The 94378-nt window shown below is 71.5% G+C and carries 83 protein-coding genes, 2 tRNA genes and 9 pseudogenes; 51 read left to right on the top strand and 43 right to left on the bottom strand.

Annotated features, from left to right (window positions below; all coding sequences use genetic code 11):
* Positions 1 to 110 precede the first annotated feature (110 nt).
* A pseudogene (locus tag ACZ7LT_RS10555) lies at positions 111 to 467 on the top strand (nuclease); the annotation flags it as partial.
* Between the two features lie 4 nt (positions 468 to 471).
* On the opposite strand, the gene ACZ7LT_RS10550 reads toward ACZ7LT_RS10555, so the two are convergent.
* The 3 genes from ACZ7LT_RS10550 to ACZ7LT_RS10540 all read right to left on the bottom strand — a co-directional run bounded on the left by ACZ7LT_RS10550 (position 472) and on the right by ACZ7LT_RS10540 (position 4250).
* Complete coding sequence (locus ACZ7LT_RS10550) at positions 472 to 1224, bottom strand: hypothetical protein (protein WP_471235590.1); 753 nt, start codon at positions 1222 to 1224, stop codon at positions 472 to 474.
* A 237-nt stretch (positions 1225 to 1461) separates the two neighbouring features.
* On the bottom strand, positions 1462 to 2871 hold the full coding sequence (locus ACZ7LT_RS10545; RefSeq protein WP_471235589.1) for a hypothetical protein: 1410 nt from the start codon (positions 2869 to 2871) through the stop codon (positions 1462 to 1464).
* Between the two features lie 17 nt (positions 2872 to 2888).
* Complete coding sequence (locus ACZ7LT_RS10540; RefSeq protein ID WP_471235588.1) at positions 2889 to 4250, bottom strand: hypothetical protein; 1362 nt, start codon at positions 4248 to 4250, stop codon at positions 2889 to 2891.
* A 432-nt stretch (positions 4251 to 4682) separates the two neighbouring features.
* Between ACZ7LT_RS10540 and ACZ7LT_RS10535 the strand changes: the two are divergent.
* The 7 genes and pseudogenes from ACZ7LT_RS10535 to ACZ7LT_RS10505 all read left to right on the top strand — a co-directional run.
* Positions 4683 to 5023, top strand: a pseudogene (locus ACZ7LT_RS10535) (transposase); the annotation flags it as partial.
* Between the two features lie 111 nt (positions 5024 to 5134).
* Entirely contained in the window at positions 5135 to 5683 is a 549-nt protein-coding gene (locus ACZ7LT_RS10530) for a GNAT family N-acetyltransferase (RefSeq protein WP_471235626.1), read from the top strand.
* A gap of 543 nt (positions 5684 to 6226) precedes the next feature.
* Positions 6227 to 7963 carry a sensor histidine kinase gene (locus ACZ7LT_RS10525; protein ID WP_471235587.1) on the top strand — a complete coding sequence of 579 codons (1737 nt, stop codon included), beginning with the start codon at positions 6227 to 6229 and terminating at the stop codon, positions 7961 to 7963.
* 7 nt (positions 7964 to 7970) lie between these two features.
* Positions 7971 to 8405, top strand: coding sequence for a roadblock/LC7 domain-containing protein (locus ACZ7LT_RS10520; RefSeq protein ID WP_471235586.1), 435 nt, complete (start codon positions 7971 to 7973; stop codon positions 8403 to 8405).
* Positions 8406 to 8407: 2 nt separating this feature from the next.
* Positions 8408 to 8779 (top strand): DUF742 domain-containing protein, encoded by a 372-nt coding sequence (locus ACZ7LT_RS10515; RefSeq protein WP_471235585.1) that lies wholly within the window; start codon positions 8408 to 8410, stop codon positions 8777 to 8779.
* The gene (locus ACZ7LT_RS10510; protein ID WP_471235584.1) at positions 8757 to 9416 is read left to right on the top strand and encodes a GTP-binding protein; all 660 of its coding nucleotides are present in this window, start codon (positions 8757 to 8759) and stop codon (positions 9414 to 9416) included. The genes ACZ7LT_RS10515 and ACZ7LT_RS10510 overlap by 23 nt, the downstream gene beginning before the upstream one ends.
* On the top strand, positions 9413 to 9985 hold the full coding sequence (locus ACZ7LT_RS10505) for a GAF domain-containing protein (RefSeq protein ID WP_471235583.1): 573 nt from the start codon (positions 9413 to 9415) through the stop codon (positions 9983 to 9985). Before ACZ7LT_RS10510 ends, ACZ7LT_RS10505 begins: the two co-directional genes overlap by 4 nt.
* Before the next feature lie 81 nt (positions 9986 to 10066).
* On the opposite strand, the gene ACZ7LT_RS10500 is transcribed toward ACZ7LT_RS10505, so the two are convergent.
* Complete coding sequence (locus tag ACZ7LT_RS10500; protein WP_471235582.1) at positions 10067 to 11263, bottom strand: acyl-CoA dehydrogenase family protein; 1197 nt, start codon at positions 11261 to 11263, stop codon at positions 10067 to 10069.
* 569 nt (positions 11264 to 11832) lie between these two features.
* On the opposite strand from ACZ7LT_RS10500, the gene ACZ7LT_RS10495 reads away from it, so the two are divergent.
* A tRNA-Pro gene (locus ACZ7LT_RS10495) sits at positions 11833 to 11906 on the top strand.
* Between the two features lie 348 nt (positions 11907 to 12254).
* Here the strand turns inward: ACZ7LT_RS10495 and ACZ7LT_RS10490 are convergent.
* Together ACZ7LT_RS10490 and ACZ7LT_RS10485 are read right to left on the bottom strand one after the other, a co-directional pair.
* A pseudogene (locus tag ACZ7LT_RS10490) lies at positions 12255 to 12551 on the bottom strand (tyrosine-type recombinase/integrase); the annotation flags it as partial.
* A gap of 149 nt (positions 12552 to 12700) precedes the next feature.
* A pseudogene (locus ACZ7LT_RS10485) lies at positions 12701 to 13009 on the bottom strand (site-specific integrase); the annotation flags it as partial.
* A gap of 575 nt (positions 13010 to 13584) precedes the next feature.
* Here ACZ7LT_RS10485 and ACZ7LT_RS10480 point away from each other — a divergent pair.
* Both ACZ7LT_RS10480 and ACZ7LT_RS10475 read left to right on the top strand, forming a co-directional pair.
* Entirely contained in the window at positions 13585 to 13920 is a 336-nt protein-coding gene (locus tag ACZ7LT_RS10480) for an ArsR/SmtB family transcription factor (RefSeq protein WP_471235581.1), read from the top strand.
* Positions 13920 to 14606, top strand: a complete 687-nt coding sequence (locus tag ACZ7LT_RS10475; protein ID WP_471235580.1) for a cation efflux transmembrane domain-containing protein — start codon at positions 13920 to 13922, stop codon at positions 14604 to 14606. Before ACZ7LT_RS10480 ends, ACZ7LT_RS10475 begins: the two co-directional genes overlap by 1 nt.
* A gap of 99 nt (positions 14607 to 14705) precedes the next feature.
* Here the strand turns inward: ACZ7LT_RS10475 and ACZ7LT_RS10470 are convergent, their stop codons facing one another.
* Positions 14706 to 15668 (bottom strand): methyltransferase domain-containing protein, encoded by a 963-nt coding sequence (locus ACZ7LT_RS10470; RefSeq protein ID WP_471235579.1) that lies wholly within the window; start codon positions 15666 to 15668, stop codon positions 14706 to 14708.
* A 514-nt stretch (positions 15669 to 16182) separates the two neighbouring features.
* Here ACZ7LT_RS10470 and ACZ7LT_RS10465 point away from each other — a divergent pair.
* Positions 16183 to 16302: pseudogene (locus ACZ7LT_RS10465) on the top strand (IS481 family transposase); the annotation flags it as partial.
* Here the strand turns inward: ACZ7LT_RS10465 and ACZ7LT_RS10460 are convergent.
* Positions 16299 to 16406: pseudogene (locus tag ACZ7LT_RS10460) on the bottom strand (IS5/IS1182 family transposase); the annotation flags it as partial. The pseudogenes ACZ7LT_RS10465 and ACZ7LT_RS10460 overlap by 4 nt on opposite strands.
* Positions 16407 to 16419: 13 nt before the next feature.
* On the opposite strand from ACZ7LT_RS10460, the gene ACZ7LT_RS10455 reads away from it, so the two are divergent.
* The 3 genes from ACZ7LT_RS10455 (at position 16420) to ACZ7LT_RS10445 (ending at position 17987) form a co-directional block, all read left to right on the top strand.
* Positions 16420 to 16755, top strand: coding sequence for an alkylmercury lyase family protein (locus tag ACZ7LT_RS10455; RefSeq protein WP_471235578.1), 336 nt, complete (start codon positions 16420 to 16422; stop codon positions 16753 to 16755).
* A gap of 139 nt (positions 16756 to 16894) precedes the next feature.
* On the top strand, positions 16895 to 17092 hold the full coding sequence (locus ACZ7LT_RS10450) for a hypothetical protein (RefSeq protein ID WP_471235630.1): 198 nt from the start codon (positions 16895 to 16897) through the stop codon (positions 17090 to 17092).
* A gap of 61 nt (positions 17093 to 17153) precedes the next feature.
* Positions 17154 to 17987 carry a DUF2182 domain-containing protein gene (locus ACZ7LT_RS10445; RefSeq protein WP_471235577.1) on the top strand — a complete coding sequence of 278 codons (834 nt, stop codon included), beginning with the start codon at positions 17154 to 17156 and terminating at the stop codon, positions 17985 to 17987.
* Between the two features lie 305 nt (positions 17988 to 18292).
* On the opposite strand, the gene ACZ7LT_RS10440 is transcribed toward ACZ7LT_RS10445, so the two are convergent.
* Positions 18293 to 18916: a DUF1326 domain-containing protein gene (locus ACZ7LT_RS10440; RefSeq protein WP_471235576.1), complete on the bottom strand. Its 624-nt coding sequence runs from the start codon at positions 18914 to 18916 to the stop codon at positions 18293 to 18295.
* 444 nt (positions 18917 to 19360) lie between these two features.
* On the opposite strand from ACZ7LT_RS10440, the gene ACZ7LT_RS10435 reads away from it, so the two are divergent.
* On the top strand, positions 19361 to 20014 hold the full coding sequence (locus ACZ7LT_RS10435) for a DUF1326 domain-containing protein (RefSeq protein ID WP_471235575.1): 654 nt from the start codon (positions 19361 to 19363) through the stop codon (positions 20012 to 20014).
* 241 nt (positions 20015 to 20255) lie between these two features.
* On the opposite strand, the gene ACZ7LT_RS10430 is transcribed toward ACZ7LT_RS10435, so the two are convergent.
* From ACZ7LT_RS10430 to ACZ7LT_RS10420, 3 genes are all read right to left on the bottom strand, one after another.
* A complete protein-coding gene (locus ACZ7LT_RS10430; protein ID WP_471235625.1) occupies positions 20256 to 20483 on the bottom strand; it encodes a helix-turn-helix domain-containing protein in 228 nt (75 codons plus the stop codon).
* 51 nt (positions 20484 to 20534) lie between these two features.
* The gene (locus ACZ7LT_RS10425) at positions 20535 to 20954 is read right to left on the bottom strand and encodes a Crp/Fnr family transcriptional regulator (protein ID WP_471235574.1); all 420 of its coding nucleotides are present in this window, start codon (positions 20952 to 20954) and stop codon (positions 20535 to 20537) included.
* Between the two features lie 176 nt (positions 20955 to 21130).
* On the bottom strand, positions 21131 to 21616 hold the full coding sequence (locus ACZ7LT_RS10420) for a hypothetical protein (RefSeq protein WP_471235573.1): 486 nt from the start codon (positions 21614 to 21616) through the stop codon (positions 21131 to 21133).
* Positions 21617 to 21803: 187 nt separating this feature from the next.
* Here ACZ7LT_RS10420 and ACZ7LT_RS10415 point away from each other — a divergent pair, with 187 nt between their 5' ends.
* The gene (locus ACZ7LT_RS10415) at positions 21804 to 22256 is read left to right on the top strand and encodes an SRPBCC family protein (RefSeq protein ID WP_471235572.1); all 453 of its coding nucleotides are present in this window, start codon (positions 21804 to 21806) and stop codon (positions 22254 to 22256) included.
* An 18-nt stretch (positions 22257 to 22274) separates the two neighbouring features.
* On the opposite strand, the gene ACZ7LT_RS10410 is transcribed toward ACZ7LT_RS10415, so the two are convergent.
* Positions 22275 to 22475, bottom strand: coding sequence for a hypothetical protein (locus ACZ7LT_RS10410; protein ID WP_471235571.1), 201 nt, complete (start codon positions 22473 to 22475; stop codon positions 22275 to 22277).
* 259 nt (positions 22476 to 22734) lie between these two features.
* Here ACZ7LT_RS10410 and ACZ7LT_RS10405 point away from each other — a divergent pair, with 259 nt between their 5' ends.
* Positions 22735 to 22857, top strand: a complete 123-nt coding sequence (locus ACZ7LT_RS10405) for a hypothetical protein (protein ID WP_471235570.1) — start codon at positions 22735 to 22737, stop codon at positions 22855 to 22857.
* Positions 22858 to 22967: 110 nt separating this feature from the next.
* Here the strand turns inward: ACZ7LT_RS10405 and ACZ7LT_RS10400 are convergent.
* The 3 genes and pseudogenes from ACZ7LT_RS10400 to ACZ7LT_RS10390 form a co-directional block, all read right to left on the bottom strand.
* Positions 22968 to 23105, bottom strand: a pseudogene (locus tag ACZ7LT_RS10400) (IS5 family transposase); the annotation flags it as partial.
* A gap of 311 nt (positions 23106 to 23416) precedes the next feature.
* Positions 23417 to 25132, bottom strand: a complete 1716-nt coding sequence (locus ACZ7LT_RS10395) for an ABC transporter ATP-binding protein (RefSeq protein ID WP_471235569.1) — start codon at positions 25130 to 25132, stop codon at positions 23417 to 23419.
* 76 nt (positions 25133 to 25208) lie between these two features.
* Complete coding sequence (locus tag ACZ7LT_RS10390) at positions 25209 to 27038, bottom strand: ABC transporter ATP-binding protein (RefSeq protein WP_471235568.1); 1830 nt, start codon at positions 27036 to 27038, stop codon at positions 25209 to 25211.
* 131 nt (positions 27039 to 27169) lie between these two features.
* Here ACZ7LT_RS10390 and ACZ7LT_RS10385 point away from each other — a divergent pair, with 131 nt between their 5' ends.
* Entirely contained in the window at positions 27170 to 27811 is a 642-nt protein-coding gene (locus ACZ7LT_RS10385) for a TetR/AcrR family transcriptional regulator C-terminal domain-containing protein (RefSeq protein WP_471235567.1), read from the top strand.
* Positions 27812 to 27909: 98 nt separating this feature from the next.
* Complete coding sequence (locus tag ACZ7LT_RS10380) at positions 27910 to 28245, top strand: hypothetical protein (protein ID WP_471235566.1); 336 nt, start codon at positions 27910 to 27912, stop codon at positions 28243 to 28245.
* Positions 28246 to 28264: 19 nt separating this feature from the next.
* On the opposite strand, the gene ACZ7LT_RS10375 is transcribed toward ACZ7LT_RS10380, so the two are convergent.
* From ACZ7LT_RS10375 to ACZ7LT_RS10365, 3 genes are read right to left on the bottom strand one after another with little or no spacing between them, the layout of a single operon-like run.
* Entirely contained in the window at positions 28265 to 29320 is a 1056-nt protein-coding gene (locus ACZ7LT_RS10375; RefSeq protein WP_471235565.1) for a trypsin-like serine peptidase, read from the bottom strand.
* Between the two features lies 1 nt (position 29321).
* The gene (locus ACZ7LT_RS10370) at positions 29322 to 30503 is read right to left on the bottom strand and encodes a trypsin-like peptidase domain-containing protein (protein WP_471235564.1); all 1182 of its coding nucleotides are present in this window, start codon (positions 30501 to 30503) and stop codon (positions 29322 to 29324) included.
* Positions 30504 to 30509: 6 nt separating this feature from the next.
* Positions 30510 to 34643 carry an AAA family ATPase gene (locus ACZ7LT_RS10365; RefSeq protein WP_471235563.1) on the bottom strand — a complete coding sequence of 1378 codons (4134 nt, stop codon included), beginning with the start codon at positions 34641 to 34643 and terminating at the stop codon, positions 30510 to 30512.
* A gap of 215 nt (positions 34644 to 34858) precedes the next feature.
* Between ACZ7LT_RS10365 and ACZ7LT_RS10360 the strand changes: the two genes are divergently transcribed.
* On the top strand, positions 34859 to 35713 hold the full coding sequence (locus tag ACZ7LT_RS10360; RefSeq protein ID WP_471235562.1) for a caspase family protein: 855 nt from the start codon (positions 34859 to 34861) through the stop codon (positions 35711 to 35713).
* 73 nt (positions 35714 to 35786) lie between these two features.
* On the opposite strand, the gene ACZ7LT_RS10355 is transcribed toward ACZ7LT_RS10360, so the two are convergent.
* Both ACZ7LT_RS10355 and ACZ7LT_RS10350 read right to left on the bottom strand, forming a co-directional pair.
* Positions 35787 to 38627 carry an AAA family ATPase gene (locus ACZ7LT_RS10355; RefSeq protein ID WP_471235561.1) on the bottom strand — a complete coding sequence of 947 codons (2841 nt, stop codon included), beginning with the start codon at positions 38625 to 38627 and terminating at the stop codon, positions 35787 to 35789.
* Between the two features lie 188 nt (positions 38628 to 38815).
* Positions 38816 to 40513 carry a S8 family peptidase gene (locus ACZ7LT_RS10350; RefSeq protein WP_471235624.1) on the bottom strand — a complete coding sequence of 566 codons (1698 nt, stop codon included), beginning with the start codon at positions 40511 to 40513 and terminating at the stop codon, positions 38816 to 38818.
* Positions 40514 to 41348: 835 nt separating this feature from the next.
* On the opposite strand from ACZ7LT_RS10350, the gene ACZ7LT_RS10345 reads away from it, so the two are divergent.
* Entirely contained in the window at positions 41349 to 44126 is a 2778-nt protein-coding gene (locus ACZ7LT_RS10345) for a tetratricopeptide repeat protein (RefSeq protein ID WP_471235560.1), read from the top strand.
* 29 nt (positions 44127 to 44155) lie between these two features.
* Here ACZ7LT_RS10345 and ACZ7LT_RS10340 read toward each other — a convergent pair whose 3' ends face one another.
* Positions 44156 to 44713, bottom strand: a complete 558-nt coding sequence (locus ACZ7LT_RS10340; RefSeq protein ID WP_471235559.1) for a DUF3291 domain-containing protein — start codon at positions 44711 to 44713, stop codon at positions 44156 to 44158.
* Positions 44714 to 45174: 461 nt separating this feature from the next.
* Positions 45175 to 45744, bottom strand: a complete 570-nt coding sequence (locus tag ACZ7LT_RS10335) for a TetR/AcrR family transcriptional regulator (RefSeq protein WP_471235558.1) — start codon at positions 45742 to 45744, stop codon at positions 45175 to 45177.
* 83 nt (positions 45745 to 45827) lie between these two features.
* Between ACZ7LT_RS10335 and ACZ7LT_RS10330 the strand changes: the two genes are divergently transcribed.
* Positions 45828 to 45974 carry a hypothetical protein gene (locus ACZ7LT_RS10330; protein WP_471235557.1) on the top strand — a complete coding sequence of 49 codons (147 nt, stop codon included), beginning with the start codon at positions 45828 to 45830 and terminating at the stop codon, positions 45972 to 45974.
* Positions 45971 to 46498 carry a hypothetical protein gene (locus tag ACZ7LT_RS10325; RefSeq protein ID WP_471235555.1) on the top strand — a complete coding sequence of 176 codons (528 nt, stop codon included), beginning with the start codon at positions 45971 to 45973 and terminating at the stop codon, positions 46496 to 46498. Before ACZ7LT_RS10330 ends, ACZ7LT_RS10325 begins: the two co-directional genes overlap by 4 nt.
* A gap of 146 nt (positions 46499 to 46644) precedes the next feature.
* On the opposite strand, the gene ACZ7LT_RS10320 is transcribed toward ACZ7LT_RS10325, so the two are convergent.
* The 6 genes and pseudogenes from ACZ7LT_RS10320 to ACZ7LT_RS10295 form a co-directional block, all read right to left on the bottom strand.
* Positions 46645 to 47367, bottom strand: coding sequence for a hypothetical protein (locus tag ACZ7LT_RS10320; RefSeq protein ID WP_471235554.1), 723 nt, complete (start codon positions 47365 to 47367; stop codon positions 46645 to 46647).
* Between the two features lie 831 nt (positions 47368 to 48198).
* Entirely contained in the window at positions 48199 to 48609 is a 411-nt protein-coding gene (locus ACZ7LT_RS10315; RefSeq protein ID WP_471235553.1) for a four-helix bundle copper-binding protein, read from the bottom strand.
* Between the two features lie 142 nt (positions 48610 to 48751).
* Entirely contained in the window at positions 48752 to 49273 is a 522-nt protein-coding gene (locus ACZ7LT_RS10310; protein ID WP_471235552.1) for a DUF4396 domain-containing protein, read from the bottom strand.
* A 205-nt stretch (positions 49274 to 49478) separates the two neighbouring features.
* Positions 49479 to 49640: a DUF6153 family protein gene (locus tag ACZ7LT_RS10305; protein ID WP_471235551.1), complete on the bottom strand. Its 162-nt coding sequence runs from the start codon at positions 49638 to 49640 to the stop codon at positions 49479 to 49481.
* A gap of 23 nt (positions 49641 to 49663) precedes the next feature.
* Positions 49664 to 49810 (bottom strand): annotated as a pseudogene (locus tag ACZ7LT_RS10300) (hypothetical protein); the annotation flags it as partial.
* A 156-nt stretch (positions 49811 to 49966) separates the two neighbouring features.
* Complete coding sequence (locus ACZ7LT_RS10295; protein WP_471235550.1) at positions 49967 to 50830, bottom strand: GNAT family N-acetyltransferase; 864 nt, start codon at positions 50828 to 50830, stop codon at positions 49967 to 49969.
* Between the two features lie 247 nt (positions 50831 to 51077).
* Here ACZ7LT_RS10295 and ACZ7LT_RS10290 point away from each other — a divergent pair, with 247 nt between their 5' ends.
* The 11 genes from ACZ7LT_RS10290 to ACZ7LT_RS10240 all read left to right on the top strand — a co-directional run bounded on the left by ACZ7LT_RS10290 (position 51078) and on the right by ACZ7LT_RS10240 (position 62924).
* Positions 51078 to 52433 (top strand): lysine N(6)-hydroxylase/L-ornithine N(5)-oxygenase family protein, encoded by a 1356-nt coding sequence (locus tag ACZ7LT_RS10290; RefSeq protein ID WP_471235549.1) that lies wholly within the window; start codon positions 51078 to 51080, stop codon positions 52431 to 52433.
* Entirely contained in the window at positions 52415 to 52783 is a 369-nt protein-coding gene (locus ACZ7LT_RS10285; RefSeq protein ID WP_471235548.1) for a cupin domain-containing protein, read from the top strand. The genes ACZ7LT_RS10290 and ACZ7LT_RS10285 overlap by 19 nt, the downstream gene beginning before the upstream one ends.
* Positions 52780 to 54408 (top strand): class I tRNA ligase family protein, encoded by a 1629-nt coding sequence (locus ACZ7LT_RS10280; protein WP_471235547.1) that lies wholly within the window; start codon positions 52780 to 52782, stop codon positions 54406 to 54408. Before ACZ7LT_RS10285 ends, ACZ7LT_RS10280 begins: the two co-directional genes overlap by 4 nt.
* 134 nt (positions 54409 to 54542) lie before the next feature.
* On the top strand, positions 54543 to 55820 hold the full coding sequence (locus ACZ7LT_RS10275) for an MFS transporter (protein WP_471235546.1): 1278 nt from the start codon (positions 54543 to 54545) through the stop codon (positions 55818 to 55820).
* Between the two features lie 15 nt (positions 55821 to 55835).
* Positions 55836 to 57089, top strand: a complete 1254-nt coding sequence (locus ACZ7LT_RS10270; RefSeq protein WP_471235545.1) for an ATP-grasp domain-containing protein — start codon at positions 55836 to 55838, stop codon at positions 57087 to 57089.
* A complete protein-coding gene (gene ddaH / locus ACZ7LT_RS10265; RefSeq protein ID WP_471235544.1) occupies positions 57082 to 57903 on the top strand; it encodes a dimethylargininase in 822 nt (273 codons plus the stop codon). The genes ACZ7LT_RS10270 and ddaH overlap by 8 nt, the downstream gene beginning before the upstream one ends.
* Positions 57900 to 58232: an avidin-fold protein gene (locus ACZ7LT_RS10260; protein WP_471235543.1), complete on the top strand. Its 333-nt coding sequence runs from the start codon at positions 57900 to 57902 to the stop codon at positions 58230 to 58232. The genes ddaH and ACZ7LT_RS10260 overlap by 4 nt, the downstream gene beginning before the upstream one ends.
* Positions 58229 to 60013, top strand: coding sequence for an ABC transporter substrate-binding protein (locus ACZ7LT_RS10255; protein WP_471235542.1), 1785 nt, complete (start codon positions 58229 to 58231; stop codon positions 60011 to 60013). The genes ACZ7LT_RS10260 and ACZ7LT_RS10255 overlap by 4 nt, the downstream gene beginning before the upstream one ends.
* A 10-nt stretch (positions 60014 to 60023) precedes the next feature.
* Positions 60024 to 60527 (top strand): YbaK/EbsC family protein, encoded by a 504-nt coding sequence (locus ACZ7LT_RS10250; RefSeq protein ID WP_471235541.1) that lies wholly within the window; start codon positions 60024 to 60026, stop codon positions 60525 to 60527.
* Positions 60528 to 60544: 17 nt separating this feature from the next.
* Positions 60545 to 61855, top strand: coding sequence for an ATP-grasp domain-containing protein (locus tag ACZ7LT_RS10245; protein ID WP_471235540.1), 1311 nt, complete (start codon positions 60545 to 60547; stop codon positions 61853 to 61855).
* Complete coding sequence (locus ACZ7LT_RS10240) at positions 61848 to 62924, top strand: NAD(P)/FAD-dependent oxidoreductase (protein ID WP_471235539.1); 1077 nt, start codon at positions 61848 to 61850, stop codon at positions 62922 to 62924. The genes ACZ7LT_RS10245 and ACZ7LT_RS10240 overlap by 8 nt, the downstream gene beginning before the upstream one ends.
* On the opposite strand, the gene ACZ7LT_RS10235 is transcribed toward ACZ7LT_RS10240, so the two are convergent.
* Entirely contained in the window at positions 62919 to 63947 is a 1029-nt protein-coding gene (locus ACZ7LT_RS10235) for a GlxA family transcriptional regulator (RefSeq protein WP_471235538.1), read from the bottom strand. The genes ACZ7LT_RS10240 and ACZ7LT_RS10235 overlap by 6 nt on opposite strands.
* Positions 63948 to 64286: 339 nt before the next feature.
* Here ACZ7LT_RS10235 and ACZ7LT_RS10230 point away from each other — a divergent pair, with 339 nt between their 5' ends.
* Positions 64287 to 65054 carry an AfsR/SARP family transcriptional regulator gene (locus tag ACZ7LT_RS10230; RefSeq protein WP_471235537.1) on the top strand — a complete coding sequence of 256 codons (768 nt, stop codon included), beginning with the start codon at positions 64287 to 64289 and terminating at the stop codon, positions 65052 to 65054.
* Between the two features lie 147 nt (positions 65055 to 65201).
* On the opposite strand, the gene ACZ7LT_RS10225 is transcribed toward ACZ7LT_RS10230, so the two are convergent.
* Together ACZ7LT_RS10225 and ACZ7LT_RS10220 are read right to left on the bottom strand one after the other, a co-directional pair.
* Positions 65202 to 66083, bottom strand: coding sequence for a DMT family transporter (locus tag ACZ7LT_RS10225; RefSeq protein WP_471235536.1), 882 nt, complete (start codon positions 66081 to 66083; stop codon positions 65202 to 65204).
* Positions 66080 to 66847, bottom strand: a complete 768-nt coding sequence (locus tag ACZ7LT_RS10220; protein ID WP_471235535.1) for a phosphatase PAP2 family protein — start codon at positions 66845 to 66847, stop codon at positions 66080 to 66082. Before ACZ7LT_RS10220 ends, ACZ7LT_RS10225 begins: the two co-directional genes overlap by 4 nt.
* A gap of 181 nt (positions 66848 to 67028) precedes the next feature.
* Here ACZ7LT_RS10220 and ACZ7LT_RS10215 point away from each other — a divergent pair, with 181 nt between their 5' ends.
* The 7 genes from ACZ7LT_RS10215 (at position 67029) to ACZ7LT_RS10185 (ending at position 72656) form a co-directional block, all read left to right on the top strand.
* Positions 67029 to 67649, top strand: coding sequence for a TetR/AcrR family transcriptional regulator (locus ACZ7LT_RS10215; RefSeq protein WP_471235534.1), 621 nt, complete (start codon positions 67029 to 67031; stop codon positions 67647 to 67649).
* Positions 67650 to 67742: 93 nt separating this feature from the next.
* Positions 67743 to 67976 (top strand): hypothetical protein, encoded by a 234-nt coding sequence (locus ACZ7LT_RS10210; protein ID WP_471235533.1) that lies wholly within the window; start codon positions 67743 to 67745, stop codon positions 67974 to 67976.
* An 83-nt stretch (positions 67977 to 68059) separates the two neighbouring features.
* Positions 68060 to 68422: a DUF488 domain-containing protein gene (locus ACZ7LT_RS10205; protein WP_471235532.1), complete on the top strand. Its 363-nt coding sequence runs from the start codon at positions 68060 to 68062 to the stop codon at positions 68420 to 68422.
* A 179-nt stretch (positions 68423 to 68601) separates the two neighbouring features.
* Positions 68602 to 69819, top strand: coding sequence for a cytochrome P450 (locus ACZ7LT_RS10200; RefSeq protein ID WP_471235531.1), 1218 nt, complete (start codon positions 68602 to 68604; stop codon positions 69817 to 69819).
* A gap of 80 nt (positions 69820 to 69899) precedes the next feature.
* The gene (locus ACZ7LT_RS10195) at positions 69900 to 70619 is read left to right on the top strand and encodes a (Fe-S)-binding protein (RefSeq protein WP_471235530.1); all 720 of its coding nucleotides are present in this window, start codon (positions 69900 to 69902) and stop codon (positions 70617 to 70619) included.
* Entirely contained in the window at positions 70612 to 72024 is a 1413-nt protein-coding gene (locus ACZ7LT_RS10190; RefSeq protein ID WP_471235529.1) for a lactate utilization protein B, read from the top strand. The genes ACZ7LT_RS10195 and ACZ7LT_RS10190 overlap by 8 nt, the downstream gene beginning before the upstream one ends.
* Positions 72021 to 72656, top strand: a complete 636-nt coding sequence (locus ACZ7LT_RS10185) for a LutC/YkgG family protein (RefSeq protein ID WP_471235528.1) — start codon at positions 72021 to 72023, stop codon at positions 72654 to 72656. Before ACZ7LT_RS10190 ends, ACZ7LT_RS10185 begins: the two co-directional genes overlap by 4 nt.
* Before the next feature lie 3 nt (positions 72657 to 72659).
* On the opposite strand, the gene ACZ7LT_RS10180 is transcribed toward ACZ7LT_RS10185, so the two are convergent.
* Positions 72660 to 73151: a DUF309 domain-containing protein gene (locus ACZ7LT_RS10180; RefSeq protein ID WP_471235527.1), complete on the bottom strand. Its 492-nt coding sequence runs from the start codon at positions 73149 to 73151 to the stop codon at positions 72660 to 72662.
* Positions 73152 to 73259: 108 nt separating this feature from the next.
* On the opposite strand from ACZ7LT_RS10180, the gene ACZ7LT_RS10175 reads away from it, so the two are divergent.
* Positions 73260 to 73333, top strand: a tRNA-Pro gene (locus tag ACZ7LT_RS10175).
* Positions 73334 to 73945: 612 nt separating this feature from the next.
* On the opposite strand, the pseudogene ACZ7LT_RS10170 reads toward ACZ7LT_RS10175, so the two are convergent.
* Positions 73946 to 74119, bottom strand: a pseudogene (locus ACZ7LT_RS10170) (glycosyltransferase); the annotation flags it as partial.
* 220 nt (positions 74120 to 74339) lie between these two features.
* Here ACZ7LT_RS10170 and ACZ7LT_RS10165 point away from each other — a divergent pair.
* The gene (locus ACZ7LT_RS10165) at positions 74340 to 74858 is read left to right on the top strand and encodes a GNAT family N-acetyltransferase (protein WP_471235526.1); all 519 of its coding nucleotides are present in this window, start codon (positions 74340 to 74342) and stop codon (positions 74856 to 74858) included.
* Between the two features lie 303 nt (positions 74859 to 75161).
* Here the strand turns inward: ACZ7LT_RS10165 and ACZ7LT_RS10160 are convergent, their stop codons facing one another.
* Positions 75162 to 75569: a hypothetical protein gene (locus ACZ7LT_RS10160; protein WP_471235525.1), complete on the bottom strand. Its 408-nt coding sequence runs from the start codon at positions 75567 to 75569 to the stop codon at positions 75162 to 75164.
* A gap of 322 nt (positions 75570 to 75891) precedes the next feature.
* Here ACZ7LT_RS10160 and cpt point away from each other — a divergent pair, with 322 nt between their 5' ends.
* A complete protein-coding gene (gene cpt / locus ACZ7LT_RS10155; protein ID WP_471235524.1) occupies positions 75892 to 76425 on the top strand; it encodes a chloramphenicol phosphotransferase CPT in 534 nt (177 codons plus the stop codon).
* Between the two features lie 28 nt (positions 76426 to 76453).
* Here cpt and ACZ7LT_RS10150 read toward each other — a convergent pair whose 3' ends face one another.
* From ACZ7LT_RS10150 to ACZ7LT_RS10125, 6 genes are all read right to left on the bottom strand, one after another.
* On the bottom strand, positions 76454 to 77575 hold the full coding sequence (locus tag ACZ7LT_RS10150) for an IS630 family transposase (protein WP_471235523.1): 1122 nt from the start codon (positions 77573 to 77575) through the stop codon (positions 76454 to 76456).
* Between the two features lie 79 nt (positions 77576 to 77654).
* A complete protein-coding gene (locus ACZ7LT_RS10145; protein WP_471235522.1) occupies positions 77655 to 80000 on the bottom strand; it encodes a SpoIIE family protein phosphatase in 2346 nt (781 codons plus the stop codon).
* Positions 79997 to 82537, bottom strand: coding sequence for a SpoIIE family protein phosphatase (locus ACZ7LT_RS10140; RefSeq protein ID WP_471235521.1), 2541 nt, complete (start codon positions 82535 to 82537; stop codon positions 79997 to 79999). The genes ACZ7LT_RS10145 and ACZ7LT_RS10140 overlap by 4 nt, the downstream gene beginning before the upstream one ends.
* Before the next feature lie 30 nt (positions 82538 to 82567).
* Positions 82568 to 83608, bottom strand: coding sequence for a ComEC/Rec2 family competence protein (locus tag ACZ7LT_RS10135; RefSeq protein WP_471235520.1), 1041 nt, complete (start codon positions 83606 to 83608; stop codon positions 82568 to 82570).
* Positions 83608 to 84912, bottom strand: a complete 1305-nt coding sequence (locus tag ACZ7LT_RS10130; RefSeq protein ID WP_471235519.1) for a hypothetical protein — start codon at positions 84910 to 84912, stop codon at positions 83608 to 83610. Before ACZ7LT_RS10130 ends, ACZ7LT_RS10135 begins: the two co-directional genes overlap by 1 nt.
* Positions 84909 to 86084 (bottom strand): caspase family protein, encoded by a 1176-nt coding sequence (locus tag ACZ7LT_RS10125; protein WP_471235518.1) that lies wholly within the window; start codon positions 86082 to 86084, stop codon positions 84909 to 84911. Before ACZ7LT_RS10125 ends, ACZ7LT_RS10130 begins: the two co-directional genes overlap by 4 nt.
* Positions 86085 to 86161: 77 nt before the next feature.
* Between ACZ7LT_RS10125 and ACZ7LT_RS10120 the strand changes: the two genes are divergently transcribed.
* Positions 86162 to 87226 carry a DUF2235 domain-containing protein gene (locus tag ACZ7LT_RS10120; protein WP_471235517.1) on the top strand — a complete coding sequence of 355 codons (1065 nt, stop codon included), beginning with the start codon at positions 86162 to 86164 and terminating at the stop codon, positions 87224 to 87226.
* Positions 87227 to 87312: 86 nt separating this feature from the next.
* Positions 87313 to 88035, top strand: a complete 723-nt coding sequence (locus tag ACZ7LT_RS10115) for a CDP-alcohol phosphatidyltransferase family protein (RefSeq protein ID WP_471235516.1) — start codon at positions 87313 to 87315, stop codon at positions 88033 to 88035.
* On the opposite strand, the gene ACZ7LT_RS10110 is transcribed toward ACZ7LT_RS10115, so the two are convergent.
* Entirely contained in the window at positions 88016 to 88483 is a 468-nt protein-coding gene (locus ACZ7LT_RS10110; RefSeq protein WP_471235515.1) for an FAD synthase family protein, read from the bottom strand. The genes ACZ7LT_RS10115 and ACZ7LT_RS10110 overlap by 20 nt on opposite strands.
* Before the next feature lie 185 nt (positions 88484 to 88668).
* On the opposite strand from ACZ7LT_RS10110, the gene ACZ7LT_RS10105 reads away from it, so the two are divergent.
* From ACZ7LT_RS10105 to ACZ7LT_RS10095, 3 genes are read left to right on the top strand one after another with little or no spacing between them, the layout of a single operon-like run.
* Entirely contained in the window at positions 88669 to 89874 is a 1206-nt protein-coding gene (locus ACZ7LT_RS10105; RefSeq protein ID WP_471235623.1) for a glycosyltransferase family 4 protein, read from the top strand.
* Entirely contained in the window at positions 89871 to 91568 is a 1698-nt protein-coding gene (locus ACZ7LT_RS10100; protein ID WP_471235514.1) for a tyrosine-protein kinase domain-containing protein, read from the top strand. Before ACZ7LT_RS10105 ends, ACZ7LT_RS10100 begins: the two co-directional genes overlap by 4 nt.
* Positions 91565 to 92800 carry an MATE family efflux transporter gene (locus tag ACZ7LT_RS10095; RefSeq protein ID WP_471235513.1) on the top strand — a complete coding sequence of 412 codons (1236 nt, stop codon included), beginning with the start codon at positions 91565 to 91567 and terminating at the stop codon, positions 92798 to 92800. The genes ACZ7LT_RS10100 and ACZ7LT_RS10095 overlap by 4 nt, the downstream gene beginning before the upstream one ends.
* Here ACZ7LT_RS10095 and ACZ7LT_RS10090 read toward each other — a convergent pair.
* Positions 92773 to 94296, bottom strand: coding sequence for a hypothetical protein (locus tag ACZ7LT_RS10090; RefSeq protein WP_471235512.1), 1524 nt, complete (start codon positions 94294 to 94296; stop codon positions 92773 to 92775). The genes ACZ7LT_RS10095 and ACZ7LT_RS10090 overlap by 28 nt on opposite strands.
* Positions 94297 to 94378: the final 82 nt, after the last annotated feature.

The raw sequence follows: 94378 nt of genomic DNA, 5'->3' as shown, positions 1-94378 counted from the left end.
CGAAGGAGCCTCAGGCACCACCCGCTGGAACAACTCCCACAACTCGTCCGGCACCAGCCGCTCAACAATCCCCACCACGACCGACAGATTACCGACCCGCCAAATGAGACAACGTCTTAACCAGTCTTCGTGTGGAAATGGCCGCCGTGGCCGTGCAGGCACGCGAGGCCCGCCGAGGCCTGTGGGTCAGCGATGTGACCACCACCGGAGCGAAGATCACGGGGCTGGCCTCACTGACCGACGACGTGGTGATCCTCCCCAAGCTGTTCCGCCGCACCGTCGACTACCTGCGCTTGGCCATGCCGCTGTCGTGCTACCCCGCCTTCCTGGCCGGTGTCCAGGACCGGTACTCCGTCCTGTCCACGGGCGAACGCCGCGCCGGCCTGCACCACATCGTCGAGGTGACGAACGGCCACACGGTGAGGATGACGCACCAGCCCGATGACCTGGTCTTCGAGGACGCCTGACGCTTCAACCCTGCGCGGCGGCCACGAGAGCGGTGAGCACACGGTGAGTCTTGCTGTCGGGGAGCCCGGACAGCATCACCCCTCGTTCGAGCACCGCCTCTTCGAGCTTGCGCAGCTGGCGCTCGGCCCGTTCCTTGAACTTCTCCGCGTCGTCGCCGGCCTTGGGCTTCACACGGATCGAAGCCTCCAGGAAGTTCAGGCCGGCGGCCGACCACGCCTCCAGGTCGACCTTCAGGTCCTCGAGCGGAACATCGTCCGCCTTCGTCGCGGAGATCGGCCCCAGAGCGACAAGCCCGTCGAACTGGACGTCGTGAGCGCAGGCATCCAGGAACTGGTCCTGCACCTCGTCGAACAGCGTGGCGGGATCGGACCCCTGTGTCACCGCGGCCGGCAATGCCCCCGGTGGGTGACTGCGCACCAGGGAAGCCGCCAGAACGCGGCCGTTCCTCGACCAGTCCTCCTCGATCCTGTACGTGAGCGGATCCACCTCGAACGGGGCGGAGAACCGGCCGACCAGCTGCTCCCGGGTACAGGGACGCAACTTGACGACCAAGTCATCCTGACCGCCACCGATCCTGAGGCGTACGATCACTCCACCGTCCAGGAGCAGTAGCTTCCCCTGCGCGACACCGACCCGGTCCTCGGCGAACCAGATCCGACGCGTCATCAGCGCGCCCTGCGAAGCGCCGAGAGCCGACATCGCTCCCGCCACGTCGCCCTCGACATTGACCTTGATTTCCACCGGCAGTAGGTCCATTACATCGCTCCTGCACGCGTATGGAGAGCTCATGAAACCTAAGCGGTCGCCTGCCTACACGGCCTTTCCGAAATCATCAGTCTCGAGATACACCTCGGCCACCACTTGAAGATAGGTCTCATACTGCGTAGGAAATCCATCCTTTCCTACGATGGCGCCTCGGCCAGTCTTCTCAAGGTTGCCGCACTCTACTGCGCTTACGAACTTCGGCGGTCCGGACCGCCGGTACGGACGGCCTCACGGCGCCGTGTCGCCGATTCGCAGCGCTAGCTTAACTGTGGACCCCTTCGACACCACCGACCCGCCTGGCGGGTCCTGCGCCTTAACGAAGACTGCTCCACCGAACTCGTATGGTGGATGGATGTCGTCGGCGGCGAGGTCAGCGACATACGCGAGGTTTCCGAACTCGCCCGCGAGGACGATCGGCTCGCCGGTAAACGGGACGGGCTCGGCGGTAAACGGCGCGAGCGGGAACGGGGATACGAGAAGATCGTGGTGATCGCGGAACGAGAAGCCCAGGGTGAAGATCGGGAAATGCTCCACCATATTCGGGACCGTGACCCGGGTGGAATCCCCGATCTTCGGGAGCAGGCGCGCGAAGTCCTCCGGAGCGGACTGGACGCGCATGCACGTGGTGGCATCGTTGGAGCACTTCGACATCTGCAACCGGATCGCATCCACCTGCTGCAAGCAGTCCTTACGCGCCTTGGCCAGCACCGCGTCATCGACGTTGCTGCCATCCGCGTTCTTGAACTGGTCGATGTTCTTGCGGACGAAGTCGATGTCGTTGATGACGGTGCTGAACCCGTCTATCAGGCTCGCATTGAAGGTCAGCACGTCCTGCTGGTTCTGCACGTCGATGAACGTGAGCTCGTCGCCGGGGAGCGCCAGTCCCCTATAGTCGTGCACCAGCATCGAGTACGGCACGCCCTGGTCGACTCCGACCAGGGTCGGGAACACGCGAGCCTTCTCCATGATCGCGTCGAGGGTGGTCTCGGTCCCTGTATTGGAGCCACCAGCCTGGAAGACGTAGACGCTCACGTCGAGCTTGCTCTTGGAGGCGGCGATCTTCGAGGAGATGTCGGCGTCGAGCGAGCCGCCCGCGACACCGGGTGCGCCTGCGCGGGCATGAATCTCCCCCGCGATCGACGAGCATTCCGTCGTGTCCAGGCTCTCCACCTTGTAGATCGCGAAGTACTCGCCCCCGGTTTTGATCCCGAGGACGAATCGGTCCCCGAACCGGTCGCGGAAACGGGCGGTCTTATGTTTCCGCAAGAGATCTGCAGCCTCCTCCGACAGCACCGGGTTGTCCAGCGTCCGGGTCGCGTTGAAGACCTGGACGCCCACCACCACGTAGAGCGAGAAGCTGTTCACCGCGATGTCGCTGGCGAACTTGAACTTCGCGCTGGTATCACCAAACATGCTCCCCGCACTCACGTCGACGGAGATGCCCAGTGCCTGATGCAGGACGCTCGACTCCTGCACGATCTGCAGGGTCTTCGTCACGATCTGCCCGCCGGCCTGCGCTGGCGCCGTCAGCGACGTGCCCATCACCGCCGGGCTCTTGGTCGCTACGCCGGTCAGCACGTCGTAGCCCAGGCCCACCTTCATTCCGTCCAGGAACGGGATCTCTGTCTGCGCCGCCATCGTCGCCTCGCTCAGCTTTACGGTCCGAAATTCTCCTGCAGCGGGGACACTCTGACGTGCAGTACGCTGCCGCCCGGAACAAACGTGCCGTCCGCGGGAGTCTGTCCGACGATGGTGCCCGCGTCGGGCAACGGGGGTGTGCCCATGGCCCCCCAGTCCAGTACCTCAGGGTTGTCGATGATGAAGTAGAACCCCTGCTCGCCCAGGAGGTCCACGACCACCCGGTTCTTCGTCCAGTCAAAGAGCCCGGAGTACGTTACGGCCTTCGTCCCGATCAGGTGCGGAGCCCGCTGCAGACCCGGCCGGGGTGCGCGCAGGATCGGCAGCCGGCTTGTGAAGTCCTCGGGTGACTGGGTGAAGTGCACACAGGTGGAGGCATCCCGGGTGCAGTCGGAGATGGCCCTGGTCAACTGGTCGACGATGGCCAGGCACTGCTGACGGGCCTGCTGCAGGGCCACGTCGTCCGGCGGTGACCCGTCCGGATTGCGGAATCGATCGAGATGCTTGCGGATAAATCCGATATCGTTGACCAGCGTCGTGAAGTCGTACAGCAGCCGGGAATTGAAGAGGAGACACTCGGTCTGCTGCTCCTGATCGAAGAAATTCAGATTGTCACCCGGGAGTTTCAACCCATTGTACTCGTCGAGGAGGACCTGATAGGGAATAGCTTGGCCGCCCGAGACCAGGGTCGGGAACTTGTGCGCCTTCTCGATCATCTCTGACAGCGCCGTCTCCGTCTCACTAATCCCGCCGGCCGAGTACACGAAGACGTTCACGTTCAGCTCGTTGCGCGAGGTGGACTTCCTGCTCTCGACGGCAGCGTTTAGATTGGACCGCAAGGCTGGGTTGTGGAAGCTCGCCGAGACTTGCGCCGCAACGTCGGTGCGCTCCCGCTCGTCGAAACTCTGCACGCGGTATACCGCGTAGTACTCACCACCGGATTTCAGGCCGGAGATGTACCGGTTGCCGAAGCGCTCACGAAAACGATCCGTCTGCCCGGTGGCCAGCAGGTCGGTCGCGTCAGGAACGAGAGCCGGCGCGTCCACCGTCACACAGGAGTTTATTACCTCCACCGCCAGCACCGCGTACAGGCAGTATTGCGTTACCGCGCACCGGTTCGCGAACTGCATCTTCGCCGTCGCGGAGAAACCCGCGTAGCTGCCGGACACTGCGGCGGACAGTCCCAAGGCCTCCTGGAGCGCGTTGGTCCCCTGCACCAGGCGGAAGGTCGTCGTGACGGTCTGCCCGCCGCCAGTCTGTGGCGGACTGGTCTGCGGGTTCTGGATGACCCGGGCGCTCGATGGGCTGCCGGTCAGCAGATCGAAGCCTAGGCCCACCTTCATCCCGCTCACGAATGGAATCTTCAGCTGCTGTCCCATGTCTGCCCTCCAGCGAAGGCACGAACGCTGATCCGGTGGCTGCACCGAGATCCTCGCAGGTCTGGCGCTCAAAAGACGATAGGCCAACCCTCTTGCTTGGCTTGCTCTGCGGTGTAGGAGACGCCATGGATCATGATGCCGGCGGGATCCAGAAGGGTGATGGTGCCGCCGTTGTAACTACGGCCGCAGCCGGTGCACAGAATCGGCCGTATACGGAGGCGTCGGAAATGTCGAGGGTGTGCTTGATGTGCGACACCGGGAATTCACCTCCTCGCCGGCGTCACCTTGCCGCGGAGGCGTCCTGCACGACCGTCGGATGCGGCTTGGCGGACTGCACGTGAAGCAGGGCCCACCCATCCAGGATGAACCCGTTCCACGGAGGGGACAACTTTAGACCGTGTCCTACATGGCCAGTTGGCCGCTGGGCTGGTCATGGGGAGTGGGCGGTGGGGATGGATCGTGCCAGAGGGCCTGTGGGAGATCGCCAGGTCGTTGCTGCCGCCGGTGCGAGTGAGACCGCAGGGCGACGGGGTGGCGAATATCGATGACGAGGCGGTGTTCGCGGCGATCATCTACGTGCTGGTCAGCGGCTGTGCATGGCGGGCACTACGCCGTGCTTCGAAGCGTCGAAGTCGACGGTGCACCGCTGGTTCCTGATCTGGTCCAGGGCCAGAGTCTGGGGCCGGCTGCACCAGAAGATCCTCCAGCTTCTGGACGAACGAGCCCTGGTCGACCTCTCCCGCGCGGGAGGACGCCGCAGCGACCCACCCCCGAGTCGTGGGCATGCTCAGGAGCTTCGACAGCCGGCTCGCCGAAATCGCGCCTGCCGGGGCGCAGACTGCCCGCTGGCGGGCTCACACCGCCCAGGTCAAGGAGAACCGCAGGTGACAGAACGCACGGCCCGCATGCACAAGCATGACCGGTACACCCCCCAAGTCCGAACCTCGCTCGGGAACCTGTACGAACAGGTGCGTGCTGACCTGCTCCACCACCCGAACTACAAGCTGGGTGTCTTCCTGGAGCGCCTGGACCGGCACGCGGGCGAGCCGGGCTGGGCGGCCGTCATCGCACACGACGCGGCGACCGGCGAGCCGGTCGGATACGCCTACGGCAACATCGTTGCCCCTGGCGACCGCTGGTGGAAGCGGACGAGCACCCCTCCGCCCAGCAGGTACGCCGGCCGGGGCGCCGTCGCGGTCAAGGAGATCGGCGTCATTCCGGAGTGGCGAGGAATAGGAGTCTCGCGGCAGATGCATGACGAGCTCCTGACCGAGCGGCCGGAACCGTACGCGACGCTCATGGTCAAGACCAGTGCAGGCGACGGCAATGTGATGCGACTCTACGAGGGCTGGGGCTATGAGGAGATCGGGGTCGTACAACCGTCTCCCAAGTCGCCCTGGCTGGTGTGCATGGTCCGCAACACCCGGGCGTAGGGTCCCGCGGTCCTATGCTCCGTGATTCGGACATCACGGCGCCTGCTGGCCGAGATCCGGCCCCTCGCCGCGGCCGCCGGCGCGGACGCCCGGATCGCGCTGCCTCGGCCTGGCGAGCCCTTCGAGCCGGCCGCCGCGAAGGTCCCGGACGCGCCATGGTGGCGCGATGTCGCGCATGCGCCGGGGCCCCTCGGCACCGGCCCCGCGATCCCCGGCGGCCAGGCCCCCGCGACCAGGGCGACCGCCCGAAGGAGCCCCTGGCCAGCGGCCGGGACGAGGGCAGGGACGCCCAGGAGGCCGCCCCCACCGCCTGACCCGGGCGGTCAACACAGCGTTTTCGGGCGGCCGTACGAGGCCTCATACCAGAGCGGGACGCTTGGCGGGCAAAGTTGTCAACTGCCCACCGCACATGAACGCAACACGACTACCGTGTGTGTCCGGTGATCAACGGTGGGCTCATGGCACTCAGCCGTGTCCATCCGTGCGCCGAAGCGAATACCTCGCAGTACGCCGATTCCTGGGGCCCACGTACCAAGGACGCTGATGTCTCAACTTCGCGCACCCGCCGCGCGGCCGGACCGCCGTGAGGGCGGGCGGCACGGCCGGCCAGGCGCCCGTTCCCACTCCGCCACGGGGAGGTCCGCGCCGCTCGTTCCGGAAGCCCGTATACGCCCCCACCTGCTGCGCACCTCGGTGCTGCCGGCCGTCGTGGTCGCCCTCGGTGGGGCGGCCGCGGTGCTCTTCACCCTCCGCTCCACCGGAGCCGTCCCCACGCCCGGCCTGTGGGCCGCGCTCGCCGGCTCCGCCGCGGTGGCCGCCGCCGGGGTGGCCGCCGCCGTACGGGGGGCGGACCGCGCCGCCAAGTCCGTGGAGGACCGCTGCCAGGCCATGCGCCGGACCGCGGCCCGCGGCCAGAACGACCTGCGCACCGTCGTCGAGCTGCTGCGCCGCGGCGAGGGCCCCCCGGCCCGCGCCAAGACGCCGCCCCCCGCCAGCGGCTCCGACGAATTCGAGCTGCTGGCACAGGAGTTGGACCGGTCCCACGACGCCGCCGTGGCGGCCGTCGTCCAGGCCTCCCAGCTCTCCAGCAGCGTCGGCAACGAACAGAAGGTGGAGGTCTTCGTCAATCTGGCCCGCCGGCTCCAGTCCCTCGTGCACCGCGAGATCCAGCTCCTCGACGAGCTGGAGAACGAGGTCGAGGACCCGGAGCTGCTCAAGGGCCTGTTCCACGTCGACCACCTGGCGACCCGTATCCGCCGGCACGCCGAGAACCTCGCCGTCCTCGGCGGCGCCATCTCCCGGCGCCAGTGGTCCAACCCCGTCACCATGACCGAGGTGCTGCGCTCCTCCATCGCCGAGGTCGAGCAGTACCCCCGGGTCAAGCTGGTGCCGCCGATCGACGGCACCCTGCGCGGCCACGCCGTCGCCGACGTCATCCACCTCCTCGCCGAACTCGTCGAGAACGCGACGCTGTTCTCCGCGCCGCACACGACCGTGCTGCTGCGCGCCCAGCACGTGGCCGCCGGGCTCGCCGTCGAGGTGGAGGACCGGGGCCTTGGCATGCCGATCACCGAGCAGAACAAGATGAACGCCCTGCTCACTGACCCCGACCAGGTCAATGTGGCGCATCTGCTGCAGGACGGCCGGATCGGTCTGTTCGTCGTCTCCGCCCTCGCCCGGCGCCACGGCATCGCCGTCCGGCTCCAGTCGAACATCTACGGCGGGGTGCAGGCCGTCCTGGTCCTGCCGCACGGACTCCTCGGCCCCGAGGCGGAAGGCCTCGCGCCGGCCGACGCCCCCCGGACCGTCGAAGCGTCCATGGTCCCCGGCCCGCCGGCCCCCCGGGCCGTACCGGGCCCGGCACCCGAACCGGCCCCCCGGACGCTGACGTACACCACGTCCGCGCCCGGCATCCCGGTCCAGGCACAGCACCACGCCGCACCGGCCACCGGCGCCACACCCCCCGCCCCCCTGCCCGTCCGCGGCGAGCGGAGCGAGCGGCCCACCCCGGCCGCGGCCCCGCCCGGCGCCCCGGCGCCCGGCGGCCACCACGGCTCCGGCGGCCCGGACCGGCCCCGGCTGCCCAAGCGGCGCGCCCAGGAACACCTCGTACCGCAGCTGCGCGAGGAGCCTGCCGTACGCCGGGCCGAGGAGCCGCCGCTGCACGACCCGGGCCTGATGGCCGCCTTCCAGCGCGGGATCGGACTCGCCGAGTCCCAGCCCCCGCGCAGCGACACCCCTTTCGCACCGCAGCGACACGACGAATCTCCCAAGGAGTAGATGCACCATGGCGAGCGATGTGCCGAACGGCCCTTCCTCGGACCTCGACTGGCTGCTCGGCGGCCTGGTCCAGCGGGTCCCGCACACCCGGAACGCGGTTCTGCTCTCCTCCGACGGCCTGGTGAAATCCGTGCACGGCCTCGACCCCGACAGCGCCGACCACATGGCGGCCCTCGCCTCCGGCCTGTACTCCCTGGGCCGCAGCGCCGGCGCCCGCTTCGGCGACGGCGGAGAGGTCCGCCAGGTCGTGGTCGAACTGGACTCCACCCTGCTGTTCGTCTCCACCGCCGGCTCCGGCACCTGCCTGGCCGTCCTCGCGGGCCGCGAGGCGGACGCCGCCGTCCTCGGCTACGAGATGGCGATGCTGGTCAAGAGCGTCCGCCCATACCTGATCACCCCGGCCAGAGCGGCCGCCGCGGCCCCGGGCGCGAGGGGGCACTGAACGTGCCGTCCCCCCAGGACGGGCCTTGGCTCGACGACGCGGCCGGCCGGCTGATCCGCCCGTACACGGTGAGCGGCGGCCGGACCCGGCCGACGGCCGCGTTGGACCTTCTCTCCCTGGTGATGGCGACCGGTTCGGAGCCCCAGTCACCCCTCGGCCCCGAGCACGCCCTCGCGCTGGGGCTGTGCGAGGGGCCGACCTCGGTCGCGGAGATCGCCGCCCACTTACGCCTGCCGGCGGTCGTCACCAAGGTGCTGCTCTCCGATCTCGTGGACTGCGGGGCGCTCACCGCACGGGCGCCCCGGCTTCACGGCAACCCCACCGACCGTTCCTTGCTGGAGGCAGTGCTCGATGGCCTACGACGACGGCTCTGAGCGCCGAGAGAACACCCACCCCGCCGCGGCCCCCGGGCAGGGCGACGACCCCCTGCACGACGCCTTCCCCACCGCCCTGAAGATCCTGATCGCCGGAGGATTCGGAGTCGGCAAGACCACCTTCGTCGGGGCCGTCAGCGAGATCGAGCCGCTCTCCACCGAAGAGCTGCTCACCCAGGTCAGCGTCGCCCACGACAGCCTGGAGGGCATCGAGTCCAAGACCACCACCACGGTCGCCATGGACTTCGGCCGCATCACCCTCGACGAGCGGCATGTGCTGTACCTCTTCGGCACCCCGGGCCAGGAGCGGTTCTGGTTCATGTGGGACGAGCTCTCCGAGGGCGCGCTCGGCGCGGTCGTCCTCGCCGACACCCGCCGGCTCCAGGACTCCTTCTCCGCCGTCGACTTCTTCGAACGCCGCGACATCGGATTCGTCGTGGCCGTCAACGAGTTCGACGGCTCCTACCGCTACGCACCGGACGAGGTCCGGGCCGCGATCGATCTCAAACCGGATGTGCCGGTCGTCCTGTGCGACGCCCGGATCGCCAGCTCCGGCATCCAGGCCCTGGTCACCCTCGTCCAGCATCTGCTCACCACCACCCCGGCCCCGGCGCCGAGCTTTGGAGCTCCGTCATGACGTACGACCCGACCGGCCATCTGCTGCTGACGCCTGTCGACCACGAAGCGCCCGCCCGGGTACGGCGCCTGCGGCAGCTGGGGCTCGGGGAGCGGCCCGAAGCGGCCTTCGACGCCTTCGCCCGTAAACTCGCCGACGTCACCGGCGCGCCGTACTCGATGGTCAACTTCATCGACGAGAAACGGCAGTTCTTCGCCGGGCTGCACACCCCCTCCGGTGCGCACACCGGCGCCGACCTCGGCGCCGTGGCCGCGTCCAGTAGCGACGTCGGCCGTTTCATGGACCGCGACCACGGCTACTGCCCGCATGTGGTGGTGCGCCGCAAGGCCCTGGTCCTGGAGGACGTCTGCGACTATCCCCGCTTCGCCGGGAACCCGGTCGTCGACGAGATCGGCATCCGCTCCTACCTCGGCGCGCCGCTCATCGACCGTACGGGCATCGCGCTTGGCACGATCTGCGTGGTCGACACCGAACCGCGGGCGTGGGGGCGGGCGGGTCTGGAGACCATCAAGTCGCTCGCGGCGGAGCTGGTCGAGCAGATCCACCGCCGGGAGGACAGCGGGATCTGAGGCACGGAGCACGGCGGCGGGCGCGGGCCCCCGGGCAGGGCGTGAGCGCCTGCCCGGGGGCCCGCCCATGCGGGCGGCGCGCTAGTACGCGGGCTCCATCCGCACCACGTCGGAGAGCCGCTGCGACCACTGGCCCTTCGCCGTGCCCAGGGCGACCTCCGCGAGCCGCAGCAGCTGTACGTCCGAGGTGCCCGCCGGCGCGAAGATGTGGTGGGCGTCGCGCAGATAACGCTCGATGGGACGGTCCGTGAAAAGCCCCGCGGCGGCGTGGATCTCCATCGCGTTACGGGCCGAGTCGAGGGTCGACTCCACGTTGACCAGCTTGGCGTTCATCAGCTCCGCGTCGCACGGCAGGCCCTGGTCGAGCAGATGCACCGCGTGGTACGCGGCCAGCCGGGCGGTCATCAGCCGCGACTGGAGCTGCCCCAACTTCAGCTTCACCGACGGCAGTTCGTACAGCGGCTGGCCGTAGCGGACGCGCTCGGCGCAGAACCGGCTGGTCTCCTCGACGATGGCCTGGTGGATCCCGAGCGAGACGGCGGTGAGATTGGCCCGCCCGTACAGCACGCTGGAGGAGTACGCCACCGCCAGCCCGTCGCCCTCCTCGCCGAGCCGGTTGGACGCCGGGACCCGGCAGTTCTCGAAGATGAGCTCGCCGAAGCCGAAGCCGTGCAGGCCCATCGTGGGCTGCTGCGGCCCGACCCGCAGGCCCGGCCGACCGGACTCGACGAGGAACGCCGTCAGCCCCCGGGAGCCGGGCCCGGTCCGTACCACGACGCCGTGCAGATCGCCGATCTGGCTGTTGCCGACGTAGACCTTGCGGCCGTTGAGGAGATAGTCGTCCCCGTCGCGCACGGCGGTGGCGGTCATGCCGAGGACGTGACCGCCCGACTCGTGCTCGGTGACCGCGATCGTCGGCAGGCACTCGCCCGCCGCGATCGGCGGCAGCCAGGTCTTCTTCTGCTCGTCGCTGCCGAAGTGCACGATCTTGGCGGCGCCGAGCTGCGAGGCCTGGACCACGGCGCCCATGGCGCCGCTGACCCGGGCCAGCTCCTCGATGATGATCGTCTTGCCCAGGTGCCCCACACCCAGCCCGCCGTGGTCCCGGCCGATCGTCGCGCCGATCCAGCCCTGCCGCGCGATCAGCCGCGACAGCTGCCGGTGCACGCCCCGGGCCGCCTCCATGGCGGGTATCTGCGGTCGCACCTCCGTCTCCGCGAAGTGCCTGACGTTCTCGCGGAGTTGGTGATGCATCCGACTGGCGAAGTAGCCGTCCATCCGAGCCCTCCCCTGCGAAACCTCTGCTCGCGTCGTTGTTCGAGCAGGTGGTGCATCGGCAGTGGTCCCGTCGTGAACAGGCCGACTACCTCATGATGTTGATCTTTTCGAAGCCTCTCAAGCGCCCAACCGTCTTTGTCTGAAAGCGGAACTGTTGACTCTGCGTGAATGTTATGTTCCGCATGGTAGCGGCCCGACGGGTCCTGTTCGTAGGGCATTCCCGGTGCGCATCTTTCTGCCACATGCCATGGGCATGTGGTGCCCGGCCCGACGGTACGGACCGGCCGCCGACCACCTCAGGCTTCACAGGGGCCCCGGCGGGGAGCCAGGGCAGGACCGATTCAGCGCTGTTCTCGACCGGATGGGACGTGTCCGGTGCGTCGGCTGCCCGGCGTGCGGGTGTGCGCCGGGGCGCTACGGCCTAGAAAGCGCGCTCTTCACGCCGGGTGGCCGTACGGACACATGCTGTGTGGGTCACCCGGCCGGAAAGCGGTTCGTGACCACCGCGGGAAGTGCGGTATTGTTCTCATGCACGTTCGGCCGGGGGAAACCCCAGGTCAGACGGGCACCGGGACGTGGCGCAGCTTGGTAGCGCACTTGACTGGGGGTCAAGGGGTCGCAGGTTCAAATCCTGTCGTCCCGACTTTGCTTTATGCAGGTCGGAGGCCGTTCTCTCATCCATGAGAGGGCGGCTTTTCCATGCCCGGAGTCCTGGTGGTCGCAGTGTGGTCGCACGCCTGGTTCTGGGCTTGTCCGCCGTGGTGCTCAACACGGGCGGGGCGGGGGAGCGGAGGCGGTTGAGGGCTTCGCGGAGTCGTTGTATGTGGTCGCTTGGTGGTCGCAGCCACGTCGGCCGGTCCGTACGGCGGCTGGTTGTCTCGACTTCTGTGAGGGTGTGGTCGATGGTGTCGACGGCTTCGCGGGCGGCCTGCTGGGTGAGGTGGCTGTAGACGTTCGCGGTGGTCGAGAGGGTCGAGTGCCGCAGCGTTTTGGAGGCCACGGTGAGCGGGACGCCAGCGGTGATGGTGATGGTGGCGGCGAGGTGCCGCAGGTCGTGAACGGTGATGCGGGGAACGTCGGCTTCGTCGGACAGATTCCGGAGCCGGTCGAGTACGCCCTGCGGGCGGAGTGGCCGGCCGTCGGGTCTGCAGAACACGAGTCCGGCGAACCGATCACAGGGATCGCCGCGGGAGTGGGTTGTTGCCCGGGCCCGGTGTTGGAGTGCGGCGGCGACGCGGGGTGAGATGGCCACCCAGCCGCGGCTCGACCTGGTCTTCGGGCTGGTGATGACGAGGTGGTTGTTGTCGATCGCGGAGAGGTGCAGCGGACGTAGAGAACCCGTTCGGGCAGGCGGAGGTCGTGCCAGTGAAGCCCCAGGGCCTCTCCCTTGCGCATGCCGGTGCCGATGAGAAACTCGAACAGGTCGGCCATCTCCGGGTCGGCCCGATGGCAGTGCTGGAGGAAGCGGACGGCCTCGTCAGCGGTCCAGATCCGCCGCTCCGGCGACGGTGGGCGGTGAAGTGCTGGGGGGGCTGGCTGGGTTGTGCGGGAGGCGGTGCTGGCGGAAGGCGTCGCCGAGGGCGCTGGAGAGTGTGGCCAGGCACCGGTAGAGGTGGTCCGGCCGCGGCCGGAGGCGAGCTCGCTGGTGGCGAATGCGGCGATGTGGCGGTGCCCGAGCTCGTCCAGCTTCAGGGTCCCGAAGGCCGGGACGAGATCGTTGTGGACGTGGTCCCTGTATCGCGCCATGGTGGTCGGCTTGAGCACGAGGGCCTTGGTGGCGAGCCAGGCGGTCAGGTAGTCGGCGACGCTCTGGTTCGGGTCGGCGTTGAACCCGCCGGCCTCGCCCTCCAGGAACCGCCGCCCCTTCGGCAGCGTCGTGGCTGACGAAGCCGCCACGGCGGACGGTCGTCCGGCCGCGGCGCGGTGCCGGGGACGTCGACGGCGAAGGTCCAGGTCCCGTGGGCACCGTCAGCGAACAGGTGCGGGCAGTGCGCTCCGAGTTGGTGACGCAGTGTGTCGCGGCAGCCTCACCTCCGGTAGTTGCGGCCGCGGTCGCCGGTGGTACGCATGGGGATCGCCTCCAGGAGGCGGAGGAAAGGTCGACACCTCCAGTCTCGTGCGACCACCTGCGACCACCACGACCCATGCGCCCCCCTGTGACCTGCGCTTTCCCCTTGTCTTCGCGCAAGGGCGCGGCCGTGACAGTCAGGGCCGCTGCTTCCCCGATCGCGGCGCCGACCAGGTTTCAGGAGGCGAGGACCCGGCCGCGGCAACATTAATCCATGATTTCCTGAATTCAGGAAGTCTTGTACTGTCGTTGTGTGCTGACCGTCGCTCCTGACATCGAGGTGCTGGCCCGTTTCGGCCGCGCGCTCGCCGATCCGATCCGCTGCCGCCTGCTGCTCGCGCTGCGCCATGCTCCCGCGTACCCGTCCGATCTGGCCGACCAGCTCGGGATCTCCCGGACCAGGCTGTCGAACCATCTCGCCTGCCTGCGCGACTGTGGCCTGGCCGTCACCGTGCCCGACGGCCGGCGCACACGCTACGAACTCGCAGACGAACGCCTCGGCCACGCCCTGGACGACCTGCGCGCCGCCGTCGTAGCGATCGAGGCCGACAAGACGTGCCTGGATGCCGAGGCGGAGGGCTGCTGCTGATGGCATCGATATCGCCGGGTCCGTCGCCGGCCCGCCGAATACGCCTGCTGGTCGCCGCCACCATCGCCTACAACGTCGTCGAGGCGATCGTCGCGATCACCGCCGGCACGCTCGCCTCCTCCACCGCCCTGATCGGCTTCGGCCTCGACTCCGTCATCGAGGTCTCCTCCGCCACGGCCGTCGCCTGGCAGTTTTCCGCCCGTGACCACGCTGTGCGCGAGGCGCGGGAGAAGGCCACGCTGCGGATCATCTCCGTGTCCTTCTTCGCGCTTGCCGCATATGTCGCCGTCGACTCGGTCCGCGCGCTGGCCGGTTCCGGTGAGGCCGACCGCTCGATCGCCGGTATCGCCATCGCCGCCCTGTCCCTCGCGGTAATGCCGTTCCTGTCCGCCGCCCAGCGCCGGGCCGGTCACGAACTCGGCTCGGCCAGCGCCGTCGCCGACTCCAAGCAGACCCTGCTGTGCACCTATCTCTCCGCAGTCCTCCTGGTCGGTCTGGTCCTCAATGCCACCCTCGGCTGGTCATGGGCCGACCCAGCCGCCGCGCTGGTCATCGCCGCCGTTGCGATCAAGGAAGGCCATGACGCATGGCAGGGCAAGGGCTGTTGCGCCCCCGCCCCGGCTGCTGCGCCGAGGAGCGAGACGGGTGGGAGCGGCTGCCGGCCCGGATGCGACTGCTACACCTGATCGAACTGGGCCGCTGTCGATGGCGGATGACGGGAATCGAACCCGCGCCCCAAGCTTGGGGATGCGGTTGTACGCACGCTGGAACTGCCCGGGGATGGGTCACAGGGGCCGGGTCTGGGTGACGCGCCACAAGCGGCGCGGCAGTTCGCCTTCCTCGAAGCCATGGACTTCGTTCAGGGTCCAGTTGTCGGACAGCGCGTCGACCAGGTCGCGCGAGAAGAAGTGCACGGCGAAGCCGCCGTGTTCGTAGATGTCGTCGCCGTGCGGGGTGCCCGTGCCGTAGTGGCTGTCGCCGGTGTGCCGGACGGTATAGACGAACACCCCGCCCGGCCGCAGCACTCGGCGGACCTCATGGACCAGGGCGTGGATCTCTGGAGTGGACAGGGCCATGCACAGCAGCATGTGCGCGAAGACGGCGTCCACCGAGGCATCCGGCAGCGGCAGCGACTCGCGGACGTCGTGCACGGCGGTGCTGATTCGATCTGCGACGCCTTGGACGCGGGCAGCCTCCTGTAGCTGCTGAAGGCCGGTGGCGCTGAAGTCGGTGGCTTGCACGGTGAAGCCCTCGCGGGCGAGGTACAGGGCGTCGCGGCCGTGCCCGGCCCCCAGCTCCAGCACATCCTTGGCTCCGGCCGAATGGAACACAGCGGCGGCGTGGACCGCAGCGGTGGAGGGCTGATCGCCGTACATGCCCGGGTGGGCCGAGTAGGTGTTCTGCCAGTGGTGCCGTTGCGCGTCGGCGAGGCCCTGGTCGTGGCGGCGGTCGGTCAGCGCCTGGCGTAGCTGGTCGAGGCTGGGGAGACCGGCAAGGCCGTCCGCTGTCCGGTAGACCCGGCACGCCAGCCCTGCCGGGCGCCCGGCCTCGGCGAACGGGTCACGTCCGTCGATCAGGAAGGTCGGCGACCCCGTGAAGCCGCACTGTTCGGCCTCACTCTGGCCAGTGACCACGCGCGTGGTGACCGCGGCGCCGTGCAGGCCGACATCGTCGAGTGCCTGCCGCAACAGCTCGACCGCAGACTCGGAGTGCGGGCAGTCGGGTACGACGAGGATCTCGATGTCCATGCCCCCAGCATCGCGCGCCGTCCACGGCCGGCACCAACGTCTGAGGAAGACTCGGGCCCCTGCGGTGACTACCGCTGCCTGTGGCTTCTGCGTTATGGCTGGCCTTGATCGGGGCCCGAGCAGTCGAAGGTGATCTGCTTGCTGGACTGACCCTCCCGGCTCCAATGGAAGCCGAAGGCGTCGGCACGGTGCGCCGTGGGAGCGGCCCCAGGTCGCGACCTGCCCCGGCCCGGTCATCGCCGACCTCCAGGCCCTGCGCACACCCTCCGGACCGCGCGTGCCATGGCCGGCCAAGCGGCGGACCGGGGGAGAACGCCGTCGCCTGCCAGGTCGTCGAAAGTGTCCCCGCGGGATCCTGAGCGCGCCCTGACGCACGGGTCCGGGGGTGCTGAGCGGCTGCCGATGTGGCTTGGCCTAGGACCTGTCTGACAAATGATCTTGGGCTCGTCGATCACCGGCGGCAGCGCCAGGCTCTGGCGTGGTGCGACAGGCGGCTCGCCGGGCCGCGGCGACCGAGCGGACCGAGGCCCTGGCAGACTTCCTCCACACCTACAACCACCACCGCTGCCACACCGCACTGGACGGACACCCGCCCATCAGCCGCGTCAACAACGCTCCGGGTCAATACACCTAGGTTCTGTCTGACGAACGATCTTGGGTGGGCTCCCGGAGCCAGAGGATGAGTGAGGCGAGGTGGACTCCGGCTTTGTAGCGGGTGGCCAGTTTGTCGAACCGGGTGACCGCGTGGTCGATGTGTGCGATCGACGCCCTCGGTATCTCCGCGATGCTCAGCCAGGACGTGACCGTCTCCTCCACCGACCCCGTCGACGCACAGCCGGTGACGGTCTCCTTCACCAACGGCTCGGCGACATGGGAGCCCGGCGAGGCGGTCGTATTCGTCGGGCGCCGCGAGGACGAAGGCCCAGCCGCCGCAGTGTGCTGCGACGCCCTCAACTTCTTTGCCGGCCAAGCCTCAGTCGAGCAGTGGCAGCTGGCCCACCCCGAGGTGTGCGGTGAGATTGTCAACCAGGCCCGCGCCCCCCAGATCGGGCAGCAGATGTTCGGTCGGCTCCTCCAGGACGGCTGACCGTACAGTCACGGCCACCTCCGATGACAGGGGCTGGCGCGTGCGGGACTTCCCAGCGTGCTCGGGCCCTGTGGGCGAGGCGAGACAGTCCCATGATGGCGCGATACCCGCTGCCCCGCCATAAGGCTGGACACGCCCGATGGATGCAGCGCCCGCCGATGCCGACCTGGCCGGATGTCACCACCGCCCGCCGCGAACCAACAATGCGGCCGCCCTGCCGCTGGCTGCCCTGGGCATGCTCAACCCGGTGATCGCCGGCGTCGCAATGGCCTCCTCGTCCGTACTCGTCGTCACCAGCAGCCTGCGGCTGCACCGCTTCCAGCCGCTGCCTCGCTGACCCGCCGGTTCTGTGCTGAGCTGGAAATGTCCTCGGGCAACGGCGCCCTGGGAGGTACGCCATGCCGCACCTACATCTCGAAGCACCCGCGCCGACCCGGCCGGGAGTGCTGCTGCCCCGGCGCGATCTGGCGGTTGGCTGGACGCTGATGGTGCTGATCGCCGTACTCGCATGGGTTCTCACGATTGGCCAGGCCCGCCACATGGGGATGGAGCCGGGCACCATGGGCCTGGCACTCCCGCTCTTCCTGCTGCTGTGGGTGGTCATGATGGCGGCGATGATGCTGCCGTCGGTGGCCCCGGTGGCCATCACCTGGGTACGGGGGATCAGCCGCCGCTCGGCGGGCTCGGTCCGCGCACTGCACATCGCCGCGTTCGTCAGCGGCTACCTGCTGGCCTGGACCGGATTCGGGCTGCTCGCGTACGGTGCCCTGGCGCTGACCGGGCACCTGGTACGCAGCGATCCGCAGGTGAGCCGCTGGATCGGGGCCGGGGCGTTCCTGCTCGCGGGGCTGCACCAGTTCGGGCCGCTGAAGCGGGTCTGCCTGCGGCACTGCCGCAATCCCATGTTCCAGCTGCTGCGGTACTCGCGGTTCCGGCCGTGGGCGAAGGATCTGCGGGTCGGCGCGCACCACGGGCTGTACTGCGTCGGCTGCTGCTGGGGGCTGATGGTCGTCCTGATCCCGCTCGGCGTGATGAACGTGGCGGCCATGGCGGCCGTGGCCGCGGTGATCTTCCTGGAGAAGCTGTGGTGGCGCGGCCCTTGGCTCACCTGGGCCGTCGGGATCGCCTTCCTCGTCGTGGCCGCTCTCGCTCCCTTCCAGGACTGGCTGCTGCCGGGCCTGCAGAACGCTCCCCCGATGGATGAGATGGCCCAGATGGCGGGCCTGCTCTGAGCGGCGGCCCCGTCGCCGCCAGCCAAGCGGCGCGCCGGCAGCTGAAGAATCCCGCGCTGGAGACGCAGAACGGCACCAGGAAGTTCACGGCCAGGCGTACGGCCGTGACCGCACCGGCGTCGCCCGACGCGATGACGGAACCCGGGTTGACCAGGGACAACACGGTGCCGACGAAAATCGCGATCGGTATGCACCGGGACAGCGACGCGCGAGAGAACACGGTCGGCAGCAGGCGCGGCTCCACCTGCGCGGGAAGAGGCATCTACCGTCCTCCTCCCGTGTTCGACGGACTGGCCGGCTGTGCGCTACCCCCGCCCTATGGGCGCGCCTTCGGGCTGCTCGCTGGAGAACGTGAAGTCGGACTGCTCTCCGTACGCCGGCTCGAAGGACAGGCCGAAGGCACTCGACGTCCCTGTCGTGCGTCCCAGGGTGAACTCGGGGGAGAATCCGAACATCGCGTTCTTCATAGTCGTGGGCCCGCCATCGGGACCGAGCAGGGGCTCGAATGCGAGCTCGGTCTTTCCCCCGACGCTGAGCCGCAGGTTCTCCCCGTCCGTCAGTGTGACACTCGCCCGCTCCACGCCGAGGTACTCGCCGTAGAACTGGGACAGTTCACCGAACGCACCGCCTTCGCGCCCGGACAGAATGCGCTCGAGCGCGTCGACCTGCTCGTCGCTGGCAGCCTCGTCGACGACGATCCCGACCTTCCAGTTCCCGGCCGTCAGGTTGGAGGGGAAGTGGTTGTAGAAGGCGAACGTCACCCCGGACAGGTCAACATCGTCCAGGCGCCCGTCCGCCACATGGAAGGCGGCGCATCCGAGGCATTCCTCGCGTCCTTGCGGGTCGTGCGGCTTCGCGTCGACGGCGCACCCGCAGACCAGCGCGCATGAGCAACCAGCCAGGTAGTTGCCCGAGATACTCCACGTCATGACTGCTCCCGATCACTGGATGACTTCCGCCGCCCGACGGTGCGGACGGCGCCGGGTCGAGAGGAGCGGGTGGGGAACGCGCGGAACGCAAGGCGGGCAACTGGCCGGCCGCGGAGCCGCGCCTGGCCGCGCCAGCGGCGAGATACCTCACCCCGCTGCCCGAGTCAGGGATTCCGTCCGGCGCGTAGGTAGCGTGCATCTTCGACTCGCTCCTGCGGACGCTGTTCGGCTCCGGGGAGCCAGCCCCTTCCTTCAAGGCTAGGCGCGCGTCCCACGGGTGTACAGATCGCCCCACGCCCGGGTCATCTCCCCCTTCTCCCATCGCGGAGGAAGGGAGAGAATCGACATGACGACCCGTGTCGCCGAGCGCTTCTGGTGATGTCCGGCGGGGCATTGCCGACCATGATGTTCCTTGCCGGTGCAGGGCCGTGTGGAGGCGATGAGATGTCCGAGACGACAGCGACTGTCCCGAGATGGCACGCGGCCGGAGACTGGTTCGACACCTGCAGGTGCAATGTCCCGTGCCCCTGTTCCTTTGCCCAGCTGCCCACCTTCGGTGAATGCGACGGCATCCTGGCCTGGCACATCCGCGAGGGCAACTACGGCGAGGTGCCCCTGAACGGCCTCAACGTGCTGATGCTCAGCTCCTTCGTCGGCAACGTGTGGGCGGAGCACAGCGACGCGTACGCGGCGGTGTTCTTCGACGAGCGGGCCGATGAAGCGCAGCGCGAAGCGCTGCAGATGATCTTCGGAGGACAGGCCGGCAGCTGGCCCGCCGAGATGGTGACCATGTTCGGCCCTGAGATGCGGGGCATGGACTTCGCCGCCATCGAGGTCGAGGTCGACGAGGACCTGGGCGGCTGGCGCGCCACGATCCCGGGACGGGTCGAGGCGAGCGCGGTGCCCCTGACGGGCCCGACGGCACCGGAGGGCGCGCGGGTCCAGTCGACCAACCTGCCGGGCTCGGAGACCGGGCCGGGCCAGGTCGCCACCTGGGGCCGCTCGACCGCGGACCGTGCCGACGCCTTCGGTTTCCACTGGAGCCGGGAGGGCCAGTCCAGCAAGCACATCACCTTCGACTGGACAGGACCGGAGTAAGTCCGTGCTCCCACCGCGCCCCGCAATCCTGGCCCCGGTGATAAGGCGCGCCGCCAGGTGGACGACCGCGGACACGGTTGTCCAGTCGGTTTCGGCCACCGGGCTGGCAGCGAATCAGGTAGGGAAGGCCCGTACGAGCCATGACGGGCCGAGGAGGCGTCGGCGTCGGAGCGGTGTCGGGTGAACTGGAGGCCGGGCGGCGGTCGGTGTAGCGCGGGCAGGTGCTTGCGGTCCGGTGACGTCAGCCCGCGTGGTCGGTGAGTCGCTGGGTGTCGAGGACGGTGATGCGGCCCCTGGCGAGGCGGATCAGGTGGTGGTCGGCGAAGTCGCGCAGGACCTTGGTGGTGGTTTCGCGGGAGGTGCCGGCCAGGGCTGCGATCTGCTGGTGGGTGAGCGCGATCTGCGGGCTGCGGCCGCCGAGGACCCGTGGCCGGGTCTCTGCGGCGAGGGTGAGCAGTGTGGTGGCGATGCGCTGAGGGACGGACTTGAAGACGCTGTCGGAGGCGCTGTTCGAGGTCGGTCAGGCGGCGGCCGAGGATTTCGGTGATGCGTCGGAGATGCGGGCGTCGGCGAGTAGGAAGCGGTGGACGTCGGCGCGGCTCATGACGCAGACGGTGACGTCGTCGAGGGCTTCGGCGAAGTTGTCGTACATGCGCTGCCCGAGCAGCACCATCTCGCCGAAGATGGTCCCGGGGCTGATGATCGCGCAGGTCAGGGCACGGCCGTCGGCGGACACCCCGAAGATGCGGACGCGGCCCTTCTTGAGGATGAACAGCGCCTCGGACGGCTGGGAAGGTGAGTACAGCAACTCGCCGGCGCTGCAGGCCTTCATCGGGGCCGCGGCGGCGATGGCATCCATCTCCGCTTCGCTCAGGTCGCGGAAGATGTCGACCTCGGAGATGCACCACGGCTTCTCAGCGTCGTCACCAGTGCGGTTCATGTGGTGTGGTTCCTCGCGTCGTCCCGGTGCCCAGGGCGGGGGTGCGGCGCCCCACGCCGGGATGGCCAGCGCGCCCGCGCTGTCGGCCAGACAGTAGTCGTCCGGGGTGCCGAGGAGAGGCTCGGCACCCCGGAGCGGTGAGCCGGTACCAGGTGTTGACGCCGACGGTATAGGCGTCATTCCGTGGTCCGGCCGTTGGGCGTGCCCGCCATCTGGGCCATGGACGCGAAGGTGATGCCGGCCAGGAGGCCGAAGACGAGCTGGCCGCCGAGGCTGGATGCGGTGACGTCGTTCCAGTCGAAGACGGGCATGCCCATGTTCGCTGGCGTGATCCACAGAGCGCCGACCGTCCACCAGACGGCGCCGTAGAAGAGGCCGAGGACGACGGCGGGCGCGAGGCGCCGCGCGAACTGCCCGAACAGGACACCGAAGGTGATTCCGGCGAACAGCGCGATGGACAGGTGGATCAGCCAGTCCGCGAAGGCGTTGGTGGAGCCGAGGAGACCTGCGACCATCGTGATCATCGCGGTGTCCATCATCGGGCGGGACACCGACATCCAGATGCCGAAGCCGATGCCGCCGACCAGGCCTGCCGCGGCGCCCCAGGCGGCATGGAGCGGAATGATCGCGACCTTGGGGGATACGTGTGCTGCAGTGGTCATCGTGATCGTCCCTTTCCTGGCGTCGTGTTTCCCTCTCTCGCCGCCGACGCTAGGACGCATGGCACGGGCACGTATGTGACCGCCCTTACCTACGCGCCGGTAGCTCCGCGGCATGCCCGGTTGCCGGTGCGCGGCCGGGGTGTCTGTATGGACCTGCGCACAGGCGGTACCTGAGACGGGGCAGCGCATGGGAATCGACGAGACCGTGGAACGGGTACTCCCGTTCGCGTGCGAGCAGGTGGCGGCGTACGCGATGGACTGGCGGCATGATGCCGAGTGGACCCAGGGCATCCGCGAGGCGACGCTGACACGGGAAGCCGACGCGGGCGGCTTCGGGGTGGGCGCCGAGGTGACCCGTACGGCGTATTTCCTGGGCAAGCGGATCGACTACGTGTTGCGTGTGGCCGCGTACGACCCGCCTGGGCTGTTGGACATGGTCTCGGTCGCGGGGCCCATGCCGATGCATGTCACCTACACCTTCGCACCGGACCCGAAGGGCACCCTCGCCTGCATCCGCGTCCGGGGCGATACGGCCGGCTACTTCCGTATGGCCGCGCCCCTGATGGGGCGGAAGGTCCGCTCCTCACTGGTGAAGGATCTGCGCGACTTGGAGCGGCAGCTGAGCCCGCCATCACGATGACGTCGATCCGTCAGAGGTTCAGCCCGCCAGGAACGCGAGCCGCGGATCAGTAAGGTTCGGGGCGATCTCGATGGTCTCGGCCGAGACGACCTCGTGGGCGACGAACGGATCGGCCGCCACACGCTGCCGCAGGTCGTCGAGGGTGGTGTTGTGGGCCAGCACGACACCGCCCTGACCGGGCTGGATGCCTCCGATCAGGAGGAAGACTCCGTCGTCCATGCCTTGCTGGATCCATGCCTGATGGCCTGCCATGTGATCCGGAGCCTGGCTCTTGTTGGCCGCAAAGCGGAGCAGGACGACAAACACGGAATCTCCATGGGTTGTTGCTGCTGCTGGTGGTGGGGTCGTTCGGCTCAGCGAAAGGAGCGCGGTGATGGGTGATCTGCGAGGCGCTCGTCGAGCCAGGCGTCGAGGCGGTCGGCCTCCCGCCGCACGAACTCGCCGTCGTGGAAGGCATTGGACAAGGTGGCCACGCGCCTTGGCTGAGGGCCAGGACATGCATCGCGAAATCGTCGGCCTCGACTGTGGACCCGAGTTCCTCGAACTGTTCCCGAAGCCACGTCCGGAAAAGATCGAAGACGGCGACAGCCTGGGGGTGTGAGGGATGACCGAGTTTGGCGAGTTCGTTCGTGAGGGTTCCGACCGGACAGCCGTAGTTCTGGATGTCCGCGCGGTTGGTGATGATGATCTCGACGGACCGTGCTGGCATGTTCATGCGCCGCGCCATGTGGGGGTGGATGCGGCGGTCAGTCTGCGGGTCATGAGGTTGATCATTGCGAGGCGGATCACGGCTTCGGAGTGCGCCTCGTAGTCGCAGGGGAGGCGGCGGTGGTTCGTGAGCCAGCCCAGGCCCCCAGTGTGAGGGCGTGGAGGGCTGAGTAGTCCTGTTGGGGCGTGCGGCAGGCTTCGCTGCCGGGTACCTGATGACAGGGCAGGGTCTACTGTCTAGGGACCAGTTGGGGACCATACGGTGTGCGCGATGGCGCACGACAGCCCTCCCCACGCCCAACTTGCGCCCGGATTAAGTCGGTTATGTCCAGACAATCCCGGTGGCCCGCGCATCTGGGGGTCAAGGGGTCGCAGGTTCAAATCCTGTCGTCCCGACTCGAAAGAGTCGCAGGTCAGGGGCCGTTTCAGAGCAATTTGAGACGGCCCCTTGATCATTTGTCGACCGCCGGCACCAAGGAGAGGTTCCAGAAGCCGGCGTAGCGGCCGCCGCGGCGCAGCAGCTCGTCGTGGGTGCCTTCCTCCACGATGCGGCCGGCGTCCAGGAAGACGACGCGATCGGCACCCCGGACGGTCCGCATCCGGTGCGCCACCATCACCACCGTGCGGCCTGCCATCAGGCGCTCGATGCCCGCGTGGACGGCGGCCTCGTTGACGGGGTCGAGCGCGGAGGTGACCTCGTCCAGCAGCACGATCGGCGCGTTCTTCAGCAGCGCGCGGGCGATCGAGACGCGCTGGCGCTCGCCGCCGGACAGGCGCGCGCCGCCCTCGCCGACGGCGGTCGCCCATCCGTCGGGCAGGCGTTCGATCACCTCGTCCAGTCGCGCCGCGGCCGCGGCTGCCCGCACCTCGGCTCCGGTGGCGTCGGGGCGGCCCAGGCGCACGTTGTCCTCGATCGTGCCGTCGAAGAGATAGACGTCCTGGAAGACGATGGCGAACTGTGCCATCAGATCTGGCGTGCGGATGGCACGTACGTCCGCGCCGCCGACGCGTACCGCGCCCGCGTCGACGTCGTGGAACCGCGCGAGCAGTTGCAACAGGGTGCTCTTGCCCGCACCCGACGGCCCCACCACGGCCAGCCGCTGCCCCTCGGGGACGGACAGTGACAGGTTCTCGAACACCGTGCGTCCCCCGTGCCGGAAGGTGACCGAGTCGAACTCCACCCCGTGACCCACCGGTTGGACCGGGTCGGCGGCCTGCGGCAGCGGCTCCGTGCGCAGCACCGCGTCGAGCCGGGCCAGTTCGCCGCGCGCGCCGCGGAGCTTGCCGCCGAGGTCGGCCAGTGACAGCAGCGGGTCCGCGCAGCGGGCGGCCAGCACCAGGATCGTCAGCAGCTCCGCGGCACCGATGTCCCCGCCGAGCGCGAGGTACGCGCCCAGGACCAGCATGGCAGTGAACACCGTCTGCACCGTCAGCGTCAGCCCCAGCACGCCCGGCAGCGCGGACAGCGTGGAGCGGCGGGAGGCGTGCTGCACCTGCCGCAGGGAGTCGTCAAGGAGACGGAAGCGTTCGGCGGTCCGGCCGCCGGCGCGCAGCACCGGCTGGGCTCGGAGGTATTCGATGACCCTGCCGGTGGCCTCGCGGTCGCGTGCGGCGCGCTCCGCGTCCTCGGCGGCGGTCGAACGACCGGTCAGGATCTGGATCGCCGCCACGACGGGGACGGCGGCCAGCGCGGCCAGGCCCAGCTGCCAGCTGGAGGCGAGGATCACGGCGACGATCGTCAACGGCGTCACGGCGGCGGAGACGAACGGCGCCAGCAAGTGCGCGATCACGCTCATCGCCTGCAGCACCCCCTGGCCGGCCAGGACGGACACCTCTCCCACCCGGGCCGCGCCGTACCACCCGAGGGGCAGCCGGGCCAGATGATCGCCGAGGCGGTGGTACACACCGCGCAGCAGCGCGGTGCCGACGCGGAACCCCGACAGGTCGCTGAGGTAGCGCAGCACCGCGTAGACGGCGACCGCGGCGCCGAACGCGCCCAGCCAGGGCCAGGCGTCGCCGGGCGTGTCCCCGAGCAGCGCCCGCAGCACGGGCAGCAGCAGGGCATACGACAGGCCCTCGACGGCCGCGGTGGTAGTCATCAGGGCGAGGGTGCGGCGCATCGGGCGGGAGTACTGGTGGCCCAGCACGCGCAGCAGCATGCGGATCATCGAGGGTGGTCTCCTTGTCGGTCGCCGCCGGACGGGCGTACGAAGATGTGGTCGAGCAGTGCGCTCGAGAGCGCCGTCACAGCCGCTCACCCTCGCCCGCGGAGCCCGGCGCGTGCCGGGTTCGCCACAGCGCGGCGAACGCGCCGTCCGTCGCGAGCAGTTCGGCGGGCGGGCCCTGCTCGACGATCGCTCCGTCCTCCAGTACCGCGACGGTGTCGGCGCCGACGACGGTCTCCAGGCGGTGGGCGATGACCAGGACCGTCCGGTCGCTTCGCAGCGCCGCCAGGGCGCGGCCCACCGCCTGTTCGGTGTGCGGGTCGGCGAAGGCGGTCGCCTCGTCGAGCACGAGGACGGGGGTGTCGGCCAGCAGGGCGCGGGCGAGCGCGACGCGTTGGGCCTCGCCGCCCGACAGCCGGGCGTCCTCGCCGATCACCGTCTCGTATCCGCGGGGCAGTTCGAGTACGCGGTCGTGGATGTTCGCCAGACGGGCGGCGCGCACCACCTCCTCCGGACGGGCGTCCGGTACCGCCAGCGCGATGTTGTCCGCGACCGAGGCGCGCAGCAGGCGTACGTCCTGGAAGACGAAGGAGACCTGCCGGTACAGCTCCCGGCTGCTCAGCTCGCGCAGGTCGACGCCGCCCAGGCGGACCGAGCCGCTCGTCGGGTCGACGAACCTCGGCAGCAGCTGGACCAGCGTGGATTTTCCGCTTCCTGACGGCCCGACGAGCGCGGTGACCGTCCCCGGCTCCAGCACCAGGTCGATTCCGCGCAGTACGTCGTGGCCGGGTTCGTAGGCGAAGTGGACGCCGCGCAGCTCCACCCGGTGGCCGTGCGGCGCGCGAGGGTGCGCCGGCTCCGGCAGCGGCGGCACCGCGAGCACGTCGCGGATCCGGCCCACCGCGCGGCGGGCGGCCTGCAGCTCGTCGAAGCCGTGCCCGAGCGCCGCCACGGGGGCGGTCAGCCCGAGCCCCAGCAGCAGGAACGGCAGCAGATCGGCCGGTGTCATCTCTCCGCCGGTGATGAGCGCCGCGCCCCCGATCAGCACGGTCAGCAGCACGAACGGGGGTGACAGCACCAGCTGCATCCCCGCGGCGATCGGGGAGATCCCGTGCACCCAGCGGCGGAAGGTGGCGACGAAGCCGTCGGCGGCGGTGCGGAACTCGCGGTGGGCGCGCTCGCCCCCGCCGAACGCCTTGACCACCGCGATGCCCTGGACGAACTCCACGACGGAGCTCGCGATCCGCGTCATCGCCGCGTCGAATTCGGCCTGCTCGCGCAGCCGGTCCTGAGTCATCATCAGCGGGACCAGCGCCATCGCCGCGACCACCGGGATCAGGGTGATCAGCGTCAGCCGCCAGTCGACGGTGAACAGGTAGACCAGCGACACCAGGGGCACGACGAACGCGGAGGCCAGCTCCCCGGGGGTGTGGGCGATGAAAGGGTGCATGGCGGCGACGTCCTCGCCCACCAGCTTGGCCAGCTCACCGCTGCGGCGGCGCGCGAGCCAGCCGATCGGGACCCGCCCCAGCCGCGCGGCCAGCTGCCGGCGGAACGCCAATTGCACGCGCCCGTCGAGCAGATGGCCGACTCCCGCCGCGGCGGCGGTGAACAGCAGCCGGACGAACAGGCCGACCGCGCCCGCGACCACAATGAACCGGACATGGCCAGGGTCGACCGGGCCGGGCGCGAGCAGGGTGCGGCTCAGCTCGACGACCGCGAGCAGTGGCGCCAACCCCGCCACCGCGCCGATGAGTTGCAGGACGATCACGGCGACGAAGCGCGTCGCGTACGGGCGCAGCAGCCCTGCCATGCCCGGCCCCTCCGCGGAGCGCTCCGGCGCGGTACCGGCATTCTCCGGTGGCCTTGTCGACGGTTCCCCCGCCTTGGCGAGCTCGGTGCTGGTCATCGTCCCCGTCCCCCGTCCCCGTCCCTCACAGCGATTCTTACGATGTAAGGCTGTGTCTCGAACGCTATACTTACGTCGTAAGAATGGTCAACCCGGATCGTGGGGCGTCCGGTGAGGGAAGGAGAGGCGCCATGGCGGCCAACAGGGCTCGCGGGCAGCGCGTGGGGCTCACGCGGCAGGCCGTCCTGGAGGCGGCCGTACGGCTCGTCGACCGAGAGGGGATGAAGGCCCTGTCGATGCGCCGGCTCGGCGCCGAACTGGGCGTGGAGGCGATGACCCTCTATCACCACGTGCCCAACAAGAGCGCCCTGCTGGACGGGATGATCGAGCAGGTCGTCGCCGAGGCCGTACCCCCGGAGTTCGGTGCCGCCACCTGGCGGGAGGACCTGCGCGCCTACGCTCACGCGCTGATGGCCGCGCTCGGCGCGCATCCGCACGCCGTACCGCTGCTGCTGTCCCGGCCCGCCATGACGCCCCGCAACCTGCGGACGATGGAGGCCGTGGTCAGGATGCTGCACGAGGCGGGCTTCCCCCTGCCCAGGACCCTGGACGTGCTGTACTCCCTGACCAGCTTCGTCGTCGGCCACGCCGCCGCGCAGGCGGGCAGTGTCGACGGCGCCGGCGGCCTGGCCTCGATGGACACTAACGCCTACCCGCTGCTGGTCAGCGCCGCCCGGGAGGCGGGCGAGGACGCGGCCGTGGCCCGCTTCGACTACGCGCTCGAAGCGCTGCTGTCCGGCTTCGAAAGGGAACTCGCACCCGCACGCGGCTGAGGGCCGGAGCCCCGGGCTCCGATTGCGGGCGCCGCGTGCCGCGCCGAGACTGAAACGGTGCGTGACACCCGAGCACCCTTCAGTAGCTGGGAGTGGACATGACCGATCCGAACAACGACTTCGCCTGCGAGGCCGGAGCTCACGACTTCATCGCCGTCGCGTACCGGGAGGCCAAGGCCGGCCGCCGGGTCAGCGTGCGGGGCACCTGTTCGTGCAGGACCGAGGGGTTCACCCTCGCCCTGGAGCTCGCTTCCCCGCCCATCGTCCCCGTCCCCGAGGAGCTCCATCTAAACCTGGTGGAGATCGCCCCCACCGGCACCGTGGCGCAGGTCGTCACGCCCACCAGTGTGGAGGGCAGGTTCGACATCGGTGACGAGGTCGAGCGGGTCGTGATCCGCAACCGCGGGTTCAGCGTGCCCGTCAAGGAGGAGTGACACCGGCCCCCACGCCGGGTCAGGCCCAGTTGATGCCCGCGCGGGCCAGCAGCGGGTCGTCGGTGAGCTGCCACAGGGGTACGGCGAAGTTGCCCGAGCGGTAGCGGCCGCCGTAGTGGAGGCCGAGGACGCGGTGGTCGGCGAGGTCGAAGACGGGGGAGCCGCTGTTGCCGCCGAGGGTGGAGCAGTCGTGCTTCATCGTCAGCCGCCCGGGCAGCAGTTCCGTCGCCGTGCCGGGCTGGAGCCGCTTGACGTTGTAGACGTCCATGAAGATACGGCGCATGGACTCCGGTTCGTTGCGGCGGCCGTCCCAGGCCGGGTAGCCGATCACGTAGACCGGCCGGCCCACCACCTCGCCGGGGGGTTCGGCGGCCACCGGCAGCGGGGTGGGCAGCGGGCCCGCGGAGGGGGTGACCCGCAGCAGGGCGAGGTCGACGTCGGCGTGGATGCCGAGGACCTCGGTGACGTCGTAGCTGAGCGCGCCGTCGCCGGTGGCGGGGCCGCCCAGCTCCTCGGCCAGGTCGACGCGGGCGGCCAGACCCTGCCGGAAGGTCCAGCCCGCGCCGTCGCTCCGGGTGAACTCGACGGCGACATGGCGGTTGGTCATCACCACGTCCGGGCCGACCAGGAACGCCGTCCCCAGCCAGTCCAGGTCAGGGTGGCCCGAGACCTCCACCCGGCCGACGCGGGCGATCGAGGCGCGGATGGCGGTCCGCGCGCCGTCCAGGACGGCCCAGTCACCCTGCTGGGAGGGGAAGTCCTGGCCCTGGATCAGGATCGCCGGACGTCCTTCGAGCAGCACGATCGCCTCGACGCCGAAGTACTCGTCCTCGTCGATGTCGCCTTCGCGGCCGGCGGCCAGCTTCTCCAGGCCGCTGACCCCCGCCTCCAGGACCCGGGAGCGTTCCTCCTGCGCGAACCGGGAGATCTGCCCGGCCGGTGCCTGATCGCCCGGGGCCTCCACGGACGACTCGGAGATCTCCCACTCCAGGCCCTTGCGGACCCGTTCGGCGACCGCGAGGAGATCCCCGAAGACCTGTGCGGGACCGGTCGCCACTGGTGAACCGTTGCGCATCTCACGCCACCTCCGGTTGCCGGGCCCACGTCTCGGCGGGCCGTGTGGTCGAGGGGGACTGGGCCGCCGTGATCTCGGCGTGGACGGCGGGGCTGTGCTCCCGCAGATGGGCGAGGACGCTGCTCATCTGGGTGCCGACGTTGACGAAGGCCGTGTTCTTGCCCTGGAAGCTGACGTCCTCCACCCGCCGGGTCCCGCGGTGCAGGGCGACCACGGTCCAGTCGTCGGTGAGGACGGGGGAGCCGGAGGAGCCGCCCCGGGTGTCGGTGAAGTAGCGCACGTCCCGCTCGTCGGCCTGGTAGACGAGGTTGTTGCGCAGGGCGACCCGTTTCGGCTGGCCGCCGGGGTGCTGGATGATGTTGACCGCGACCGGCTCGGCCGACGTCACGGTCAGCGGCTCGCTCGCCACCCGCAGCACGGGCCGGGCGGGCGGGGTGGCCAGGCGCACGATCGCGTAGTCGAGTTCCTCGTCGAAGGCGACCAGCTCGGACCCGCTCGCCTCCTCCGTCTCCGTCTCGTCGGAGAGGTAGTCGAAGCGTGAACGGGAGCCGCGGACCTGGAGGTCCAGGTCGGCCCGGTCGACCTCGACGCGGGGGACGGCGGCGGTGCGGGTGCGGGCGTTGATCACATGGTGGTTGGTGATCAGCAGGCCGGGGGCGATCAGCCAGCCGGTGCCCGTGTGCGGGAAACCGTTCGGCTGGAGCGGGGCGCCCGCCTGGAACGGGGGCACCTTGATCCGGGCGACCGCGGTACCGGCCAGTTCGCCGCCGCGCAGGAAGTCGAAGGGGACCGTGTCGTCCCGGAAGATGATCTCCTCCTTGGTCTCCCCGGCCGGCACGTCCGGCGCCACGTCCGGCTCGCCGGCGGCGTTGCGGGTCACCTCGTCCAGGGCCCGCTGGAAGACCTCCAGCGGGGCGGTGATCCCGGCGCTCTGCACGACGGCGTTGCGCAGCCAGATCTCCAGCGGTACGGAGCCGTCGACCAGCCGCTCGACCCGGTTCATCTCGTTGAGGTCCGAGTGCACCTGCGGCCCCGGCGCGGCGAGCAGCGGCAGCGTGCCGCGGTAGCGGGGCAGGATGCCGTCGAGCAGCAGCTTCCGCATCGACGGGTCCGCGAGATTCGCCTCCAGCGCGGCGTCCTTGAGCCGGACGATCTCGTCCGGCGGGAGATAAGGGTCGCTCATGGTCGCTCAGGCCGCTTTCGGGCCGTTCCTTTCCGGTGCGTCCGCCGCCGGGGACGGCGGCGGTGCCACGTTCGGTACGGCGTCGGCCGTCCCGGCGCCCAGCGCGGCCGCCACCCCGGACAGGAGCTCCCCGCTCCGGTCCCGTACGACAAGCAGCCGGCGGGCCAGCCCGTCGAGGGTGCCGCGCCGCCGGGCCTCGTGCAGGATCCCCGTCGTGCTCGTGTGGGTGGAGCCGGTGGAGGGTTCGCCGGGGGGCCGTTCCCGCTCGCCGACGGCGCCCTGGAGGATCTTCAGCAGGGCGGCGCGCAGCTGGGGCTGCTCGGCGGCCGCCCGTCCGATGGACTCGGCGAGCGCCTCCACGACGCCGTCGTCGGACTGCGGCAGCCCCACGACCTCCAGGGTGTGGTCGAGCGCCGCCGGGTCCTGGTCGCACACCTCCGCGGCGACCGCCCGGACCAGTACGGGCTGTTCGGCGAGCGCGCTGTCGGGCAGCCGGCGCAGCCTGCGGGCGAGCCGGTCGTCGACCTCGGAGCGGCCCGGATTCCCGGGCGTCCGCTCCGCCAGCCGGGCGCGGGCGAGCAGGGCGCCCATCGCCTCGAAGTCCCGGCCGAGGACGGTGGCGATGTCCTCGGCCTCCGTCAGATCGCGGTCGGCGGCGCCCGGGTCGCCCGCCGCCTCGGCGAGCCGGGCGGACAACAGCAGCAGCTCCAGCTGGAGTTCGGGGAAGCCCGCCTCCTCCGCCCGGTCGACGGCCGCCTCGGCCGTCTCACGGGCCGGCGCGGTGTGCCCCTGCCGGGCGAGGGTCTCGACCAGCAGCGGATGGAGCGGGCTGCCCGGGGTCCAGGGCCTGCGTTCGGCCAGCCGGGCCGCGGCCGCCTCCGTGTACCCCTGGGCCAGCAGGTCCTCGACCTCGCGGGCGGCGATCCGCTCCCAGTCCTCCTGGTCGGCCTCGGCCAGCACCTGCTCGGGTACGTGCCCGCCGAGCAGACCGGTGAGGAAGGCGGCGGACCGCGGGGACATGTCCTGGTCGGCGCCGTCGAGGTACCGCTCGATCCCGGTCGTCCAGCGCCGCTCCACCGAGCGGGGGTTCTCGTTGAGGCGCAGCCGGTGGTAGATCTCCTCGGCGCGCGCCTCGGGCCCCTCCCGGTCCGCGTAGTAGGCCACCGCGCGCTGCCCGACCGCGCGCATGACGTCCGTACGGGCGCTGTCCGCGAGGCGGAGCATGATCGCGCGCAGGTCGGGGCGGTGCCGTACGGCCTCGGGCCCGGCCGGTTCGACCAGGTCGAGCCGGGACAGCACCCCGAAGAGCCGGCGGGCCCGCTCGGCCGTGTCGATGCGCAGGCCGCACGGCTCGGCGAGGACCTCCGTGATCAGCTCGGGGGTGATGACCCGCAGCGCAAGGCCGGCCTGGGCCAGTTCACGGACCTCGGGGTCGGCGATGTGCTGGAGGATGCGTTCGTACAAGGCCCCCTGGACGAGCATCTGGTCGACCTTGCGGTAGAAGTAGCGGCGCCGCGCGGGCAGGCTTTCGACCAGCTCGCTGAGCGTGTCGGCCGCGCCGCCCGCCAGGACGGCGGCCCGGGCCGCCAGCTTCAGGCTCAGCGGGTGGCCGCCGACCCGCTCGGCCAGCTCGTCGGCGATGTGGGGATCGTCGACGCCGTCGGACATGAGGAGCGCGACGGCCGCCATGTGGTCGAGGTCGCCGAGCGCGATGGACCGGGGGGTGGTGACCCGGGCCGGATGGTCCACGGGGGCGCGTCCGGAGACGATGAACCGCAGCCGCGGGTAGGCCCGCTGGAGCGCGGCCCAGATGGCCCACGTCCGGCCGAGCATGGGCGAGCCGCGGTACTGCGCCTGCTCGAAGGAGTCGAGGGCGATCACCAGCGGGGGGCCCGGTTCCCCGGCCGGGGTGCCCACGGCCCGTACGACGACGTCGGCGACCTTCAGGGCCAGCTCCGTGTCGCGGGCGATCGCCCGGTCGTGGAAGCCGGAGGAGGAGATCCGGCCCAGGGTGGGGCGGGTGGTGGACAGCTCGTACAACTCGTCGACCTGGTCCTTCTCCTGCCGCTGGTGCCCGGCCGTCGCCTCGCACTCATGGGCCAGCGCGTCGAGCTCCGCGCGGTGGGCGGGGTACTGGACCGCGAGCTGCCGGGCGATCTCGGCGATCAGGGTGGTCGGTTCCTGGATGGAGAGCGTGGGCCGTTCGAAGTCGGCGTACGCGAAGGGGAACCCGGAGGGGAAGTCGCGCATGCTGTCCAGGAGGAACTTGGCGATCAGGGTGCTCTTGCCGATGCCGCCGAGGCCGTGGACGACCAGGGGCGGCTCGGGGGCGCGGGTCATCACCCGCCGCAGCCCGTGCCCGGCCTGCCGGATCCGGGCCTGCGGGGAGTCGGCCGGCAGCCCGACGTAGGCGCGCAGTTGGTCCAGCTCCTCCGTGCGGCCCTGGAAGGGGTCCTTGACCAGGCGCTGCAGCGGCTGGAGGAGGCGGGCGCGCTCCAGCAACTGCTGGACGTGGTCCGCATCGGGCAGACCGGTGACGCCGGGGATCTGCTCCAGCCACAGCACGGCCTGGAGAGTGCCGGTGAGGGCGTCGACGCCCTGGCCTTCCGGCCGCGGCGGCTCGCTGGAGAGATGGGCGAGGGCGGTGCGCTCGGGGCCCGGGCCTTCGGGGAACTGGTCGGTGTTGGCGGCGAGCGCGGCCAGGGCGGCATCCGGCCCCGCGAGGCCGCGCAGCGTCGCCTCCCGTATGCCGGGCTTGAGGGCCCAGCTGGTGGTGTGCTCGGTGCCGAGCGTGGTGGGGTGCGCGCTGCCGAGCGCCCGGCAGTCGTGCACGAGCTCCATGGCGGCCCGGCCGGTGGCCCGCTCCTCGCCCGGCAGCCGCAGCCGCGCCGGGTCGAACTGGGAGAGCAGGCAAGCCGCTTCGCGGTAGCGCCGACGGATGTCCGGCATCGGGGGCGGCCCGCCGCCCTCGGTGGGCCGCAGCTCGGCGTGGAGCCGCTCGGCGAAGTCCTCGCCGGGGGCCAGGGAGCGGTAGACGCGGACGGTGCCTTCCACCGCCGTACAGAGCCTGCGCATGTAGCTGTCGCCGTCGCCGGCCTCGGCGGCGGCGAGCACCGCGGACCGTGCCGTGTCCACCAGGGCGGCGGCCTTGTCGGGCGAAGGACCGGCGCTCTCACCGGGGAGCGGCTGCGCGGCGAAGAACTGGCCGAAGAACTCGCCCAGATCGTCCGCCCCGACCATCCGCGCGGTGTCCCGGCACTCGTTCTTGCTTATCTCGTAAGGAAGCTGACGGATCGTCGGGGAGTAGCCGAGGAGGACGAGCCGGGGCGCGGTCTCCTGGCGCACCGGCGTGTGTTCGTAGATGGCCAGGGCGAGCTTTCCGATGCAGTCCCAGACGTCGGAGGTGACGTCGAGCTTGTCGCAGTCGTCGAGCACCAGCCAGAACTGCTCGTCCGCCGCGGTCGCCAGCCGGACCACGCTGTGCACGGCGTCGTCGAGCGTCGGCAGTGGATCGTTCAACTGTGTCGGGTTCAAGGGCGTGATCGGGGTGCGGGGGTCGGCGACGAACTCGGTCAGCCGCCGGACCACACCGGCGGCCGTGGAGGTCCGGGAGAGCGTGACCCGCACGGGACGGAAGCCGCAGTGCTGCCCCAGGTGGCGGATCAGGTGGTACGTGTAGGAGCGGCCGCTGTCCGGTTCGCCGTCGACCACCAGCACGGTCTTCTCGGTGTCCGTGACGAACTCGCGCAGCCTCTCGCGCAGCTCCGCGCGGTCGATGAAGACCTCGGTGCCGTTCTTCAGCACACTGCTCTGGAAGTGGTCCTGGGGCGAGGCGTGCTCGGCCTGGTCCTCAAGGAGCACGGCCCGGTAGTGCGTCACCGTGGTCCCGGCCTCCAGCGAGCTCAGCGCGTCGTCACGGAGCAGCCCGTCGAGGAGCAGGAGCTGGGAGGCGATGCTCCGGCGCGCCGCCCGTACCAGCGCCACCGCGTTCTCCCCGGCCTTCGTGGTCAGAGGGAGCGCGCCGATGAATTCCTGGGAGAATCCGAGCTGTTTGATCGGGGTGTACGGGTCGGGGGTGTCGAGGATGAAGTCCCGCACCCAGCCGGTGACCATGTCCCATTCGGTATCGGTGAGCGGCATACCGCACCTGCCCGGCCGCCCCTGGGGGGAGCCTGAGAGGGACTACCTGACATCTGTCATGGTTTCACTCGGTATGTGACGTCGCAAGGTCGCGGGCTGTGGGCCGAGCGCGGCCGGGACAGGACCGATCGGGGGGCGCTGTCCGGCACGGGGTTCACCGCGGCGGCGGTCACGGAACGGATTTCCGTGACACCCCCCTGCCGAAGGAGCGTCTCATGCCCACCGGTCTCTCCCTGCACATCGGACTGAACAAGGTCGACCCCGCCCGCTACGACGGCTGGGACGGCCGGCTCGTCGCCTGCGAGAACGACGCCCGCGACATGGCGGAGCTCGCCCGGCGCGCCGGATTCGGCGACACGACCCTGATGACTCCCGACGGCACCGTCGACAACGTCACCGCCGAACTCCGCAAGGCGGCCGCCAAGCTCACCGAAGGTGACATCTTCCTCTTCACCTACTCCGGCCACGGCGGCCAGGTCCCCGACCGGACCGGGCCGGACGACGAGCCGGACGACTTCGACGAGACCCTCGTCCTCTTCGACCGCCAGTTCCTCGACGACGAGCTCCACCAGGAGCTGCGCCGCTTCGACGAGGGTGTACGGATCTTCGCCCTGCTCGACTGCTGCCACAGCGGCAGCGCGGTGGAGAGCGTCCAGGGCGTCATCAGCCCGATGGCGATGGAGGCCCAGTTCCAGACCAGCGACCCGCAGCAGCTGGAGGCCGCCTCCCGGCTGATGCCCGTCGTCCGCCAGCAGCAGATCTACGACCGCGACCAGGGCTTCTTCGACGAGCTCCAGCGCACCCTGAAGAACCGCGACGGCCAGGCGCCCGGGCCGGGCGTGGTCCTCATCTCGGCCTGCCAGGACAACCAGCTCGCCTCTGACGGGCCGGTCAACGGCGCCTTCACCGAGACGCTGCTGCGGGTCTGGGACCGGGGAGCCTTCCGCGGCGGCCACCGCGCCTTCCACCGCACGATCCAGAGCCGGATGCCCGCCACCCAGAGCCCCAACTTCTACACCACCGGCACGCCCACGCCCCGGTTCCTGCGCCAGCGCCCCTTCACCGTGTGAGCCGTCCGCACAGCCCTGGGCCCGGGCCGGGGGAGCCGGCGGGTTCCCCGGCGGACGGCCACGGTCCACCGGCTCAGTCCACCGGGTCCCCGGCCGCCTGGGGGCGGTGGGTGAGGGCCGTGGCCAGCTGGGCGCGGGAGCGGACGTCGAGCTTCTGGTAGATGCGGGTCAGCCGGGCCTCCACGGTCTTCACGCTGAGGTACAGCTTCGCCGCCGCCTCCTGGTTGCTGGCGCCCTGGCCGACCATCAGGGCGAGCCGCAGCTCCGCCTCGGTCAGCGCGGACACGGCGTCCCCGCGCGGCGGCGCCGGTTCGTGCGTACGGACCGGCGTCTCCGTCGTCAGCGCCAGCCAGGGCGCCGCCCCGGCCCGCTCGAACACACCCGCCGCGGTGTGCAGCGCGTGCTGCGCCGCGGAGCGGCGGCGACGGCGCCGCTCGACCCGGGCCAGCGCCACCAGCGCCCGGCCCCGCTCCAGCGGCAGACCCGCCCGCCCGAACCGCTCCGCCGTCGCGGCCAGCAGCTCCGCCGCCTCGTCCGCCTTGCCCGACCCCGCCAGATACAGCCCGTACGCCCGGTCGCAGCCCAGCAGCACCGTCGTACGTCCCAGCCGCTCGGCGACCGGCCGGACCTCGGCGAGCACGGCCGCCGCCTCCTCCGGGCAGTCGCCCGCGAGCAGGGCCTCGGCCAGCTCCTCGTGCCAGCGCAGCATCGACGGGTCCACGGCCGACTGTTCCCGCTCACCGCTCTGCACCCGCCGCAGGGTCTCCAGGGCGGCCGCCACATCGCCGGTGACCAGCTGGACCCGGCCCAGCGCGTACAGGCTGCGGGAGAGGAAGACATGGTCGCCCTCCTCCTCGGAGGCCCGCACACTGCGCCGCGCGTAGCTGAGCGCCCGGGCGAAGCTGCCGCCTGCGGTCTCCGCGAGCGCCAGCGTGTACCAGGCGGGACCCGGCGACAGGCCGGCCTCCAGCGTCAGCGCGAGCGCCCGCCCGGCGTGCGCCAGGGAGGCCGCGCACTGCCCCTGGCGGGCCTCCACCGCCGCCAGCGTGGAGAACAGCTCGATGGTGTCCTCCACCGAACCGCGCCGCTCCACCAGCGGCAGCAGCGCCTGCAGCTGGTCGCGCGCCTCCACCAGCCGGTCGTCGAAGAGGGCATGGCGGATGGTCAGGATCTGCGCGGCGTTGCGGATGCCCAGCGGCCGCTCCACCATCTCCAGCGCCCGCGCCTCGGTGAGCACCGCCTCCGCGTCCGGGGAGCCGAGGAAGCGGTCCATGCGTGCCTGGACGGTCAGCGCCCTGGCCGCGGTCTGCCGGTCGCCGACCGAGGTGGCCAGTGCCGCCGAGGTGACCGCGGCCGCCCGGGACCGTACCGGATCGCCGTCGGCGAGCACGTACTTCACCGCGAGCCGCAGCTGGACGGCGGCCCGCAGGGCCGTGTCGCCCTCCGAGTCCTCCATCGCGTGGACATAGATCTCGTCCAGGCCGGTCAGCCCCTGCCCGGCGGTGTCCAGGACGGCGAGCCGGGCGCGGACCCGCTGGGCCGGGGTGGCGTCCCGGGCCAGCAGATCGGTCGCCGCCCGCATCGCCAGATCGGCGCGGGCCGCCCGGGCCGCCTCCTCGGCGGCGTCCAGGAGGCGGGCGATGCGCCGCTCGCCGTACTGCACGGGCGTGGACTCGGCGGCCAGCAGGGCCAGTTCGGCGGCGAGTGCGCTGTTGCCCCGGCGCCGGGCCGTCTCGGCGGCCCGGGCGACCTCGGCGGCGAGCTCCTCGTCGGGGACGTCGGTGGCCAGCGCCCGGTGCCGTACCGCCTCGACCGGGTCGTCGACGACACCGGCGAGCGCCGCGTGTCCGGCGCTGCGCTGGGTCCAGCAGGCGTCGTGGACCAGCGTGGACGGCAGCACCCCGGCGGTGAAGCCGACCGTGCCGTCCTCCTTGAGCGAGATCAGATTGGCCCGTTCGGCGGCGGCGAGGTCCGCCTCGGCGGTGGGGCGGCCGGTGCGGCGGATGAGCGAGGCCGTCGGCCGCAGCGCCAGTGCGGCGAGCAGCAGGGTGGCCCGTACGGCGGGTGAGGTGGCGCCGAGGAGCTGGCGGGCCACGTCACGGGCCCGGCCGGAGAGCGACAGCGCCTCGGCGTGGTGCACGGGCGTACGGGCGTCGGCGAGCGAGCGGCCGACGGCGAGGGCGAGGCGGGGGTTGCCGCCACTGGCCTTGTGGATCCGGCCGGCCATCCGGGACGGCAGCCGGTGGTGGATGAGCAGTTCGGCGATCTCGTCGGCGTGCAGCGGCGGGACGAAGAGCACATCGGCCTCGGAGGGCACCCACAGCCCCTCCGCCTCGCCGGCCTCGCCGGCCGTGAGCGGCTCGGATCCGTATCCCGACGGTGTCTCCACGGCGATGGCGCGCAGCGCGGCCGGGGCCAGGTGCAGGGCGAAGCGCAGCAGGTCGGCGCTGTCCGGGTCGATCCGCTGGACCCCGTCGACCACCAGCAGGACCGGGCCGTGCGCGGCGAGGGTCCGCAGGATCTGGGCGAGGGCGAGCCGCAGGGCGATCGGGTCCCAGCCGCCGTCGGGGATGGGCGCCTCGCGGCTGAGCATGGCGACCGCGGTGCGCTGCGGGCCGGGCAGCCCGGCCAGGACGTCGTACTCCTCGGCGGAGCAGGCGGCCGCCACCGACGCCACCAGCGCGGCGGCGGCCGCGCCGGGTATGCCCCGGTCGGCGGGGAGCGTGGCGAGCCACAGCACCGTCTCGCCGCGCGCCTCGGCGCGGGCGGCCGCGGCGAGGGCCAGTTCGGTCTTGCCGACGCCGGCGGGGCCGGTGAGCAGGGCGCGGCCACGGGTGTGCAGGACCCGGTCGAGCCGGCCGAGGAGCTCCGCGCGGCCGACGGGCGCGGGCCGGTACGCCGTTGTCGTCGTCATGCCCACCACCACCTTCCGGCGTGCGGGCCCCCTGCCCGTTCGAGCAGAGAATACGAAGGACATGCCCGCCGTCCAGGCCCCGCGTCCGGCATACGGACAGGTACAGACCGCGACGACGGCGGGGCACGCCCGCGGCATATGCCCGCGGACGCGCCCCTGACCAGCGACGATGCTTCTGTGAGCTCGTCTCAGAAGGTGAGACTCCAGGAGTCGATGTAGCCGGTGTCACCCGAGGCGACGTCGCGGACCTGGAGCTTCCAGGTGCCGTTCGCGACCTCGCTGGAGGCGTCGACCGTGTAGGTGGCCAGCACGTTGTCGGCGCTGTCCGAGCCCGAGGAGGTCTTCAGGTTGCGCACGGTGCCGTCCGGGGCGATCAGGTCGATGACCAGGTCGCCGCGCCAGGTGTGCTTGATGTCCACGCCGACCTTGAGGGCGGCGGGGGCGTTGCCGGTGCGGCCGGTGACGGCGAGGGACGAGGAGACGGTCGCGTTGTCGGAGATCGTCACATCGGTCGCGTTGGTGAAGACGTTGCCCGCCGGGGGAGTGGTGCCGGTGACCGCGTTCACCGTCTTCGTGGCGTCGGCGATGCCGGTGCCGCAGCCGCCGGTGCAGGTGCCGGGCAGCGGACGGGCGTTGGTCTTGATCGCGGACTCGATCTCGGCCGGGGTCAGCGTGGTCTTCGCGGACTTCAGCAGCGCGGCGAGGCCGGCGATGTGCGGAGCGGCCATCGAAGTGCCCTGGTAGGGCTTGTAGTTCTCGCCCGCCTGGACGGTGGTGCCGGCGTTCAGGGTGGAGAGGATGCCGTTCTCGGGCGTGGTGACGGTGCCCGGCGTGTCGGTGCCGCGGCGGGTCTCGCCGCCGGGGGCCGAGACGTCGATGATCGAGCCGAAGTTCGAGTAGAACGAACGGTTGCCCTCACGGCTGGTGGACGCCACGTTGATGACGTTGGCGCAGTTCGCGGGCGTGAAGCCGGAGGCGTTGGCGTTGCTGTTGCCGGCGGCGACGACCACGGTGGTGCCGCGCTGGACGGCGCCGTTGATGGCGTTCTGGTAGACGCTCGGGCAGGTGGAGCTGGCGCCGCCGAGGCTGAGGTTGATGACCTTCGCCGGGGTCGCGTTGGCCGCGACGCCCGGGACGGTGCCGCCGGAGGCCCAGGTGATCGCGTCGGCGATGTCGGCGGAGGAGCCGCCGCACTTGCCGAGGACGCGCACCGGCTGGATCTTCGCGTTGTACGCGATACCGGCGATGCCCTTGGCGTTGCTGGTCACCGCGCCGATGGTGCCGGCGACGTGGGTGCCGTGCCAGGAGGAGTTGCTCGCCTTGGAGCCGAGACCGCACTCGTTGTCGGTGGCGTTCCAGTCGCCCTCGTCCTTGGCGTCGGCGTCGCGGCCGTTGCCGTCCCGCGCGTCCGCGGAGGTGGAGATGAAGTCGTAGCCGGGCACGACGTTGGCGGCCAGGTCGCTGTGGGCGGCGTAACCGGTGTCGATGACCGCGACGGTGACCCCGCTGCCGGTGCCCTTGTCCCAGGCGCCGGGGACGTTCATGCCGCCGGTGGGCTCGAACAGGTCCCACTGCTTGGCGTAGTCCGTGTCGTTGGGCGTGACGGCCATCGGGTAGGCGCGGATGTCCGGCTCGGCGGCCGCCACCGACGGGTCGGCGCGGAAGGCGGCGAGGACGTCGGTCACGTCCTGCTTGGTGGCCGTGTCACCCAGGTCGACCAGGGCGGCGCCGCCGGACAGGCGGCGCTCGAAGGTGAGGGCCTCGCCGGTCTGCTTGGCCTTGGCGGCCGTGTCGCTCTTCGCGGCGGCGTTGGAACCGGCCTCGGCGGTGCGCGACTTGTAGGTGACGATGACCTTCTCGACCGGCGCCGAGGGCAGAGCGGCCATGGACTGCGAAGCCGGTGCGGGCTTCGGCGAGGGCTCCGCCGGGGCGGCGGCGAACGCCACGGTGGAGGTGGCAACGACACCCGCGAGCGTGGCGCCGGCGGCCACGGCGGATATGAGTCTGCGCCTGGAACCGTTCAAGGTGTTCCCTTTCACTGACGACGTGGTGCTGCGGAGCGCGGGCGGGCGGCGCGGGAAACGCGGTGCGGTGTGGGGGTGCGATCCGCGGTTCCCTCGGGCCGGATGCCCGCGCGCCGCCGCCGACGCGACGGCCCCGGGTGTGGGCCGTCCCCGGCGGGCGCCTTCGCATGCACCTGACAGAGGGATCTGTCGGGCAACAGGCGAAGGATGGGATGCGCCGGTGCGGCAGACAGTAGGGAACGTCCAGGTGAACTCGATACGGGGAAAACCCTTGTCACCCCCGACCGGCCCTCGGCCCACCCTCGCGGCCCCGCGTGAGCGGCGGCGATTGGCCCATTCCGCTGCTTCATCGGCTGCATCTGCTTCATCGCGGTGCGCCATGTCATTGGGCGGGGCGGCGCCCCGGGGCTCGGGCCGTAGCCACCAGGTCCAGAACAAGACGAGGCCGACGAGCCACCCCGCGGTCAGCACCGTCACCTTGACGCGGTCGGTGCGGGTCAGCCGTGGGACGAAACTCGTCGGCCCGGTCCGTCGGCCCGGTCCGTCGGCCCGGTCCATCTGCCGGGTCCGCCGACCCGGATGAACTCGCCTGTGTGAACGGCGCCTTGCGCGCGTCGCGCTAACGGCCGCCCGCCGGGCCCGGCCCGGTGCTGCCGTTCCCGACCCGGACGCCGCACGGGCGGGCGATGATGGGGCCATGAGCGGCGACAGCACGGGCACCCAGGGCGTCCACGGCGGCCGCCAGGAAACCGTAATCCAGGCGCAGCGCATCGAGCGGCTCGTCATCGGAGGCCCCGGCGGGCCGGACACGCGAGACGTGCGGGACCTCCGGGACGGCGCGGTCGGTGCGGCCGGTGCGGGGGAGATGGCCCGGCCGCCTGTCGGCCGCCCCCTCGCCGCGTACACCGACCCGTTCGCCCTGGAGGTGCACGAACCGATCCACGTGCGAGAGGGCGGCGACGGAGCCGAGCGGGGTCCGCTGCCGCCGTACGTGCCGCGCGCGCACGACCGGCGGCTCGCCGAGGCGGTACGGCGGGCCGCCGCCGGACACAGCACGGTCGTCGTCCTCGTCGGCGGCTCCTCCACCGGCAAGACCAGAGCCTTGTGGGAGGCCGTCCGCATCCTGCCCGACGGGTGGTGGCTCTGGCACCCGCTTGCCCCCGGCCCCGCCGAGGCGCTGCTGTCCGGTATCGACGCCGTACGACCCCACACCGTCCTGTGGCTCAACGAAACCCAGCGCCATCTGGAGGGCCCGGCCGGAGAACGGGTCGCCGCCCATCTGCGCGAACTGCTCCACGACCCCGCCCGCGCCCCCGTCCTCGTCCTCGGCACCCTCTGGCCCGACCGCTGGAGGGCCCTGACCGCCGTGCCCCCGCCCGGCGCCCCCGACCCGCACGCCCAGAGCCGCGCCCTGCTCACCGGCGCGTCCCTGTCCGTACCCGAGGTCTTCGACGACGCCGACATGCGGCTGCTGCGGGACCTCGCCCGCGGCGACGAGCGGCTCGCCGAGGCCGCCCTCAAGGCCGAACAGGGCCAGGTCGCGCAGTACATCGGCGGCGGCCCCGCGCTCGTGGAGCGGTACGAGACCGCCACCCCGGTCGAACGGGCCCTGATCGAGGCCGCCATGGACGCGCGCCGCCTCGGCCACGGCCGCCTGCTCTCCCACGACCTGCTGGCCGCCGCCGCGCCCCACCACCTTCTCGACCGTCACTACGACCAGCTCCACGACGACTCCCTCGACGAAGCCGTCGCCGTCCTGTGCGCACCCCTGCGCGGCGGCCGCGGCCCGCTCACCCGCGTACGCCCCCGGCCGGGCGATCCCGAGCCCGGGCTCGTCCGCTACGAACTCGCCGACTACCTGGAGCAGCACGGCCGCCGCACCCGCGCCACCGTCCCCGCGCCCCCCGGCCTCTGGGAGGCGCTCCTGCGCCACAGCGACCCGGAGACCCTCCCGGAAGTGGCCCGGTCGGCGGAGGACCACGGCTTCCTGAGGCTGGCCGTCCACCTCGGCGCGCGGGCGGCCACCGCCGGGGCGCCCGGCGCGGGCTCCCGGGTCCACCAGCTGCTGTGGGAGAACGAGCGCTACGACGAGGCCCTCGCCTGGACGCGGCCCGCGGCCGAGGCGGGCGACCCGGTCGCGATGACGGAACTCGGCGAAGTCCTGGCCCAGACCGGGCGGGTGGCCGAAGCGCTCGAATGGTGCGAGCGTGCCGTCGCGGCGGGCCACCCCAAGGCGCTGGAGGAGGTCGGCTGGATCCTCGCCCAGCGTCGCCACCACGAAGAGGCCGCCGACCTGTTGCTGCGCGCGGTCGACGCGGGGCTCGTGGGCTCGGCGTGGCTCGCCGGCTCGACGCTCGAACACGTGGGCCGCGACGAGGAGGCCCTCGGCGTGTATCGGCGGGAGATCGCCGCGGGCAAGGGCAGCTCGGTGAGCCAGGCCGCCGCCCTGCTGATCCGCACCGGCCGCGAGGAGGAAGGCCTGGCGCTGCTACGGGAGTACGCGTTTGGAGCCCCCACATCCGAGGAGGACGCCCGCGAGCGCCACTGGGCGCTTGCCCGGCTGCTGATCCACCTCAGCCAGGATCCGGCCCTTCTCCGGCAGCTGGAGAAGGCCGGAGACACCCCGGCTTTCCGTTCGCTGCTCGCTGAACTCCACGCCCAGGGCGGGCGCCCGCAGGAGGCGCACCGCCGTTACCTCGAGGCCGCCGAGGCCGGGCACGTCCCGGCGATGGAGTGGCTGGCCGGTCACCTCGCCGAGGCGGACGAACCGGAGGAGGCGCTGCTCTGGTGGCGCCGCGCCCACGACGGCGGATCGACCGCGGCCCTGCCCGCGACGGCCGCGTTGCTCGTCCGACTGGGCCGTACGGACGAGGCCTTGGCCGCCTACCGCTCCGCCGCCGAGGCGGGCTCGACGGATGCCCTGCCCGCGTTGGCCGCGCTCCTGCGACGGCTTGACCGGCCCGACGAAGCACTGGCCGTTCACCGGTCCGCCGCCGCGGCGGGCTTGAGCGACACCCTGCCCGCCATGGCCGGGCTGCTTGAAGAACTGGGCCGCCCGGAGGAGGCCCTGGCCGCGCACCGGGCCGCCGCCGAGGCCGGGAACACGGCCTCGATCGAAGCCGTCGCCGGCCACCTGCTGCGCACCGGCCGCGGGGACGAGCTCGCCGCCTGGCTCCGTACCCTCGGCGGGCCCGTCCTCCACGACGGCCACCCAGCGACCTGGGCCGCCATCCTGACGGCGATGCGCCGCGCCGGGCGTGCCCAGGAGCCGCTCGACTGGCTGCGGGAGGCCGCGCGGCGGGACGGCAGCTACGCCTGGCTCGAACTGGCCGACACTCTGGACGCAGCCGGGCGGCCCGAGGAGGCGGCCAGGATGCGCGCCCACGGCTGGGAACCCGACGGAACCGTCTCCCGCCCCTGGCGGCTGGACACCCGAGAGACGCGCCGGGCATCGGCCCCGACTCGAGGCGTTTGACAGCGAACCCAGTCGTTCAGGCTTCCTTGTCAGCGAACCTGGTCGCTCTTCGGCCCGATGTCTTTGATCCTGGTCGGAGTTCCGTCCGGGGCGAACGAGTGGTGGAAGGTGAAGGCGTGCGGCGCGGAGCCGTGGTCGTGGAGGTGTTCCAGCCTGGAAACCCCGCCCTGCCAGGTGGGTATCACGCCGTCGGAGACCCACCAGAACACGTAATTTGGGTGCCCTGTCCTCTCGAACCAGTCGTAGCGCCTGTTCAGCGCCCCACGGTGCAGACCGGTGTAGACGGCGTCGAAGGCGGGGCGCAGGTCGGTCCAGAGTGAGAGGGTTGTGGCCAGGGCGGTGGTTTCCACAGTACGGCCCTTGCGGTACCAAGTCGGTACGGCGAACTCTCCCCATGCACCCCAGTCCGCCTCGAAGAGCACGCCCCGGTCGCCGTCTGCCGCTTCAGCACGCGCGAGGTATCCGGGGTGCTGACTGATCTTCCGGTAGACGGTCTCACCAATGTCGTAGAACTCGCGCGTGAGAGGTCCGGGATCGGCGAGAGGTGACTTCAGGACGCCGAATGTGTACAGAGCAAGATGGGTCATGCGTCTCTCCCTGGTTGGGGGTGCCTGATGTGGACCCGGTTCGGTGGCTTACGCATGGGGGCGAGGATTCGTGGGGCGTGACCAACTCATCCCGTTGCGGATGGCTCAGCCTGAAGAAACCCCTGTGCGAACGTGGGCAACCGCCGAAGACCAGGTGAAGGTAGCTGCCTCTGCGAGCCATGTCGAAGTTGCGTTTTCCCTGTCCAAGTGGCCTCTCGTACAGGGCCCTTGCGGGGTGACGCCGGCGGCGTCGACCGGATTGGAAGACGCAGCGACCGGGTTCGCTGTCAAAGGACAAGCGACGGCGTTTGCCGTCACCGGGCTGCCCCCGGATGCTCCGGAGGGCACCGCTCCTCGGCCCGAGTACGACCCGGCCTGGCGGAATCTGGCGGACTGCACCAGTGAGCTCCTCGGCCAGGAGGGTCACCCGTCGGGCGACATGGAGGTGAAGTGCCAGTAGTTCAGGGAATCGGGCGCAGGCCGTCGAAGGTGACGGCGACCAGGCGGGCCACGGCGGCCTGGGAGGTCAAGGCGGCTGCGGCGGTCAGGGCGTGGAGGCAGTACTGGGCGAGCTCGGCGGGCGGTACGTCGGATCGCAGGTCACCGGCCTCGGCGGCCTCGGCAAGGAGGTGCTGGAGCATGCCGTGCAGGTGCCGCTCTGCGTGGGTGACGTGCTCGCCCTGGTGCAGGAGGGCGGCGAGTTCGCCGCCGTGCCGCTGCCGGGCGATGCCCGCGTACGCCTCCAGCACCCCTCGCAGGCGCTCCACGGCCGTGCCGGTCTGGTCGCGGATACCCGAGAGCTGCTTGAGGTGGCCGTCGACCTGGCGTTCGTGCCAAGCCAGCAGGACGGCTTCGACGTCGGAGAAGTACTTGTAGAGCGTGGCCCGCCCGATGCCGGTCTGCTCGGCGATCTGGGACATGGTCACCGACCGCAGGCCGCCCTCGGCCACCAGCTTCGCGGTGGTGTCCAGGATCGCCTCACGTACGGCGGCGCGGTGCGCGTCGATCGTCTCGTTCCACAGCTTCGGCACCCACCCAGGATACGGGCGTCCACAGGAGATACACTCGGTTTCAGGTAGAGACAGAGTGTATCGAAAAAGCGGGTGGAGGCGTCATGGCAGGCTCACCGGACCGTCACGATGACGACGGCGAGGGGGCACCGCGCTGGGTGAAGGTTTCCGCGGCGATCGCCGTCGTCCTGGTCGTGGTGTTCGTGATCGTGCACCTGGCCGGCGGCGGCATGACGGGGCACGCACCGTGACCCTGCTCCCGCCGCGGCTGCGCAAGCTGACCCTCACGCTCCACGTCACCGCCTCGGTCGGCTGGCTGGGGGCGGTCGCGGCGTTCCTCGCCCTCGCCATTGCGGGCCTGACCAGCACCGCGCCCCAGACCGTGCGGGGCGCCTACCTGGCCATGGACGTGATCGGCTGGTACGTGATCGTCCCACTCAGCGTCGCCTCCCTGCTGACCGGCCTGGTGCAGTCCCTGGGCACGGTGTGGGGGCTGCTGCGGCACTACTGGGTCATCGCGAAACTGCTGATCACCGTGGTCGCGACCCTTCTGCTGCTGGTTCACATGCAGCCGGTCGGACACCTGTCCGACGCGGCCGCCCGGGCCGCCCTCGCGGGCGGCGAGCTGGAGGGCATGCGCATCCAGCTGATCGCGGACGCGGCCGCCGCCCTGCTGGTCCTGCTGACGGCGGCCGCCCTGTCGGTGTTCAAGCCGCGCGGGGTGACCCGCTACGGGCGCCGCCGCCAGCGCGAGCAGATCCCGCAGCCGCGCTGACCCCGCCGCCGGGGGCCGGCGCCTGCGCAGGCAATGTGGGCTCCGACAGGGCGGCATCAGGTCTGGCGGCAAATCGATGCAGTCGCCGACTGGTCAGGCACTCGGGCCGCGCTGTCTCAGACCCGGGACGGCGGACGCGGGTCGGCTCAGTGCTGGTGTCCGTCGTCGTGCCCGGGCTCCTGGCTGGGGTGGGTGGCGTTCGGAGAGGCGGTGGGCTGGGAGGTCGGAGCGGTGGTGTCGCTGTTGTGGTCGCCCTCGGGGTCTTCGTCGCTTTCCTTCTCGGGCACGACATCGCTGTGGCTGTGCCCGCCTCCGGACTCCGCCATGGTGGGGGCGATGTGGCGAAGGCCGAGGAAGGTGAGGGCCGTCACGACGAGGATTGCCAGGCCCATGAGGCTGAAGATGCGCCGCCACGGCCTCTTGGCCTCCTTCAGGAAGAAGGCGACGAAGGACAGGACGATGCCGAGCGGTATCAGCACGGCACAGCGTTCAGGGAGGTCTGCAAAGTGCTGCATGCCGCCGCTGAGCATGCCCAGGCCGAAGGAGAGCATGGTCGAGGTGCCGAGCACGCGCAGTACGCGTGACAGGGGCTGCCTCTCGGTCGCGAGGATGAGGTCGTTGAGGACGGTCGCGAGCAGGAAGACCAGTACACCGGACGCGGCGATAAGCGAGTAACGGGCAGGGGCCATGGGGTGGTGGACGACAGCTCCGCTGATGAGGCCGGCCCCCACGTAGTAGCCGACGTAGCCGAGATAGCGCCACGGCAGGGAGGCGCTTTCCCGTCTGCTGTTGGAGCGTCGCTGGCTGCGGGTCGGCTGCGCCGGAGCGGGGGCCGGGGGTGTCGTGGCGAGACTGGGTGAGGAGGACAAAGCGGACCCTTCAAGGGGAAGTTCAGTGGGGCCTGGCGCTCTCAACGAGGCAGGAGGGCAGGACGGGGCCGAAGATCGGACCCGCCGGGCACGGTGCAACATGAGCCGGCCATCGCTGCGCGTTCGCACGCCGTCGCAGGTGGCCAAGGCGCATCGCACGGCATGGCGGAGCCGCCGCTGGTGCATGGCGGAGCTGGCTCGCGAGTGTGCCCGACAGGTCGTTGACCGGTTGGCGGGCGTGAAGGCTTAGATCCGTAGGACCGCTGAGTCCGGCACGGGCGCAGATGCCCGGAGGGCCGGGACAAATCGAGCGGCGGCGGATGCATACGCGTACGGAGGCCGGTGAATGATCAGGGCCTCGCACGGGGCGGGCAGCGCAGCGCCCTGTTGGGGCTGGCCGGACACGCACTGGTGAGCGGCGTGATCGGGCTCCGGAGCATCCCGGTGGTCGGTGTGCCCCTGGCCGGAGTGCGGGCCGGGCGCCTCGTGGCTGTGCTCGGCGGGATCCGGGTCCTGAACGTTCAGGGCGGCCACGCTGGTCGGCGCCCCGAGGTGGGCATGGCCTGCGGCGCTCTCCGCGCTGACACCGTGGGTGTACATCAGTGTGAGGAGAAGCGCGGCCAGCACCCACGTTCGCCACGGGCCCGCTGCACGAGAGCGGGACCGCGGCGCGCTACGGGTCGCCCGGGCCACAACCATGCCGGGGAGCATAGCGGCACCCCGGCCGTGGGCCACCTGTAGGGCGTGTGTTCCCTCGGACGAGTGGGTCCGTGGCTCCCGACCCGCCAGCGGCGACTTCGGCTTCCGGGCGGGACAGCTGACGGGCGAGCGTCAGCCGAGCGCGCCGAGGAGTCCGTTGCACGCCTGCTCACAGGAGCGGCAGGCTTCCGCGCAGATACGGCAGTGCTCGTGCATGTCCGCGTGCCGTCCGCATTCATCTGCGCACGCCTTGCAGACCATGGCGCACGCCTGGAGGATCGCGCGGGTGATGTTGGCGTCGTAGCCGGTGTGGCGGGAGAGGACTGCGGCGGTGGCGGTGCAGATGTCAGCGCAGTCCATGTCGGTACGGATGCACTTGGCGAGATCGCCCACCATGCCCTCGGACAGACAGGCGTCCGCACACGCCGTACACGCCTGCGCGCAGGCGATGCACTCCTCGATGCAGCGGGTGAGCTTGGCCTGGTCGATGTCACCGAGGTCGGCCGGGTAGGTGGCGAGCATGTCCTTGACGGTGCTGGACATCGTGCCTCCCTCTCCGCGGGGCCGGCGGAACCGGGACGGCCGCCTGGAAGGCCCGGGTACATCTCCAGCTAACGTCCCTGACCGCGAACGCGCCCGGCCGCACCGTGAAGGTGCGGCCGGGCGCGGTGTCGAGTGGCCTGGGTCAGTGGTAGGCGTGGACGACAGCGTGGCCCTTGCCGCGGCCGATCATCCACTTGTTCACCGGGGTCGTGATGAAGAAGGCGACGACGAAGCCGCCCAGCAGCGCCGTCCAGAACAGCGCGTCCGACAGGTGAGCGTCCATCGCGCCCGGCGTGAGGGCGATGATGCCGTTGTCGACAAGCTCCATCACCGCGATCGAGACGGTGTCGGCGGCCAGCGCCACCTTGATCGCGGACTTGAAGTTCAGGCCGGCCCTGATAACCGCGAAGAGGGTGAAGGAGTAGCCGAAGAGGAACGCCAGCGCGATCGCCAGGACCATGGTGGGCACGTTGCCCCACAGTAGGGCGGTGCCGATGACCATGCCGAGGATCTCGCCGATGGCGCACCCGGTCAGGCAGTGGAGCGTCGCCTTCGCCGCCGTTCCCCAGGACGCGCCCCCGTGCATGTGCGCATCGTGGCCGCCGGCCGCCTGGTGCGCGGCGTGGTCGTGAGCGGTGTCGGTGTGGTGTGCGCTGTGGTCCATGACCGTCATCCCCAATCCTGTCCAGTGTGACCCCGCTCCCGCGGAACCACATCACAACCATATACCCCCTGGGGGTATCACGGGAAGGGTGGGTGAAGCGAAGAAGTGGAGGGGCGTGCCGGCCTCGCGAGGCCCGGCACGCCCCTCCATCGGAGTAGGGCCAGCTGACGCCAAGCCGGGGCAAGGGGGTGCCGTGCGGGCGGTCCTATATCCGCAGGAGTCGCAGCTTGGCGAGGTCGGGCGGCGCCCGCCCGCTCTCGGGGCCCCCGCCGCGCTGCCGGGCAGCACGGCAGGTACGGGCCCGCCATCGAGAGCTTCGGCCAGGACGGGAGGCGCGTAGGGATCGCCGACACCCGCCGCCGCGCACGTGGCATCCGCGTGCTCCGCGTGGCCAATACCGCCGACGGTGTGCGAGCAGTCGCCCGCCACCTGCTCATCGGCCTCTTCATGGACCGTCGGCCATCGCCACCGACCTGGACAACGCGCCACAGCCGGTGCGGCAGGTCGCCAGCGAGACGTCCCCGAGTGTCCCGACATCACCGCCCGTGACGACAGCTCGCCAACAAGCCTGCGTCAGGCTTGCCGACTACACCGCGTCACACCTCCCTGACCAGGGAAATCGACGTCCGCGTTTGCCAACAAGAAGGCGTCGTCACACCTCCGCCGCCCCACCCATCCCCCCGCCCCGGCCCCTCACCCCAGTTCGAGCGTGGTCACCCCGAACACCCGCTCCGCGGCGACCGGGCGGATCGGACCCGTGTACATCCGGGCCGTCGCGAACGACGGCTCCAGGCCCCGGGAGGCGGCGAGGCGGACCGCCGCCGTGTGGGGGTCCGGCACGTCGACCGCGATCCGTGGCACGCCCCACACGGCCGCCTCCGCCGCCAGCGCGTCCAGGAGCGCCGCCGCGTCGTCCGCCGTGTCGGCGAACAGCGGGCCCACCCGGGCCTCCTCGCGGGCCGGGCGGATCACCCCGTACCCCGTCAGCCGCCCTCCGCAGATCCGGGCCAGCGCCCGGTGCCCGGGGGCGGTGAGCCACGACTCCAGGAAGCGGGGGCGTTCGCCGGGGTGGCACACGCTGTCGTACGCGACGAGGGCGTCCAGACCGGCCTCCTTCGCCGGGACGACACCCGGCGCCGCCCGGGCGGCCGGGACCGCGCCCACGTACCGCGTGGTGCGGTAGGCCAGTTCGAAACCCGAGCGGCGGTAGTTGTCCTGCTGCGCGGGGACCCCGTCCAGGCCGACCGTACGGTCCCCGGCGTGGCGCAGCGCGGCCCGCCAGGTGGCCAGGCCCAGGCCGCGGCCCCGCAGGTCCGGGCGGACCAGGTAGAAGCCCAGGAAGGCATAGGTGTCGGTGTAGTTGACGACCGAGACCGCGGAGACCGGCTCTCCGTCGATCCGGCCGAGGAAGAAGCCGTCGGGGTCCTGCGCGAAGAAGGACTCCGCGTCCGACAGACCGGGGTTCCAGCCCTCGTCCGCGGCCCAGGCGGTGACCTGGGCCCAGTCGCCGGGCGTCGCCCGTTCCACAGTGAGCGGTGCGGGGGGTGTACGCGTCATGGTGATCGCCTCCGCAGGGATCGTCGCAGCACGGGCCATCGGCGGGCCACCGCCCGCCCAGCGCGGGGTCGATCTTCGGCCATTTCCCCTCCGGCCGCGGGCCGCCGGGAGGCCACCGGTGGTCCATCCCCGGGTCACGACCACCGCGTAACCGACCCACAACCGGCTTACAACCAGCGGTTCTTACGCTCACGGCACATTCTTCGGCGGACGCTCTGCCGCCGGCTCTCCACACAGAGGAGATGTCTTGAGCCACAGAGATATCGAGCTGCTTGCCATCGGTGCCGGCCCGGCCAACCTCGCCCTGGCCGTGGCACTGGAGGAAATGGCTCCGGCGAGTCTGGCACGCGACTCGCTCATCATCGAGCAGCAGGACGGCATCGTCTGGCAGCCGGGCATGCTGCTGCCCTGGAGCCAGAGCCAGGTGTCCTTCCTGAAGGACCTGGTGACCCTGCGCAACCCGGTCAGCAAGTACTCGTTCATCAACTACCTGCACGACCAGAGCCGGCTGGACGACTTCATCAACCTCGGTACGTTCACCCCGTACCGCAGCGAGATATCCCAGTACCTGCGCTGGGTCGCCGAGTCCCTCGAGAAGGTCCGCATCGAGTACGGCCGGCGGGCCGTGAGTGTCGAGCCGCTGCTCGACGCCGACGGGACGCCCGGCAGCTGGCTGGTGCACCTCGCCGACGGCTCCACGATCGCCTGCCGCTACCTCGTCATCGGCGCCGGACGTGACGCGAACATCCCCGACGCCTTCAAGGACGTCGACCCCGGTCGCTACATCCACAGCACCGAGTTCCTCACCCGCACCGACGAGCTCGACGCGCTGGCCCCCAAGCGGGTGATCGTCGTCGGCGGCGCCCAGAGCGCGGCCGAGATGCTGTGGACGGCGTACCAGCGCTACCCCGAGGCCGAGTGCACGATGGTGATGCGCTCGATCGGTCTGTCGACCTACGACGGGAGCAAGTTCACCAACGAGCTCTTCTACCCGTCCTTCATCGACCAGTTCCATGCCTCCCGGCCCGAGGCGCGGGCGCAGATGCTGTCCGAGATGCACCGTTCCAACTACGCCGGTCTCGCGCCGTCGCTGCTCGACTCCATGTACCGCCAGATGTACCTGGAGAAGCTGGACGGCACCCGGCGCCTGCACATGGTCACCCTCTGCGACATCACGGCCGCCCGCTCCGACGAGAACGAGGTCGTGCTCACCCTGTCGGACCGGCGCGACGGGTCCGTGAAGGAACTCGCCGGCGACGTGGTCCTGCTCGGCACCGGATTCGTCCGGGACATGCCGGCGATGGTGCGCGGTGTCGGCGCGGCCCTCGGCCTGGACTCCCTCACCGTGGACCGCAACTACCTGCTGGAGACGGGCGCCTCCGGCCCCACCTCGGCGCTGTGCTACCTCCAGGGTGTCAACGAGTCCACGCACGGCATCGCCGACTCGCTGCTCAGCGTGCTGGCCGCCCGCTCGGGCGAGATCACCACCGACATCCTCCGCCGCCGCGCGGGCGTACGCCCCACCTCGGCGACCCCTTCCCACTCCGCGGACGCGGGCGAGAACACCGAAGAGGAGGCTCCGGCATGGAGCTACGCGGGCTAGACCGTCAGAACCTGAAGCACGAGAACGGCCTGGACGCCCAGCGCCTGGTGCCCTGGCCCGTGCTCAACGCCCCCTTCGAGGGCTCCTGGTGTGTGATCCGCCCCGGGACCGCCTCGACGCCGCACGCCCACCACGAGTACGAGATCTTCATCGCGGTCAAGGGCGAGGCGTTCCTGGAGTCCCAGGGCGAGCGCACCCCGTTCGTCACCGGCGACATCGTGCACTTCCCGCCCGGCATCGAGCACCGCGTGATCAACGAGTCCGGTGAGGACTTCGAGATGTACAGCGTCTGGTGGGACCTGGAGATGACCCAGAAGTTCGCCGCGCGTCATGAGGAGAGAGCGTCATGACCGACGGGAGTCAGCGCCGTACCGTCATCATCGCGCCGCCTCCGACCCCCAACGGCGACCTGCACACCGGGCACCTCGCCGGCCCCTTCCTCGCCGGCGACGTCTACGCCCGCTACCTGCGCGCCTCCGGCCGCCCGGTCATCTACACCAGCGGTACCGACGACAGCCAGACCTACGTCGTGGCGAGCGCCCGGCGCGCCGGTACGACCCCCGAGGAGCTGGCCGCGACGTCCTGGGAGCAGATCCGCACCACCCTGGACGCGGCCGGGATCTCCGTCGACGGGTTCGCCCCCTTCGACAAGGGCTACCGCCAGACCGTCCTGGACTTCGTCACGGACCTGCACACCGCCGGCGCCTTCAGGCTCAAGACCGTCCGGCTGCCCTACGTGGAGGCCACCGGCGAATACCTGATGGAGGGCCTCGTCGCCGGCGACTGCCCGGTCTGCCTGCTGGAGAGCCGCGGCGGACTGTGCGAGTCCTGCGGCCACCCGAACAACTTCGACGAGCTGCTGCGGCCGCGCTCCACCACCGACCCTGACGCCCAGGTCACCCACCGCGAGGCGGAGATCCTGGTGCTGCCCATGGAGGAGTACCGCGTCCAGCTCGCCAACTACTACGCCAAGCACCGCCACATGCTGCGCCCGCACACCGCGCAGCTGGTCCGCGAGGCGCTCGCCCGGCCGCTGCCGGACTTCCCGATCACCTACCCGACCCCGTGGGGCATCGAGGCGCCGTTCCCCGAGACCCCCGGCCAGACCCTCAACGCCTGGGCCGAGGGCATGGCCGCCTCGATGTACTGCACCTGGTGGGCCGCCGAGCAGCTGGGCGAGCACACCGACCGGTACGACGAGCACTGGCTCGCCGAACACGGCATCGATCTCGTCTACTTCCTCGGTTTCGACAACGTCTACTTCTGGGGAATGACGCACCTCGCCCTGCTGATGGCGCACGGGGAGCGCTACATCGAGCCGCACGCCATCGTCTCGAACGAGTTCTACGAGCTGGAGAACGAGAAGTTCTCCACCAGTAAAGGCCATGTCGTCTGGGCCCGGGACCTCGTCGCCGAAGTCCCGCGCGACCTCGCCAAGTTCTACCTCGCACTCACCGCGCCGGAGCACTCCCGCACCAACTTCAGCCGCGCCGCCCTCGACGGCCTGGTCACCTCCCGGCTCGTGGAGCCGTGGAACCGGCTCTCGGCCCGGCTGGCCACGCTGCTCGACGGCGTCTCCCGCGACGAGCCGCTGCCGGTCTCCAAGACCGGCGCGAAGGAAGCCGCCGTCGTCGTCGAGCGGTTCCGCGCGCACTACGAACTGCAGAGCTTCAGCCTGCACCGGGCGGCCGACCTGATCGTCGTCCACACCGACCGGCTGCTCCAGCAGGCCGACCGTACCGACGCCGGATCCCCAGCGGCGCTCGGCGACCTGACGCTCGCCGTGCGGACCCTGCTGGCGTGCGCCGCGCCGATCCTCGCCGACGTCGCGGCCCGGGCCGCCGAAGCCGGTGTGGACCTGACGATCCCGGCCCGCTGCACCACCACGACATCGGTACCGGCGCTGCACCTGCCGACCCTGTCCACCACCGTCGGAGCCGACGCCCCGGCCGCCCTGGCCGACGCCACGGCCTGACCGCCGCGCCGGGCCCGGACCGCCTCGACCGGTCCGGGGCCCCGTCCCGGCCGGCCCGCCCGGCGCCCGAGGGCCCCCGCCCCGGTGCGCCCGCACCACCGTCCCCCCACCTGATGACCCATCCGAGGAGAAACGTGTCCAGCACCAAGGCTTTGGGCGAGAATCCCACCGCACCGCGCGCCAACCGCGCCGAGAAGCTGCTCATCCCGGCGACCTTCATCACCAACCTGGGCAACGGCATCCAGCTGACCGCCGCCGCCTACCTGGTCTTCACCGAGGCGAGCACGATGCTCGCGGTCAGCTGGCTGATGATCGCCGTGACCATCCCGCAGGTGGCGCTCTCGCTCTGGTTCGGCAAGATCGCCGACCGCTTCGACCGCCGGACGCTCGCGCTCATCTCCGACCTGATCAGCGCCGCCGCCGCGGTGGCCCTGCCGCTGTGGCTTTACCTGGACGGTGAGCCGACCACCGTCTCCTACGTGGCGAGCTTCGTCCTCGCCCTGTCCGCCGCGCTGTTCTTCCCCGCGAGCAACGCCCTGATCAAGGAGCGGATCCCGGAGTCCCGGCTCGCGCAGTTCAACGGCAACGCCGAGATCGCGATCCAGGCCGGAACGCTCGCCTCGGCCGCCATCGGTGGCTGGGTCATCGCCTGGATCGGCGTCAACTCGCTCTTCTACTTCAACGCCGCCACCTTCCTGGTCTCCGCCGCGATGCTGTTCGCCCTCGGCCGCCGCCCGGCCACCGCCCCGCAGACCGCCGAGGAGAAGGCCGCCGCCGAAGCCTCCGCCGCCGCCGCGAAGAAGGCCGGTGTCCGCCCGCCGCTGGCCCGTCTCGGCCTGCTCTACGCCATCGGCAACATCGTCATCATCGTCGGCAACAGCATCCTGCTCGTCCTGGTCATCGACGGCTTCAACAGCAGCGTCGGCATCCTCGGCGTGGTGGACGCCCTGTTCGGCATCGGCGCCCTCTTCGCGGCCGCCGCCTTCAAGAAGTTCTCGGCCCGCTCCACCGTCACCAAGGCCGCGCTCATCGGCTACCTCGCCTTCGCCGTGATCCTGGTCCTGGAGACCACCCACCTGTGGATCATGATGGCCGTCATCCCGCTGGCCGGTCTCACCTTCGGCATGGCCCGCATCTCGGCCCGTACGGCCCTGATGACCGCCGCGCCCGAGGAGCGCACCGGCTTCGTCTTCGGTGCCACCAACGCCTTCGGCCTGGCCGCCGGTACCACCGCGACCGTGCTGATCTCCCTGCTCGTCGACGCGACCGACGTGCGCTACGGCTTCTACGTCCTGTCCGGCCTGGTCGCCGTCATCGCCCTGGTCACCGTCACCTCGCTCACCCGCACCGAGGCACGTATCCGCAAGGCGGAGGCGGCCGGTTCCCCGGCCGTCGCCGAGACCACGGCCTGAGAAGGAGGCGGCCCCATGAAGCTGCTCGCCCTGGAAGCCCGCCAGAACGCCACCTACTACGTCTCCCGCTACCAGCAGCTCGAGGCACTCGGCGCGACGGTCCACGTCCTCAACGGCGTCGGCACCGACGACTTCTGGCCCGCCGACCGCTACCGCATCGCCGGCTCCCAGCACATCGACGACCTGATCGCGGCGGCCCGTGACTGGCACGCCGAGACCGGCTTCGACGGCGTGCTCACCTTCTCCGAGTCCGGAGTCGTCGCGGTGGCCGCGGTCGCCGAAGCGCTCGCACTGCCCGGCGTCGGCCTCGACGCCGCCCGCACCAGCCGCAACAAGCTCCTGATGCGCGAGGCCCACCGCCGCGGCGGCGCACCCCACCCCGACTTCCGCTACGTGCCGGACGTCGAGGCCGCGCTCGCCGCCGGGGAGGACTTCGGCTACCCGCTGATCCTGAAGCCGACCCTGGGCGCCGCCTCCAACTTCGTCTTCAAGATCGACGACGCCGAGGAGCTGCGCACCCGCTTCGCCGACGCCGCCAAGGGCATCGAATCGATGTCGTGGGCCCTGATGGAGGCCGACGGTCTCGAACTGGGCCCGCACGGACTGCTCGTGGAGTCCTACCTCGACGGGCACGAGCACCTCATCGAGGCGCTCGCCTGGGACGAGGAGGTCTACCTCGGCTCCGTCGTCGACCGGGTCACCGTCGAGGGCGGCACCTTCGACGACGACGTCCACCACGCGCCCAGCGCCCTGACGGCGGAGCAGCTCGCCGAGGTCCAGCAGGTCGTCAGGGCCGCCGCGCACGCCCAGGGCCTGCGCCGGGCCGTCCTGCACGCCGAGGTCCGCTTCCACCAGGGCCGGCCGTACATCCTGGAGATCGCGATCCGCCCCGGCGGCGGAGGCCTCGACCACATGGCGCGCATCAGCGCCGGCCACGACCCGATCCGCTGCGTGGTGGACGTGGCCTCCGGCGTGCGCCCCGACGTCGGGCACTACGCCCCGACCGAGGTCCACACCGCGGCCATGTGCCTGATCAGCCCGGCCGGCAAGGTCGAGTCGGTGCACGTCCCCGAGGACGTCGCCGCCTCGCCCGACATCTTCTTCCTCAAGATCACCGCACGTCCGGGTGACGTCATCAAGCGTCCCCCGCACGGCAACAGCATCCTGGGCTTCCTCGGTACCACCGGGACCTCCCTGGACGACGCACTCGGCAGCGCGACCCGCCTCGCCGACCGCATCCACACAGAGATGAGCGACATCCATGTCTGAGACCACCCAGCGTCAGGCGACCGCGCGCCACTACCTGATGTGCCGTCCGACCCACTTCGAGGTCAGCTACTCCATCAATCCCTGGATGGACCCCACCAAGCCGATGGACCACCAGCTGGCCGTCGCCCAGTGGGAGCGCATCCGCGACCTGTACGTCGACTTCGGCCACCAGGTCTCGTTCATCGACCCGGTCGAGGGCCTGCCCGACATGGTCTTCTCCGCCAACGGCGCCACCGTCGTCGACGGCAAGGTGCTGCTGGCCAAGTTCCGCCACCAGGAGCGCGCCGCCGAGGCCGACGCCTACCAGAAGTGGTTCACCGCGGCCGGCTACGAGCACGTCCTCGCGCCGGAGTACGTCAACGAAGGCGAGGGCGACTTCCTCGCCGCCGGTGAGCGCATCCTGGCCGGCACCGGCTTCCGCAGCGACCCGGACGCCCACGACGAGCTGGCCGCCTTCTTCGGCCGCCCGGTCGTCGGCCTGACCCTGGTCGACCCGCGCTTCTACCACCTGGACACCGCGCTCAGCGTCCTCACCGACGACCTGGTCATGTACAACCCGGCCGCGTTCTCCGAGGAGAGCCGGCAGACCCTGAGCGAGCTGTACCCCGACGCGATCCTGGCCACCCAGGCCGACGCCGACGTCTTCGGCCTCAACGCCATCAGCGACGGTCTGCACGTCGTCCTGCCGGAGGCCGCCACCCACCTGATCGGCGAACTGCGCGAGCGCGGCTTCGAGCCGCACGGCGTGGACATGTCCGAACTGCTGAAGGCCGGTGGTGCCGTGAAGTGCTGCACTCTGGAGATACGCCGATGACGATCGACTACAACGGCCGGCGATTTCGCAACACCGCCTACGGCGACGACGCCCCCGTCGCCCGCTACCGCCAGGAAGGCTCCCTGCTGTGGGCCGACTTCGCCGGCGGAGACGTCAAGAAGGGCGCCCTGACCGGGCACGCGGCCGACGACGGCACGCTGGAGTTCACGTACACCATGGTCCTGGCCGACGGTGAGGTGATTGCCGGCCGCTGCTGGAGCACCCCCGAGGTCCTGCCCGACGGGCGGATCCGGCTCAGCGAGCGCTGGGAGCGGTACGGGGAGCGTGCCGACAGCGGCATCTCGGAGCTGGAGGAGGTCCCGGCATGACCCGCACCGAGACCCCTCGCCGCGGCGGCACGGTCACCTGGGCGTGCACCAACGGCTTCAGCCCGGTCTTCATCTTCCCGTTCACACCCGGCGACTACTACGGCATCGCCAATCTGCACGAGTTCCAGACCCTGATGTACCGGCCGTTGTACTGGTACGGCAGCGGCGGCTCCCCGACCGTCGACCACGAGCGCAGTCTCGCGCTGCCGCCTCAGTGGGACGAGGACGGCCGCACGGCGACGATCACGCTCAAGCCGTACCGCTGGTCCAACGGCGAGCTGGTCAACGCCGACAACGTGATGCTGTGGATGCATCTGCTGGAGGCGGAGAAGAGCAGGTTCGGCGGCTACTCGCCGGGCTTCTTCCCGGACAACCTGGTCCGCTACGAGAAGGTCGCGGAGGACAAGGTGAGCTTCACCTTCGACCGCGCCTACTCGCACAACTGGGTGCTGATGAACCAGTTCTCCACCATCACCCCGCTGCCGAAGGCCTGGGACCGCACGGCCGACGACACCCCCGCCGACGCCACCCACGACCCCTCCCAGGCCTCCGCCGTCTATGCCTACCTCAGGGCCTGCAACGACGAGCGCAAGACCTGGGACAGCAGCCCCGTGTGGGGCGTGGTCAACGGCCCCTGGAAGCTGCACACGTACACCATCGACGGCACCGCGGGCGAGGCCGTGCTCGTGCCCAACGAGCACTACTCGGGGGACGACAAGCCGCACCTCGACGCCTTCCGGCTGGTGCCGACCGCCTCGGACGACGACCAGTACGAGAAGCTGCGCCAGGGCCCGGACTCCCCGGAGGGCGTCCAGATCGGCTTCCTGCCCTTCGACGAGGTCAGCGAACCGGCCGAGGACCCGATGACCGGCGGCCCGAACCCGCTGGGCGACCGCTACCGCCTCGTGCCCCAACTCACCTACAAAATCCACTACTTCCCAATCAACTTCAACAACCCCACGGTCGCCGGAAAGATCTTCAAACAGCTCTACTTCCGCCAGGCCCTGCAGTCCTGCCTCGACTCGGACGGCGCGATCCGCGACGTCTACAAGGGCTACGGTTACCCGACGACCGGCCCGGTCCCGGCCCTGCCCGAAAGCCCGCTGCTCTCGCCGGCCCGCCGCAAGGACCCCTACCCCTTCGACGTCGAGCGGGCCCGCGCCCTGCTCACCGAGAACGGCTGGGACACCAGCACCACCCCGGCGCGGTGCGTACGTCCGGGCACCGGCCCGGGCGAGGCGGGGGCGGACATCCCCGAGGGCGCGCAGATGCGGTTCTCCATGCGGTACGCGGCCGGGCACCGCACCCTCACGGCGGTGATGGAGAAGTTCGCCGCCGACGCGGCCCGGGCCGGCATCGAGATCGAGCTGACCGAGGTCGAGGCGAGCGTGCTCGTCCTGGAGGACACCACCTGCACACCCGGCCCCGACAGCCCCTGCCTGTGGCAGTTCAGCGACTGGAACGGCGGCTGGGGCTACGGACCGGGCTTCCTGCCCACCGGCGAGGCGCTCTACTCCACCGGATCCCCGGTCAACTTCGGCAGCTACAGCGACCCGAAGGCGGACGAGCTGATCGCCCGCACGGTCGTCAGCGACGACCTGGCGGAGCTCTACGCCTACCAGGACTACATCGCCGAGCAGGTACCGGTCATCTGGATGCCCAACTTCCCCTTCCGGCTCCTCGAAGTCGCCCACGACCTGCGCGGCGTCACCCCGGTCAACCCCTTCGGGCTCATCAGCCCCGAGGACTGGTACTTCGTCGAGAGCCGGCCGGAGGAGTGAGGCGCCCGCGATGTACCAGAGACTGATCAGCCTTCTGGACGCGAACCAGGCCCGCTACCGCCTCATCGACCACCCGCCCGAGGGCCGCACGGACCTCGCGAGCCGACTGCGCGGCCACCCGCTGGAACAGGCCGCCAAATGCATCGTGGCGCGGGTGGGCATCACCAAACGGGTCGGCCGCTATCTCCTCGCGGTCGTCCCCGGCCACCGCCAGGTCGATCTCGCCGCCGTCGGCGAGATCGCCGGCGGCGGCCGGACCGCCTTCGCCACCAAAGAGGTGGCCGAACGGCTCGCCGGAAGCGTCAGCGGCACGGTCATGCCGTTCAGCTTCCACCCCGATCTCCACCTCGTCGTCGACGAGGAGCTCCTCGGTCTCGAGGAGATCTATTTCAACGCCGCCCGACTCGACCGCTCCGTGGCGCTGTCCACCACGGACTACCGAAGGCTCGCCGAACCGCGCATCGCGCGCATCGCGGCCAAGGAACGGGTCCCGACCAATTCTGCGAGGGGATGACAGTGGAGGTGAGAGAAGTGGCGGACACCACGGCGAAGGAGCGGGACGACGGGCTCGTGCTCGTCGTCGGCAGCGGTGGGCAGGCCTACCGGGAGTACCTGCTGGCCGACGCGGCCGCGCGGCGCCCCGTCTGGCTGCTCGACGCCACCGACCCGACCTGGCAGACGCCCTATGTGAAGGACGCCACGACCGTGCCGCTGCGCGACGAGGAACGCCTCGTACCCGACCCGGAGGCGCTGCTGCGGGCGGCCGAGGCCGTCGCCGCCGAACACCGGGTGGCGGGCGTGTTCTCGTACGACGAGACGCTGGTCGTCGCCACCGCGCACATCGCCGAACGGCTCGGCCTGCCCGGTCTGACCGTGCGCGGGGCCGACAACTGCCGCAACAAGCACAGCTCCCGACGCATCCTGACCGCCGCCGGAGTGCCCCAGCCGCGGTTCGCGTACGTCACCGACGCCGCCGAGGCGCTGCGCACGGCCGACGAGTTCGGCTATCCGGTCGTCCTCAAACCGCGCGGCATGGGTGCCAGCATCGGCGTCATCCGGGTCGACGGCCCAGGCGAGATCGAGGCCGCCTACGCCATGACCGAGGCCGCCAGCCACGGCGGCAACCCCGACTACGAGGGCGGCGTCCTGGTCGAGGAGTGCGTCACCGGCCCCGAGATCAGCATCGACGGCGTGGTCGTCGACGGCGAGTACACCCCGCTCTTCGTCGCCCACAAGGAGGTCGGTCTCGCGCCCTACTTCGAGGAGACCGGGCATGTGGTGGACGCCGCCGACCCGCTGCTCGACGACGCCGGCCTGCTCTCCGTCCTGGCGACGGCCCACCGCGAGCTGGGACTCGGCCACGGCATGACCCACACCGAGGTCAAGCTGACCGCCCGCGGACCGGTGATCATCGAGGTCAACGCCCGCCTCGGCGGCGACCGGATCCCCTACCTCGGCAAGCTGGCCACCGGCATCGCCCCGGGCGCGGTCGCGGTGGACGTGGCGACGGGCGTACGCCCCTCCTGGACGGCGACCGAGCGGCGCACGGTCGGGGTCCGCTTCCTCTACCCGCCGGCCGACGGTACGGTCACCGCGGTCGGCGTGCCCGACGTGAGCCAGGTGCCGGGGCTCCTGGAGAGCACGGCGATGGTGGCCCCCGGCGCCGCGCTGGCGCTGCCCCCCAAGGGCTACCTCACCCGCTACGCGTATGTGATCGCCGCGGGCGGAACCCGCGCCGCCTGCGAGGAGACCCTGACCAAGGCGGCGTCGCTGGCCACCCTGTCCCTCGAACCGACCGCGGCCGCCGCCGCCTCGACGGACGGCGGGCCGGACCATGACTGAGCCACGCGACGCCGCGGGCCGCATCGCGGTCGTCGGCGGCGGCCTCGCCGGGGCCCTGCTGACCTGGCGGCTCGTCCGCGCCCCCTACGCGCTGTCGGTGGACCTCTTCACCGGCCCCCCGGACGGCCTCTGGGACGACGCCACCCACGCGTCGGGCGGGCTCGTACGGGGCTTCGAGACCCAGGCCGACCTGGCCGAGGCGGCCGGCGCCAGCCTCACCGAACTCCTGGGCGATTCCCGGCTGCGCCAGTGGGCCGACTACCGCGAGACCGGGGCCGTCTACGCACTGCCCCCGCACCCCGAGACCGAGGACCTGGTCAAGACGGTCGACCGGCAACTGCCCGGATCCGTACGGACGGTCGGCCGCGAGGAGCTCCGCTCGGGCTTCGGCCTCCAGGGGCTGCCCGACGACACGGTCGGTGTGGTGGAGCGGACGGCCGGCTACATCGCCCCGCGCCGGCTGCGCGACGCGGTCCTGGTCGACCTGACCGGCCCGGCGGTCCGGGTCCGCCACGAGCGGGTGGCAGCCGTGACGGAGGACCGTGGGATCCGGCTGGCCGACGGGGCGCTCCGCGACTACGACGCCGTCGTGGTCGCGGCCGGGGCGTGGACCCCGCGGCTGCTCGCCGCGAGCGGTCTCGGCGACCAGGGGCTGCGGACCAAGCAGATCCAGTACAGCCTCTTCCCGGGCCGGGTGCCGGGCCTTGGCACCTTCGTCGACGAGACCACCGGGCTCTACGGGCGCTGCACGCCCGACGGGGCGACCCTGCTGGGGCTGCCCACCGACCGGTGGGACGTGGACCCTTCGGGTCTTCAGGTGGACGCGGCCGTGGCCGGCCGGGTGCTCGCCGTGGCGCGCAGCCGGCTCGACCTGTCCGACCTCGGCAGTGTCAAGGTCACCACGGTCACGGCGGCCGACTGCTACAGCACGCCGGCCGGTCTCAAGCTGCGCGCGCTCAACCCCGGCCTTTTCACCTTCACCGGCGGCAGCGGCGGCGCGGCGAAGACGGCGCTCGCCGCGAGCCGTACGGCGGCGGAGCACATCGGTTCCGGCGGGGGGTGGTCATGACCTGTCTGGCCTGTGCGGCGGGGCCCGGCTGGCGGATGACGGACCCGGGTGGCCGGAATCGTCCGACGGGGCCCGTCTGCTGAAGGCCCGCCGGTAGGACCGGGGCGGTACGCCGCGGCGCTGCATGAACTGGTGGCGCAGCGCCGCGGCGGAGGTGTATCCGACCTGCCGGGCGACCTCCTCGACCGGCAGATCGGTCGTCTCCAGGAGCTCCTCGGCCCGCGAGAGCCGCAGATTCACCAGCCAGGCGTGCGGGCTCGCCCCCATGGCCTCCTGGAAGCGCCGGGCGAAGGTGCGCGGGCTCATCAGGGCGCGGGAGGCGAGTTCGTCGATCTTGATGGACTGGTGCAGATTCTCCCGGGCCCAGAGGATCACCGAGGAGAAACGATCCGCCTCGCGCTGCGGCAGGGGCGCGGAGACGAACTGCGCCTGGTCGCCCTCCCGGTGGGGCGCCACCACCAGCGTCCGGGCGATCTCGTTGGCCGCGTGGGCGCCGTACTCGCGGCGCAGCAGATGCAGGCAGAGATCGATCCCCGCGGCCGCCCCGGCTCCCGTGAGGATCCTTCCCTCGTCCACGTACAGCGCGTCCTCCTGGAGCTTGACCTCCGGGAAGCGGCGGGCGAACTCCGCCGCGTAGCGCCAGTGGGTGGTCGCCCGCAGCCCGTTGAGCAGGCCTGTGGCCGCCAGCAGATAGCTCCCCACGCAGTACGCCGCGACGGTCGCCCCCCGGCCGTATGCGGCGTGTACGGCGTCCAGCACCTCGGAGGACGGCTCGGTGCCGTAGTTGTCCGTGGGCAGCAGGATCACCAGGTCGGCCGCGGCCAGCCGGTCGAGACCGCTGTCGACGTCCATGGAGAGTCCGATATTGGTCGGTATCGATCCCGGTTCATCCGTACAGACGCTGAGGCTGAACGCGGGCAGTCCTCGGGCGCTGCGGTCGGCAAAGATCTCCCCCACAACGCCCAGACCGAAGGCGGCGGTTCCCGGCCGGGCGTAGGCCGCGACTTTCTGGAATGGGCTCATGGCGCGAAGTCTGGCAGAGGATTTGCGTTTCCGGACAGACTCGACACTGGCCGAACCCGGCCTTGTGTTTGATTCTTGGGGCATGGCAGATGAGAGCTACGGATCCCACGGCAGCGGCCGAGACCCGGCCCGAGCCGTCCTGCGATGTTCTGTCTGTTATGGCCGACTTGGCCGGCGCGCATAGCTTGCGAATGAACCATTCGGGGCCCGTGGCGACACAGGGGAAGAACAGCGGCGACCTGGGGGGCGCCTGTGCGATCAACAACTCGGCACACGCGGAAAGGTCTATTGATGGAAGCAAGAGCTGAAGTGAACGGCCTCGGCGAATTTCGCTTCAGTATGGGGGGTATATCGGTCGAGCGGTGGTCGGCCGGAAAGACCAAGGAGCTCCTGCAATTCCTGCTGCTGCGCAAAGGGCGGATAGTTTCTCGGGACACGTTGTACGAGGCGCTCTGGCCCGAGGCTGAGTGGGGTACGAATTCCAGCCATGTGAAGGTCGCCGTCCACAACCTGCGGCGGATTCTGCTTCCGGCCGGTGGGGGTGCTGCGACGCAGACAGTAGCCACGTCGTCACACGAACGGCCCCTCCGCTTGGAGACGGTGGGATCCGGCTACCGGCTGGAAGTCGACGACGTCCGGATCGACTACGAGATCTTCGACGAGCTGATCGACAAGGGGCAGGCGGCCACGGTGGCCCGCCGTCTTGACGAGGCCACGCCATATTTCAGGCGTGCTGCGGACATGTATCACGGCGAATTCCTGTACGGCTCGTCGGCGGAGTGGATCAACGTCCGGCGGGAATGGCTGCACAGCCGTTTCCTCTACGCGGTCCAGCAGGTGATGGAGGCCTCGCTGCGCTCCGGCGACCTATTGGCGGCCATGCACTGGGGCCACCGGATCCTGGAGAGCGAGCCGTACCACGAGCCCACGTACCGGACGCTGATGTCCGTTCACGCGGCGCTGGGCCAACTCCGCCAGGTCCAGCGCTGGTTCGAGCTGTGCGAGTCGCGCCTGCGCGACGAGCTGCAGGTCGCCGTGGACGAGGAGACCCGCAGGACGTATCTACGCGCGATGCGCGGCGGCCGGGAACCACTCCTCGCCGGCTGACCGGCACCTCTGCCGCAGGACGTACGACACCCGGAGCTCCGTCCACTGGATCGGACTCCGGGCGTCGTACGTGCCTTGCATACAGATGCGGTACGGGTGGGTGGACGGGGCCGTTCCGCCGTCCTCGCCTCCGGTCCGTCAGCCCCGTCAGCCCGTCAGTCCGGCCGGGGTGCCGGCCGGTTCGGGGCCGCGTGGCGGTGGCAGGGGCGCGGGGCGGGGCCCGGCGGGGGCGGGCGGCAGGGTCAGCAGGAGGACCCCGCGCGCGGCAAGCGCCGCCGAGGCCGCCGCGAGCAGCCAGCCCCAGACGCCCGCGCGGAACGTTTCGCCGAGCAGGCTCACACCGATGACCGCGGCCGCCGCCGGGTTGGCGAGGTTCACCACCGCCAGCGGCGCGGCGAGCCCCACCCGGTACGCGCTCTGGGACAGCACGAGACCGCCCGCCGCGAAGGCCGAGATCACCACCGCCAGCAGCGCCGTCTGCCACCACAGGGCCGTCCCGCCGGGCTGCCGCAGCGCGAGCGAGGCGGTCAGGGTCTGGGTGAGCGCGGAGGCGGCGGCCGAGGCGACACCGGACGCGGTCGCCTGACCGAGCCCGCGGCGCCCCCGGGCCAGGGCCGCGATCAGCACGGCCGTCGCCGCGGCCACGCCCAGCGCCTCCGGCAGGGACAGCGCGTCGCCCGGGGTGGCCGGGCCCGTGAGGGCGATCAGCCCGAGAAGACCGGCCAGGGTGGCGAGCGCCCCGCGCCACTCGGCCCGGGTCACCCGCCGCCGCTCCCGGTACGCCGCCAGCGGCAGCGCGGCGACGAGGGTGAGCGCCCCGAGCGGCTGAACCAGCGTCAGCGGCCCGTAGTGCAGCGCGCCGACATGGGCGAGCGCCCCGGCCGCGTTGAGACCGACCGCCCACCACCACAGGGGCCTCGCGAGCAGGTCGCGCACGCTCCCCGACAGCCGGGACTGGATGACCGCGGCGAACGCGTACCCGGCGGCCGACACCAGCGACAGCAGGACGGCGGCGACGATCCCGTTCACCGCAGCGCTCCCGCCGGCCGCGCCGCCACGGCGAACGGCCGCCCCGGAGCCCCTACGGACAGCAGCGCCCCGCCCAGCAGCACGGCCGCCACCAGCGCGTCGAGCCAGTAGTGGTTGGCGGTGGAGACGACGACCAGCAGGGTCACCAGCGGATGGAGCAGCCACAGCCACCGCCACCGGCCCGCGGTCGCCCGGATCAGTCCGACCGCGACCATCAGCGCCCAGCCGACGTGGAGCGAGGGCATCGCCGCGAACTGGTTCGCCAGCGAGTCCGTCCCGGGCGCCGCGCCGTACACGGACGGCCCGTACACCCGGGCGGTGTCGACCAGGCCCGCGGCCGCCAGCATCCTGGGCGGCGCGAGCGGCAGCAGCAGATGCAGGGCGAGCGCGGCGCCGGTGAGCAGGGTGAGCACCCGCCGGGACCAGAGGTAGTGCGCGGGGCGCCGCCAGTACAGCCAGGCGAGGAAGGCGACGGTGGCCGGGAAGTGCACGGCCGCGTAGTAGGCGTTGGCGGTGTGCACCAGCGGCTCGCTGTGCAGCAGCAGCCGCTGCACGGCTCCTTCGCCGGGCAGCCGCACCGCCCGCTCCAGCTCCCAGATCCCCTCGGCGTTGTGCAGCGCGCGGCTCTCGTGGCCCGTCGCGAGTCGGCGGCCCGCCATGTAGACGAGGAAGAGCGCGGCCACGAGCAGCAGCTCCCGCCCGAGCGGCGGCCGCGCTTCCCGCGCGGCACCCGCGCGCCCCGCGGAACGTATTCCGGCAGCCATCCGAGCGGCCCCTTAGATCCAGACATCCGGTGATCCGACATCCCGGCACATCACCGGCAAACGGGGGAAGCCTAGATCCGAAATCATCGAGACGCAAACGTCTCGATACGTTTGCGTCTCGTTTGTGTGGCCCCTACCCTCGGGTGTGCGCACCGCCCCGCCCGTACCGGGAAGGAACTCCATGTCCACGCAGGCCGCCACCGCCGCCGCGCGCCGCAGCAAGATCACGCCCGAGCGGGAGCGCGAGCTGTACGAGGCCGTCCTCGACCTGCTCCGCGAGGGCGGCTACGACGCCGTGACGATGGAGGGCGTCGCCGCCCGCACGAAATGCGGCAAGGCGACCCTGTACCGGCAGTGGGGGACCAAGCCGCGGCTGGTCACCGCCGCCCTGGACAAGAGCCGCACCACCTTCTTCACCGGGATCGACACCGGCTCGCTCGCCGGGGACCTGCGCGCGGCGGCACTGGCCGCCGCCGCCCGCTGCGACCGCGACACCGCCCTCCTCGAGGCGGTCACCCAGGCCTACCTCCAGCACCCCGATCTGCGCGAGGCGCTGCGCGAGACCGTGCTCCAGCCCGAGGTCGCCGCCCTGGACGCGATGGTCCGGCGCGGGGTCGCACGCGGCGAGGTCGCCGCCGACAACCCCGCCATCGGTTTCGTCGCCCCCTGCTTCCTCGGCGTCCTGCGCGTCGAGCGGCTCTTCGAGGACCGCCTCGCCGACCCGGCCGCCCTGCCCTCCTTCGTCGAGGCGGTGCTCCTGCCCGCGCTCGGTACACCTGGTGTTCAGACGTTCGACGGGTGATCGTCGAACGGTGTCCCCGCGCCCGCCCGGCTCCCTGCGCGACAGTGGACCGCGCCAGAGCAGGACGGGGGAAGACCGGGAGGACCGCACCGTATGTCCAGCGCCACGGAGTACCTGGGCCGCTCCTTCGGCCGCCGTCGACCCATCGACCGCGGAGCCGAGTTCGAGCTCGGAGTCGCCCACTTCATGGAGTACGTCGTCGGCGGCCGCACCTACGCGATGGCCCAGGACGACCTCAAGCAGCGCGGCTGGTCCGCCTGGCGCCGCCACCGCGCCCTGTGCGAGGCCCGGCGCCGCGCCGGGACCGGCCCCACCCTCGCCGTCTGACCCGGGCGGCATCGGGGCGACACACCCGCACGCCGGCCACGGCCCGCCCGTCCGCGGACCCCTGGCCGGTGCACCCTGGACGGATGCAGCGATCCACCCCGCACCTCCGCGTCCGCCGCGTCTACGATCCGCCGGAGTCCGCCGACGGCCTGCGCGTCCTGGTCGACCGCCTCTGGCCGCGCGGCCTCGCCAAGGCCGACGCCCATGTCGACGAGTGGCCCAAGGCCCTCACCCCCTCGGCCGAACTGCGGCGCTGGTACCACGGCCCGGACGGGACGTACGAGGAGTTCCGCCGCCGCTACGAGGCCGAGCTCACCGCACCCGAGGCCGCCGAGGCGCTCCGGCGGCTGCGGGAGCTCGCCGCGAAGGGCCCGCTCACGCTGCTGACCGCCGCCAAGGACCCCGACCGCAGCCACACCTCCGTCCTCATGGGCCTGCTGCGCTGAACCCACCCCGTCGGCGCGGGGTGCCGGACACCGGCGTGGTGCCGTGCCGCGAAGTTGGGCAGGTACGCCGAAATCCATGGCTGGGGCGTAGCCAGGGCGCGCCGGGCCCGGTCACGATGGCCGCAGACGCCCGACCCGCCCCACCCGCCCGCACCCCCCATCCGCCCCGGAGGCGCCGCGTGGACGCGCACGAGCACGCCCTTCTCGACGCGCTGCAACGAGACCCCTACCCCCTCTACCGGCACGCCCGCGAACAGCCCGGACTTACCTTCGTCCCTGAACTCGACGCCTGGCTCGTCGCCCGCGACGCCGACGTACGCGACGTCCTGCTGCGGCCCGAGGACTTCTCCTCGACGCAGGCCCTGCGCCCCGACGTGCTGCCCGCACCCGCCGCGCTCGCCGTCCTCGCCGGAGGCCTCGGCGACCGGCCCACCGTCATCTCCACCGACGGCGCCGCCCACCGCCGCCACCGCGCCCCGCTCAACCGCGCCCTGTCCGCCAGCAGGACCGCCGCCCTCGCCTCGTTCGCCGCCGAGCGGGCGAAGGAGCTCGTCCGGAGCTTCGCCAACGACGGGCGGACCGAGCTCATGGAGTCGTACGCCCGCCGGCTGCCCGGCGCCGTCGTCGGCCGGCTCATCGGACTCGACCCCGAGGACGTTCCGGCCGCCGTGCACGGCGGCCACCGCGCCGAACAGTTGCTCTTCCGCCCGCTGCCCGAGGCGGAGCAGATCGCCGCCGCCCAGGACGTCGTGGACCTGCAGCACCTCCTCGACCGCTACGCCCGCGCGCGGCGCGCACAGCCGAAGGACGACCTGTGCTCGGCGATGGTCGCCGCCCTCGCCCCCGGAAGCGGCGAGCTCACCCTCGACCAGCGCCATGAACTCGTCGCCAGCCTGCAGAACTTCCTCATCGCCGGGCACCTCACCACCACCGCGCTCATCGGCACCACCGTCTTGCATCTGCTGCGCGAACCGGAGCGGTGGGCGCTGCTGTGCGCGCGGCCCGAGCTCATACCCGCCGCGATCGAGGAGGCCGCCCGCTACGACACCCCCGTCCAGGGCTTCCGGCGCACCACCACCCGCCCGGTCACCCTCGCCGGCACCGAACTGCCCGCCGGGGCCGCCGTGTTCGTCGCCTACGGAGCCGCCAACCGCGACCCGGCCCGGCACGCCCACCCCAACACCTTCGACCTCACGCGCCCGCCCTCGCGCCATCTCGCCTTCGGACACGGCGCCCACGGCTGCCCCGGCTCCCAGCTGGCCCGTACCCAACTGAAGGCCACCCTCACGCTGTTCACCCGCACCTTCCCCGGGCTGCGCCTCGACCCCGACCACGAGGTGGTCATGCGCCCCACCCTCATCCACCGCTCTCCGGAGGCCCTGCGTCTCATCTGGTGAACACCGCCCGCCGGCGCCCGGCCGGGTGGCGGCCACCCGCGCTCCTACCCGGCCCGGCCGCCCCGGCATATCCTGCGGCCATGCGCGTCGCCCTCTTCGTCACCTGCGTCAACGACGCCGTGTACCCGTCCACGGGCGTGGCCACCGTCCGCATCCTGGAACGGCTCGGGGTCGAGGTCGACTTCCCCGCCGACCAGACCTGCTGCGGCCAGCCCCCGTACAACACCGGCTACCGCCGCGAGACCGAGCCCCTGGTCCGCCGCACCGTCCGCGCCTTCCAGGACTACGCGTACGTGGTCACCCCCTCCGGTTCGTGCGCCGCGATGGTCCGCCACCACTACGCCTCCTTCGGCGAACGGGCCGCCACCCTCGCGCCCCGGACGTACGAGCTCAGCGAGTTCCTGGTCGACGTCCTCGGCGTCACCGACGTCGGCGCGTACTTCCCGTACACCGTCACGTACCACCCCTCCTGCCACGGCCTGCGCGCCCTCGGGCTCGGCACCCGCCCCCGCCGACTCCTCGACGCCGTCAAGGGACTCGACCTGCGCGAACTGCCCGGCGCCGAGGAGTGCTGCGGCTTCGGCGGCACCTTCGCCGTGAAGAACCCCGACGTCTCGGCGGCCATGGGTCGCGACAAGGTCCGCCACGCCCTCTCCACCGGCGCGGACGTGCTGTGCGGCGCCGACAACTCCTGTCTCATGCACCTCGGCGGCATCCTGCGCCGCGATGCCGCCCCCCTGCGCACCCTGCACCTCGCGGAGATCCTCGCGAGCACGGAAGAGGAGCCCTGGCGTGAGTGACACCTTCCTCGGCATGCCGGCCTTCCCCGAGGCCGCCAAGGCCGCCGTCCACAACCCCACCCTGCGCGCCAACCTCCGCCACGCCACCCACACCATCCGCGCCAAGAGGGCGGTCGCCGTCGCCGAGCTCGACGACTGGGACCGCCTGCGCGAGGCGGGCCGGCGGATCAAGGACCACACCCTGCGCCATCTCGACACCTACCTGGAGCAGTTGGAGGCCGCGGTGACCCGCGCCGGCGGCACCGTCCACTGGGCCGCCGACGCCGCCGAGGCGAACGCGGTCGTCACCGCACTCGTCCAGGCCACCGGCGAACGCGAGGTCGTCAAGGTCAAGTCGATGGCCACCCAGGAGATCGGGCTCAACGAAGCCCTGGAGGCCGCGGGCATCACCGCCTACGAGACCGACCTCGCCGAACTCATCGTGCAGCTCGGCGACGACCGCCCCTCGCACATCCTCGTCCCCGCCATCCACCGCAACCGTGCCGAGATCCGCGACCTCTTCGCCCGGACCATGGCCGACTGGGGGCGGCCCGCCCCCGACGGCCTCACCGACACCCCCGCCGACCTCGCCGAAGCCGCCCGCCTCCATCTGCGCGAGAAGTTCCTGCGCGCCAAGGTCGCCGTCTCCGGCGCCAACTTCATGGTCGCCGAGACCGGCACCCTCGTCGTCCTCGAATCCGAGGGCAACGGCCGGATGTGCCTGACCCTGCCCGAGACCCTCATCTCGGTCGTCGGCATCGAGAAGACCGTCCCCACCTGGCGCGACCTGGAGGTCTTCCTACAGACCCTGCCGCGCTCCTCCACCGCCGAACGCATGAACCCCTACACCTCGATGTGGACCGGCACCACCGACGGCGACGGCCCGCGCACCTTCCATCTGGTGCTCCTCGACAACGGCCGCACCGACACCCTCGCCGACGAGGTCGGCCGCCAGGCGCTGCGCTGCATCCGCTGCTCGGCCTGTCTCAACGTCTGCCCGGTGTACGAACGGGCCGGCGGCCACGCCTACGGCTCCGTCTACCCCGGCCCGATCGGCGCCATCCTCAGCCCCCAACTGCGCGGCACCACCAGCGAGATCGACGCGTCGCTGCCGTACGCCTCCTCGCTCTGCGGTGCTTGCTACGACGTCTGCCCGGTCGCCATCGACATCCCCGAAGTCCTCGTCCACCTCCGCGAGCGGGTCGTCGAACAGGGCGGGCACCGCCTGGAGAAGGCCGCCGTCAAGGCGGCCAGCTGGGTCCTCGACCACCCCGCCGTGCTCGCCGCGGGGGAGCGCCTCGCCGCCAGGACCCGCGGGGTCCACCCCGCCCGCCCGCCGGGCACCAAGGCCTGGACGGAAAGCCGTGACCTGCCCGAACTCCCTACGGAACCGTTCCGCGACTGGTGGAGGAAGAACCGCACATGACCACCGGCTCCCGTGAGCGGATCCTCGCCCGGATCCGCGCCGCCGTCGCCGACGCGCCCCCGGCCCCCGAGATCCTCCGCGACTACCGCACCAGCCACACGCCCGACGATCCGGCCGCGGTCCTCGACCTGCTCCACGAGAACCTGGCCGACTACCGGGCGCTCGTCCACCGCACCGACCCGGCCGGAGTGGCCGGGCTGGTCGCGCGGCTGCTGGCCGCGCGCGGCGCGCGGACCGTACTGGTGCCCGCGGGTCTGCCGCCCGCGTGGCTGGCGCCGGGCGGCCCGGCCCGCGTCGAGGACCGGGCGAGCCTCACCCCGGCCGACCTCGACCGCGTGGACAGCGTCGTCACCGGCTGCGCGCTGGCCGTCGCGGAGACCGGCACGCTCGTCCTGGACGGCGGCCCCGCCCAGGGCCGCCGCCGGATCACCCTGGTCCCGGACCACCACATCTGCGTCGTACGGGCCCCCTCCCAGGTCGTCGCGTCCGTCCCGCAGGCGATGCCGCGCCTGGACCCGACCCGCCCGCTGACCTGGATCTCCGGCCCCTCGGCCACCAGCGACATCGAACTCGACCGGGTGGAGGGCGTCCACGGCCCCCGCACCCTGGAGGTGGTCCTGCTCCAGGAGTGAGCCTCAGCGCGGGCCCGGCGCCGCCAGCAGCCGGGGAGCCTCCGCCGCCGGATCGACGGGGGCGGCCGGCCCGTCCAGCCGCCGCGCCAGCTCCTCGGCCCAGGCCACCACACCGGCCACATCGATCCCATGGACCGCCGGACACCCCGCCAGATGCCCCGCTCCACGCCCCAGCAGCCGGGCACCACCCGCCGTGTTCCCCCGGGCCGCATGGGTCAGCCCCACCGCCAGCTGCGCGAGCCCCCGCCACAGCGCCCGCTCCTCCTCGGGCCCCGACTTCCAGGCGTCCTCGAACACCTCATGCGCATGGAACGGCATCCCCGCGTCCAGCAGCCGCTGCGCCTCCTCCAGCGTCTGCGCGGCGCTCCGCACGACCCCCTCGGGCTGCCGCGCCACCCCTTCGGCCCCATACGGCAACGGCCGCCCCAACCCGTCCCGCGGCCGCGCACTGCGCGCCCGCCCTTCACCGTCCCGATCCCTCGACGTCCTGCTCACACCCCCATTCTCCCCCGCCCCCCGGCCCCCCGTGCGTCCGCCCGCCCCCCGGAGTGAGGTAATGTTCTCTTGCGCGCCCACCCCGGCCGAAACCGGGACGACGCGCACCGGGACGTGGCGCAGCTTGGTAGCGCACTTGACTGGGGGTCAAGGGGTCGCAGGTTCAAATCCTGTCGTCCCGACTTGCATTTACGCAGGTCGGAGGCCGTATCGGAAGCATCCGATACGGCCTCAAGATCGTTTTTGGGGACCAGTTGGGGACCAGGGCGATCGGTGCGGGTCAGACGGCGGCGACTGCCGTGAGTGGCAGCGAACGAGGTGCACGGAGCACCATGAGGTGCGCGGGGAGGGCGGCGCCACCTGCGAGCAGTCGCTGGACGACCATCGCCGGACTTCTTCGATGATCTCGCCATGAACGCACACGTACGCCCAGAGCAAGTGCCTGGAGATAGCCCAGTCTTACAGCATCACGGCTACGGACTGGTAAGCCCCTGGGGCGGGCGCCGGGCACGGGCGTGGCGTCCGGCCGTTCACGGTCGATCGCCCGCTGGCAGGGCGCAGCCGCCGTAGGTCGTGCCGCCCTGGGCCTCATCGTGGAGGTGGGTTCACGAGGGCCCTGACGACAGGTCGGGACCACCCGCAAGTGAGACCCGGCCGGCGCTATCGCCCGTAGAGCGACGGCGGGATCGAACGCTTCGACCGCCCTTGCCCGACGCGCGGGCTTACCGGAGGCCCAGCCTGATCAGTCGGATGTGCGTCTCAGGATCAGGCAGAGAAAGCCGAAGTTGTCCCGGCACGCGGCGGCCCTGCGCGCGAACCGCAGCGATGGTGGTCCGGGCGATGTCGGTGGCCGTGCTCATGGGCATGTTGCCAAAGCCGACGTACACGGGTGGCGTGCCGGCGTCCAGGAACGCCTTCAGGTCGGCGGGCAGGGGGCGTTCGTCGGGCAGGATCCACGCGCCGGTCTGACCTGAGCGCCTGCCACCATGGTTTTTCCGGGGCCACCACCTGCGTTAAGCATTGCTCCTAGGAGTACTTCGGCCCCCTGCCGCCTCCAGCAGATGACCGATCGCTACCCGCCCGAGTTCCTGCGGCAGATCGACGTCTTCCTCGACGCCCTGCACACCACCTGGCCAGCCCGACCGCAACCACCACCACCGCCGACGACCGAACTGACTTGGAGGCGCGATGAACGACAGCGTCCCGCAGAAGATCACCACCTACCTGGAGATGACCGACCCCGCAGACCTGAACCCGGCCCCGGCCGTCCCCGGCTTAGCCCTGCGTCGCCTGGACACCGGCTCGCCCCTGGTCCGCAGCATCCAGGCACGCGTCGGCGAGAACTACGGCTGGCGCGCGGCAGCCCGCACCGAGGAACAGTGGGAGGAGCACCTCGCGGCCCGGCCACAGCACCAGTACTGGCTGATCACGTTCGCGGACGAACCCGCCGGCGTTGCCTACCTCCAGCCCGGGACGGGCGGCAACGTCGAGATCACCGCCTTCGGCCTGCTCCCCGCATACCTGGGCAAAGGGCTCGGCGGCTATGCCCTGACCCTCGCCCTGCGCCAGGCATGGGCCACCGAGCCCCTCGACGCACCCACCGCGCGCCGGGTCTGGCTGCACACCTGCACCGAGGACCACCCCCACGCCCTGGGCAACTACCAGAAACGCGGCATGCGCCCCTACCGGGTCGATCCCCAGCAGTAGCCGTCGGCCCAATTCGGGGTTCCCAGACTGGAGATGATCCGGCCGACTGACCGTAGCCGTCCGGGCCGGGCGGGCCATCCCCGAGCAGAGGGCTGAAGTCGACGGCCAAGTGCGGATTCGACCGGTCGTGGTAGGAGGAGGAGGCAGCCGTCGGGGGGCCGCGTAGACCTGCCGAGGGCCCTGCCTCAGAGCGGCGACCAGCAGGCCGCGGCTGGTCTCGACGGCCACCGGGATCGACGTCTGTGGCGGCTTGGTCCGAAGGATGCCGCAATCGGCCGTGCACCGCTCACGGTGCCCCTTCGCTCAGCTCTGCGGCGACGATCTTTTGGGCCTGGCTGGGGGGCGGGTGAGGACGAGGGCGTTGCGGACGGCGAGCCGCCCTGCGTGGTGGAATGCCCTCGGGTGGGAGTCCACTGCGTGGATTCCCATGGCGCGAAGAACGACGGCCACCGCCACCGTGGTCCCGGTCTCCAGCGCGGCCAGCTCCTCGTGTACGCCGTCGGCGACCGCGGCTTGGAACTCGGCCGCCTCCTCCGGGGTCGCGTCACCGCGGATGGCCAGGTCGGCAGGCGATTCGAAGGCGACGCCTTCCTCCCACGGCTCGAAGTCCACGGTGACGTCCGCGAAGTCCGACGGGCACCCCGCCTGCCGGGCGTACACGGCGCGCACCCCTCGGAGCGGGCGGGGCGGGAAGCTGGTCTTCTGATCCACAGGATCACGGTACTCGCAGCACCTGCGCAAATCACCCTGGCCTGTGGGCGGTCGCCCCACCTGGGAGCACAGGCGGGGCTGGAACGCGCAAAGACACGCTGGGGTTCCCTGACACGCACTCAGCAAGTTGACCGGCCCGGCCGCTAGTTGTATAGATCACGAGCGTTGTTGACACTCGGCAGGTCTTGAACATGGCGAAGACCTCCGGTGTGGTGGGAGCTGTCTAGTGCCGTGACCGGGAACGTTCACCGGGTTGTGGCAGCGGAGCAGTGTGTGCCGATATTCGTTTCGTGCCGTGTGGGAAGCGCCTTCCCGTGGCGCGGTGACGACTCAGATGATCATTCTCAACGGTGGTTCCAGCTCGGGGAAGTCAGGGATCGTACGGTGTCTGCAGGCTGTACTGCCGGATCCGTGGTTGGCGTTCGGGTGCGATTCGTTCGTCGACGCTATGCCCGCGAAGATGCAGGCGTCGGACGAGGGAATCGTGTTCGCGGCGGATGGCGAGGTGAGCGTCGGGGCGGACTTCCGGGCGCTGGAGGCGGCCTGGATGGACGGCGTCGTGGCGATGGCCCGTGCAGGCGCCAGGGTCATCATCGATGATGTCTTCCTCGGCGGAGCGGCGTCCCAGCAGCGGTGGCAGAAGGCACTGGGCGGACTGGCCGTGTTGTGGGTCGGCGTCAGGTGCGAGAGTGCGGTCGCCGCAGGCCGTGAGGTCGCACGAGGAGATCGCATCCACGGGATGGCCGCGTCGCAGGCGGATGTGGTTCACGAGGGGGTCCTCTATGACCTGGAGGTGGACACGACGCGTACGGAGTCCCTGCTGTGTGCGCGAACCATCGCCGCCCACGTCAGCTGATCGCCGGATCGGCTGCTCGGCAGGCCGCTCAAGCTGCGGTGGTGCTGGGGCGGCCTCCCCAGCGGATGCGTTTCTCGCTGCGGATGCGGGCGCGTTCGCGTCGTTGGGCGGCGAGGACGTCCGGGTGGCGGGCGTTCTTGTTCCGCCAGCGCAGGTAGGCGCGCAGGGCCCGGGTCTGGACGGTGTGGTTGCGGTGGTGGGAGTTGGCGAAGGTGAACTGTCGCAGCGGTCCGAAGTGGGCTTCGATGGGGTTGGCCCAGGAGGCGTAGGTCGGAGTGAAGCACAGTTCGACCTTGTTCTTGGCCGCCCACCGCTTCATCCGCCAGTTCGTGTGGGCGGAGAGGTTGTCGAGGATCACGTAGATCGGGGCGCCGTCCGGCCTAGCGGCACGGATCGTTCTCAAGGCCGTCCAGGTGTGGTCGATGCCCTTGCGGCGTCGGTTGACGCCCCACATCTGGTCGTCGCCGACGGAGTAGCAGCCGTGGAAGTAAGTGATCCCGTGGGTTCGGCGGAACGTAGCTGGCAGCCGGTCGGGGCGGCTGCGCTCGGCCCAGCAGGAGCCGGCGGTGGGGCGGATGCCGAGCGGTCCGAACTCGTCGAAGGCGAAAGTGCGGTCGGGCCGCTCGTTGATCGCGTACTCAATGCGGGCGAGCTTGGTGTCGAAGTCCGGGTCCGGGGACTCCTTCCAGGTCTTCGTGCGCTGGAAGGGGATCCCGCGGCGAGCCAGTAAGCAGCGCAGGGCCTCGCGGCCGATCCGGACGGGCCGGGCGATGTTGCGTCGCAGGTGATCGGCGAGCTTGCGGATCGACCAGCGGGTGAAGGGCTTGCCGAGCTGGGTCGGGCGGGTGGTGGCCGTCTGGACGACGAAGTCCTCGTCGTCAGGACTGAGCATGCGGGGACGGCCTCCCGCCCAGCGAGGGTCCAGGCATGCGAGCCCGATCTCGTTGAACTCGTGGATCACATCACGGACGGTGTCCTCGTCCGCCTGGACCAGACGGGCTATGACCGGGACGGTGCTGCCGCCGGCTGAGGCCAGCAGCATCATCGCCCGCCGGAACCGCACCGAACTGGTACTGCCCCGCCGGACGATGTGCTGGAGTTTTTGCCCCTCCTGCTCGGTCAGCCTGCGAACCCGGACCGGTTGCGCCATCCCGCCTCCCCACGCTGGTTGGGTAAGTCATTTCCAACCAGCACAACGAGCAACCCGGCGAACCTTCCCGGTCACAGCACTAGCCCGCCGGAAGTGCCTGTTCCGCCCAGATCGTCTTCCCCGTCGGGGTGTAGCGCGCCCCCCAGTGCTGCGTCAGCTGGGCGATCAGGAACAGGCCGCGGCCGCCCTCGTCGTCGGTGCCCGCGTGGCGCAGGTGTGGGGAGGTGTGGCCGGTGTCGGAGACCTCGCAGATCAGGCTGCGGTCGCGGATCAGGCGCAGGCGGACCGGGCCCGAACCGGCGTAGCGGATCGCGTTGGTGACCAGTTCGCTCACCACCAGCTCCGTGGTGAAGGCCAGTTCGTCCAGGTTCCAGCTGCGGACCTGGGAGGCGGCGGCCGTGCGGGCGAGGCCCACCACCTCCGGGTCGGCGGCCAGTTCCCATTCCGCGGTGCGGTGGTGGTCCAGGATGCGGGTACGGATCAGGAGGAGGGCGACGTCGTCGTCGGGCGGGCCGGGCAGCAGGGCGTCGGTGATCCGGTCGCAGAGGTCTTCCAGCGGGCGGCCGTGGTCGGCCAGGACCGTGCGCAGGCGGTCGAGCTGGTCGTCGACATCACGGTCGTGGGCCCGGACGAGGCCGTCGGTGAACAGGGCCAGCACGCTGCCTGCCGGCAGGGTCAGCTCGGCCATCTCGAAGGGCAGGCCGCCCAGGCCCAGCGGCGGGCCCGCGGGCAGGTCGGGGAAGGTGACCTCGCCGGTGGCGGGGTCGACCACGGCGGGCGGCGGATGGCCGGCCCGGGCCGCCCGGCACACTCCCGACACCGGGTCGTACACCGCGTACAGACACGTCACCCCGAGGGCCTCGTCCGCCCGGTCGCCGGGCTGGCCGACCAGGTCGTCCAGGCGGGCGAGGAGCTCGTCCGGGGCGAGGTCCAGCTGGGCGAAGGCCCGTACGCTCGTACGCAGCCGGCCCATGGTGGCCGCCGCGCGCAGGCCGTGCCCCACCACGTCGCCGACGACCAGGCCGACCCGCGTCCCCGACAGGGGGATGACGTCGAACCAGTCGCCGCCGACACCGGCCTTGCTGTCCGCGGGTAGATAGCGGGAGGAGACCTCCACCGCCGTCAGCTCCGGCACGTTCTGGGGGAGCAGGCTGCGCTGGAGCATCAGCGCCGCGGAGTGCTCGCGGGTGTAGCGGCGGGCGTTGTCGATGCAGACGGCGGCGCGCGCCACCAGCTCGTCCGCGACGGCCAGTTCACCGGCGTCGAACGGATCGGGGTGCCGGTCCCAGCCGAAGGTGACCACGCCCAGCGTCGCCACCTCGGCCCGCAGCGGCACCGCGAGCCGCATGCGCTCCGGGTGGTCCGGGGGGCGCTGGTGCACCGGGCGGCCGGAGGCCAGGGCGCGGGCCGGCGCGCTGCGCGGCGGATGGGTGACGCGCGGATGGTCGGCGGGCCTGCGGGCCTGGGCGGGCGTGTCCCCCCATACCCGGGCCAGCGGCCCGTCCGGCTCGGTTCCCGGCTCCGGCCGCTCGCCCTCCAGTACGGCCTCCATCAGGTCGACGGTGATCGAGTCGGCGAACTGCGGGACGGCGACCGCCGCCAGCTCCTCGGCGGTACGGGCCATGTCGAGCGTCGTCCCGACCCGGGCGCCCGCGCGGACCAGCAGGTCCAGGCGCTGCTGGGCGAGGTACCGCTCGGTGATGTCCACGGTCTCCTCGCACACACCGAGCGTCACGCTGGACGCGTCCCGCAGCCGGTAGTACGAGCACGACCAGACGTGGTCGCGCTCCGGATCGCCCGGTGGCCGGCCGCGGTAGTGGAGCTCGATCACCGGCTCGCCGGTGTCCAGCACCTGACGCATCGTCTCCTCCAGCGTCGGCGGGTACCGCGCGGACAGCACCTCACCCTCGGCCACCATCTCGTCCGGCCCCACCCCCAGATAGTCGGCGGTCCCCATTTCCTCGTAGAGGGCCGCGTTCGTCCACACCACCCGCAGCGCGGTGTCGTAGATGGCAAGACCGACCGGCGACTGGGTGGCGAGCCCCCGGAGCATCGCCTGCAGCGCCTCCGACTCCTCCGACTCCTGCGCGTCCGCGAGGGCGAGGAGCCGGGCGGGCCGCTCGTCGGGGGTGGTGAGGGTGGTGGCGGCGGCCGCGACCCGGAGCGTACGGCCGTCGCGGTGGCGGACGTGCAGCACCCGGCGGCCGGTGCGGGCCGCCTCCAGCAGGCTTCCGGCGCCGCCGTCAGCCAGCAGGGTGTCGGCCGGCCGTCCCAGGATCTCCTCGGGGGAGTAGCCGAGGAGTTCCTGCGCCGTCGGGCTCCAGCCCGTCACCGTCCCGTCGGCGTCGAGGACCGCCGTCGCCGCCCGGGAGACGTCGAGCGGGCCGGGCTGGTCGGCGTCCTTGGCCGGATGGAAGGCGTTCATGATCCCTCCGCCCGGCGGGCGGCGAGCAGCAGCGCGATGTCGTCCGGCCGGTCGGGGGACTGCCGGGCCTCGCGGATCAGCCGGTCGGCGGTCTCGGCCAGGGACGCGGGGCCGACCACGGACAGCGACCGGGACAGCCGCTCCACACCGCGGTCGATGTCGCTGCCCGGCCGCTCCACCAGCCCGTCGGTGAACAGGGCGAGCACGGCGCCCGGTTCCAGGTACATCTCCGTGACCGGGTACGTGGCCTCGTCGTCGACGCCCAGGACGACCCCGCCGTCGAGTTCGAGGACCTCGGTCCGGCCGTCGGGGTGGCGCAGCAGCGGCTGGGGGTGGCCCGCCCGGACGGCCTGGGTGTGGCCGGTGGCGGGGTCCAGGACGATGTAGCAGCAGCTGGCGATCTGGCCGGGGTCGAGGTCGATCAGCAGCCGGTTGGTGCCCCGGAGCACCTCCTGCGGATCGTGCCCGCTGAGCGCGAACGCCCGCAGGGCGCTGCGCAGTTGCCCCATGGTGGCGGCGGCCGCCACGCCATGGCCCTGGACGTCGCCGATGACCAGGGCGAGCAGTCCGCCGCCGGTGACCACGACGTCGTACCAGTCGCCGCCCACGTCCATGCCCTGGGTGCCCGGCAGGTACCGTCCGACGGTGTCGACCCCCTCGCGGACCGGCAGCCGGTGCGGCAGCAGCGCGTCCTGCAGGCCGCGGGCGAGGGCGACCTCGGTGTCGTAGCGGGTGGCCCGCTGGAGGGCCTGGGCGATGAGCCCGGCCAGCGCGGTGAGGACCGTACGCTCCTCGGGGCTGAAGCCGCGCGGCCGGTCGAAGCCGAGGATGCAGGAGCCGACCGGGCGGCCCGAGGCGATCAGCGGCAGGAAGGCGCGGGCGCCGCTGTTGGCGTCCAGCGGGATGCCCGGGTAGGCGGCGGCCAGGTGCTCCATCGACTCGAAGAAGATCGGGCGGCCGGAGGTGAGCGTCTCGACGCCGGGGAGGCGGGCGTCGAGGGACACGCCGTCGAAGCGGTTGAGGAACCCCTGCGGGAAGCCGGTCTCCCAGGCCAGGTACAGATGGCGCTCCTTGAACAGATAGATGGCGAGCTGCCGGCCGCCGAAGGCGGGCAGCAGCTCCTCGGTCACCACGGCGGACACCTGGCGGGCGGTGACCGCCTCTGTGAGCGCGATGGCCAGGGCCACCGGCCGGTAGAGCGCCGTGGCCCGGTCGGCGGGGGAGCCGAGCGACGCCGACGGGTGGACGACCGACCCGGGCGCGTACGTGGGGTGCTCGGTCTCGGCGAACAGGACCGTCAGGCCGTCGTGGCCGGGATAGAGGGAGACCGACAGCCATTTCTGCGGGGCGCGGCGGGCCATGAAGTGCACGGCCTTGTCGGACAGCAGCGCCGCCCGCAGATGCTCCTCGTGGGCGGGGTGCCCGAACCACGGCACCGCGTCCCACAGCAGCTCCCCGATCAGGTCGGCCGCGGGCTGTTCGAGCAGCTGCTCCGTGGCGCGGTTCAGGTAGGTGATCCGCCCCAGCCGGTCCAGGGCGAGGATGGCCCTGGGCACCCGGTCGCCCGCCTCGGCGACCGGGCCGGTGCCCAGGTCGACCAGGAAGCCGGTCAGCCGGCGGCCCGGCCCGGCGCCCGGCGGATCGGCCCGGGCGGAGATCTCCAGCAGGTGGGGCCGCCCGTCCGGGCCGCGCAGCCGCATCCGGCGGGTCGCCGGGCGCCCCGACTCGGCGGACTGGCGGGCCACCGCCCACAGCCCGTACGCGTCCTCCGGGGCCATCCGGGAGGCCAGCGCCTCGATGGTGCCGTCGAAGTGGACCGGATCGGTCCCGAGGATGGCGCAGAGCCCGTCGTCGGGGGTGACGGCCCCGGTGCTCAGATCCCAGTCGAAGTAGCCGATCCGCACCGGCGGGGCGGTGATCGAGGGCAGCTGGATCGAGACGGGCTCCTGGTCCCAGACGACGTGCTCGATGGCCTCGACCTCGGCGAGGGCCGCGCCGAGCCGCACGCCCGCCTCGGTCATCCGCCGCCGGTCGGCCGCCGTGACGGGCTCGCCGGGTGTGGCGGGGCGCAGCACCACGAGCACCCCGAACCTCTCGTCACTGGCCGCGACCGGTGCGTACAGGGACGAGAAGGGGAACGGCAGGCTCGCCATGAGCTGCGGAAACAGCCGCATCGCCTCCTCCGCGTCGGCGAGGAGGACGGGCCGGCCCGAGCGGTGCGCCTCGGCCACCGGGAGGGGCCGGTTCACATGCATGCGCCACCAGGGGCGGAAGATCGAGGCGGGCAGCCCGGCCATGAGCGCGAGCCGCAGCAGATGCGGGGTGCCCGAGCGCAGGTAGACGCCGCCCGCGTATCCGCCGACGGACTCGATGGCGTTCACCGTGGCCTCGGCGAGCGCCAGCGTCAGTCGGCCCGGCTCGCGGCCGTCGCTGTGCGGTCTCCCGGGCACAGCCCCGCCTTCGGTCGGCGGGGCCTGCCCGGCCGCGCCGTACCAGGTCACACTGCCAGGATGCGCCCCGGCCGTGGTGCCACGCATCTCGGCGCGGTCCATGAGCGGGGGGCCGGCTCAGAACTCCACGGTGACGAAGCCGTCGCGGCCGTCCTCGGCGGGCGCGGTCACCCGGTAGCCGAACCTCTCCTTGAGAGCGGCGATGTCCCACAGCTCGGCGCGGTCGCGATAGTTGAAGAACAGCTCCTTCTCCGGGCCGCCGTTCTTGACGATCCGGGCCATGGCGACGTCGTCGGGGTGTCCGTGGACGCTGCCGTCGGTGGAGATCAGATAGCGGCCGCAGTCCAGCAGGCCCAGCAGGTCGTTGGAGATGTTGGCGGCGCTGCCGTGATGGGCCACCTTCAGCGCGTCCAGGCGCATCCTGCCGCCCTCCGCCTCGGCGCGCGGCCGGATCGAGGCGACCAGCCGGGGGTCGTCGGCGTCGCCGGTGAGGACGATCCGCTTGCCCTCGAATTCGAAGAGCAGGGCGATGCTGGTGCGGTTGGAGGGGGAGCCGTCCCGTTTGAAGGGGCGGGCGGCCAGGGCGTCGACGTCGGCGTCGGCGCCGCCGAAGCTCTCGAAGCCGGGGATCTGCGGCGCCGGCTCCACACCGGGCATCAGACCGGCCTCACGGCATTCCCGCTCCCAGCGCGGTACGAGCTTGGTCAGCAGGGTGCGGTCGGGTGCGAGCACCTCCATCGTGGAGCCGTCGTCGAACCAGCTCGGCTGGTGGTCCACCTCGACGCTGCGCCCGTCGAAGGCCTCGTTCCAGGGCAGGTCCTGTTCGGTCAGGGCGGTGGTCAGCCGCTCCCCGTCCGGCGCGCCGAACACCTCGCCGTCGTGCAGATGGTCGAAGCCGTTGAACCACACGTCGCCGAACTCCACCGGTCGGGCGGGGTCCTCCAGCATGGCCAGCACCCCGAGGATGTGGTCCTGGTCGACATGGGTGACGACCAGCAGGTCGATGAGGCCGCCGAGCTCCTTCAGCACGGGTTTGACCAGCGGGTACGTGCCGGAGCGGCCGCCGTCGACGAGAATGCGCCGGACGAAGTCGTCGGTGCCGTACTCCAGGAGCAGGCAGTCCCCGTCCCGGCCGGGCAGCATCGTGAGCCGGATCATCACGCCCTCCCTTCGCCGAGATCGAGAATCAGGAACGGCTCACGCGTGTCGGCCAGCCACGACAGCCGCCGCGCCTGGTCGAGGCAGCGCACGCACTCCTCGTCGTCGGGGAACGCCGCGAGCGCGTCGATGAGCCAGGTCAGTCCGAGGGTGTAGAGCGGCACGCCCCAGTGGAAGGCGCTGACCAGTGCGTCGCGCGCCCGCGCCCGGTCCTCGCCGGACGTCGAGCGGCGCAGCAGCCGGACCGCGAGCAGCACCAGCGGGTCGGGGAGCCAGTACGGCGGTGGGGTCGTCTGCCACGCCAGCCGCTCCAGCCAGGGGTCCCAGTACTTTTCGTCGCCGTGGTGGTCGGTGCCGAGCAGGACGTACGCCCCGGCCGTCGCGGCGAGCGGCTTGTTCATGTCGTGGAACAAGGGCTTCATGTCGCCGAAGAGCGCGGCGGCGGTCGCGAGCGCCCCTTGCGCCATGTAGGCGAGTGCCGCGCCGAGCAGCGGGTCCCGGACGGTCACGGCGACGGCGCTGCCGGTCGGGCTCTGCCTAGCGTTGACCATGACCTCGACCTGGGCGTCGCCCCAGGGCAGCGGGAGGGTGACCAGGCGCAGCGATCCGGCCACTTCGACGACCAGGAACTGGCGGCCTTCGGGGTGGGCACCCCGGACGCCGACGGGGCCCTGGCGGCCGAAGCGGTACAGCGGCGAGAGCGCGTCGTTGCTGACATCGGGGGTGAGGACGACGCCCGGGACGCGCTCCGTCAGCCCCGCGAGCGGGGTGTCCGTCTCGTCCTCGGCGGCGGCCAGCAGAGCCGGGAAGCTCCAGCTGCCGGGCCAGGTGTCCCCGATCCAGGTCGCGGTGACCGTGCGGTCGGCGGTGGCTTCGGGGATCACCCCGTCGGGGCCGGGCGGCGCCGCTGCCATGGACCGCGAGCCGGGGGAGCGTGCGGGCGCCATCTCCGCCGTGCCGTGGTAGACCCGGTTCCGTTCGATGTTGCCCATGAGGTACTGCCAGGAGTGCGTCTCGTAGGGCGAGTCGGCCAGGTCGAGGATCACCGGCGTGGTCTCGTGCGCGACCGCTTCCACGTCCTCGGTGAGCACCAGACCGGACGGCAGGGCCGCCGAGACGACGTAGCGGCCGGGCGGTACCTCGTACATCTTCGGCTCGGGCCGGCTCCCGCACGGGATCACGATGCCCCGCAGCGACGTGCCCCGCGGGTCGGCCGCGTGGATGTCGCCGACGATCATCGCGCCGTCCGCGACGTCGTTCTCGTACGTGGAGAGGGACAGGCTGACGGCGAGCGACGTGCTCATGGTTTCAGTCCGATCCGGCGCAGGGGCGGACGGGCCTCGAACCGGCCGTCGCGTGGCGGCCGGCCGTCGAAGCGCGCCGCGACGGTGTAGTTCCCCAGGGGCAGGTCCAGGGGCCATTCGGCGGTGGGATCGCTCGCGTCGATGTCGGCGAGGGTGCGGCGACGCTCGGGAACGGTGTCGCCGAGGCAGACGAATTCGGCGAACTCGTTGTCCTCGCGCGGGGAACAGCCGATGTAGACGGGGACGATCGGGTCGCCCGTCAGCTCGTGCAGGTCGAAGTCGAAGGATTCGGGGCTGACCGGGACCTGGACTCCCGCGAACTCCCCGGCGAACTGCGGCTCCTTCATGAAACGGCCGATCGCCAGCTGGAGGGTGGGAGTGCTGACCCGCCAGGTCTCGTCGGTCGTGTTCTCGCTGCCGGAGCCGGCGAGGCTGCGCAGCAGCGCGTCGGTGAAGAGGCTGACCTGGCCGGTCCGGGCGTGCGACCCCTCGCCGTCCAGGGTGGCGTAGTAGACGGCGTACTGGCGCGGTGCGAATCCGGCGGGGCGCTCCTCACCGCCGGCGACCGGGACGCGTCCGGCGAATCCGCCGCCCGCCTGCCGGATCAGCCGGTCGGGGCCGGCCCGGCAGGCGTCGACGAAGAAGACCTGCTGCGCGGCCCGGCAGCGGATGAGCCCGCGCCACAGCTCGGTGAAGTTCAGCGCGCCGTTGAGCGGGCTGTCCACGTCGGCGAAGACGTCGGAGGCGAGCAGGGACATGTCGTTGCCGAGCGAGACGCCGTGGCCGCAGAAGTAGAAGACAATCCGGTCGTCGTCGCGCCGGTCGGCGCGGGCCTTCCACTCCCGTACGGCGGCCTCGACGTTGTCGATCGTCGCCTCCTCGACCGTGTGGTCCTGCCCGGTCCGCGGATCGCGGAAGGGGGCGGGGGCGGGCTCGCTCAGCAGCAGCGCCAGACTGCCCAGGGGCTTGCCCGGCTCGTTGTACTCGGTGAGCAGCCAGGTCGCGAAGGCCCGGGCGGAGACCGGCGGCGAGGAGAGCTGACGAAGTCCGTGCGGATCGTCCACCGGTGCGGCCCCGCCGATCAGATGGCGGTACGCGCCCACCCCGATGACCAGTGCGTGCGTACGCGCCTCCTCGGCGCTCTCGTCCAGCTGAACCGTGAAGCGGGCCATGGATCCTCCCCACGGCCAGTAGGAGACAACACCACTATTATATGAGGAAATGCGCCTTATGCCGCTCGGAGGCCGGGATGTCCAAGAACATCGTCGTCTGCCTGGACGGGACGGGCAATCAGCTCAAAGCAAGCGGAAACACCAACGTCGTACGCCTCTACGAGATGCTCGACCTCGGCGACCCCACCCGGCAGATCGCCTACTACGACCCCGGCGTCGGGACCTTCTCCGCCGCGGGTGCCTGGACCGCGCCGAGCCGCAAGCTCTCCCGCCTCTCCGGACGCGCCTTCGGCTCCGGCCTCAAGACCAACCTCGCCGAGGCGTACACGTATCTGATGCGGCACTACGAGCCCGGCGACCGGCTCTACCTCTTCGGCTTCAGCCGTGGCGCGTACACCGCACGGGCGCTCGCCGGCCTCCTCCAGGCCGTGGGCCTGCTGCGGCCCGGCTCGGAGAACCTCGTCCCGTACGCCATCGGCGTCTACGCCAAGAACCGCGACTGGAAGAAGGACGACTGGGACCAACTCCACCGCTTCGCGGGCACGTTCAGCGTGCCCGTCGCCGGCCACTTCGGCATCCCCGTCGACTACCTGGGCCTGTGGGACTCGGTGAAGGCCGCCGGCCTGCTGCGCTGGAACCTGCGCTGGCTGCACACCCGCCAGCTCCCCAACGCGTGCCGGGCCCGCCACGCCGTCTCCCTCGACGAGCGGCGCAGACCGTACGAGGAGTATCTGATCGAGCCGCCCAGGATGCCCCGCCCGGCGCCCGCGCTGATGGAGCAGGTGTGGTTCGCCGGAGTCCACTCCGATGTCGGCGGCACCTTCGACGACGACCCCCAACTCCCCACGATCGCCCTCAAATGGATCGTCGACGGCGCCCTCGACGCAGGACTTCTCCTGAAGGACACCGCCTACCCGACCGCCCTGACCGTCGACGCCGGACACGCGCTCGGCACCGTCCACCGCAATGGCCGCGTCTGGGCCCTGCTCACGTACCGCAGCCGTACCGCCCCGGCCGGGGCCGCGGTCCACGACAGCGTCCGCCACCGCGTCGCTCACGACCCGCGCTACGGCCGGCGGCTCCCCCAGGGCGTCGTCTGGGCCGACACGGACTGGCTCGACCCGCACCCCGGCGCCCGCTGAGCGGAGCGGACCCTTCCGTACACCCGCCCCAACCCTGCCTGCGATGATGGGCCGCCACGTCGTACATATGTTGACCCGGGGGGGCCATGGGAACTGTCACTACCGCTCTGTCCGAGCTGAGATCCGCCCAGAAGTCGGCGAAAGGCGTCTCGCTCTACTCACGCTTCGTGAACCGCCCGGTCGGGCGGTACCTCGCGGCCGGCGCGTACGGCGCCGGACTCACCCCCAATCAGGTCACCCTGATCAGCGCCGCCTTCAGCTTCGCCGCCGTCGCCGCCGTGGCGCTCGGCGAGCCGAGCTGGAGCCTCGGCCTGCTCGTCTGGCTGGGCCTCGCGGTCGGCTTCGCCTTCGACTCCGCCGACGGGCAGCTCGCCCGGCTGCGCGGCGGCGGCAGCCCCGCGGGCGAATGGCTCGACCATGTCGTCGACTGCGCCAAGATCACGGCGCTGCACACCGCCGTCCTGATCGCCTTCTACCGCCACCCCGACCACTTCGGGCTCACCGGGGACACCTGGCTGCTGGTCCCGCTCGGCTTCCAGCTCGCCGCCGTGGTCACCTTCTTCGGCGGACTGCTCACCGAGAAACTCAAGCCACGCCCCGCCCCCGGCACCCCCGCCGCCGCGCCCTCCACCCTGCGCGCGGTCGCCCTGCTCCCCGTCGACCACGGTATCTTCTGCCTGGTGTTCCTGCTGCTCGGCGGCGGGAGTCTGTTCCGCTGGGGCTACAGCGCGCTCGGGATCGCCGCCGCTCTGTTCCTCGTGGCGTTCCTCGCCAAGTGGTTCCGGGAACTCAGCGCCGTTCCCCGCTGACCTGCGGCTCGGCCTCCTGGGTCAGGAGGTCGAGCGCACGCCGCAGCTGGGTGCTGGAGGTGTGGACCGTGTACGGGAAGTAGACGATCTCCACACCCACCGACGCGAAATCGCGCTCCAGCTTCTCGCCCTTGGGCGTGCCACGCCAGTCGTCGCCCTTGAACAGGACGTCGAACCGCACCTGCTTCCAGGTCTCCAGCTTGTCGGGCACGGTCTCCACGAAGGCCGCGTCGACGTACTTCACACTGCGCACGATCTCCAGCCGCTCCACGAGCGGGATCATCGGACGCCGGCCCTTCGCCAGCTCCGCCATCTCGTCGGACACCACTCCGGCGACGAGGTAGTCGCACTGACTCCGCGCGTGCCGAAGGATATTGAGATGTCCTATATGAAACAGATCGTAGGCTCCAGGTGCGTATCCGACGCGATAGGGCCTGCTTGTGGTCATGTGTACCCCCCTGTGCGTCCGCGCTCCCCAGCGCGAAGGAGGTACCGACGATAGCGTGCACGTTCCGTGCACACCGACTGAACGATTAGGGTGAGGGCCGGTTCGTAGGGGGAGAGGGATCAGAACGCGTGACGCAATCCACTGGCACCGGACAGACGGCGGCCACGACGCGCCGGCGGCTCCTGATGGTGTCCACCAACTACGCGCCCGAGCACGCCGGGATCGGCCCGTACGCGACCCAGATCGCCGAACACTGGGCGAGCCTCGGCCATGAGACCCATGTCCTGGCCGGGATGCCGCACTACCCGTCCTGGTCGCTCGACCCGGCCTACGCCGGAGCCTGGCGGCGCACCGAGGAGCGGGCCGGAGTCGTCCTGCACCGGCGCCGCCACACCGTCCCGCCCCGCCAGACCGCCCTGAAGCGCGCCACCTTCGAGGCCTCCGTCCTGCTGCACGGCCTGCTCGCCCCGCCCTCCATGGCCCGGCCGCACGCCGTCCTCGCCCAGATGCCGAGCCTCGCCGGCGGCGTCATAGGCGCCCGGCTTGCGTCGCGCTGGCGCGTACCGTACGTGCCCGTCGTCCAGGACCTGATGGGCGCCGCGGCCGCCCAGAGCGGCATACGCGGCGGCGACCGCGCTGCCGCCCTCGCCTCCCGCGCCGAGGCCTACGCCCTGCGCTCGGCCACCCTCGTCGGCGTCATCCACGAGACCTTCGTCGACAAGGTCAAGGGCCTCGGCGTCGACCCCGGCCGCATCCGCCTGGTCCCCAACTGGTCGCACGTCAGCGGCCCGAGCGAACCCCGCGAGAAGACCCGCGCCCGGCTCGGCTGGGCCGACGGCGAGACCGTCGTCCTGCACTCCGGCAACATGGGCCTCAAGCAGGGCCTGGAAGTCCTCGTCGAGACCGCCCGCCGCGACCCCGCCGTCCGCGTGGTCCTCCTCGGCGACGGCAACCAGCGCGCCCATCTCGGACAGCTCGCTGCCGGGATACCCAACCTCCACTTCCTGGAGCCCGTCGGCGACGACGAGTTCCCCGACGTCCTCGCCGCCGCCGACGTCCTCGCCGTCACCCAGCGGGCCTCCGTCCTCGACATGAGCGTCCCCTCCAAGCTGACCTCCTACTTCGCCGCCGGCCGGCCCGTCGTCGCCTCCGTCGCCGCCGAGGGCGGCACCGCCCAGGAGGTACGCCGCTCCGGAGCCGGCGTCCTCGTCGCACCGGAGGACCCCGACGCCCTGCTCGCCGCGGTCCGTAGACTCGCGGACGATCCGGCCGCCGCCGAGGCGCTCGGCGCCCAGGGACCCCGCCATGTCGAGGCCCATCTGACCAAGCGGGCAGGGCTCGCCCGGATCGACGCACTGATCGAGGAAGCCATGGGGGTGCCGGCCACGTGACCACCACGTACGTCGCAGCGGTCGAGAACGACGAGCCGGAGATGCTGCGGGACCAGTTCCGCCAACTGCTGCGCTATCGCCGCATCATCGGCGCCGGGATCGGCATCGGCCTGCTCGGCGGCGCCTGGCTCGGCATCGCCAGCGCCGACACCTACGTCGCCACCAGCCAGGTCAAGCTCAGGGCCCCCACGAGCGACCCGTTCAACCCCAGCATCTCCCAGGACAAGACCGTCAACATGGGGTCCGAACGGCAGACCGCGCTCTCCAGCAGCGTCGCCGAGGGCGCCGCCAAGCGGCTCGGCTGGACCGGAACGCTCGGGAAGCTCCAGAAGGACCTCCAGGTCACCAACCCGCCGCAGTCGATGGTGCTCCAGTTCTCCTACACCGCCGACGAGCCGAAGGCCGCCGCCGACCGCGCCAACGCCCTCACCCAGGCCTATCTGGACCTGCGCAAGAAGGAATGGTCCGACCAGCGCGACAGCATGCTCGCCGGCCTCGTCAAGCAGCGTGACGAGGTCGCCGCCAAGCACGACGCGCAGGAGAAGAAGGTCGACCGGATGAAGGAGGGCGCGGCCCGCGACGCCGAACTGGGCGTCAAGGCCAACCTCGCCAACCGGCTGATCGAGCTCGAGGGCCGGGTCAGCAACTACCGGGCGCTCGACATGACCCCCGGCACCGTCATCCGTACGGCCACCCCGCCCGGCTACAGCGACGGCCCCAGCCTCTTCATGAGCCTCGGCCTCGGCGGGCTCGTCGGCATCGCCCTCGGACTGCTCGCCGCCTGGGTCCGGCTCGTCTTCGACCCCGCCCCGCGCTCCGCCGGGGACGTCGCACGCGCCGTGCGCGCCCCCGTGCTCGGCACCCTGCCGCGTGGCGCCACCGACGCCCTGCTGCCCGCCGAGCACGCGGACCCCCGCGTCAGCGAGGAGTATCGTTCCGTCGCCTTCCGGCTCGCCTACGACCAGCGCTTCGGCGACCGCCGCCGGCTCCTGGTCGTCGCCCCGCGCGGCAACAACGAAGGCGCCGTCGCCGTCGCCTCCAACCTCGCCGCCGCCTTCGCCGAGACCGGCAAGGACGTCCTGCTCATCGAGGCCGACCTGCGCACCCCGACCCTCGCCGGCCGGCTGCGCGCCAACTCCACCGGCGCGCCCCGCTGGAGCCAGCCCATCGACATGGCGGGCCTGGACGACCACGGCTGGCCCGGCCAGCGCCAGCTGTCCGTGGACGCCGGCGAGTCCGGTTCCTTCGGGCTCGTACCGGGCGAGAAGGTACGCAACGTGGCCGGCGCGCTGACCTCCCCGCGGGCGAGCCGGCTCATCGCCGAGGCCGACTCGTCCAACGCGACCGTCATCGTCCTCGCCCCGCCCGTCCTCGCCTACGCCGACGCGCTCGCCCTCGTCGACCGCGTCGACGGCGTCCTGATCGTCTGCGACCTGCGCAGCGCCCACCGCACCGACCTCCAGCGCATCCGCGAACTCATCACAGGCGCCGGCGGAACGGTCCTCGGCGCCGTCACCCACCCCCCGTCGGGCCGCGGCGGCAAGGGCGCCAAACAGGGCACCCGGCGCGGCGGCAGCCGGGGCCGCTCCGAGCGGCCCGGACCGCCCGAGCACGACCCCGAACCCGAACAGGTCATCCGCGGCGACGGCTCCGACACCGTGACCCTGCGCTCGGTGCGCCTGGGCGATCGGTGAGACGTGCGGTCACCGTCGCCGCCTCGGTCCTCGACCAGGCGGCGTCCAGCCTGACCAACATCGCGGTCCTGGTGATCGCGGCACGGACCTCCACCGCGAGCGGATTCGCCGCGTTCTCCCTCGTCTACGTCACCTTCACGGTCCTCCTCGGCCTCAACACCGCCTACGTCGGCCAGAGCCTGGTCCTCGTGCGCGGCGAGGACCGGCATGTCGGCGCCGCCGCCCGCGCCTCGGCCGTCTTCACGGCCGGGGCCGCCGCCCTCGCCGCCCTGCCGCTCGCGGCGGGCGGCGCGCTCGCGGGCGGCCCCACCGGCCACGCCTTCCTCGCGCTCGGCGCCGTGCTGCCGCTCGTCCTCCTCCAGGACGCCCTGCGCTACTGCTTCTCGGCGCTGCGCCGCCCCCAGCTGGCCCTCGCCGCCGACACGCTGCGCCTGGCCTGTGTCGTGCCCGCGCTGCTGATACAGCCCCACCACGCCTCGCCCGGGCGGCTGGTGGCCGTCTGGGGGCTGACCGCGCTGCCCGCGGTCCTGCTGGCGCTCGCCCTGCTGCGGCCGTACACCGCGGGCCGCCCCGGCGACGTACGGAGCTATCTGCGCCGCGGCCATCTCGGGCGGCGCTTCGTCGTCGAGTTCGCCGTGGGCAACGCCTCCAGCCAGCTCGCCGTCCTCGGCCTCGGACTCTTCGCCAGCCCGCTCGCGGTCGGCGCGCTGCGCGGCGCGAGCACCCTCTTCGGGCCCCTCAACACCCTGTTCACCTCGGTCAACGCCTTCGGCCCGCCGGTCCTCGGCCGGCTCGGCGGCAAGCGGGCCACCGGCCGCGCCGCGGCCGCGCTCGGCGCGGTCCTCGCCGCCGTCGCCCTCGGCTGGGCCGCCGTCCTGTACGTCCTGCCGGACCACCTCGGCCGAGAACTCCTCGGCGCGACCTGGCAGTCGGCGTCCGCGCTGCTGCCCGCCACCGGCAGCCAGTACGCGGTGATGGCCCTCGGCACCTGCGCCCTGGTCACGCTGCGGGTGCTCAGCCCCCGCGCCACGCTCTCCCTGCAGGTCGTCTTCTCGCTGCTGTCGGTCGCCCTGATGCTCGGCGGCTATCTCCTCGCGGGCGCGCCCGGAGCCGCCTGGGGGCTTGCCGCGGGCTCCGCGCTCAAGGCCGCCGCCGCCTGGACCAAGGTCGTCAAGACGGCCCCCGAGCGGGCACCGGCCCCGGATCAGCGCAGTACGGCGCCCTTGTCCTGACGCCAGGTGGTGATCAGCGCGATACAGATCAGCGCGATCGCCACCCGGCCCGAGGCCTGGAGCAGCGGCCCGCGCAGCAGGATGAAGGAGTAGCCCGCCACCAGCGGCACCACCAGCGAGATCAGACTGCCCGGCGGCGCCCGCCGGGTGCCGCGGGCGGCGAAGCGGCGGTCCACGCGCGCCGCGGCGTACCCCATCGCCGCCATCCCGCCGGCCATGCCGAGCGGACCGAAGTCGATCCACAGCTCGGCCCAGATCGGCGACGACAGATTGGTGTTGACCGCCCCCATCCACTGGCCCACCATCACGCCCGTGTCGCGGGGCTTGCCCGCCCACACCGACCGGGGCACCGCGAACAGCACCGACCCGGCCAGCTGCCGCCCGAAGCGGTGCCGGGCGCCGGAGTCGACGAAGGTGATGGTGTTGGCGAACATGCCGACCTGGTCGTAGTCCTTCATCGCCAGCGGTTCGAGCAGCGACGTCGACTCGACGGGCTTGTAGTTCTTCTCGTCGTAGCGGAACCGGTCGGAGATGGGGAAGACCACCAGCGCCATGATGACGCCGAGGCTCAGCGCGGAGCGGTACATCGCCGCGCTCACCGGGAAGACCGTGAACAGCAGCGCGAACATCACCGTCAGGAACCAGTACCGCGGGTTCGAGATCGGGTTGTTGACGACCAGGTTGAGCGCGATCAGGGCCAGGAAGACCCCGATGACCGTGGGGGAGCGGCGGGCTCGCCAGGACGTGACCAGCCAGCGGGCGTACGCCAGCAGGGCGATGAGCGCGGGCACGGTCCCGAAGCCGCGCAGGAAGGCCTGGCCGGCCTGCGAGTCGGCCTGGGAGACGCCGGCTTCCTCGATCCCCGCGATGATCTCCTGACGGCTGCTGAAGAACACCGCGGGGCCGCCCAGCTTGACCACGAACAGACCACTGCACGCGAAGGCCAGCAACACCAGCAGATGCAGCCTGCGCCGGTGCACCAGCGCCGGGCGCTTCTCCCCGCGCCCCGCGCCGTCCGGCCGGCCGCGAGCGAGCAGCGAGCCCACGTCGAAGGCGGCGCAGCCGACCAGCACCAGCGCCACGGCCAGGGTCAGGTCCGAGCGGGGCCCGACCACCGGCGTCGGCACCCGGCCGAGGACGGCCTGCGCGAGCGGCGCGACGCCCATCGCCATGTAGACGAAGAGCCAGAAGGAGCCCTGGAGCAGCTTGCGGCGGCTGGTGAGGATCATGGCCGAGAGCCGGGCGCCCGCGTACATGGTCAGCGCGATCTGGAGGTAGTACGCGGCGTCATGGACGCCCGTGCCCGTCTGGACCGCCACCAGCAGCGGCAGGAAGACGGTCAGACCGAGCGCCAGCGGCACGGACGCCGCGCGGGACAGCAGCGTCCGGGGCGCGACCGGGGGTGGCAGCAGCAGCGGCCGCCGGGCGGGCGAGGCCGTGGTCGCGGTCGCGTCAGAAACGTTTCCGTCCTGACCGCGCACGTCGGTTGTTGTCATCGCCGCCCCCAGAATTGCACCTCGCGGCAGTGTACCGACGGCCACGACGTCACCTTGCGTCAACCGTTAGGCTGAGCGTCCG

Source organism: Streptomyces sp. NPDC039465, assembly GCF_055639315.1.
This window is presented reverse-complemented; position numbering and strand designations above follow the sequence as displayed.

Excerpts from the sequence above, each read along its gene's own strand:
- ACZ7LT_RS10550 (WP_471235590.1), bottom strand. The coding sequence starts at position 1,224 with ATGGACCTACTGCCGGTGGAAATCAAGGTCAATGTCGAGGGCGACGTG.
- ACZ7LT_RS10545 (WP_471235589.1), bottom strand. The coding sequence starts at position 2,871 with ATGGCGGCGCAGACAGAGATCCCGTTCCTGGACGGAATGAAGGTGGGC.
- ACZ7LT_RS10540 (WP_471235588.1), bottom strand. The coding sequence starts at position 4,250 with ATGGGACAGCAGCTGAAGATTCCATTCGTGAGCGGGATGAAGGTGGGC.
- ACZ7LT_RS10525 (WP_471235587.1), top strand. The coding sequence starts at position 6,227 with ATGTCTCAACTTCGCGCACCCGCCGCGCGGCCGGACCGCCGTGAGGGC.
- ACZ7LT_RS10520 (WP_471235586.1), top strand. The coding sequence starts at position 7,971 with ATGGCGAGCGATGTGCCGAACGGCCCTTCCTCGGACCTCGACTGGCTG.
- ACZ7LT_RS10510 (WP_471235584.1), top strand. The coding sequence starts at position 8,757 with ATGGCCTACGACGACGGCTCTGAGCGCCGAGAGAACACCCACCCCGCC.
- ACZ7LT_RS10505 (WP_471235583.1), top strand. The coding sequence starts at position 9,413 with ATGACGTACGACCCGACCGGCCATCTGCTGCTGACGCCTGTCGACCAC.
- ACZ7LT_RS10500 (WP_471235582.1), bottom strand. The coding sequence starts at position 11,263 with ATGGACGGCTACTTCGCCAGTCGGATGCATCACCAACTCCGCGAGAAC.
- ACZ7LT_RS10475 (WP_471235580.1), top strand. The coding sequence starts at position 13,920 with ATGGCATCGATATCGCCGGGTCCGTCGCCGGCCCGCCGAATACGCCTG.
- ACZ7LT_RS10470 (WP_471235579.1), bottom strand. The coding sequence starts at position 15,668 with ATGGACATCGAGATCCTCGTCGTACCCGACTGCCCGCACTCCGAGTCT.
- ACZ7LT_RS10455 (WP_471235578.1), top strand. The coding sequence starts at position 16,420 with ATGTGTGCGATCGACGCCCTCGGTATCTCCGCGATGCTCAGCCAGGAC.
- ACZ7LT_RS10450 (WP_471235630.1), top strand. The coding sequence starts at position 16,895 with ATGGATGCAGCGCCCGCCGATGCCGACCTGGCCGGATGTCACCACCGC.
- ACZ7LT_RS10445 (WP_471235577.1), top strand. The coding sequence starts at position 17,154 with ATGCCGCACCTACATCTCGAAGCACCCGCGCCGACCCGGCCGGGAGTG.
- ACZ7LT_RS10440 (WP_471235576.1), bottom strand. The coding sequence starts at position 18,916 with ATGACGTGGAGTATCTCGGGCAACTACCTGGCTGGTTGCTCATGCGCG.
- ACZ7LT_RS10435 (WP_471235575.1), top strand. The coding sequence starts at position 19,361 with ATGTCCGAGACGACAGCGACTGTCCCGAGATGGCACGCGGCCGGAGAC.
- ACZ7LT_RS10425 (WP_471235574.1), bottom strand. The coding sequence starts at position 20,954 with ATGAACCGCACTGGTGACGACGCTGAGAAGCCGTGGTGCATCTCCGAG.
- ACZ7LT_RS10420 (WP_471235573.1), bottom strand. The coding sequence starts at position 21,616 with ATGACCACTGCAGCACACGTATCCCCCAAGGTCGCGATCATTCCGCTC.
- ACZ7LT_RS10415 (WP_471235572.1), top strand. The coding sequence starts at position 21,804 with ATGGGAATCGACGAGACCGTGGAACGGGTACTCCCGTTCGCGTGCGAG.
- ACZ7LT_RS10410 (WP_471235571.1), bottom strand. The coding sequence starts at position 22,475 with ATGGACGACGGAGTCTTCCTCCTGATCGGAGGCATCCAGCCCGGTCAG.
- ACZ7LT_RS10395 (WP_471235569.1), bottom strand. The coding sequence starts at position 25,132 with ATGATCCGCATGCTGCTGCGCGTGCTGGGCCACCAGTACTCCCGCCCG.
- ACZ7LT_RS10390 (WP_471235568.1), bottom strand. The coding sequence starts at position 27,038 with ATGACCAGCACCGAGCTCGCCAAGGCGGGGGAACCGTCGACAAGGCCA.
- ACZ7LT_RS10385 (WP_471235567.1), top strand. The coding sequence starts at position 27,170 with ATGGCGGCCAACAGGGCTCGCGGGCAGCGCGTGGGGCTCACGCGGCAG.
- ACZ7LT_RS10380 (WP_471235566.1), top strand. The coding sequence starts at position 27,910 with ATGACCGATCCGAACAACGACTTCGCCTGCGAGGCCGGAGCTCACGAC.
- ACZ7LT_RS10375 (WP_471235565.1), bottom strand. The coding sequence starts at position 29,320 with ATGCGCAACGGTTCACCAGTGGCGACCGGTCCCGCACAGGTCTTCGGG.
- ACZ7LT_RS10370 (WP_471235564.1), bottom strand. The coding sequence starts at position 30,503 with ATGAGCGACCCTTATCTCCCGCCGGACGAGATCGTCCGGCTCAAGGAC.
- ACZ7LT_RS10365 (WP_471235563.1), bottom strand. The coding sequence starts at position 34,643 with ATGCCGCTCACCGATACCGAATGGGACATGGTCACCGGCTGGGTGCGG.
- ACZ7LT_RS10360 (WP_471235562.1), top strand. The coding sequence starts at position 34,859 with ATGCCCACCGGTCTCTCCCTGCACATCGGACTGAACAAGGTCGACCCC.
- ACZ7LT_RS10355 (WP_471235561.1), bottom strand. The coding sequence starts at position 38,627 with ATGACGACGACAACGGCGTACCGGCCCGCGCCCGTCGGCCGCGCGGAG.
- ACZ7LT_RS10350 (WP_471235624.1), bottom strand. The coding sequence starts at position 40,513 with ATGGCCGCTCTGCCCTCGGCGCCGGTCGAGAAGGTCATCGTCACCTAC.
- ACZ7LT_RS10345 (WP_471235560.1), top strand. The coding sequence starts at position 41,349 with ATGAGCGGCGACAGCACGGGCACCCAGGGCGTCCACGGCGGCCGCCAG.
- ACZ7LT_RS10340 (WP_471235559.1), bottom strand. The coding sequence starts at position 44,713 with ATGACCCATCTTGCTCTGTACACATTCGGCGTCCTGAAGTCACCTCTC.
- ACZ7LT_RS10330 (WP_471235557.1), top strand. The coding sequence starts at position 45,828 with ATGGCAGGCTCACCGGACCGTCACGATGACGACGGCGAGGGGGCACCG.
- ACZ7LT_RS10315 (WP_471235553.1), bottom strand. The coding sequence starts at position 48,609 with ATGTCCAGCACCGTCAAGGACATGCTCGCCACCTACCCGGCCGACCTC.
- ACZ7LT_RS10310 (WP_471235552.1), bottom strand. The coding sequence starts at position 49,273 with ATGGACCACAGCGCACACCACACCGACACCGCTCACGACCACGCCGCG.
- ACZ7LT_RS10295 (WP_471235550.1), bottom strand. The coding sequence starts at position 50,830 with ATGACGCGTACACCCCCCGCACCGCTCACTGTGGAACGGGCGACGCCC.
- ACZ7LT_RS10285 (WP_471235548.1), top strand. The coding sequence starts at position 52,415 with ATGGAGCTACGCGGGCTAGACCGTCAGAACCTGAAGCACGAGAACGGC.
- ACZ7LT_RS10280 (WP_471235547.1), top strand. The coding sequence starts at position 52,780 with ATGACCGACGGGAGTCAGCGCCGTACCGTCATCATCGCGCCGCCTCCG.
- ACZ7LT_RS10270 (WP_471235545.1), top strand. The coding sequence starts at position 55,836 with ATGAAGCTGCTCGCCCTGGAAGCCCGCCAGAACGCCACCTACTACGTC.
- ddaH (WP_471235544.1), top strand. The coding sequence starts at position 57,082 with ATGTCTGAGACCACCCAGCGTCAGGCGACCGCGCGCCACTACCTGATG.
- ACZ7LT_RS10260 (WP_471235543.1), top strand. The coding sequence starts at position 57,900 with ATGACGATCGACTACAACGGCCGGCGATTTCGCAACACCGCCTACGGC.
- ACZ7LT_RS10255 (WP_471235542.1), top strand. The coding sequence starts at position 58,229 with ATGACCCGCACCGAGACCCCTCGCCGCGGCGGCACGGTCACCTGGGCG.
- ACZ7LT_RS10250 (WP_471235541.1), top strand. The coding sequence starts at position 60,024 with ATGTACCAGAGACTGATCAGCCTTCTGGACGCGAACCAGGCCCGCTAC.
- ACZ7LT_RS10240 (WP_471235539.1), top strand. The coding sequence starts at position 61,848 with ATGACTGAGCCACGCGACGCCGCGGGCCGCATCGCGGTCGTCGGCGGC.
- ACZ7LT_RS10235 (WP_471235538.1), bottom strand. The coding sequence starts at position 63,947 with ATGAGCCCATTCCAGAAAGTCGCGGCCTACGCCCGGCCGGGAACCGCC.
- ACZ7LT_RS10230 (WP_471235537.1), top strand. The coding sequence starts at position 64,287 with ATGGGGGGTATATCGGTCGAGCGGTGGTCGGCCGGAAAGACCAAGGAG.
- ACZ7LT_RS10220 (WP_471235535.1), bottom strand. The coding sequence starts at position 66,847 with ATGGCTGCCGGAATACGTTCCGCGGGGCGCGCGGGTGCCGCGCGGGAA.
- ACZ7LT_RS10215 (WP_471235534.1), top strand. The coding sequence starts at position 67,029 with ATGTCCACGCAGGCCGCCACCGCCGCCGCGCGCCGCAGCAAGATCACG.
- ACZ7LT_RS10210 (WP_471235533.1), top strand. The coding sequence starts at position 67,743 with ATGTCCAGCGCCACGGAGTACCTGGGCCGCTCCTTCGGCCGCCGTCGA.
- ACZ7LT_RS10205 (WP_471235532.1), top strand. The coding sequence starts at position 68,060 with ATGCAGCGATCCACCCCGCACCTCCGCGTCCGCCGCGTCTACGATCCG.
- ACZ7LT_RS10195 (WP_471235530.1), top strand. The coding sequence starts at position 69,900 with ATGCGCGTCGCCCTCTTCGTCACCTGCGTCAACGACGCCGTGTACCCG.
- ACZ7LT_RS10185 (WP_471235528.1), top strand. The coding sequence starts at position 72,021 with ATGACCACCGGCTCCCGTGAGCGGATCCTCGCCCGGATCCGCGCCGCC.
- ACZ7LT_RS10165 (WP_471235526.1), top strand. The coding sequence starts at position 74,340 with ATGAACGACAGCGTCCCGCAGAAGATCACCACCTACCTGGAGATGACC.
- ACZ7LT_RS10150 (WP_471235523.1), bottom strand. The coding sequence starts at position 77,575 with ATGGCGCAACCGGTCCGGGTTCGCAGGCTGACCGAGCAGGAGGGGCAA.
- ACZ7LT_RS10145 (WP_471235522.1), bottom strand. The coding sequence starts at position 80,000 with ATGAACGCCTTCCATCCGGCCAAGGACGCCGACCAGCCCGGCCCGCTC.
- ACZ7LT_RS10140 (WP_471235521.1), bottom strand. The coding sequence starts at position 82,537 with ATGCGTGGCACCACGGCCGGGGCGCATCCTGGCAGTGTGACCTGGTAC.
- ACZ7LT_RS10135 (WP_471235520.1), bottom strand. The coding sequence starts at position 83,608 with ATGATCCGGCTCACGATGCTGCCCGGCCGGGACGGGGACTGCCTGCTC.
- ACZ7LT_RS10130 (WP_471235519.1), bottom strand. The coding sequence starts at position 84,912 with ATGAGCACGTCGCTCGCCGTCAGCCTGTCCCTCTCCACGTACGAGAAC.
- ACZ7LT_RS10125 (WP_471235518.1), bottom strand. The coding sequence starts at position 86,084 with ATGGCCCGCTTCACGGTTCAGCTGGACGAGAGCGCCGAGGAGGCGCGT.
- ACZ7LT_RS10120 (WP_471235517.1), top strand. The coding sequence starts at position 86,162 with ATGTCCAAGAACATCGTCGTCTGCCTGGACGGGACGGGCAATCAGCTC.
- ACZ7LT_RS10115 (WP_471235516.1), top strand. The coding sequence starts at position 87,313 with ATGGGAACTGTCACTACCGCTCTGTCCGAGCTGAGATCCGCCCAGAAG.
- ACZ7LT_RS10110 (WP_471235515.1), bottom strand. The coding sequence starts at position 88,483 with ATGACCACAAGCAGGCCCTATCGCGTCGGATACGCACCTGGAGCCTAC.
- ACZ7LT_RS10105 (WP_471235623.1), top strand. The coding sequence starts at position 88,669 with ATGGTGTCCACCAACTACGCGCCCGAGCACGCCGGGATCGGCCCGTAC.
- ACZ7LT_RS10090 (WP_471235512.1), bottom strand. The coding sequence starts at position 94,296 with ATGACAACAACCGACGTGCGCGGTCAGGACGGAAACGTTTCTGACGCG.